96 protein-coding genes and 1 pseudogene (2 of these 97 running past the window's edge) are annotated in these 115,343 nt (G+C 47.4%); 30 read left to right on the top strand and 67 right to left on the bottom strand.

Going from position 1 to position 115,343, the window contains the following annotated elements; translation table 11 throughout:
• A protein-coding gene (gene mdh / locus ACMA1I_RS07265) for a malate dehydrogenase (RefSeq protein WP_337067633.1) crosses the window boundary here: on the top strand, positions 1 to 628 show its 3' portion. The gene continues 314 nt to the left of window position 1, outside the view; 628 of the gene's 942 nt are visible here — the last part of the coding sequence; the start codon falls outside the window, past its left edge; the stop codon is at positions 626 to 628.
• A gap of 101 nt (positions 629 to 729) precedes the next feature.
• Here the strand turns inward: mdh and ACMA1I_RS07260 are convergent, their stop codons facing one another.
• The 5 genes from ACMA1I_RS07260 to mutL form a co-directional block, all read right to left on the bottom strand.
• Positions 730 to 2,244 carry a malate:quinone oxidoreductase gene (locus tag ACMA1I_RS07260; RefSeq protein WP_337067632.1) on the bottom strand — a complete coding sequence of 505 codons (1,515 nt, stop codon included), beginning with the start codon at positions 2,242 to 2,244 and terminating at the stop codon, positions 730 to 732.
• 595 nt (positions 2,245 to 2,839) lie between these two features.
• The gene (locus ACMA1I_RS07255; protein ID WP_337067631.1) at positions 2,840 to 3,325 is read right to left on the bottom strand and encodes a hypothetical protein; all 486 of its coding nucleotides are present in this window, start codon (positions 3,323 to 3,325) and stop codon (positions 2,840 to 2,842) included.
• Between the two features lie 96 nt (positions 3,326 to 3,421).
• Positions 3,422 to 4,330, bottom strand: coding sequence for a rhomboid family intramembrane serine protease (locus ACMA1I_RS07250; protein WP_337067630.1), 909 nt, complete (start codon positions 4,328 to 4,330; stop codon positions 3,422 to 3,424).
• A gap of 6 nt (positions 4,331 to 4,336) precedes the next feature.
• A complete protein-coding gene (locus tag ACMA1I_RS07245) occupies positions 4,337 to 5,116 on the bottom strand; it encodes a rhomboid family intramembrane serine protease (protein ID WP_337067629.1) in 780 nt (259 codons plus the stop codon).
• 25 nt (positions 5,117 to 5,141) lie between these two features.
• Positions 5,142 to 6,965, bottom strand: coding sequence for a DNA mismatch repair endonuclease MutL (gene mutL / locus ACMA1I_RS07240; RefSeq protein WP_337067712.1), 1,824 nt, complete (start codon positions 6,963 to 6,965; stop codon positions 5,142 to 5,144).
• Positions 6,966 to 7,366: 401 nt separating this feature from the next.
• On the opposite strand from mutL, the gene ACMA1I_RS07235 reads away from it, so the two are divergent.
• From ACMA1I_RS07235 to ACMA1I_RS07220, 4 genes are all read left to right on the top strand, one after another.
• Entirely contained in the window at positions 7,367 to 10,321 is a 2,955-nt protein-coding gene (locus ACMA1I_RS07235; RefSeq protein ID WP_414703879.1) for a glycoside hydrolase family 3 N-terminal domain-containing protein, read from the top strand.
• A gap of 69 nt (positions 10,322 to 10,390) precedes the next feature.
• Positions 10,391 to 11,527 carry an N-acetyl-alpha-D-glucosaminyl L-malate synthase BshA gene (gene bshA, locus ACMA1I_RS07230; protein ID WP_337067627.1) on the top strand — a complete coding sequence of 379 codons (1,137 nt, stop codon included), beginning with the start codon at positions 10,391 to 10,393 and terminating at the stop codon, positions 11,525 to 11,527.
• Between the two features lie 328 nt (positions 11,528 to 11,855).
• Positions 11,856 to 13,748 carry a phosphoglycerate dehydrogenase gene (gene serA, locus ACMA1I_RS07225; RefSeq protein ID WP_337067626.1) on the top strand — a complete coding sequence of 631 codons (1,893 nt, stop codon included), beginning with the start codon at positions 11,856 to 11,858 and terminating at the stop codon, positions 13,746 to 13,748.
• Positions 13,749 to 13,850: 102 nt separating this feature from the next.
• A complete protein-coding gene (locus ACMA1I_RS07220) occupies positions 13,851 to 14,939 on the top strand; it encodes an aminotransferase class V-fold PLP-dependent enzyme (RefSeq protein WP_337067625.1) in 1,089 nt (362 codons plus the stop codon).
• Positions 14,940 to 15,105: 166 nt separating this feature from the next.
• On the opposite strand, the gene ACMA1I_RS07215 is transcribed toward ACMA1I_RS07220, so the two are convergent.
• Positions 15,106 to 15,393, bottom strand: coding sequence for a hypothetical protein (locus ACMA1I_RS07215; protein WP_337067624.1), 288 nt, complete (start codon positions 15,391 to 15,393; stop codon positions 15,106 to 15,108).
• Between the two features lie 127 nt (positions 15,394 to 15,520).
• Complete coding sequence (locus ACMA1I_RS07210) at positions 15,521 to 16,051, bottom strand: hypothetical protein (protein WP_337067623.1); 531 nt, start codon at positions 16,049 to 16,051, stop codon at positions 15,521 to 15,523.
• Positions 16,052 to 16,230: 179 nt separating this feature from the next.
• Between ACMA1I_RS07210 and ACMA1I_RS07205 the strand changes: the two genes are divergently transcribed.
• A complete protein-coding gene (locus ACMA1I_RS07205; RefSeq protein ID WP_337067622.1) occupies positions 16,231 to 16,578 on the top strand; it encodes an iron-sulfur cluster assembly accessory protein in 348 nt (115 codons plus the stop codon).
• 103 nt (positions 16,579 to 16,681) lie between these two features.
• On the opposite strand, the gene ACMA1I_RS07200 is transcribed toward ACMA1I_RS07205, so the two are convergent.
• The 3 genes from ACMA1I_RS07200 to ACMA1I_RS07190 all read right to left on the bottom strand — a co-directional run bounded on the left by ACMA1I_RS07200 (position 16,682) and on the right by ACMA1I_RS07190 (position 21,413).
• Positions 16,682 to 17,563 (bottom strand): ChaN family lipoprotein, encoded by an 882-nt coding sequence (locus tag ACMA1I_RS07200; RefSeq protein ID WP_337067621.1) that lies wholly within the window; start codon positions 17,561 to 17,563, stop codon positions 16,682 to 16,684.
• A gap of 232 nt (positions 17,564 to 17,795) precedes the next feature.
• Positions 17,796 to 18,572 carry an ion transporter gene (locus ACMA1I_RS07195; RefSeq protein WP_337067620.1) on the bottom strand — a complete coding sequence of 259 codons (777 nt, stop codon included), beginning with the start codon at positions 18,570 to 18,572 and terminating at the stop codon, positions 17,796 to 17,798.
• Between the two features lie 132 nt (positions 18,573 to 18,704).
• Positions 18,705 to 21,413: a hypothetical protein gene (locus ACMA1I_RS07190; protein WP_337067619.1), complete on the bottom strand. Its 2,709-nt coding sequence runs from the start codon at positions 21,411 to 21,413 to the stop codon at positions 18,705 to 18,707.
• Positions 21,414 to 21,653: 240 nt separating this feature from the next.
• On the opposite strand from ACMA1I_RS07190, the gene ACMA1I_RS07185 reads away from it, so the two are divergent.
• On the top strand, positions 21,654 to 22,538 hold the full coding sequence (locus ACMA1I_RS07185; protein ID WP_337067618.1) for a universal stress protein: 885 nt from the start codon (positions 21,654 to 21,656) through the stop codon (positions 22,536 to 22,538).
• A gap of 9 nt (positions 22,539 to 22,547) precedes the next feature.
• Here ACMA1I_RS07185 and ACMA1I_RS07180 read toward each other — a convergent pair whose 3' ends face one another.
• On the bottom strand, positions 22,548 to 23,435 hold the full coding sequence (locus ACMA1I_RS07180; RefSeq protein ID WP_337067617.1) for a hypothetical protein: 888 nt from the start codon (positions 23,433 to 23,435) through the stop codon (positions 22,548 to 22,550).
• 156 nt (positions 23,436 to 23,591) lie between these two features.
• Here ACMA1I_RS07180 and ACMA1I_RS07175 point away from each other — a divergent pair, with 156 nt between their 5' ends.
• The 3 genes from ACMA1I_RS07175 to ACMA1I_RS07165 all read left to right on the top strand — a co-directional run bounded on the left by ACMA1I_RS07175 (position 23,592) and on the right by ACMA1I_RS07165 (position 25,278).
• On the top strand, positions 23,592 to 24,239 hold the full coding sequence (locus ACMA1I_RS07175; RefSeq protein ID WP_337067616.1) for a hypothetical protein: 648 nt from the start codon (positions 23,592 to 23,594) through the stop codon (positions 24,237 to 24,239).
• A 177-nt stretch (positions 24,240 to 24,416) separates the two neighbouring features.
• A complete protein-coding gene (gene dtd / locus ACMA1I_RS07170) occupies positions 24,417 to 24,869 on the top strand; it encodes a D-aminoacyl-tRNA deacylase (protein WP_337067615.1) in 453 nt (150 codons plus the stop codon).
• Positions 24,870 to 24,942: 73 nt separating this feature from the next.
• Positions 24,943 to 25,278 (top strand): nucleotide pyrophosphohydrolase, encoded by a 336-nt coding sequence (locus tag ACMA1I_RS07165; RefSeq protein ID WP_337067614.1) that lies wholly within the window; start codon positions 24,943 to 24,945, stop codon positions 25,276 to 25,278.
• A 125-nt stretch (positions 25,279 to 25,403) separates the two neighbouring features.
• Here ACMA1I_RS07165 and ACMA1I_RS07160 read toward each other — a convergent pair whose 3' ends face one another.
• Both ACMA1I_RS07160 and gcvT read right to left on the bottom strand, forming a co-directional pair.
• The gene (locus ACMA1I_RS07160; protein WP_337067613.1) at positions 25,404 to 26,129 is read right to left on the bottom strand and encodes a 2-phosphosulfolactate phosphatase; all 726 of its coding nucleotides are present in this window, start codon (positions 26,127 to 26,129) and stop codon (positions 25,404 to 25,406) included.
• Between the two features lie 83 nt (positions 26,130 to 26,212).
• Positions 26,213 to 27,301, bottom strand: coding sequence for a glycine cleavage system aminomethyltransferase GcvT (gcvT, locus tag ACMA1I_RS07155; protein ID WP_337067612.1), 1,089 nt, complete (start codon positions 27,299 to 27,301; stop codon positions 26,213 to 26,215).
• Positions 27,302 to 27,863: 562 nt separating this feature from the next.
• Here gcvT and ACMA1I_RS07150 point away from each other — a divergent pair.
• Together ACMA1I_RS07150 and ACMA1I_RS07145 are read left to right on the top strand one after the other, a co-directional pair.
• A complete protein-coding gene (locus ACMA1I_RS07150; RefSeq protein ID WP_337067611.1) occupies positions 27,864 to 29,333 on the top strand; it encodes a sensor histidine kinase in 1,470 nt (489 codons plus the stop codon).
• Between the two features lie 43 nt (positions 29,334 to 29,376).
• Positions 29,377 to 29,814, top strand: a complete 438-nt coding sequence (locus ACMA1I_RS07145; RefSeq protein ID WP_337067610.1) for a response regulator — start codon at positions 29,377 to 29,379, stop codon at positions 29,812 to 29,814.
• 24 nt (positions 29,815 to 29,838) lie between these two features.
• Here ACMA1I_RS07145 and ACMA1I_RS07140 read toward each other — a convergent pair whose 3' ends face one another.
• The 11 genes from ACMA1I_RS07140 to ACMA1I_RS07090 form a co-directional block, all read right to left on the bottom strand.
• Positions 29,839 to 30,426: a ribonuclease HII gene (locus ACMA1I_RS07140; RefSeq protein ID WP_337067609.1), complete on the bottom strand. Its 588-nt coding sequence runs from the start codon at positions 30,424 to 30,426 to the stop codon at positions 29,839 to 29,841.
• A gap of 358 nt (positions 30,427 to 30,784) precedes the next feature.
• Positions 30,785 to 31,862 (bottom strand): peptide chain release factor 2 gene (prfB, locus tag ACMA1I_RS07135; RefSeq protein WP_337067608.1). Its coding sequence is split into 2 segments (ribosomal slippage): positions 30,785 to 31,801 and positions 31,803 to 31,862, totalling 1,077 coding nucleotides; the frame shifts between segments, so codons are not numbered across the junction.
• A gap of 97 nt (positions 31,863 to 31,959) precedes the next feature.
• Positions 31,960 to 33,033: a branched-chain amino acid aminotransferase gene (locus ACMA1I_RS07130; RefSeq protein ID WP_337067607.1), complete on the bottom strand. Its 1,074-nt coding sequence runs from the start codon at positions 33,031 to 33,033 to the stop codon at positions 31,960 to 31,962.
• Between the two features lie 507 nt (positions 33,034 to 33,540).
• Positions 33,541 to 34,089, bottom strand: coding sequence for a cob(I)yrinic acid a,c-diamide adenosyltransferase (locus ACMA1I_RS07125; RefSeq protein ID WP_337067606.1), 549 nt, complete (start codon positions 34,087 to 34,089; stop codon positions 33,541 to 33,543).
• Positions 34,089 to 34,808 carry an ABC transporter ATP-binding protein gene (locus ACMA1I_RS07120; protein WP_337067605.1) on the bottom strand — a complete coding sequence of 240 codons (720 nt, stop codon included), beginning with the start codon at positions 34,806 to 34,808 and terminating at the stop codon, positions 34,089 to 34,091. The genes ACMA1I_RS07125 and ACMA1I_RS07120 overlap by 1 nt, the downstream gene beginning before the upstream one ends.
• A 10-nt stretch (positions 34,809 to 34,818) precedes the next feature.
• The gene (locus tag ACMA1I_RS07115; RefSeq protein WP_337067604.1) at positions 34,819 to 37,857 is read right to left on the bottom strand and encodes a hypothetical protein; all 3,039 of its coding nucleotides are present in this window, start codon (positions 37,855 to 37,857) and stop codon (positions 34,819 to 34,821) included.
• A 14-nt stretch (positions 37,858 to 37,871) separates the two neighbouring features.
• Entirely contained in the window at positions 37,872 to 38,159 is a 288-nt protein-coding gene (gene gatC, locus ACMA1I_RS07110) for an Asp-tRNA(Asn)/Glu-tRNA(Gln) amidotransferase subunit GatC (RefSeq protein ID WP_337067603.1), read from the bottom strand.
• A complete protein-coding gene (locus tag ACMA1I_RS07105) occupies positions 38,101 to 38,904 on the bottom strand; it encodes a lysophospholipid acyltransferase family protein (protein ID WP_337067602.1) in 804 nt (267 codons plus the stop codon). Before ACMA1I_RS07105 ends, gatC begins: the two co-directional genes overlap by 59 nt.
• Positions 38,905 to 39,117: 213 nt before the next feature.
• Positions 39,118 to 39,675: an NUDIX hydrolase gene (locus ACMA1I_RS07100; protein ID WP_337067601.1), complete on the bottom strand. Its 558-nt coding sequence runs from the start codon at positions 39,673 to 39,675 to the stop codon at positions 39,118 to 39,120.
• A gap of 342 nt (positions 39,676 to 40,017) precedes the next feature.
• Positions 40,018 to 40,722, bottom strand: coding sequence for a 3'-5' exonuclease (locus ACMA1I_RS07095; RefSeq protein WP_337067600.1), 705 nt, complete (start codon positions 40,720 to 40,722; stop codon positions 40,018 to 40,020).
• Positions 40,719 to 42,665 carry a DUF294 nucleotidyltransferase-like domain-containing protein gene (locus ACMA1I_RS07090; protein WP_337067599.1) on the bottom strand — a complete coding sequence of 649 codons (1,947 nt, stop codon included), beginning with the start codon at positions 42,663 to 42,665 and terminating at the stop codon, positions 40,719 to 40,721. Before ACMA1I_RS07090 ends, ACMA1I_RS07095 begins: the two co-directional genes overlap by 4 nt.
• A gap of 504 nt (positions 42,666 to 43,169) precedes the next feature.
• On the opposite strand from ACMA1I_RS07090, the gene ACMA1I_RS07085 reads away from it, so the two are divergent.
• Positions 43,170 to 44,381 (top strand): hypothetical protein, encoded by a 1,212-nt coding sequence (locus tag ACMA1I_RS07085; protein ID WP_337067598.1) that lies wholly within the window; start codon positions 43,170 to 43,172, stop codon positions 44,379 to 44,381.
• A gap of 476 nt (positions 44,382 to 44,857) precedes the next feature.
• On the opposite strand, the gene ACMA1I_RS07080 is transcribed toward ACMA1I_RS07085, so the two are convergent.
• The 15 genes from ACMA1I_RS07080 to lon all read right to left on the bottom strand — a co-directional run bounded on the left by ACMA1I_RS07080 (position 44,858) and on the right by lon (position 62,905).
• Complete coding sequence (locus ACMA1I_RS07080) at positions 44,858 to 45,808, bottom strand: erythromycin esterase family protein (RefSeq protein WP_337067597.1); 951 nt, start codon at positions 45,806 to 45,808, stop codon at positions 44,858 to 44,860.
• 134 nt (positions 45,809 to 45,942) lie between these two features.
• Positions 45,943 to 46,320: a DUF3592 domain-containing protein gene (locus tag ACMA1I_RS07075; protein WP_414703878.1), complete on the bottom strand. Its 378-nt coding sequence runs from the start codon at positions 46,318 to 46,320 to the stop codon at positions 45,943 to 45,945.
• A 107-nt stretch (positions 46,321 to 46,427) separates the two neighbouring features.
• Complete coding sequence (locus tag ACMA1I_RS07070) at positions 46,428 to 46,934, bottom strand: hypothetical protein (RefSeq protein WP_337067595.1); 507 nt, start codon at positions 46,932 to 46,934, stop codon at positions 46,428 to 46,430.
• 429 nt (positions 46,935 to 47,363) lie between these two features.
• A complete protein-coding gene (gene acs, locus ACMA1I_RS07065) occupies positions 47,364 to 49,262 on the bottom strand; it encodes an acetate--CoA ligase (RefSeq protein ID WP_337067594.1) in 1,899 nt (632 codons plus the stop codon).
• A gap of 110 nt (positions 49,263 to 49,372) precedes the next feature.
• Complete coding sequence (locus tag ACMA1I_RS07060) at positions 49,373 to 49,747, bottom strand: response regulator (protein WP_337067593.1); 375 nt, start codon at positions 49,745 to 49,747, stop codon at positions 49,373 to 49,375.
• A 219-nt stretch (positions 49,748 to 49,966) separates the two neighbouring features.
• Complete coding sequence (locus ACMA1I_RS07055; RefSeq protein ID WP_337067592.1) at positions 49,967 to 52,717, bottom strand: sensor histidine kinase; 2,751 nt, start codon at positions 52,715 to 52,717, stop codon at positions 49,967 to 49,969.
• Between the two features lie 9 nt (positions 52,718 to 52,726).
• On the bottom strand, positions 52,727 to 52,939 hold the full coding sequence (locus tag ACMA1I_RS07050) for a hypothetical protein (RefSeq protein ID WP_337067591.1): 213 nt from the start codon (positions 52,937 to 52,939) through the stop codon (positions 52,727 to 52,729).
• A 174-nt stretch (positions 52,940 to 53,113) separates the two neighbouring features.
• Positions 53,114 to 54,808, bottom strand: a complete 1,695-nt coding sequence (locus ACMA1I_RS07045) for a sodium:solute symporter family protein (protein ID WP_337067590.1) — start codon at positions 54,806 to 54,808, stop codon at positions 53,114 to 53,116.
• A 28-nt stretch (positions 54,809 to 54,836) separates the two neighbouring features.
• Positions 54,837 to 55,100 carry a DUF4212 domain-containing protein gene (locus tag ACMA1I_RS07040; RefSeq protein WP_337067589.1) on the bottom strand — a complete coding sequence of 88 codons (264 nt, stop codon included), beginning with the start codon at positions 55,098 to 55,100 and terminating at the stop codon, positions 54,837 to 54,839.
• A 248-nt stretch (positions 55,101 to 55,348) separates the two neighbouring features.
• The gene (locus tag ACMA1I_RS07035; RefSeq protein ID WP_337067588.1) at positions 55,349 to 55,768 is read right to left on the bottom strand and encodes a transposase-like zinc-binding domain-containing protein; all 420 of its coding nucleotides are present in this window, start codon (positions 55,766 to 55,768) and stop codon (positions 55,349 to 55,351) included.
• A 318-nt stretch (positions 55,769 to 56,086) separates the two neighbouring features.
• Positions 56,087 to 56,815, bottom strand: a complete 729-nt coding sequence (locus ACMA1I_RS07030) for an SDR family NAD(P)-dependent oxidoreductase (RefSeq protein ID WP_337067587.1) — start codon at positions 56,813 to 56,815, stop codon at positions 56,087 to 56,089.
• Between the two features lie 71 nt (positions 56,816 to 56,886).
• Positions 56,887 to 57,162 carry a hypothetical protein gene (locus tag ACMA1I_RS07025; RefSeq protein WP_337067586.1) on the bottom strand — a complete coding sequence of 92 codons (276 nt, stop codon included), beginning with the start codon at positions 57,160 to 57,162 and terminating at the stop codon, positions 56,887 to 56,889.
• 429 nt (positions 57,163 to 57,591) lie between these two features.
• Positions 57,592 to 58,983, bottom strand: a complete 1,392-nt coding sequence (gene hslU, locus ACMA1I_RS07020; RefSeq protein ID WP_337067585.1) for an ATP-dependent protease ATPase subunit HslU — start codon at positions 58,981 to 58,983, stop codon at positions 57,592 to 57,594.
• Positions 58,984 to 59,038: 55 nt separating this feature from the next.
• Positions 59,039 to 60,085 (bottom strand): type IX secretion system protein PorQ, encoded by a 1,047-nt coding sequence (porQ, locus tag ACMA1I_RS07015; protein ID WP_337067584.1) that lies wholly within the window; start codon positions 60,083 to 60,085, stop codon positions 59,039 to 59,041.
• Positions 60,086 to 60,418: 333 nt separating this feature from the next.
• Complete coding sequence (gene lon / locus ACMA1I_RS07010; protein ID WP_414703877.1) at positions 60,419 to 62,905, bottom strand: endopeptidase La; 2,487 nt, start codon at positions 62,903 to 62,905, stop codon at positions 60,419 to 60,421.
• Positions 62,906 to 63,385: 480 nt separating this feature from the next.
• On the opposite strand from lon, the gene ACMA1I_RS07005 reads away from it, so the two are divergent.
• Both ACMA1I_RS07005 and ACMA1I_RS07000 read left to right on the top strand, forming a co-directional pair.
• The gene (locus tag ACMA1I_RS07005; RefSeq protein WP_337067582.1) at positions 63,386 to 65,362 is read left to right on the top strand and encodes an OmpA family protein; all 1,977 of its coding nucleotides are present in this window, start codon (positions 63,386 to 63,388) and stop codon (positions 65,360 to 65,362) included.
• 95 nt (positions 65,363 to 65,457) lie between these two features.
• Positions 65,458 to 66,198, top strand: a complete 741-nt coding sequence (locus tag ACMA1I_RS07000) for a DUF4184 family protein (protein ID WP_337067581.1) — start codon at positions 65,458 to 65,460, stop codon at positions 66,196 to 66,198.
• 178 nt (positions 66,199 to 66,376) lie between these two features.
• Here ACMA1I_RS07000 and surE read toward each other — a convergent pair whose 3' ends face one another.
• Positions 66,377 to 67,102, bottom strand: coding sequence for a 5'/3'-nucleotidase SurE (gene surE / locus ACMA1I_RS06995; protein WP_337067580.1), 726 nt, complete (start codon positions 67,100 to 67,102; stop codon positions 66,377 to 66,379).
• An 89-nt stretch (positions 67,103 to 67,191) separates the two neighbouring features.
• Here surE and ACMA1I_RS06990 point away from each other — a divergent pair, with 89 nt between their 5' ends.
• Positions 67,192 to 68,073, top strand: a complete 882-nt coding sequence (locus ACMA1I_RS06990; RefSeq protein ID WP_337067579.1) for a diacylglycerol/lipid kinase family protein — start codon at positions 67,192 to 67,194, stop codon at positions 68,071 to 68,073.
• Positions 68,074 to 68,233: 160 nt separating this feature from the next.
• On the opposite strand, the gene ACMA1I_RS06985 is transcribed toward ACMA1I_RS06990, so the two are convergent.
• The 6 genes from ACMA1I_RS06985 to ACMA1I_RS06960 form a co-directional block, all read right to left on the bottom strand.
• Complete coding sequence (locus ACMA1I_RS06985; protein ID WP_337067578.1) at positions 68,234 to 68,686, bottom strand: DUF6702 family protein; 453 nt, start codon at positions 68,684 to 68,686, stop codon at positions 68,234 to 68,236.
• A gap of 40 nt (positions 68,687 to 68,726) precedes the next feature.
• On the bottom strand, positions 68,727 to 69,839 hold the full coding sequence (locus ACMA1I_RS06980) for a LysM peptidoglycan-binding domain-containing protein (protein WP_337067577.1): 1,113 nt from the start codon (positions 69,837 to 69,839) through the stop codon (positions 68,727 to 68,729).
• Between the two features lie 13 nt (positions 69,840 to 69,852).
• Entirely contained in the window at positions 69,853 to 71,166 is a 1,314-nt protein-coding gene (gene rseP / locus ACMA1I_RS06975) for an RIP metalloprotease RseP (protein ID WP_337067576.1), read from the bottom strand.
• 72 nt (positions 71,167 to 71,238) lie between these two features.
• Positions 71,239 to 72,396 (bottom strand): 1-deoxy-D-xylulose-5-phosphate reductoisomerase, encoded by a 1,158-nt coding sequence (locus tag ACMA1I_RS06970; protein WP_337067711.1) that lies wholly within the window; start codon positions 72,394 to 72,396, stop codon positions 71,239 to 71,241.
• Between the two features lie 282 nt (positions 72,397 to 72,678).
• Positions 72,679 to 72,840: a hypothetical protein gene (locus ACMA1I_RS06965; protein WP_337067575.1), complete on the bottom strand. Its 162-nt coding sequence runs from the start codon at positions 72,838 to 72,840 to the stop codon at positions 72,679 to 72,681.
• 21 nt (positions 72,841 to 72,861) lie between these two features.
• Positions 72,862 to 74,358 carry a GH3 auxin-responsive promoter family protein gene (locus ACMA1I_RS06960; RefSeq protein WP_337067574.1) on the bottom strand — a complete coding sequence of 499 codons (1,497 nt, stop codon included), beginning with the start codon at positions 74,356 to 74,358 and terminating at the stop codon, positions 72,862 to 72,864.
• A 167-nt stretch (positions 74,359 to 74,525) separates the two neighbouring features.
• Between ACMA1I_RS06960 and ACMA1I_RS06955 the strand changes: the two genes are divergently transcribed.
• Both ACMA1I_RS06955 and ACMA1I_RS06950 read left to right on the top strand, forming a co-directional pair.
• Entirely contained in the window at positions 74,526 to 74,960 is a 435-nt protein-coding gene (locus tag ACMA1I_RS06955) for an OsmC family peroxiredoxin (protein WP_337067573.1), read from the top strand.
• Between the two features lie 60 nt (positions 74,961 to 75,020).
• Positions 75,021 to 75,527 carry a hypothetical protein gene (locus tag ACMA1I_RS06950; protein WP_337067572.1) on the top strand — a complete coding sequence of 169 codons (507 nt, stop codon included), beginning with the start codon at positions 75,021 to 75,023 and terminating at the stop codon, positions 75,525 to 75,527.
• A gap of 708 nt (positions 75,528 to 76,235) precedes the next feature.
• Here ACMA1I_RS06950 and dnaA read toward each other — a convergent pair.
• The 3 genes from dnaA to ACMA1I_RS06935 all read right to left on the bottom strand — a co-directional run bounded on the left by dnaA (position 76,236) and on the right by ACMA1I_RS06935 (position 79,470).
• Entirely contained in the window at positions 76,236 to 77,660 is a 1,425-nt protein-coding gene (gene dnaA / locus ACMA1I_RS06945) for a chromosomal replication initiator protein DnaA (RefSeq protein ID WP_337067571.1), read from the bottom strand.
• 106 nt (positions 77,661 to 77,766) lie between these two features.
• Positions 77,767 to 78,702 (bottom strand): metallophosphoesterase, encoded by a 936-nt coding sequence (locus ACMA1I_RS06940; RefSeq protein ID WP_337067570.1) that lies wholly within the window; start codon positions 78,700 to 78,702, stop codon positions 77,767 to 77,769.
• Between the two features lie 9 nt (positions 78,703 to 78,711).
• Positions 78,712 to 79,470 carry a 5'-nucleotidase gene (locus ACMA1I_RS06935; protein WP_337067569.1) on the bottom strand — a complete coding sequence of 253 codons (759 nt, stop codon included), beginning with the start codon at positions 79,468 to 79,470 and terminating at the stop codon, positions 78,712 to 78,714.
• Between the two features lie 156 nt (positions 79,471 to 79,626).
• Between ACMA1I_RS06935 and ACMA1I_RS06930 the strand changes: the two genes are divergently transcribed.
• On the top strand, positions 79,627 to 81,015 hold the full coding sequence (locus ACMA1I_RS06930; RefSeq protein ID WP_337067568.1) for a T9SS type A sorting domain-containing protein: 1,389 nt from the start codon (positions 79,627 to 79,629) through the stop codon (positions 81,013 to 81,015).
• A 217-nt stretch (positions 81,016 to 81,232) separates the two neighbouring features.
• Complete coding sequence (locus ACMA1I_RS06925; protein WP_337067567.1) at positions 81,233 to 82,657, top strand: T9SS type A sorting domain-containing protein; 1,425 nt, start codon at positions 81,233 to 81,235, stop codon at positions 82,655 to 82,657.
• An 8-nt stretch (positions 82,658 to 82,665) separates the two neighbouring features.
• Here the strand turns inward: ACMA1I_RS06925 and ACMA1I_RS06920 are convergent, their stop codons facing one another.
• Positions 82,666 to 83,994 carry an amidohydrolase gene (locus ACMA1I_RS06920; RefSeq protein ID WP_337067566.1) on the bottom strand — a complete coding sequence of 443 codons (1,329 nt, stop codon included), beginning with the start codon at positions 83,992 to 83,994 and terminating at the stop codon, positions 82,666 to 82,668.
• A 484-nt stretch (positions 83,995 to 84,478) separates the two neighbouring features.
• Between ACMA1I_RS06920 and ACMA1I_RS06915 the strand changes: the two genes are divergently transcribed.
• From ACMA1I_RS06915 to ACMA1I_RS06900, 4 genes are all read left to right on the top strand, one after another.
• Positions 84,479 to 86,305 (top strand): methylmalonyl-CoA mutase family protein, encoded by a 1,827-nt coding sequence (locus tag ACMA1I_RS06915; RefSeq protein ID WP_337067565.1) that lies wholly within the window; start codon positions 84,479 to 84,481, stop codon positions 86,303 to 86,305.
• 203 nt (positions 86,306 to 86,508) lie between these two features.
• Positions 86,509 to 88,653: a methylmalonyl-CoA mutase gene (gene scpA / locus ACMA1I_RS06910; RefSeq protein WP_337067564.1), complete on the top strand. Its 2,145-nt coding sequence runs from the start codon at positions 86,509 to 86,511 to the stop codon at positions 88,651 to 88,653.
• A 215-nt stretch (positions 88,654 to 88,868) separates the two neighbouring features.
• Complete coding sequence (locus ACMA1I_RS06905; RefSeq protein WP_337067563.1) at positions 88,869 to 89,273, top strand: hypothetical protein; 405 nt, start codon at positions 88,869 to 88,871, stop codon at positions 89,271 to 89,273.
• A gap of 233 nt (positions 89,274 to 89,506) precedes the next feature.
• Positions 89,507 to 89,764 carry a hypothetical protein gene (locus ACMA1I_RS06900; protein ID WP_337067562.1) on the top strand — a complete coding sequence of 86 codons (258 nt, stop codon included), beginning with the start codon at positions 89,507 to 89,509 and terminating at the stop codon, positions 89,762 to 89,764.
• Positions 89,765 to 89,866: 102 nt separating this feature from the next.
• On the opposite strand, the gene ACMA1I_RS06895 is transcribed toward ACMA1I_RS06900, so the two are convergent.
• The 3 genes from ACMA1I_RS06895 to ACMA1I_RS06885 form a co-directional block, all read right to left on the bottom strand.
• A complete protein-coding gene (locus ACMA1I_RS06895; protein ID WP_337067561.1) occupies positions 89,867 to 91,261 on the bottom strand; it encodes a DUF5723 family protein in 1,395 nt (464 codons plus the stop codon).
• 171 nt (positions 91,262 to 91,432) lie between these two features.
• A complete protein-coding gene (locus ACMA1I_RS06890) occupies positions 91,433 to 92,242 on the bottom strand; it encodes a DUF4249 domain-containing protein (protein ID WP_337067560.1) in 810 nt (269 codons plus the stop codon).
• 14 nt (positions 92,243 to 92,256) lie between these two features.
• A complete protein-coding gene (locus ACMA1I_RS06885) occupies positions 92,257 to 94,632 on the bottom strand; it encodes a TonB-dependent receptor (protein WP_337067559.1) in 2,376 nt (791 codons plus the stop codon).
• 777 nt (positions 94,633 to 95,409) lie between these two features.
• On the opposite strand from ACMA1I_RS06885, the gene ACMA1I_RS06880 reads away from it, so the two are divergent.
• Positions 95,410 to 95,847 carry a hypothetical protein gene (locus ACMA1I_RS06880; RefSeq protein WP_337067558.1) on the top strand — a complete coding sequence of 146 codons (438 nt, stop codon included), beginning with the start codon at positions 95,410 to 95,412 and terminating at the stop codon, positions 95,845 to 95,847.
• On the opposite strand, the gene ACMA1I_RS06875 is transcribed toward ACMA1I_RS06880, so the two are convergent.
• Positions 95,844 to 97,733: a glycoside hydrolase family 10 protein gene (locus ACMA1I_RS06875; protein WP_337067557.1), complete on the bottom strand. Its 1,890-nt coding sequence runs from the start codon at positions 97,731 to 97,733 to the stop codon at positions 95,844 to 95,846. The two genes, ACMA1I_RS06880 and ACMA1I_RS06875, sit on opposite strands and share 4 nt — an antisense overlap.
• A gap of 1,014 nt (positions 97,734 to 98,747) precedes the next feature.
• On the opposite strand from ACMA1I_RS06875, the gene meaB reads away from it, so the two are divergent.
• Positions 98,748 to 99,728: a methylmalonyl Co-A mutase-associated GTPase MeaB gene (gene meaB / locus ACMA1I_RS06870; RefSeq protein WP_337067556.1), complete on the top strand. Its 981-nt coding sequence runs from the start codon at positions 98,748 to 98,750 to the stop codon at positions 99,726 to 99,728.
• Positions 99,729 to 99,759: 31 nt separating this feature from the next.
• Here meaB and ACMA1I_RS06865 read toward each other — a convergent pair whose 3' ends face one another.
• From ACMA1I_RS06865 to ACMA1I_RS06835, 7 genes are all read right to left on the bottom strand, one after another.
• A complete protein-coding gene (locus ACMA1I_RS06865; protein ID WP_337067555.1) occupies positions 99,760 to 100,194 on the bottom strand; it encodes a DUF1801 domain-containing protein in 435 nt (144 codons plus the stop codon).
• A 53-nt stretch (positions 100,195 to 100,247) separates the two neighbouring features.
• Positions 100,248 to 101,432: a sorbosone dehydrogenase family protein gene (locus tag ACMA1I_RS06860; RefSeq protein WP_337067554.1), complete on the bottom strand. Its 1,185-nt coding sequence runs from the start codon at positions 101,430 to 101,432 to the stop codon at positions 100,248 to 100,250.
• 285 nt (positions 101,433 to 101,717) lie between these two features.
• A complete protein-coding gene (locus tag ACMA1I_RS06855; RefSeq protein ID WP_337067553.1) occupies positions 101,718 to 102,536 on the bottom strand; it encodes an alpha/beta hydrolase in 819 nt (272 codons plus the stop codon).
• Between the two features lie 108 nt (positions 102,537 to 102,644).
• The gene (locus tag ACMA1I_RS06850) at positions 102,645 to 103,187 is read right to left on the bottom strand and encodes a DUF502 domain-containing protein (RefSeq protein ID WP_337067552.1); all 543 of its coding nucleotides are present in this window, start codon (positions 103,185 to 103,187) and stop codon (positions 102,645 to 102,647) included.
• A 108-nt stretch (positions 103,188 to 103,295) separates the two neighbouring features.
• Positions 103,296 to 104,186, bottom strand: coding sequence for a 4-hydroxy-3-methylbut-2-enyl diphosphate reductase (locus ACMA1I_RS06845; RefSeq protein WP_337067551.1), 891 nt, complete (start codon positions 104,184 to 104,186; stop codon positions 103,296 to 103,298).
• A 17-nt stretch (positions 104,187 to 104,203) separates the two neighbouring features.
• Positions 104,204 to 104,899 (bottom strand): (d)CMP kinase, encoded by a 696-nt coding sequence (cmk, locus tag ACMA1I_RS06840; RefSeq protein WP_337067550.1) that lies wholly within the window; start codon positions 104,897 to 104,899, stop codon positions 104,204 to 104,206.
• A 17-nt stretch (positions 104,900 to 104,916) separates the two neighbouring features.
• The gene (locus ACMA1I_RS06835) at positions 104,917 to 105,075 is read right to left on the bottom strand and encodes a hypothetical protein (protein ID WP_187270023.1); all 159 of its coding nucleotides are present in this window, start codon (positions 105,073 to 105,075) and stop codon (positions 104,917 to 104,919) included.
• Between the two features lie 86 nt (positions 105,076 to 105,161).
• Between ACMA1I_RS06835 and ade the strand changes: the two genes are divergently transcribed.
• Positions 105,162 to 106,790 carry an adenine deaminase gene (ade, locus tag ACMA1I_RS06830; protein WP_337067549.1) on the top strand — a complete coding sequence of 543 codons (1,629 nt, stop codon included), beginning with the start codon at positions 105,162 to 105,164 and terminating at the stop codon, positions 106,788 to 106,790.
• Between the two features lie 106 nt (positions 106,791 to 106,896).
• Complete coding sequence (locus tag ACMA1I_RS06825) at positions 106,897 to 107,742, top strand: sulfite exporter TauE/SafE family protein (protein WP_337067548.1); 846 nt, start codon at positions 106,897 to 106,899, stop codon at positions 107,740 to 107,742.
• A 128-nt stretch (positions 107,743 to 107,870) separates the two neighbouring features.
• On the opposite strand, the gene ACMA1I_RS06820 is transcribed toward ACMA1I_RS06825, so the two are convergent.
• The 3 genes and pseudogenes from ACMA1I_RS06820 to ACMA1I_RS06810 form a co-directional block, all read right to left on the bottom strand.
• Positions 107,871 to 108,311 (bottom strand): response regulator, encoded by a 441-nt coding sequence (locus ACMA1I_RS06820; protein WP_337067547.1) that lies wholly within the window; start codon positions 108,309 to 108,311, stop codon positions 107,871 to 107,873.
• 572 nt (positions 108,312 to 108,883) lie between these two features.
• Positions 108,884 to 109,864: pseudogene (locus ACMA1I_RS06815) on the bottom strand (PLP-dependent cysteine synthase family protein); the annotation flags it as partial.
• Positions 109,827 to 110,216, bottom strand: a complete 390-nt coding sequence (locus ACMA1I_RS06810; RefSeq protein ID WP_337067546.1) for a hypothetical protein — start codon at positions 110,214 to 110,216, stop codon at positions 109,827 to 109,829. The pseudogene ACMA1I_RS06815 and the gene ACMA1I_RS06810, both read right to left, overlap by 38 nt.
• Before the next feature lie 76 nt (positions 110,217 to 110,292).
• On the opposite strand from ACMA1I_RS06810, the gene sucD reads away from it, so the two are divergent.
• Positions 110,293 to 111,183 (top strand): succinate--CoA ligase subunit alpha, encoded by an 891-nt coding sequence (gene sucD / locus ACMA1I_RS06805; protein WP_337067545.1) that lies wholly within the window; start codon positions 110,293 to 110,295, stop codon positions 111,181 to 111,183.
• Positions 111,184 to 111,443: 260 nt separating this feature from the next.
• Here the strand turns inward: sucD and ACMA1I_RS06800 are convergent, their stop codons facing one another.
• The gene (locus tag ACMA1I_RS06800; RefSeq protein ID WP_337067544.1) at positions 111,444 to 112,439 is read right to left on the bottom strand and encodes a T9SS type A sorting domain-containing protein; all 996 of its coding nucleotides are present in this window, start codon (positions 112,437 to 112,439) and stop codon (positions 111,444 to 111,446) included.
• 338 nt (positions 112,440 to 112,777) lie between these two features.
• On the opposite strand from ACMA1I_RS06800, the gene ACMA1I_RS06795 reads away from it, so the two are divergent.
• On the top strand, positions 112,778 to 113,194 hold the full coding sequence (locus ACMA1I_RS06795; RefSeq protein WP_337067710.1) for a BrxA/BrxB family bacilliredoxin: 417 nt from the start codon (positions 112,778 to 112,780) through the stop codon (positions 113,192 to 113,194).
• Between the two features lie 198 nt (positions 113,195 to 113,392).
• On the opposite strand, the gene purD is transcribed toward ACMA1I_RS06795, so the two are convergent.
• Positions 113,393 to 114,688 (bottom strand): phosphoribosylamine--glycine ligase, encoded by a 1,296-nt coding sequence (gene purD / locus ACMA1I_RS06790; protein ID WP_337067543.1) that lies wholly within the window; start codon positions 114,686 to 114,688, stop codon positions 113,393 to 113,395.
• A 210-nt stretch (positions 114,689 to 114,898) separates the two neighbouring features.
• On the bottom strand, positions 114,899 to 115,343 hold the end of the coding sequence (gene recQ, locus ACMA1I_RS06785; protein ID WP_337067542.1) for a DNA helicase RecQ. It continues 1,736 nt past the right edge of the window; 445 of the gene's 2,181 nt are visible here — the last part of the coding sequence; its start codon lies beyond the right edge, outside the window — the gene reads right to left on this strand; the stop codon is at positions 114,899 to 114,901.

Genomic DNA, 115,343 nt, shown 5'->3' with positions numbered 1-115,343 from the left:
CGTGGTAAAGCACTCTCCTAATGCCATCATCATTGTGGTATCGAACCCGCTCGACGTAATGACTTATGCTGCGCACATTACCTCTAAGTTCCCGCGTAACCGCGTAATTGGCATGGCCGGTATTCTGGACACAGCCCGCTACAGAGCTTTTCTGGCTGAGGAACTGAATGTTTCGCCAAAAGACATACAGGCAGTACTGATGGGGGGCCACGGCGACACCATGGTGCCACTGCCGCGCTACACTACGGTGGGTGGAATACCTGTAACGGAGCTTATTTCGGAAGAGAAACTTACTGCCATTGTAGACCGCACCAAAAACGGTGGTGGCGAACTGGTAAAACTTATGGGTACTTCTGCCTGGTATGCACCAGGTTCTGCCGCTGCACAAATGGTGGAGGCTATTGTGCGCGACCAGCGCCGCGTATTCCCTGTTTGTATTAAACTGGAAGGTGAATACGGCATCGATGGCGTGTACCTGGGTGTACCGGTCATTCTTGGCAAAAACGGCGTTGAGAAAGTAATAGAACTGCAACTGAACGAAGACGAGAAACAACTTCTGGAAACATCTCGTGGCCACGTAAAGGAAGTGATGGACGCACTTGATAAAATGTCGGCTGCCAAAGCTTAATACTTTCGGTTAAAAGACCAGATTTTATAAAAGAAGAGGCGCTTCCGTTAACGGAAGCGCCTCTTCTTTTATAGCCAATTGCAGCCTGAAATAAACTACTGTTATGAGTTTACCGGCTCCAATTTGGTTAACCCCAGCACTTCGCTGGTATAGTTGCGTATCTCGTGGAGCAATTCCGGATTGCTTGCCAGGGATTTTCCGAAAGATGGAATCATTTCCTTTATTTTGGCCTGGCATTCAGCTGATCTGAACCTTTCGGGGAAGCATCGTTCCATTAAACTCAGCATAATAGAAACAGCCGTAGAAGCTCCTGGAGAGGCTCCCAACAATGCTGCAATACTACCGTCGGCAGAACTTACTACTTCTGTACCAAACTCCAGTACACCGCCTAGTTTAGGGTCCTTTTTAATTACCTGCACCCGTTGCCCGGCATACTCCAGTTCCCAGTCTTCCTGGCGAGCATGCGGAAAATAATCTTTCAGGGCCAGTAACCGGTCCTCCGGCGACTGACGCACCTGGTTGATCAGGTACTTGGTAAGTGGAATGTTTTTGATGCCTGCCACGAGCATAGGCCGCATATTACCTGTTTTAATAGACAAAGGCAGGTCAAGCAGAGATCCTTTCTTCAGGAATTTGGTCGTGAAGCCGGCATAAGGACCAAACAACAGCTCCCGCTTGCCATTAATTACCCTGGTATCGAGGTGAGGCACCGACATGGGCGGTGAGCCAACAGCTGCCTTACCGTAAACTTTGGCCTGGTGGCGCTCAATAATTTCAGGGTTTGTACATTTGAGCCACTGTCCGCTTACCGGGAACCCGCCAAAGCCTTTTCCTTCCGGAATGCCAGACTTTATAAGCAATGGCAGTGAGCCTCCGCCAGCTCCAATAAATACGAATTTAGCCGTTACATTACGTTTGTTGCCCGTGTTCAGGTCCTTCACCTTTACATGCCATAAACCATCGGCCTCTTTCTTCAGCTTTTTTACCTCATGCGCAAAATGCAGGTTTACGCCTGGCATTTCGTGTAGCTGGCTAAACGAGTCACGCGTAAGCGCACCAAAGTTTACGTCCGTTCCGATTTCCATGCGGGTGGCAGCTACTTTCTCCGTTCTTTTGCGGCCTTCCATCACAAGCGGCATCCAGGCGGTCAGTTGATCGTAGTCTTCAGAATACTGCATTCCCTGGAAGAGAACAGATTTCTGCATCGTCGCATAGCGCTTGCGGAGGAAGTCTACATTGTTTTGCCCCCACACAAAGCTCATGTGCGGAATGCTTTTAATGAAATCAGGCTTGATAAAACCGCGCTTCACCAGGTAAGCCCAGAATTGCCTCGATAGCTCAAAAGACTCCGCTATGTTAACTGCTTTAGTTGTGTCGACAGATCCGTCGGCACGTTGGGGCGTGTAGTTTAACTCGCAGAAGGCGGCATGGCCAGTACCTGCGTTGTTCCAGGCATCAGAGCTTTCTGCTGCTGCTACATCAAGCCTCTCAAAAACTTCTATTTTTAAATCCGGCTGCAGTTCCTTAAACATCATGCCCAAGGTGGCGCTCATGATTCCGGCACCGATTAAAACTACATCTGGATTTTCTTCAAAAGATCTATCACTTTTAATCATAACTTAAACCATAGAATTACAAAGTTACGTCGAAAATCTAAAATAGTCTTGCCAGAAAGCAGGTTTATACATCTTTTATATAATTTTGAGCAGCCAAGCAATGCCTGCAAAGACATAAATCTTAATTTATTAACTAATAATCAAACAATTATAAACATAAACACTAACAAGCGATAGGATTAAACTTATAAGCCTAACTTTAACAAAAAAGCATCCTTGTTAGCTGAAACTGAACCTCCTACACTTATTTCTACCCCAGAAAACAAAGCAAGAGGTTGGCAAAAAGAAAAATTGCCTCAGGTCACAGCTCAGCAATCAATTTTTCTAATGAATCTGGCCTTCCGGAGTTTTTTTTGAGATGGTAGCTACTAGACCTCTTTTTCTAACAGCTGCTCTGGCAGATTACTTGCAGGAACTGCGCACGCTGCAAGGTTTTACCTGCACTGTCTTACATCCGGCTATGAGCCAGCCGCCTTTTCAGCAATTAAAAATTAGCAACAAATAAATTCTGCTAATAAAAATAGCCTTCCGGAGCCTTAACAGAGGTTTTCAGCAGTAGGCCTGACATAGAGCAAGTAATGTATTACCGGCAGATTTAGCGCGACTCCATCGGGTTCCAGCTCACAGCGCTTTTGCCAGCTGTGATATAACTAGTTTCGAAGGAATCTAGTTGCGCCAGCACCAGAATACGCTCGCCGCGGAGCATGTGAAGACGGGCGTTATCGGCTAAAAGATCGAGGAGTTGATGCCCCAGTTCCTGTTCTACTTCCTGAAACTGATGCAATACGATCACTTGCCCGGCCCCCATCACATCCTGCTCCGAAAGGGCAACCCGGAGCGCGCTGGGCGTTTGAGCAGAAGCCTCCGGCAGGCGGAATTTTGCTTTGAGATCGGCATAAGCCGCCTGCTCCTCAGTCCATTTGCTCCAGTTGAAGTCGATAACCCTATACCGCTGGCTTCTAAGCCAACTGATATCGGCAATCAGAAATTCTGTTGCCTTGTAGAGACTCACCCATCCGTTCTGAAACAGAATCCAATCTAGCCGCTGCCACTCCTCCGGAACATTTCTGAAAACAGCCATTGCGATTACAGTAAAAAGTACAAAAATAAACTGAGCACAGAAAGCCTTTTAGGCCGCTGTGCTCAGGGTTTTTAATACAACATCACGGGGAAAGGATTAGTCTTTCTGACTGGCCATGAACAGCTTCTGTTTTTCTTCTTTTGACAGACTTTCGTAACCGGAGCTGGATATTTTATCGAGAATAAGATCGATTTCTGTCTGACTGGGTTTGCCTGAGGCATTCGTTTTCATGCCTTTGGCACCGTTTGCCACAGCAACTTTGCTCCTGCGGTGGGTAACCGTTAGATGCGGTCGGCGGGTAAAAATACGGGTAATAAAGTCTAGAAAAGCATGCAGCGGGCGGCCCAGATCGCGGCCACTCTGCAGTTGCTTTACAAAAACCCAACCTAGTACAGCACCGCCAAGGTGGGCAATATTACCGCCTGCATTATCGCCAACAGCTCCTGAAATAGACAAAATTACCAGGAACAACGCAATATATTTAATTCTTACAGGACCGATCAAAATCAGGTTGAAGGTAAAATTTGGCAGCAGCGTTGCCGCTCCCACTACAATGGCCAGCACGCTGGCCGAAGCGCCGATCATAACAGAATCGAAAGCCCTGGCAGCAAAAAACGGAATCAGGTTGTAGCTCAGCATGTAAAGCAGGCCACCTGCAATACCGCCATACACATAGAGGCTGAGCAGTTTTTTGTCGCCCAGATACTCCCGTATAAGCTGCCCAAACCAGTACAGGTTCAGCATGTTGAATATAATGTGCAAAAAACCTTCATGGGTAAAAAAGTAAGTAATCAGCGTCCAGGGGCGGGTAAGAAAAGTTACCAGGCTGGAGTGCAGCGCAATAAAGCTCATCAGCATGCTGTAAATACCGGCATTGCTAACAAGCACCAGGATCGTTCTCAGCACAATAAGCACCACAAAAACGATGATGTTGATTAAAATCAGCTGTTTAAGGGTATTGTTCGGCTGGCGAAAGGCTTGTTTTATATCTTCAAGAATATTCATTGGGTCTTAAAAGTTGTCGCGGTAATTGTTCCTTTGCCACAGTTTTATGAGTATATACGCAAAGAGCATACCTCCCAGATGCGCAAAGTGGGCCACATTATCGCCTGGTACCCGGTTAAAGCCGGAATATAATTCAAAAGCTCCGTAGAGCAACACAAAATATTTTGCCTTAATCGGCATCGGGAAGAATATGAGGAACAGCTCCATATTCGGAAAGAGCATACCAAAGGCCATCAGGATACCAAAAACAGCTCCGGAGGCTCCCACCAAAGGCATGTTGAACATGGTATTGTACACCTCACGCACCAGCTCCTTGCTTTTCTCAATGTAACTAGGATTATCTTCATTTCGGGCGTAAGCCACAGCCAAGCCCTTTCCTGCGCCTTCTCCCAGGTGCTCGTTCATATATTGGTTGAAACCTACAGGAGAAGGCGCCTCTATATAACGGACTGTATCGGTGTGCAACTCATTCAGCTCATATGCTCTAACACCAGAATACAGCAAACTGGCACCCAGGCCTGTAATCAGGTAAAAGGTCAGGAAGCGCTGCGGCCCCCAGAATCGCTCCAGCAAAGGACCGAAAATAAACAAACTGAACATGTTGCTGAAAAGGTGTGTCCAGCCACCATGCATGAACATGTGAGTGAACAGCTGCACCGGCTGAAAATTATTGGAGCCGAAATGGTACAAGGCAAACTGCCCCGTTGGGATCACCCTGTCTTGCAGTATGAATACGACCACGTTAATGATCAGGATGTTCCTGACCATCGGGGTTATGTTAAACATGCGTTATGCGCTTCAAATTAAAAGATCAGCCTTTCAGAAACAGATCATGCAGCTGGCCAAGCTCCATAATCACTAAAGTCTTTTGTCCGCCGGGAGTGTAATTAGGCACCTGGCAGGCAAAAAGTTTATCTACGAGAGAATTCATTTCCAGGTCCGACATCCTGAATGGCAGCCTGGAAGCCAGCCGCTTGGCCATAGCCCGTGCCAGGTTTTCGCGCCGGTCGAGCTTCATAGTAGATGCATTGTTCTTGTACTGCTCTATCAGCTCTTCCAGCAGCTCCTTCTCGCCAGCAGCCTGTACATCGGCTGGTATGCCATTCAGAATAATGGTGTTACCGCCAAACTCCTCAAACTGGAATCCCATGTCCTTAAACTCAGCCGCCAGCTCCTTTATCAGCACTGCATCGGCTGGCGAAAGGTCTACAGTCTGCGGGAACAGCAGCGCCTGCGAGGCACCGGTCTTTTTCTGCATAGAGGCGATGTATTTTTCATACAAAATCCGCTCCTGCGCCGCCTGCTGGTCTATGATCATCACCCCCGACTTTACCTGCACCAGCAGGTACTTCTGGTGAATCTGCAGTGTCTTGTTAGTAGCTGCTGCTACATGTGCAAAAGCATCATCTAGCAGCCCTGGGCTTTCTGTAGGCATAGGCTGCTGTCGTCGCTCTCCTGCTGGCTGCTCGCGCGCCACCTCGTACAAGCTTTCCCATCCGTCCGACTTCATACGCTTAGGCGAAGAAGGAGGGTTAAAGCCAGAAAAGCCGGAGTCCTTTTCAAATTCATTTATACCAGGCTGAATGCGAATAGGCTGCAACGGAGCAAAATTTACATCGCCATCAAAATCGAGGGAGGGAGCAATATTGTGTGTGCCCAGCGCCTTTCTAACAGCGGCATGCACAATGGCATACACCGTTTTCTCATCTTCGAACTTAATCTCGGTTTTGGTAGGGTGCACGTTTATATCAATCTTTTCGGGCTCAATATCAATAAAGAGCACATAAAAAGGGTGGCTATCTTTGGGGAGCAGCCCCTCAAATGCACGCATAACGGCATGGTTCAGGTAGCCACTCTTTATAAAGCGATTATTTACAAAGAAAAATTGTTCTCCCCTGGTCTTTTTTGCGAACTCTGGTTTTCCGATATAGCCCCGAACGTTCAGAAAAGAGGTATCTTCCTCGCAGTAGGCCATCTGCTCTTTGTAGTTGTTGCCAAACATACCCACAATGCGCTGGCTGAGCTTGGTGGCGGGCAGGTTAAAAACTTCTACCTCGTTATGGAAAAGCGACATGCTCACTTGCGGATAAGCCAGCGCCACCCGCTGAAACTCATCCAGAATATGGCGCATTTCCACAGCATTGGATTTCAGGAAGTTTCTACGGGCAGGCACATTGTAAAACAGGTTTTTAACTGCTACCGAAGTTCCCTCAGGCACCACAGCCGGCTCCTGCGACACTAAGGCAGATCCCTCTACCAGCAGACGTGTGCCTGCTTCAGCTCCATGAGGTTTGGTTTTTAGCTCTACTTGTGCAACGGCTGCAATAGAGGCCATGGCCTCACCCCTGAAACCCATTGTACGAATACAAAAAAGGTCTTCTGTAGAACTTATTTTAGAAGTAGCGTGGCGCTCCAGGCACATGCGCGCGTCTGTTTCAGACATGCCGGAACCATTATCCACCACCTGCACCAGTTGCTTTCCGGCCTCTTTTACAATAAGCTGAATAGTAGTGGCATTGGCATCTATAGCATTCTCGAGCAGCTCCTTTACCACCGATGCCGGCCGCTGCACCACTTCTCCGGCAGCAATCTGGTTGGCAAGGTAGTCAGGCAATAAATTTATGATATCGGGCATCCGGTTCCTCAGCTTCTCTCCAAAAATATTCTGTTTCAAAAACGGCTGTTCGCAAACGGCCAGATTTTTGTGTAGACAATTTTATCTAAAACAGAACTTATTCAGAATTAAAATTATTATTAATTTACAGACCGATTAAGAATAAAGATCACAATCCTGCAGAAAAATTCAGATGTTGTTGTTTTTGAAATAAGCAGTAAAACCTATATTTTAATTGTGGCAATGCGGCTTCTGCTTCGCGTGCTCCACCTAAATACTGGCCTGCGCCATGTCAGGCAGGATTTTAACTTTTTCATTGATCAGTTCATGCAGAACAGCATTTTTTTCATTCTTTAAATGCTGCCTTCTGCAAAAATAGACTTAATTTCGACTTGTTCCAACAGTATAAATAGCAGTATAGGATGTTGAAGAGTTTCAGTTTAGGATTGTTGATACTTGCGTTCTTCGGAATGAGCTCGCTGATGGCTCTGAAGCCATCAGAAGATATTGTGGTGAGCACAGAGGAGAAAAGCTGGGTCGATAGCGTCTTTAACTCCCTTACCCCAGACCAGCGCCTGGGGCAATTGTTTATGGTGGCTGCCTACTCTAACAAGGACGAAAAACATTACCGTGAGCTCGACACACTGGTAAGCCGCTGGGGCATTGGCGGGCTCATGTTTCTGCAGGGAGGCCCCGTGAGGCAGGCAGCGCTTACTAACCGCTACCAATCGCAGGCTAAACTGCCCTTGCTCATTGCCATGGATGCCGAGTGGGGGCTGAGCATGCGCCTGGACAGTAGCATGAACTTTGCCAAGCAAATGACCTTGGGTGCCCTCGACGATGAAAAATACGTGTACCTGATGGGCCGCGAAATTGCGCTTAAAATGAAACGGCTTGGTGTGAACGTAAGCTTCTCACCGGTAATGGACGTAAACGTAAACCCCGCTAACCCGGTCATCGGCAACCGCTCCTTTGGCGAGTCGAAAGAAGAAGTTACCCGTCGTGGCATTGCCTACATAAAAGGGCTGCAGGACCACGGAGTAATTGCCGTTGCCAAGCATTTTCCGGGTCATGGCGATACCGATACCGATTCTCACCTGGCGCTGCCCATTGTACCCCACAACCTACAGCGCCTCACCGAGGTAGAATTGTACCCGTTTAAGAAATCGTTTGATGCCGGTGTAATGGGTGTAATGGTAGCACACTTGTACCTGCCTAAGATAGACTCCACTAAAAACCTCGCCAGCACCCTTTCTTACCCGCTGGTAACGACGCTCCTGAAAGAACGCATGAAGTATAAAGGGCTTGTTTTTACCGATGCTTTGAACATGAAAGGAGTAAGCAAATATTATAAGCCTGGCGAAGTGGATGTAAAAGCACTTATTGCAGGTAACGATATTCTGCTTTTTTCTGAAGATGTGCCCACTGCTACCAAAGAAATAAAACTTGCTCTGGCCAAAGGGCAACTAAACGAGGAGGAGGTATACCAGCGTGTGCGTAAAATTCTGCACGCTAAATATTGGGTTGGGCTGAACAGGTACAAACCTGTGCAAATGGCCAACCTACAGGAAGAAATTGACCGCCCCATGAGCAAAGTGGTACAAGAGCAGCTATATGAGCATTCTGTTACAGTGGTGAAAAACAAAAACTCTTTCCTGCCATTCCGCAACCTTGACACCATGAGCATTGCTTCTGTGGCCGTGGGTGCTCCTGCCGATAACGTTTTCCAGAAAACGCTCAGTAACTATGCGCCTATTACAAACTTTGTAATTCCAAACCGGATGGCTCCCGACTCGGCCTTCTACAAAATTATTCCACAGCTCCGCGACCACGATGTTGTGGTTGTAAGCATCCATAACATGAACTTTACCGCCTCCAACAACTTTGGAATAGGTGTAGGCACCCGTGCTTTTATTAAGTTCCTGCAGGAGCGCACCGATAAAAAGGTAGTAGTTGCTGTAATGGGCAATGCCTATAGCCTGAAGTTTTTTGAAGGCAGCGACTGGCTCGTATGCGGCTACGAAGATAATGCTGTGTCGCAGCTATTTGTACCGCAGGTGCTGTTCGGGGCTCGGGGGGCTAGCGGCAAGCTGCCTGTAACTGCCTCTGCTACTCTTAAAGCAGGTATGGGCGTTACCACTCCCGCCATAGATCGCCTGAAGTATGGTGTTCCGGAAAGTGTAGGCATGGACTCTAAAAAACTACAGCAGATCGACAATATTGCCCTTGAGGCTATTGCCTATGCTGCAACGCCAGGTTGCCAGGTACTGGTGGTAAAGGATGGCACTGTCGTATTCAATAAATCGTATGGCCACTTTACCTACGAAAAAGAAAGGCCTGTTACCAACAACACTGTGTACGACATTGCCTCTATCACCAAAGTTGGCGCTACTCTGCAGGCTGTTATGTTCCTAAAGGATCAGGGCAAAATAAAGCTTGACGAAAAAATATCGACTTACCTGCCTGAGCTGAAAGGCACCAACAAAGAAGGCCTTATTATTCGTGATCTGCTCACGCACCACGCTGGTCTTCAGTCTACATTGGCGCACTGGCAGAAAACCCTGGATTCAAAAAAACTACTGAACCAAACCTTTTATGCCAGCACCCAGACCGATGTTTTCCCGAATGAGGTAATACCAGGCGTGTATTCTATTAAGTCGATGGAAGACTCACTTTGGGCCTGGACTGTACGCTCGCCTTTGCTGCACAAGAAAAAAGGTGAAAAGACCTTTGAGTACAAATACAGCGACCTGGGATTTTATATTCTAAAGCGCATGTCGGAGCGCTTGCTCAACCAGCCACTGAACGAGTTCATGGATCAGAACTTTTATACGCCGCTGGGTTTGAGCACAATGGGCTATACTCCCCTGCTCAAGCACCCACGCGAAGTAATTGCTCCTACTGAAGACGATAGCTACTTCCGCAAAAACCTGATATGGGGAACAGTGCATGACCAGGGGGCTGCCATGATGGGTGGCGTAGGAGGCCATGCAGGCCTGTTCTCTAATGCAAACGACTTGGCCATACTGATGCAAATGAACTTGCAGAACGGCTCGTATGGCGGACACAACTACTTTAATACCAACGTAGTACCAGAGTTTTCTAAAAAACAACTACCTAATAGCCGCCGTGGCCTGGGCTGGGACAAACCTGAGCCAGATGGAAACGGACCAACATCAGACCTTGCTTCTAAGAGCACGTTCGGGCATACTGGCTTCACCGGTACCTGCACCTGGGTAGATCCTGAGAACAAGCTTATTTATGTGTTCCTGTCTAACAGGGTTTACCCTGATGCCGGAAACACCAAGCTGGTTAAATATAATATCCGTACACGTATACATGATGTGGTGTACAGATCCATTGTTCCTAAAACGTAATAGTTTACACTTTTAATAAGAGCGCAGCCCGGATGGCTGCGCTTTGTTATTTATAGACCAAATACATCTATGAGAATTGGCATTGTCTGTTATCCTACCTTTGGAGGAAGCGGTGTGGTAGCCACAGAGCTCGGTAAAGCCCTCGCGCTAAAAGGGCACCAGGTACATTTTATAACTTATAGTCAGCCGGCAAGACTCGACTTTTTTAACCAGAATCTATTTTACCACGAGGTGTTTGTGCCTACGTATCCGCTATTCCAGTATGCGCCCTATGAGCTTGCCCTCTCGAGCAAGATGGTAGATATTGTAAAGTTCGAGAAGCTGGATGTGCTACATGTGCATTATGCCATTCCGCATGCCTCTGCTGCTTATATGGCCAAGCAAATCCTCAAAACACACGGCGTAAACATTCCGGTAATTACCACCTTGCATGGCACCGATATAACGCTTGTTGGCAAAGACCCATCTTTTGAGCCGGTAGTAACCTTTAGTATTAACCAGTCAGATGGCGTAACGGCTGTTTCGAGCAGCTTGCGGGAAGAGACCTATGAGTACTTCCAGATTGAGAAAGACATTAAAGTTATTCCAAACTTTATTAACCTCGACAAATTTAAGCGGCAGAAAAAAGAGCACTTCCGGATGGCCATCAGCCCCAATAACGAGAAGCTACTGGTGCATACGTCTAACTTCAGGTCGGTGAAACGCGTGGAAGACGTAATCAGGATTTTTGCGCAGGTACGTCGTGAAGTTTCTTCTAAACTACTGCTGGTAGGCGATGGCCCCGACCGCCCCCGCATGGAGAAGCTCTGCCGCGAACTGGATATTTGTGCCGATGTTCGTTTTTTAGGCAAAATGGAAGCTGTAGAAGAAGTGCTCTCTATAGCAGATCTCTTTCTGATGCCTTCAGAAAAAGAGAGCTTTGGGCTGGCTGCTCTTGAGGCTATGGCCTGCGAGGTGCCTGTCATTTCTTCAAATGCCGGCGGTATCCCGGAACTCAACATACACGGGGTAACAGGCTTTACAAGTGCCGTAGGCGATGTAGAAGATATGGTGAAAAATGCACTCACCATTTTAAAAGATGAAAACCTGGCAACCTTTAAGGCAAATGCTCTGGCAAGAGCAAAAGAGTTTGATGTAGATAAGATTCTGCCAGAGTACGAAGCGTACTATCAGTCCATTATAGACGAGCAATTAGCGCTGTTGTAAAAATATTAAGTAAAGAAACGAATCGGTATAAATATCGCAACAAGTACTCCGATTTATTATTTCTACGATTTATTATCCTAAAAAACCTTACATTTTGCCTTATTTAAGGTATTCGGCAGGTAATTTTCGGTTCTACTATTAAAAATCCGGCACATTATTCGTAGCCGGATTTTTTTATCTACTATATTTACAGCCTATTAGCCCCTTAGGCCTAATAATAATATCTGCCATAACCGGCACCCATGTTCCCGACACCCTCAGGAGCACACTAACCAGGGAAAGGCAGCTTGTAATAACCCTTAACAAAAAAGGAAACAGCCTAATTTTTATGAGTAAAGACAAATACTTCATCATTGATTTCGACAGTACATTTACACAGGTAGAAGCATTAGATGAGTTAGGAGAAATTACCCTGCAGGATGATGAGAATAAAGATCAGATCCTGACAGAAATTAAGAACATCACCAACAGTGCCATGGATGGCAACAGCTCCTTTACGGCGGGCCTGTCCAGACGTTTGTCTTTACTCCGGGCAAATCAGAAGCACCTGAACCCACTTATAGCGCGCTTAAAAAATAAGGTTTCGCTTTCTATTAGTCGTAACAAGCAATTCTTTGATGAGTTTGCCGACAACATTTATATTGTTTCCAGTGGGTTTAAAGAATTCATTACTCCTATTGTAACAGAATACGGCATAAAAGAAGAAAACATTTATGCCAACACCTTCACCTACGACGAGCATGGCAACATTATAGGTTTTGATGAGACCAATGTGCTCTGCCTGGACAAAGGGAAAATTAAGCTTCTGGAAAACCTTGCCCTTGAAGGCGATGTGTATGTGCTTGGAGATGGCTATACCGACTACGAAATCAAAGAAGCCGGTCTTGCCAATAAGTTCTATGCGTTTACCGAAAACATCAGCCGCGACAATGTAGTGGCCAAGGCCGAACATATTGCGCCCAGCCTAGATGAGTTTCTTTACCAGAATAAACTACCCATGGCTATTTCTTATCCTAAAAACCGTATAAGCGTGCTGCTGCTCGAAAACATCCACCCGAAAGCAGTGGAGCTGTTTAAGCTTGAAGGTTACCAGGTAGAAATTATGGCTGGAGCCTTGAGCGAAGACGAACTTTGTGAGCGCATCAAAAATGTATCTATTCTCGGCATTCGTTCTAAGACCCACGTTACCAAGCGTGTGTTGGAGCATGCCAATAAACTCATGTGCGTTGGCGCCTTCTGCATCGGTACAAATCAGATCGATCTTCCGGCCTGTACTGAAGCCGGTGTAGCCGTATTTAACGCCCCTTACAGCAATACGCGCAGTGTAGTAGAGCTTGCCATTGGCCAGATTATTATGCTGAACCGCAACATTACCGAGAAGAGCATAAAAATGCACAGAGGCGAATGGGACAAGTCAGCACATGGCAGCTTTGAGGTTCGCGACAAAAAGCTCGGCATTGTAGGTTATGGCAACATTGGTTCTCAACTCTCTGTACTGGCTGAGGCCATGGGCATGGAGGTATACTACTACGACATTGTGGAGAAACTGCAGCTTGGTAACGCCCGCAAATGTACTTCTCTGAAGCAATTACTCGAGATTGCCGATATCGTGAGCTTGCACGTAGATGGCCGCCCTTACAACAAAAATATGTTTGGAGTGGATGAGTTTGCAGCCATGAAAGAGGGTGCTATCTTTCTGAACCTGAGCCGCGGCCATGTGGTAGATATTCAGGCCCTGGTAGATGCCATTAAGTCTGGAAAAGTAAAAGGTGCCGCTGTAGATGTGTTCCCGGAAGAGCCTGCTACCAACAATGAAGAGTTTGTGAGTGAGCTGAGAGGCTTACCCAATGTAATCCTGACACCGCATATTGGCGGCAGCACCAGCGAGGCCCAGGAAAACATTGCGAACTTTGTTCCGAACCGCATCATGGACTATATTAACTCGGGCAACACGTACCAAAGCGTGAACTTCCCGAACATACAATTGCCGGAGCTTAACAATGCGCACCGCCTCATTCACCTGCACGCTAACGTGCCGGGCGTGTTGGCCAGCATCAACAGCGTACTCGCCAGCAACCATGTAAACATATTAGGGCAGTACCTTAAAACGAACGAGCAAATCGGTTACGTAATCACCGACATAGACAAAGCCTACGACAAAGAACTGATTAACGAGTTGAAGAGCATTGCTGCTACCATCAAGTTCAGAATTCTATACTAATAATGGTTGAATTGCTGAATGTTTAAATTGTTGTTCCTCAAAATTTATTTGATATCAACAGTTTAACCGTTTAACAATTAAGCCATTGAGCCATTAAATAAAATGACAAACAAAGTCTTTTTTACACCCGGTCCTTCTGAGCTTTACCCTACCGTGCCGCAGCATATGGCAGCGGCTATGGCTAACAAAATCGGAAGTATTTCGCACCGCAGTCAGCAGTTTAAAGATATTTATGCACATGCTGTTACAGGTTTGCGCGAGTTGCTGCAACTCCCTGATAATTTTGAAATTCTGCTGCTTTCGTCGGCCAACGAAATCTGGGAACGTGCTATTCAGAACACTGTAGAGCAGGAAAGTTTCCATTTAGTAAACGGGTCTTTTTCAAAACGCTTCTTTGAAATTTCGAAGGAACTGGGGCGAAAAGCTACCAAACACGAGGTACCGTTTGGCGAAGGTTTTGAAGTAGACACCATTGAAGTGCCTGCCACTGCCGAGCTGGTGGCCCTGGTGCAGAACGAGACAAGTTCTGGTGCCTCCCTGCCTGTAGCCGCTATTAACGCGCTTCGAGAGAAAGTAGGCCCCGAGCCGCTGTTCTTTGTAGACGCAGTGTCATCGATGCCGCACCCTGCTTTCGATTACAGCAAAATAGATTCTGTTTATTTTTCGGTACAGAAGTGCTTTGGCTTGCCGGCAGGCCTTGGTGTCTGGATTTTAAACGAGCGTTGCATAGCTAAAGCAGAGGCGCTGCAGGCAAAAGGACTCTCTTTAGGTTCGTACCACAGCATTCCGTCGCTGCTGCCGAAGGCAAAAGCTTTTCAGACTCCGGAAACACCAAACGTGCTGAACATTTACCTGCTGGGCCATGTGGTGGAGGAGATGAACAAAAAAGGTGTAGCCACGCTGCGTCAGGAAACAGAAGCTAAAGCCAAGTTAATCTACGACTATATAGCAACGAGCCAAAATTTTGAGGTGGCGGTACAAAAAGAAGCCCATCGCTCCGTTACCACCATTATTGCCAACACCAAAATACCTGCCTCGGATGTAATTAAACGCCTTGCTCCTTTCGATATGGCAGTAGGCAGTGGGTACGGCAGCTATAAAGAGAGCCAGATCCGGATCGCTAATTTCCCGGCACACTCCGTAAGCCAGGTGCAGGCGCTGGTATACAAGCTGCAGGAATTGATCGGGTAAGATTAAGATAATAGAAAAGTTATAAGGCAGGAAGCTGGCAATCGAGGTTGCTGGCTTTCTGTTTTTATGGCAAGCTATTCTGAGCAAGTAAATATACTTCTCCTAGCCCTAAGCTTAGTAAGCCCTTTGGAAGCCCTGGAAGGCCATTTTCATCAGAATAATTGTGCTAGGCCTGCTCAGTATCCTTAGCAGCCAAAAGCTCCTGATACATTTTCTCATGCTTCTTATAAGACCAGAGGCCATACCACACACCTACAGAAGTATACACTATTATTTGAAGACCAAACTGCACCACGTCTATATCAGGTAATTTAAGGTCAATAGTCCATAGATAGGCCAATATAGCTATAAACAGTGGCCAAACTCCTGCCAAGGCAACATACTTCCGTTTATGCTCCCGCCTCTTTTTCCAGTAGGTCAAAAACTTTCTGTTTCTTTCTTCAAGTCGGTTCATAGCCATAGATGCTAATATTTACATCAAATTACTCTAATGAAAATGGCCTTGCAGAGGCTTTTTAGAGGCACAAGGCATAAGGTACCTCACAACTAACCACAACTCTTTAACTTTTTACCTTTCTAACTTAGAAAACTTCCTTCATTTCCTGCTTTACGGCATGTATGGCGGCAGCTGTAGGATCTACATCCGATACCAGAATAGTTTCCAGTATACGCTTGGCAAGGTCGGTGCCACGGGAATTTTCAGGTAACTCATGGTACATGCGGTTCACCAGATTTACCACTTCTTCGCGGGTCTGCTTTACCTGTTGCCACACCGTATCGCTCATGTACACTTGCTGCGACATGTTGTGGTTAAACTCATTCCGGATTTCGGATAGCAACACCTGGTGGTATTCTGCGGCTGTCAGCCCCTGACTGCTTACACGCAGCAGCATGTTAGCTGGTGTTATCCGTTCCAGCAGTAACACCACCCGCTCATAGGCATGCAGGCGCACTGGCAAGGTAATGGCATCTTTGCTCAGTCGCACACCCAGCATCCGGATCTGGCGCATATTTTTAAGGTGTTTCTCCAACATAATCAGGAACCACACAATTACTGCAGTAAGCAGCAAAAAAGGCAAAATTGAGAAAAATATGCTCATAAAATTCATCATGCTTTCTGTTTTCTGATGTTGTTTCAGACACTAAAGGTTCTAAATATCGCAAAATTTTAATTAACTGGCAGGAATCATTTTCTACCCCCAAACGTTTACTTTAACATAGAGTGCCACTTCAGAAAAGAAATTATTTAGTATATTTCTATAAATTTGCACTTCAGATAATTTCAGATAATATGACAACAGATACAAAAACAGCACCCATCTCGCTTACAGATAAAGCTTTGGCTGAGGTTAGAAATATAATGCAGGAAAAAAATGTACCAGCAGAATATGGCCTGCGTGTTGGTGTGCAGGGCGGCGGCTGCTCCGGCATGTCTTATCTTTTAGGCTTCGACAAGGCAAAAGACTCAGATGAAATCTATAATGTAGATGGCGTAAACCTGATAATGGATAAGAAACATGCCATGTATGTGCTCGGTATGCAGGTAGATTTTCAGGATGGCTTAAATGCACGTGGCTTTACTTTTAGCAACCCACAGGCAAAAAGCACCTGCGGTTGCGGTACTTCTTTCTCCGCCTAAGAAAAAACCCTTCTTTCAAAAACAGGAAAGCCCGGCTATAAAGCCGGGCTTTCCTGTTTTTACTCAGCACTAATGCTTCCTCACAAAGTTTGCTTTCTAAAAGTCAAAAAGTTCTGGTCATACTGCTGGGCACCACCAATATAAAGTCTGCCTTTTGCTGATGCTCCTTTTGTAACTTGCTTAAATCGTCTTGCAGCACAGTGGTAATAGTCAGCACCTCCAGGTCAGGTTGCGCCTGTTTCAGGTACCATCCTATTCCCTCGAAGTTATCGGAATGATAGGCACCGTTTAAGTGCAGTAGCCTGTGCTCTTGCTGCACCTGTTGCAAGATAAAATGCGCCATGGTGGCATCTTTAAGCGCCTGCGCCTGCACAATATGCTCGGCCTTGGTGTTGCCGTGGGTATTGCTGCCAAACATGGAGAGCATGTTTTTGTAACCCGACAGGCTCATATCTACCGCCACCGGCAAGGGCGCAAAGTATCTCTGTCCATTATCAGAAACCTTCTCCAGAGCTACCAGTCCCCCACCCGATACCATGGCTGCATACCGCCTGGGCACATTGGTAGCCACCACCGGCACCCCATTATCTTTGGCAAACCGAATAACTGGCTTGTAATCTGTTTTATAGTTGGGCCACGGCCTGGCCTCCTGCTCAAAGTTATTTTCCGGCACCTGCCCGGCCAGATATTCGTTTAGTACCAGTTGCACATCTGCCTCAAACATTTCTGCCCCAATGGCGAATTTTCCCTGATGTGCTTTATTCAGGTCTTTTGCCACTTCCAGCTGCAGCCAATGCGCAATAGGGTCGTTGTGCTGCTCCCCAAACAGCACCACCTGCGTCTTCTGCAGGCTAGCCAGCATTTTATTGTATTCAAGCGGTTTACCTTCTTTAGAAAAAAGCCGGTAAGCAGGTTTATCCTTGCTTTGGGCTGTGGCAGCAGTAGTAACCAGGAACAGGAGCGATACAAGCAGGAGCTTTTCCATATTTATAAGAATCAGGGGGTGCAGGTTTTTAATTTATCTCTCTTCCAGAATAAAATAGAAACCTAGTGCAAAGAGGCACAATTTTTATTTGATGAGGGCCTACCCCGTTGTATAGTTTAATTTAGTCGGGCCAGTTCTGATATGCTTTATAGTTTATAAAATATAGAACGCCAGGTAAGGAAAGAAATTTCAGCAAATTTGTTTTGAACAGAATATGCTTTACAAATAGTCTTTATTTTCCACAGTGCGGGCAGGCACCTTCCTGGTAAATTTCTTTGCCCAGATTTTCTGAGAAGCCTGATGCCAGAATACCTGCAGGTAGCGCAAACAATCCTATTCCCAACACTGCTATTATACCTCCCAGTAATTTTCCGAGTGGTGTTAGCGGGTATATATCGCCGTAACCTACTGTGGTAAGTGTGGCAATGCTCCACCACATGGTTTCGGGTATACTTGCAAAAGCATCTGGCTGCGCTTCGTTTTCTACATAGTACATGATGGTGGAGGTGAATAGCAGCAGAAAAAAGGTAAAGACAATAGAGAGGAGCAGCTCTTCCCGTTTGTCGTCCAGCACCTTCTGGATCACACGCAAAGCATTTACGTAGCGCGCTATTTTAAATAACCGGAACAAACGAAACAGGCGCATCATCCGGATAATTCTTAAATCTACTCCTAAAAAAGGCAGAAAGAAAGGCAGAATAGCCAGCAGATCAATAACAGCAAAGGGTGTAAAGGCGTAGCGAATGTTCCCAATAACCGGCTGTCTGAATTTATCGTTCTCGTTTGCGGTCCAGAGCCGGAGCACGTATTCTAAGGTGAAGATAACAATAGAGAAAAGCTCAAACCTCTCGAAGAGCGTTTGGTATTGCCGCCTGATAGGTTCTACTGACTCCAGCACAATAGCCACAACGTTTAAAGAAATAAGTGCTATCAGAAAAAGATCTACCCACCAGCTTGCGTCTCCTTTCTTTTTAGCAACACTTAGTAAATAATAAATCTGTTTTCTCATTTTTTAGCTTGCTGCGGCACTTGCCATACCCATTTCCAAGACTGGAGCTGTAGTCCTGCATGTACCAGACAATGGATTTCCTAAGCTGTATCCATCAGCTTACGCGCGCTTCCGGCTCAAGATAATAAAACGCTACAACCTAAAGCTCATTTTTTTCAGCTCCCTTCTGAAAACTTTAAACAGAGTATAGCGCTCCGTAGATTCGTTGTAGGAAATAGTAACAGGTTGCTGGCTCGACAAGGCCCTGTTACCGATAAGCTCAGCTCTGAAGTCGTAGAGGTAGGTTTTCTGAGGGCCAGTTTCGGTTACAGCATAGATTTTACGATCTCCTCCAAAATGAAAGTATTGTGTAAGTTTAGGTGCCGACGTAACGTATTGCTTCTCGAAGAGCTGTTTCAGGTCCTGGTCAAAAAAAGCGACCCGCCCCTGGTCCTGCCGCACAATTACAAACGATTTTTCGCGGTTATCGGGTACCAGTTCAAACATAGCGCTTTTGGTTGGCCTCAGTAGTTGCTCCCGGCTCCGCACCTGTCCTTGCAGATTAAACACCACCACTTCGCCATAGCGGGTTACCACCGTTACCTCTGATTTGCGCAGGTCACCTGCCAGTCTGGCAAAGCCTGCAGAAGTAATAGGTGCCCGCAAACTAAACGGAAACCCTGGGAATGGATCGCCATTTCGATTTAGGGCATAGATGTAGCCATTTTCCAGCAGAATAAGAATAACATCGCGGTTGCCAATGCTCAGGTGCTGTGGCGTAGCTGCCAGCCTGTAGTCGAGGCGGCGTGGCTGCCAGCCTTCTATGGCATTGCCTCGCATATCATACATATACAGGTTGCCCATGTTATCGTCGGCGAGCAGGCGGTAATTGCCATTGTTTTCGTAATCGAAAACGGCCAGGTGCTGTATCCGCAGCGAGTCGCCTACATTAAAAGGAAAATGCTCCAGCTGGTTCCCCTGCCCATTTATGGCATGAATACGACGTGCTGTGGCAAACACATAATGCACCTTTTTATCTGGCCCATATTCTATCTGTCGCACCTGCCCCCTGATATCGCTGCCAAGCGAATCGCTCCAGCCTTTGCTGCCACTGGCTGTTACCAGGTGCAGTTTGTTCAGCGAATCGAGCACAACCACCTCGCGGCTTCTGTCGGTCGCGTTCTGGATGGGGTACGGCATAGAAACCAAACGCGTATCGAAGGGCACAACGGCCAGCTCCTCAAATCCTGAATTGCCCTGCTCGTTGCTATCTAACCTCCTGAAGAGCAAACTAGTATAATACTGCTTCTCTACCTTGGCAAACTGTAGGCTTACCTGGTTAAAGCGCCGGATCAGGGAGGCCTGTTGCAGCAAGGCGTCACGGGCATCTTCAGATACATACTTGCTCATAACATACCAGGCATTTACCGTATTCAGAAACAAGCTGAAATTGGCTTCTTGCAGCGTCTCCTCCAAGAACATTTTCTGGTTCACGGATTTTCCCCAGACATTGTCGGAGCTTATATCATCCAACACACCTCGCATGGTGCTTATTTCATCTGTAAACAGCAAATAGTTATCTAGCTGCACGACATAGCTCTGCTCAAAACCACCAAATAGTTTTCCGAAAAGCTGCTCCGGCAGTTCAGGTATGTTTAGTTGCTCTATGGTGTAGTTGCCGTGTTTTTCGGTGTGGGAGCTAAGTTTACGGGCAGTATTTACTTGGTTGCTCAATTTACGGAGCAGCCTCATGGTAAGCTCCGTATTGGCTGACTGGGCAAACACTACTTTTTCGGGCTTGGAGTTGATGTTGTAGGCTTCCAGGTAAGTGAGTGCCACCTCCTGCCTGAAGGTAAGGGCAAGGCTATCGAGGGTGGTCGCGTAAATGGTGCCCTTGGCCCGGGGTAATTCCCTTAACCGCGATACCTGCGCCGCCCCGAAATGAAACATCACCGCCGTGCGGTTTGGCAGAAACTTTTTAACCTGCAGCGGCTTGGGTACATCCGGCTTCAATCGGTTTTGGAAAGAGTCCTTCAGGTCTTCGGGATTGGAAAAACCGTTCAGAAATATCTTGTTCTGTTCCAGCTTCAGCTCCAGCATGCCATTTCGGCAAAGGCTCGTGAGGTAACGGACCTGGGGCATAAGGTCGTTGCTTACAAAGAGCCCCAGCAGTTCTGGCAGGCTTCGGTAGTTTACCAGCACGTTGGCATATACATCGGGCTGCGAAAGGTAATTAATGCTTTTAAAATCAGCGGCAATGGAGGTGGGTTTTCCCCGGTTTATCCTGCGCACAATTTCCTCTATCAGCACAGGCGAAGGACTCAGAATGATGTTGTTATGATATGAAAAGTAGGTAAAGCTGTTTCCTGTGGCCGTATTCTGTATGTCGGTTAGCAAAAACCCCTGGTACTCGCGCGACTCATCTTTAAATACGTTGGTTCTGTTTATATTTTCGGTGAGCGTGCGCAGAAACCGGTGCTCCCCCACGGTATTTACCGGTACATAAAAAACATACTGCAGCTCCGACCTACCCACCACATGCACCGAGGTTAGAATCTCTTTTTTATCGAGGAACCGGGTAAGGCGTTCTATTCCGGGAGAAATGCTATCGAGCCAGGCAATACTCTCCTCCAGCCGATTAGCAGCAGGTAGCATGGTATAACTTTCCCACAGTTCCGTTGCCTGCAGGTGTTCTACCAAAGCCGTATGGTTATTGGTTTCCAGAACAAAAGCGGCATTTTCAGGCACTAGCGTCCACAGGTCTACTTTCGACTGCGAATCTTTCCAACGGTGAAAACCATAATAGGCCAACGATGCCAGCAGCACAAATCCAAAGAAATAAAATACAAATCGTTTCGCCATTTTGAAGCGGTGTCAGGCTACAATATTATGAAAAAATATAAAAAGTAGCAGGCGCCGTCGCAGATAACCTATTCTGCAGGAGCTAAAAACATTTATGAAAGCAGTAACTAAGCAAAACAATTGCAGCAGGCTAACTGGTCCTGCACTAGCCTTTGTTGCTCAACTGTAACTAACGGAGTAGCAGAACAGCACCTTACAACAGCAGCCTCGTATACAGAACCCAACACTAACCAGCACCAGATGTTTAAGATATTACTACCCATAGATTTTTCTGATAGTACCGATGCGGCCTGCCAATACGCTCTGGAACTGGCTAAAGGGGTGCCTGAGGCCCAACTGCTGCTGCTACATTGCTTCCAGGACTACCTGGCCGATGCCGACCCGGTATTGCCCACCGCCGACGATCTGACAGCTTCTGAGGTCATAACAGAACAGGTGCTGCACCGTAACGAAATAGAGGCGCAACAGCAACTCGATGAGCTTTATCATCGGTTGGCCGCAAAAGTGAGGCATGCAGGCAACCATATTAAGCTAGAGCGTACATTTATCAGTGGTTTTCCGGAGGATGAGATTCTGGCACAAGCCGGACGCTACAAGCCTTCGCTTGTTATAATGGGTACCAAAGGCCATAAAGACCTTTCGCGATCTCTGTTCGGCACTATTACCACCAAAGTGCTGGGAGAGCTTAAAGTGCCTCTGCTCACGGTGCCGCAGGAGTACAATGGCAGCCCGATCAGAAAAGTACTGTACGCCACCGATTTCGACAACACAGACGTAACGGCCATTAAGACGGTATTGGAGCTGCTTGCTCCGTTTCAGGCCAGCGCCTATTGTGTGCACATTTCGTCTGATGACCAGGAGCATGACAGGGAGAAACTACAGAAGCTCCAGGAGCAACTTCGCGAAAACATATCGGCCGGCAATATACAGTTCGTGCTGCTCGAAGGCGATGATATTGCCAAAACCCTGCATGACTTTGTGCGGCAGGAAAAAATAAACCTACTCGCCCTTACCAACCGCGAACGAAATCTGCTCGACAGCATTCTGCACCCCAGCCTGGCAAAAAAAATGGTGCTAACGGCAGAGGTGCCTCTCCTGGTGTTTCACAACAACAGCAAATATTAATAAGGGGCGCTAAGGCAGCAATAGCTTTTGTCGTAGCGCCTCATAATACCGTTCTGTTGCACCTACCTCCATCGACAGGAACAGGAAAGGCTCGATCAATTCTAGCTCCATCAGCACCAGTTCGTTGTCTTGAACGACCCCATCTACGCGGGCATAAAGGCAGTCCGTGGCAAACCGGTCGGCAATGGCCTGTGCAGTGGCCAGCAGTGCGGCAGGCGGTGTGGGCGTATGCACCGACCCTCCCAGGTAGTGTTGCACCCTGAAATCGCCAGGCTTGGCTGTTTTTAAAACAGCATGGCTATACTGGCCACCAAAAAACAGAAAAGACCATTCGCCACCGGTATTTATCTCGTTAAGGAAAGGCTGCGCCAGAAAGCCTTCTTCCTGGAGCAGCTCATTTAGCCTGGAAGCATGGGCTCCAGCCTGGCTCCTGGAAATGGCAAATGTGTTTTTTGCGCCTCCGCTTACGCGCGGCTTTACAATTATTTTGTCGGCTTGTAATTGTGCAAAAACAGCGTCAGCGTCGAAGCTTTGGCCTTTGTCGATCCAGTAAGACGGCACTACCTTTACCCCCTGCTGCGCCAGATCTTTAAAATAAATCTTATCGGCATTCCATCGTAAAATTTTTACGGGGTTTAGCACCGGTCGCCCTGCCTTTTCCAGCTTCTGTAGCCAGGCATAAAACGCTTCTATTTTATCGAAGTAATCCCAGGGAGATTTTATGATAATGGCGCTAAAAACGCTCCAATCTATGTTTTCATCGTCCCAAACCTGGAAAGAAACCGCAAGGCCTTTGTCTTTTAAAAACTGAATCAAACGTTCATCTTCGCTGTCGGCGTTATTGGTGTAAACGCCAAGGCTCTCACAAGTTACAAGCGCTATTTGTTGTGTTGTCATTATTGTTGATATTTGCTAAAAAATAACTCCTTACCTCTCCAGATCGACTAAATGTAATAAATTCTGAACGAAATCATATAAGGCTAGAACTTTTAGAGGTGCTAATCTCGTATGTAAGTAAGGTATCGTCTCACGCCCCATTTCCTAGCCTATAACATGTTTCAGTTTTTTCACAACAGCCTTCGCTGCCCGTTCAGACCTTCTGTACGGCTGTTTCTGCTGTTGTTTCTGTTCAGTTCGTTTTCAGGGGCGTGCAGCACCGAAACAGCCGATCAGGAAGCGGCCTTGGAGGAACGTGCCGTAGAAGTAAAAGTCGATACGCTGAAAGCTAAACGTGCTCCTGCCAAGTCGCCAGTACAGATCGATTTTTTAGGAAACCCTTTTATGGCCGACTATAACCAGAGCCGTAAATTAGATGCTTACTTTGCCAAAATTAACAGCGATTTTACGGTAGACGCTGAGCCAATTCAGAACATACACAAAGCCGACATTACCGATACGATTTACATTATCAGGTTCGGCACTTCCATGATCGAGCTCTATGCCCCCACGCAAACCGGTGATCTGTTGCTGCAGGTAGCCGATATTCAGGGCAATGGCATATCGCTCCGCAACAATATGAAGGTAGGTATGAGCCAGCCTGAGCTCATGAACAAGCTCAAAACTTTCGATGTCCGCATTCTGCAGACCAATGCCGAAATTGTCGCCACCTCCACCACTACCGACGGTGCTCCTGCTGCCATACGCTTTCTGCTGAAAAACGGGAAAGTGAGCCGCATCCGGTACGAGGGCTATGTAGATTAATTTTTGAATTTTGAATGACTGATGGGGTAAATAGGAATTATGCTATTCATACCCTTGACTTTAAATTGTTAACAATCCTTTGGAAGGCTGTTTTTATTAGAATAATTGGGCTGCAGCATAAAATTTCAGAACTTGGATTGAAATTCATTCATTCCATCGAAATTCAAACTTTAAACCATGCGCATTGTTATTCAGCGGGTAACACAGGCTTCCGTAGAAATTGAAAATAAGATAAAAGGCCAGATCGGACACGGGCTACTGCTGCTGGCAGGCTTCACGCCCGACGACACCGAAGAAGACTTGAAATGGACAGCTGGCAAAGTAGCTCAGTTGCGTATTTTTAACGACACAGAAGGTAAAATGAACCTGAGCGTGCAGGATGTGCAAGGTGATATATTAGCCATTAGTCAGTTTACGCTGTATGCCAGCACCCGCAAAGGCAACCGCCCATCTTATACCAATGCTGCTCCGCCTGCTCTGGCCATCCCGCTTTACGATCGGTTTGTGCAGCTCCTGGAGCAGGCTCTTGGCAAACCCGTACAAACAGGCGAGTTTGGTGCCGACATGAAAGTAGCCCTCCTGAATGACGGCCCGGTTACCATTACTATTGATTCTAAAAACAGAGAATAGCATGCAGAGCGAAAGACAGAGGGTGCAGCTGCTGTCTTTTTTGCTTTTAGTTAAACCCATAACTAAACCACTCATGACACTCAGCGAAGCGCAACAACTGGTAGACAACTGGATTAAAGAGAACGGCGTCAGGTATTTTAATGAGCTTACCAACATGGCCATTCTAACAGAAGAAGTAGGTGAGGTTGCCCGTATTATCAGCCGCCAGTATGGTGAACAGTCGTTTAAAGAGAGCGACAAAGGAAAGCAGCTGTCCGACGAGTTAGCCGATGTGCTGTTCGTGCTGATTTGCCTGGCCAACCAAACCGGTATTGACTTAACAGAAGCTCTGCAAAAAAACCTCGAAAAGAAAACCTCCCGCGACAGCAACCGCCACAAACAAAATGAGAAGCTGAAAGGAGAAGGCTAATCAAGCCCTACTCCTTTCCAAAGGCAAAACACCTCCGGAAGGCCTTTCTCATTAGAAGAATTTGCAAAAAGGAGAGGCTGCCTTTTGTGGAACAGCCTCTTCTTTATTACTCGCTCTAAAATATTTTACACCAAGGTTTCCGCCTTAATATTTACCAGCTTATCCTCCTGCCACACAGGTAACACATCGTACACGTTGTGCTGCAAACAGAAGTGAATGTCTTTGGTGATATGGAGGCGCTGCATGCGCTGCACGTGCGAAGAAGCCTGCAGGTATTGGAACAAATCGGCTTTAGCGTTCTGGTACAAATGCAGGGCGCCCAGTGTTGCATCGCTGCCAGAGCTGAAACCACGTTCCAGCAATTGTTCCGCCACTGCACCAGCATAGAGCGTATCTTCGAGGTTAAACATGCCTTTCCAGCCGGCACAAACTACCAGCACATCCAGTTGCAGCTCAGCCAGGTGGTTTACCACTGTTTCGAGGTTGAGAAACGAGCCGATAATAATTTCTTCTGCCGCTTCTGATAAACGGATGGCACGGGTACCGTTTGTGGTGGTAATGGCAATGGTGCTGCCCTTCACCTCCGGAATCATGTAGCTGAAAGGAGAGTTCCCAAAATCAAACCCATCGGCTTTTATGCCGTCGCGCTCCGCTGCCGTTAGGCAGCCTTTCTGCGCAAACCCCAGGCACTCTTCTAACTGAGTAACCGGTATAATAAAGGCTGCCCCATGTGCAAAAGCAGTAACCATGGTAGAAGAGGCACGCAGTATGTCTACTGCCACAACAGCCTTTCCCTTCAGATCAAACAAATGGATTAGCTCCGGGCTAACACAAACATCTATAGATGGCATAATCGAATAGTTAAACTAGGTGCAAGAACCTGTGTTGCAAAACGTATAAGAGTAAACCCATACCTGCACCTTTACACAAAAATTTATTTTTTAACAAAAGGCAGCTTTACTACCTGTGCCTTCATGTCTTTGTTACGCACCCGCACAAACAGCTCCGAACCAAGCTTGCTCAGCTCCTGCCGCACATAACCCAGGCCAATGCCCTTGCCCAAGGTAGGCGACATGGTGCCGGACGTTACTTCGCCCACTGTTGCCCCGGTAGCATCTACAAGCTCATAATGTGCTCTTGGAATGGCTTTGTCCACCATTTCGAAGGCTACCAGCTTGCGGCTCACACCTGCTGCTTTCTGAGCTTTCAGGTTTTCGGAGTTAATAAATTCTTTGTCGAATTTGGTGATCCAGCCCAGACCCGCCTCCAGCGGAGAGGTCGTATCGTTTATGTCGTTGCCATAGAGGCAGAAACCCATTTCGAGGCGTAGCGTGTCGCGGGCACCCAAACCAATTGGCTTAATGCCAAAAGGCTTACCGGCTTCCATTATGGCATCGAATACCTGGCGGGCATCTTCATTCTTTACATAAATCTCGAAGCCACCTGCTCCGGTATAGCCTGTTGCTGAAATAATTACATCGGCTACTCCGGCAAACTTTCCTTTTCCGAAAGTGTAGTACACCAAGTCTGCCAGGTTTACAGGCGTAAGCGACTGCAGTGCCTCTGTAGCTTTGGGCCCCTGCACCGCCAACAGCGACAACTGGTCTGAAATGTTCTCTAACTCGGCTCCTCCGGTGTTGTGGCTATTGAGCCAGTTCCAGTCTTTTTCTATGTTGGAGGCGTTTACAACCAGCATGTATTCGTTTTCACTGAAACGGTATACGAGCAAATCATCTACAATACCGCCTTCGTTGTTCGGAAAGCAGGAATATTGCACTTTTCCATCTGTTAGTTTGGAGGCATCGTTGGAGGTAGTTCTTTGGATCAGCTCCAGCGCACCGGCCCCTCTTACCATAAACTCACCCATATGCGATACATCAAAAATGCCCACTGCATTTCTAACGGTGTTGTGCTCCTCTATATCAGACGCATAACGAACAGGCATATTATAACCGGCAAAAGGCACCATTTTGGCACCCAGGGCTATATGCACATCGTTTAATGCAATTTTCTTAAGTTCCATGAGTTAATGTAGTATGTTAGTTGACCGACAAAAATAAGTAAATAATACCGTATCCGAAATTTTGCTTTGCCTTTGGCTTGCATCTGTCTCCAATGTCAACAAGCCCAGTAGCAGGCGGTTAGCACAGGGCTGCTACTGCTGGCGTAAAAAATTAATTATTCTAATGAAAATGGCCTTCCGGAGGCAAAAATGCCAATTAACTGCTAGGGCTCAATAGGAGCTTTCTGATAGAGCACGAAAGAGTTTCTAAAAGAAGCGCAAGCAGTACATTTTCTGGATATGCTGCACAAAAACTCTCCATCAAAAAAATTATAACTTGATATTCACACTTACGTATAAACACCATTACTTTTAGCCCCTATTGTGCTCTATGATACCTACAACAAAGAAGACACTTGTGCCAAAAGCGGCACAGTTTAATTTGTTTTCTATTTCTACTTGCTTCTTACCTCTTAAAGGTTTTCCTTTAAAAGAAATCGGTTGTAGTTCTGCTGGCATTACAAGAAACTGAGCATTTGTTCTCCTTTTTTTCCCAGGCTTGTAATGCTTTAGGTATCATTAAATGAAATTATCAGTTAAGCTTTTTACCGGGTTTGTATTAATCTCGGTTCTTTTTACGGCAGTAGCACTTGTTAACTTCAGGCTTACAGAAGATGTAGTGGAGAACATGGGCTGGGTATCGCGGTCGCAGGTGGCGGTACGAAGTTCTGCCTCGCTGCAACGAAACATCATCGACATGGAAGCCGGCTTAAGAGGTTACCTCCTCAATAGCAACGAAACCTTTCTGGAGCCATATGTACGGGCCAAGGAACAGCTTCCGGCCTTCTTTAAAGAAATAAAAAGCTACTCTGTACACTCCCCGGAACAAGGCGAACGCATAGCTCATATAATAGACATGCAGCAGCGGTGGCAGACAAACTATGCCGAGCCGCTTATTGACCTGAGGCGAGGCGATTCGGTAAGTACCGAAATTAGCCGCTATGACCTTGCCGTAGATAGCCTGATTTTATCAGAAAAGATCCTGATGGACAGCATCAGGTCTATTTTTGGTGACTTTAACTCCTTCGAATATAAGCTTCGCCAGCAGCGGGCTGACCGGCTGAGCGAAAGTATTGAAAACACCCGCAAGGTGTCTATTATCCTGACCATTGTATCTGTTATTCTGGGGCTAAGCTGGGCGTATTACATTACCCGCATTATTACCAACCGCATTGTAAAAATGGTAACGCTGGCCGATAAAATTTCGCGTGGCGAGTTTAAAACGCAAATTGTAGACACTTCCCAGGACGAACTTAGTCAGCTTTCGCGCTCCCTTAACCGCATGTCGGCTACCATAGACGAGACCTTTGGCGAGCTTGACCGTAAGAACAAAGAACTCGACCAGTTCGCCTACGTAGTATCACATGACCTGAAGGCGCCACTCCGTGGCATTGAGGTTGCTTCCAGGTGGGTGGAAGAGGATATGGGCAAAGACGTACCTGCCAATGTGCAGGAGTACCTGATGATGATGCGCGTGCGCGTGCACCGCATGGAAAACCTGATTAATGGCATACTTGCCCTGGCACGCATTGGCCGTACATCGCAGATAGAGGAGATTGTAGATGTTAACCACCTGCTGGTAGAGGTGGTAGATATGGTCTCGCCACCGGAAAGTTTCAAAATAGATGTGCAGGATAATTTACCAGAGGTGTATACAGTGCGGGTGCAGCTCCAGCAGGTATTCGCTAACTTGATCAGCAATGCAATTAAATACCATCATAAAAAAGCAGGAAAAGTGACGGTGTCGCACCACGAAGAGCCACTGTTTCACGTTTTCTCTGTATCGGACGATGGTCCAGGCATAGACCCGGAGTACCACGACCGTATATTTGTTATATTTCAGACACTGCAGGAGCGGGATGCTGTTGAGAGCACCGGCGTGGGATTGGCTATTGTAAAGAAGATTATTGAACGGCAGGGAGGCACTATTTGGGTAGACTCGAAGCCAGGAAATGGAGCTACATTTAGCTTTACCTGGCCAAAAAATATCTAGTGTCTGATTTTATTATTAATTTTGTAGCAAGAACAACACAAGTATGAGCGATAAAATAGTTAATATCCTTTTAGTAGAAGATGACTATCTGGATATTATGAACGTTGAGCGGGAGTTAAAAAAGATAAATGTAAACCACCCGATTCATGTTGCCCGAAATGGTAAAGATGCATTGAACATGCTGCGAGGTGGTGAGGGCGAAGACAGAATTTCGCCTGCCCCAAGTGTTATTTTACTAGATATCAACATGCCCAAAATGAATGGGCTTGAATTTTTAGCAGAGTTGCGCCGTGAGCCTGAGTTTAGTCATATTCCTGTTTTTATCATGACTACCTCTAACGAAGAATCAGACCGGTTTGCTGCGCAAAAGCTGAATGTGGCGGGCTACATTGTAAAGCCGCTCACCTTCGATAGCTTTAACAAAAGCCACTCCTCCCTCGACAGCTTCAGCCTGTTTCTGGATTTGGTTAGATTAAACTAAATTTACGCTACTGCGGCTAGAGGTCTAAAGTTCTGGCCGCAGTAGCGTAAAAGAGTGCCGGTGATGTAAACAGGCGCCATGCTCCTTAATAGCCTTGCGGTGCTTTGGAGTTGGGTAACCTGCGTTTTGTTCCCACCCATATAAGTTAAACTCCTCACTTAGCTTCTCCATTACCTCATCGCGGTGCGTTTTGGCCAGCACGGAGGCAGCGGCAATAGACAAGTATTTGCTGTCGCCTTTTACAATGCAGGCGTGCGGCACTTCCTTGTAAGGCTTAAAGCGATTACCATCTATCAGCAGGAATTCCGGCTCCACCTGCAGCTTTTCCACAGCACGGTGCATAGCCAGGAAGGTAGCCTGCAAAATATTAATAGCATCTATCTCTGCTGGCAAAGCCTCTCCTACTGCCCAGGCCACGGCATCCTGCATAATTTGTGGGCGCAGCTGGTCACGTTGGTGTCGTTTAAGCATTTTAGAGTCAGTGAGCAGGTTGTGTTTGTAATCCGGAGGCAAAATAACGGCAGCAGCCACTACCGGCCCAGCCAGGCAACCCCGGCCCGCTTCGTCTATGCCGGCTTCTAGAATAAAATTGCTGTAGTTAGAAAATAGCATCAGGTAAATGTGTTTTGTTGTTATGGAAGTAGCTGCAGTCTAGAAGCACATAAGTACCTACTTTGAAAATTAATCCGGCTCAAATTATTCTAATGAAAATAGCCTTTCAGAGGCTTTTCAGTATCTAAAGGCACAGGAGTTTTAACTGGTACTCAGGCTCCTATGGCAACCTTTCCTTAACTTCTAACTTTGAATTAGGCGCAGCCAAAGGATTCTTCTAATGAAAATAACCTTCCAGAGGTAAAATTTATACTTTATGGCTTAGGCCTAAGGCGCGACAACTTCACGCCATGAGTGAAAAAAGCTCGCAGGCCGTAAAGACACTGCGAGCTTTATACTATATACTCTTCATTAACGACTACGCCTCCATCAGGTAAGCTTTAATATAATCGTCCAGGTCCCCGTCGAGCACGTTTTGCACATCGGTGCGCTCTACGCCTGTTCGAACATCTTTAATTAGTTTGTAGGGGTGCAGCACGTAGTTCCGGATCTGAGAACCAAAGTCGATACGCTTTTTGGTGCTTTCCACCCTGTCGCGCTCCTCGTTGCGCTTCTCTATTTCGATCTGGTAGAGTCGCGAGCGGAGCATGCGTATGGCGTGCTCCTTGTTCATGAGCTGCGAGCGTTCTATCTGGCATTCAATCACGATGCCAGTAGGTTTGTGCTTCAGGCGCACCGCTGTCTCCACTTTGTTTACGTTCTGGCCACCGGCACCACCCGACCGAAAGGTATCCCAGTCAATATCGCTCATGTTGATTTCGATATTGATGGTGTCGTCTACTACCGGATAAGCGAAAATAGAGGCAAAAGAGGTATGGCGCCTGCCACCGGAGTCGAATGGAGAAATGCGAACCAGCCTGTGCACACCAATTTCTGACTTTAAATAACCGTAGGCAAAATCGCCGGTAATCTCTAGTGTGGCCGACTTTATACCAGCACCATCGCCAGGATTATAGTTTAGTTGCTTTACGCTAAAATTGTGCGACTCGGCCCACATAATGTACATGCGCATGAGCATCTCGGCCCAATCCTGACTTTCGGTGCCACCAGCTCCCGGATTTATTTCCAGCACGGCACTCAGCTGGTCTTCCTCACCACTCAGCATACGCTTAAACTCCAGCCCCTCCACCGCCTCTACTGTTTTCTTAAACTCTGTCTTTATGTCTTCTTCTGAAACGTCGCCTTCTTTATAGAAATCGAACAGCACCTCAAAATCAGAAACGGCCTTTTCTACTTCAGCGTAGTGGTCGGTCCACATTTTAATGCTTTTGATTTCCTTCAGCACTTTTTCGGCGGCTTTAGGATCGTCCCAGAAATCGGGGGCCGTTGTCTGGTGTTCTGTTTCTTCTACTTGTTGTATCTTGTTATCGTAGTCAAAGATACCTCCTCAAGGCCTCTACACGGCCCTTCAACTCTTTTACCTGCTCTGTAGTCATGGTGTAGGTTTAAAGTAAAATGATCTATTTAAAAGCAAAGTGCTGAAGCACAAACCACAGGGTTTGCGCTTCAGCACTTCGTAAGTTAATTTTATTTTCAGATGCTGATTCTATGCACCCAGTTATGCGTATCTGTAGCCTTACCTGTTCTTATTTTATCTAAGGCAGCGCCAATGCTAAGCGATATCTTGCGGCTTTCTACTGGCGGCAGTTCGTACTCCTGCCCCTCGTGCGCAATCAGGGCTATTTGTGAGATTATAGCTGCCGTTCCTGTACCAAAAGCTTCCTGCAGTTTACCGGCTTTGTGGGCTTCCACAATTTCGGCCACCGACACTTTGCGTTCTTCCACCTTATAGCCCAGGTCGCGTGCCACCTGCAGCACACTGCTGCGGGTTACCCCATGCAAAATGCTAGTGCTCAGGCTTGGCGTAATCAGTACATCATCCACCACAAACATCACATTCATGGTACCAGATTCCTCTATGTACTTATGTTCTTTGGCATCTGTCCAGATCAGCTGATGATAACCTTTCTCCTGCATTTTTTTAGTCGGAAGTAAGGCAGCGGCATAGTTACCGGCGGCTTTGGCATAGCCTGCGCCACCTTCGGCAGAACGTACATAGGTTGGCTCCACCGCCACTTTTACCGGCATATCGTAGTAAGCACCTACTGGGCCTGTAATAATTACGAATTTGTAGGTAAGTGATGGTCTTACACCGATAAACTCATCGGTGGCAAACATAAACGGACGAATGTAAAGCGAGCTGCCAGCTTTTGCCGGAATCCATTCTGCATCCAGGCGCAGCAACTGCTCCAACCCCTGCATAAAAAGTTCTTCAGGAAGTTCTGCCATGCACAGTCGCTCAGCTGAGGCATTCAGGCGCTTAAAGTTGTCCAACGGTCTGAACAGCAGAATATCGCCGTTCTCGTCGCGGTAAGCTTTCATGCCTTCAAAAATGGCCTGACCATAATGGAGCGCAGACATAGCCGGACTTACCGACAAGTTGCCATATGGCACAATCTGAGGGTTTTGCCACTCCCCATCTTTAAAATCTACCACAAACATATGGTCTGAGAAATTTTTCCCAAACACCAGGTTATCGTAGTCCAGTTCAGCCACACGCGACTTTTCCGCTCTCTGTACTGGTATAGTTAATGAATCAACTGACATAACAACGCTTTTAAGTAATTACTCAAAATTAAAGAAAAACTAATTCTTTCTGAGGCATAATTATTTATAGTCCCAAACCACCTTTAACAGAAAGAACAGCAAAAAAACTATTTTTTAGCAATTAACAATGCACAAGCTATAAATTTAAATACTGCACCCGTTGTATTTTCCGTAAGCACAATCTTAAGCCTGGTATGCTACATAATATGCTGCTAGAAGAAGTCAGCGTTTCTGGTAATCACAAACAGGGCCGGCCGGCAACTGCGCAAGCCAGTAGGATTCTCGCGGCTCGCTCTTTTGTTCGTGCCTTACAAAAGGAGCTCAAACAACTGCTCCATCCCTCACGCATCAGAAGCCTCAATAGGTTAATTACGCTCCGGAAGGGCTTTTTGATTAGAATAATTGCTGATTGTTGATCTGGAAGTGAAGGAGTGATTATTGCTAGTTCATTTTATGCAATAACCAATTCTTAACATTCAATCATTCACTCCATCACTCATTCAAAATTCAAACCCGTGGTTTCCACTCTACTTCCTCCGCCGGCAGCTCATACGTCATTTTGCGGCAGAGGGCGAAGAGGTAGTCTGATAAGCGGTTCAAATACACAATTACCAGCTCCTCTACATACGATTCTTCCTGCAGTCGTATGGCCAGGCGCTCAGCGCGGCGGCACACACATCGGGCCACATGGCAAAACGACACCGACTGGTGGCCGCCCGGCAGCACAAAGGCTCTGAGTGGCGGCACCTCTGCCATCATAGCGTCTATTTCGCGTTCCAGCAGTTGCACATCCTCCTCCAGCAAATCCGGTATTTTCTTTTTAGATTTTTCAGGGTCAGAAGCAAGTGAGGCCCCCATCGTAAACAGGCGGTCCTGGATCTCTTTCAGCACATCGGCCCGGCCTGCATTTACAGCCTGGTCGCGTACCAGCCCTATATAAGAATTAAGTTCATCTACGGTGCCGTAGCACTCTATGCGCAAATGCGATTTGGCTACACGCGTTCCTCCAATAAGCGAGGTAGTACCTTTATCGCCTGTTTTCGTGTAAATTTTCATTAGTTAACTTGTGCCTTGGCAAAAGATGTAATGTTCTCGTTCAGCATATCCGATTCCACTAATCCATCGCGCAGGCGCACGATGCGGTGCGCGTATTTGGCTATGTCTTCTTCGTGGGTTACCATAATAATGGTGTTGCCCTTGGCGTGCAGGTTCTCGAACAGCTCCATAATCTCGTAAGAGGTTTTGGTATCGAGGTTACCGGTTGGTTCATCAGCCAGAATAATGCTGGGGTCGTTTATTAGCGCCCGTGCAATAGCTACCCGCTGCCGCTGCCCGCCCGAGAGTTCGTTTGGTTTATGCTTGCCCCGGTTGCCCAGCCCTACACTTTCCAGTACCCTTTGCGCCCTTTCTTCGCGTGCCGATTTGCCGTAGCCTGCATAAATGAGTGGCAGCGCCACATTCTCAAGCGACGATTGCCGGGGCAGCAGGTTGAAGGTCTGAAAAACAAATCCGATCTCCTTGTTCCGCACTTCCGCCAGTTCGTTATCGGTCATGTTGCTTACATCCTTGCCATTTAAAATGTACTGCCCGCCCGAAGGCGTATCCAAACAGCCGATAATATTCATGAGTGTAGACTTACCCGAGCCGGAGGGGCCCATAAAAGCCACATACTCGCCTTTTTGAATCGTAATGGATACGGATTTTAAGGCATGTATCGTTTCGCTGCCCATACGATACATTCTGGAAATATTATGGGTTTGGATGATGGTGCTCATACAGGTTCTATTAAGTAGGCCAAGCCTCAGCATCTTTTGCCTCGCGCTGCTTTACAAATTCCTCTCTAAATGTACTGTATTCTGCTGCAGGAAGCAAACCCTGCAACGCGCGTAAAGCCTGGTCGGCATAACTGCTCAGGCCCTGCCTTAAACTCTCAAAAGCATAGGCTTTGTAGAGCCTAACCGAATTCGGATTATAGGTAATTCCGCTCAGTAACAGATTATATGCCTCTAACTCGCCCGGCTGTGTTCTGGCAAAAAAATCGGCCGCGGCCTCTACCACTTCCTCATCGTATAGCAACATGGCCACTGCCTGTCTGTACTTTTCCTCAGCTTCGCGCTGCCGCCCTTTTGTCTCTGCAATTTTGGCACTGAAGTAAATCTTGTGCCGCTTGTCGCGCTCATTCAGGTACAGGTTGTTCATCCGGTTCAGCAAAACATCGTGGTTTTTCGTGTAGAGCCAGAGCTTCATCTGCTGCAAGTTCAGCTTGGAGCGAAGATCGTCTTCGGGGCGCAGCACGGTGGCCGCCTCTTTTATGGCATCGTGCGCTAATCGCCAGCGCCGGTTCTGCAGCAAAAAGTCTATCCGGGTTACCAGGGCCACCCGGCGCAGTTCTTTCTCCTCTATAGCCTTTACAAGAGCATCTACTTCCTCCAGCACCAGAGATGGCAGGTATGCCTGCAGGTACTGCACCTTGTCGGCATCCGGGGCATTTGCTATAACAGAGTCCAAAGGCTGCTCCAGCAGGGCATGTAGTGCACGCGCTACGGCTACGGCATTCTCCTGCTCTGTAAAGGCGACCTCTTCCAGGGCCGTAAGTGCCTCGGTTGGCTGGTGTGCCAGGGCCAGGGCATAACCATGCGCCAGAAAAGCCTGGGCAGAAGCCCCATGATCTTTGGCCTGTTTAAAAAAAGTAGCGGCCGTTCGGAAGTTCCCCTCCTCCATCAGCCAAATGCCCAGCACTTGGTAGTAGTAGCCACTGCGGGTCTCGGAGGTCCCGGCCAGGTACTGCATCAGGCTTCTGGCCTCCACTGGGCGTCCGCCGGAGTGGTGCACCATAGCCTTCAGAAACAGCAAGTCTTCATGAAACAGTTGGTTTGCCGGGTTCTCCAGGTATCTGTTTATGTGCCTGATGGCTGAGGTATCGGCAGAGGCAAGGCTGCTGATGGCATTATTATAAAACAAAGTAAAATCCTCTACCTGCCCCAGCGAGTCGGGGGCAGCAGCGATTTTGCCATCCTGCGAGAGCCCCAGGAGCAACCTGATAGCAGCCAGGTTACTCTGAAGTGGCTTGTATTTGCCTCCTCTGCTTTCCTCCACTACCTGCTTCACCTTATCGGGCATGGCCTGCTGTGTATAAAACGCTAGCCTGTTGCTCCTGATAAAGTCGTTGTCGTAGCTGTGTTCCTGCGCCAGTTTGAAGTAGTACTCTACACTGTCGGTAACGCTGGTGTTTGCGTACAGCATGGCCAGGTTGTTATAGAGCTCCCCGCTTTCCGGAAAGGCATCTACCCCCTGCAGCAGCACGTACTGTTTTTCGAAAAAGTATTTCTTGCCCTCGTAAAGGTTGGCCAATCGTACAAACATCCGTGGGTTCGGGCGCTTCGAGATTGCATCCTTCATCCGGATAACTTCTTTGTTGCGCTGTTGCGTTTCGCGGTAGATACCTGCCAGGCTGTAATTGGCCTTCACGTTATTGAGATCGTACAGGTCGCTTTCCTTGTAAAAGCTCTCGGCCAGCACTGGATTTTCAGAGGCCCGATACAGGTCGCCAATATAGTTGTAGTAGCCGGCATAGGCATAAAAGTACGTTCTGTACTGCGTGCGCATTACCAGAATAGCCAGAATAATGCCCCCCATGGTATAGAGCGTGTACAGCGGCAACCGTTTAGGTTCATACACTACCTTGTACACCTGCAGCCTGTTCTCCAGCAGTTTTCCAAAGTTCATCATCACGTACACGAAGAACATCACGCCAAAAGCCAGGTGCGTGTACACAATCAGGTCGTGGTAGAGCACCGTGAGCGAATCGTTGGCAGTGGCAAAGGCATAGCCAATGCTCATGAAGGAGATGGTGGCAAACACCAGGTACAAAATAGCGCCTGTTGGCCTAAACGGGAAAATCTTTCCATAAAAAGCCTCCCGCTGCTGCATACCCCAGAAACCTGCGACCGTAGAAAGCAGGAACAGAAAATAAGCATTTACGTAAAAAAGGTCTGCTTTTATGTACCCTACATGGCGCAGGTAGAGCAGCAACAGGTTTGATAGGTAAAGTAAACTTACCAGCACAAACTGCCAAATACTAAACCTTCTTTCAGGTTTAGCGGCCTGCGTGTTTATCCATAGTAAGGCATTCACGTTTTCGTACGATACCCATATCATAAATAACAGCGTAGCCAGTAAGGTACCCAGCGAACTGTAATTGACCAGGTGCAGCGCTATAAGTGAAGCAGACGCATTGGCTTCCGAAAAAAGAAGGGCACCAATAAAGCTCACCACCAATAGCAACGTGAGGATACGCACCGAAAAACGAGTATCCGGGTAAAAGGCCTGAAAAACATAACTTGTTATGGCCAGCACACCTATACAAACCATAAGTGTTGTCTGCCCAAACCCATACCCGAATATCTCCAGATCTTCGAGGTTAAAGGAAGCGAGCAGCAGCATAAGCAACAGGATACCGGCAAAATAAGGCAACTGTTTCATGGTGCTGATGGCGGCCGTATAAAAGACAAGGCAGAGTGTCAGCACCACCATAAACAGAAAGGCGGCCACCAAGTTAATGCTTGCTGGTGCCACATCGTACTGCTCCGACAGCAAATAACCATCGGCATAAAGGGTGAGTGGCTCCAGCAGGCGGGTAACTTCCTGCACGGGCACCTGCACCACATCCAGCTTCGGCAGCTTATCCCAGGCGTAAGCATAGCTGTCGCCGGTAAAGTAGTGGTAGCCACCTAACAGAAGGGCAACCGCAGCCAGACCCAACAAAAAAAGATAGGGATACCGAATATCAGTATCCCAGCTTTCCCAAAATCTAAAGTTCTTCATAAATGGCCAGTTGCTTACTCCAGCACCTTCGGCACCCTAAAATAGTCGGAGTCTTTTTTAGGTGCGTTGGCCAGGGCTTGTTCATGGGTAATTTCGTGGTGCACCACGTCTTCGCGCATCACATTCACTTCTTCCGACATATGAATAAGCGGCTCCACACTGGTTGTATCCAACTCACGCAGCTTATCCATCCAGTCTAATATCTGGTTCATGTCTTTCAGCATTTCTGCTTCTTTCTCTTCGTTAAACTCTAATCTTGCTAAGTGCGCTATTTTCTTTATAGTCTGAATATCCGTTGACATACGTCTTGTTGTGTTTCGTTATTTCTGATTGAATAATTTGGAATACTTTTTCTTTTAGCAGCGGCAGGTCTTGCAGGGTCATGCCACTGGTTTCTATTGGCTCGTGAATTACAATTTTTAGCGGATGCCACCGCACCTTCAGCCCCCCCACATCGGGCAGAAACTTGTGGTTGTAGGGCATGGTAACCGGCACTACCGGCAACTGGTTCTCAATGGCCAGCTTAAACGGACCGTCTTTAAACCTTAGCAGCTGCTCGCCAGCGGTTTCAGGAATGGTGCCTTCCGGAAAAATAACCAGGTTGCGCCCCTCCGCCAGCGACCGCTGCGATTGTATATAACTTTTGGCACTGCTAATCGCACTTCTACGATCTACCGATATGTAAAGCTTCTGGTAAATGGGTCCCCAGAGAGGCACCTTGCAAAGTGCGCTCTTTCCTACAAAGTTAAGAAAACCTGGAATGGTATGCAGCAACAGCGGAATGTCGAGGAAGGAGCTATGGTTAGGGGTAAAAATATATTGCCGTTTAGGGTCAAAAGGCCTATGCCACTCTACTTTAACCGGAGCCAAGAACATGCGCAGGGCCGAAGACGACCAAAACCTGTTGATGCTGTGCACATGCCTGTACCACTTCTTCTTCCGGATGAGGAACACCTGCAGTGGGTACGTTACCACAAACGGCATAACAAACCAGGTAACACACCAGGTTGTGTATAGGCGATGCGATAAGTACTTTATGGCTTTCATAGGTTCAAATTTAACGATATTGATGGAGCGATTGTGTGAATGAGAAAATGTTTTTATTCCTGAGCTTTGAGTAGATGCATTTGCATAATCCTGCATATGCCATCTTTAAAGTAAAGCAAAAAAATTTTAAATTGCTAAGGCCTGGCTTTCACACCTTAATGCTCCCGCTTTCATGGCAGCCATACTTACTCACTCTCTCATTTATTTAAAAACTTAAAACTCGTTACGCAGCAGCAACGCCGCTTTCAGAATACCGGCCACACTGATGGCATCAGTTATCTCGTTGTTCATGGCCATTCTTACGGCCTCTGCCAAAGGTACACGCTTAATCTGGAGCTCCTCTGTTTCTTCAAATGCAGTTTCGCCTGCAGTTAGTTCCTGCGCCAGAAAAACAAATCCTTCTTCGTCGGTTACGGAGTTGGAAGTGTGCAAACGGGCTATGTTAGTCCATTTGGCCGCAGTGAAGCCTGTTTCCTCCTGCAGCTCGCGCTTGGCCGAGTCCAGTATGTCGTGCTCGTTGGGGCCGCCGCCCATGGGTATTTCCCAGGAGTACTCGTTTAGCGCATACCGGTATTGACCGATCAAGTAAGTGTAGCCCTCATCATCTATGGGAATAATGCCTATGGCTTTGTTTTTCATGCTGACCACCCCATAGATGCCTTTGCCTCCTTTGGGGTTCAGCACCTGGTCTTCGCGCAGTTTTATCCAAGGGTTCTCGTAAATCTGTTTGCTTTCCAGCGTGGTCCAGGGGTTATGAGTTTCGTCGATCATGGCGTTTGGGTTTAGCTGCAAATATCGCGGATTGCCCCGAGTTTCATAAATTATTCTAATGAAAATGGCCTTCTGATAGATTTTAGATGCTAGATACTAGCTTTATTTTCTGAACCTGGTTTTCGATTTTTCGTCGGCTTTGCTCAGACACTGCAGGAACTGCACACGTTGCGAGATCTTTCCTGCTAATTTCTGGAATCGATTTAACGATTTAACCATTTATCAATAAGCACCTAACAATCCACAAACACATCAAATTCTGATAATAAAATAGGCCTTCCGGAGGTGTTTTTAATGAAAAGAGGCCTGGGCTTTGGAAGGGTGAGTTAGCAAACAGGCAGGCTACAGCTCCTGCAGCAGGTCGCCTAAGGTATGTACTTCTTTTTTGCGGGCAACGGCCAGCAGTTTCAGGAGCAGAAGCGCCGTGGCAAAGGCATCGCCAGAGGCCGTGTGCCGGTCTTCGAGGGGCAGGTGGTAGCGTTTGCCCAAGGAGTCTAGGCTGTAGTCGCTCTGCCTGTACGATTGGGGCGTGCGAAATGGGTGCTCGAGCCGAAGTGCCAGCTGCCCGGTATCTACGAGCCGGTTGTGCAGCTTTTGAGGCAGGTTCTGCCGTTTCAGCATTTGCTTGATCATGCCAATATCAAAGCCAATGTGGTGCGCCACCAGCACAGCATTGCCAATAAACTGCAGAAAATGAGCCAGCGCCTCCTCCTCTTCTATGCCCTGCCGGATCTCCGATGGCAGCAGACCATGAATCTCGGCGCTTTTGTTGCCTTGCTCCACCTGTTGCCGGATAAGGCATTCAAAACTCTCCTGCACCAGCACCTGCCCTCCCTGCACGCGCACTGCACCAATAGACACTACCCGGTCTTTGCTTTTGTCGAAGCCTGTGGTTTCGGTGTCAAACACCACAAAATCTACGGTCGCCAGGGGCGTTTTTAGGTTGAGCGCCACCTGGCCGGCCTGCTGGTACTGCTGCCAGAAAGCTGGCACCGGAAACTGCTGTTTCTTTTGCCCCAGTAGCTTTTGAATCCACTCTACCATCATCCGCGCAGGTATCCGAGCTGAAACCGTACCTGCAGCAGCTCTTGAATATCGGTGATGGTAACAAAGGTGTTCCGCAGGGTCTGCCGTTCCAGCTTGCTTAACTGATCGGGTTTAATGTAGCGGCCCGAGTTGTGGCTCCTGATACCGTTTAGAGCTCTTAAGCGCATCATAATTTCGTAGGCCATGGCGGTTTCGCGGTAGAGGGCGGCGTTTTGGGGCTCCAGTTCTGCCAGCTTCTCATAGCGCTTAATGGTATTGTTCTCACCGGTAATACGGTTTTCCAAGGTAAGTACACGGGCAGCATCCACTAGCGGCGTCATCGCCCGGAGCTTGATGTCGAACTGATCTTTGTGCTCGCCTCCGCGCTCCAGAATAAAATTCCGGAAAAAGCTGAGAGGTGTAGGGTTCTGCCGCGCCTGCCGGGCCAGGTACGGCAAAAATATTTTTCCTCTGGCAAGCTCCTCGTAAATGCACTCGGTCAGTTGCGCGCTCAGGCCAAAGTCGCCATAAATCGGTCGGAAATCGAAAAAGATGGAGGCGTTTAACAAGGCCTGCTCTGTTGGTTCCTGAATCCAGCTATGGTAGTACTTTTTCCAGACAGATAGCGGCTGGCACCACTGCGGATTGGTAGCCATCATGTTGGCCCGGCACTTGTAGAAGCCACACTGCTCCAGCACCTGTTGCACAATATTGGCCAGCTGCAGGAAATAGGTTTGTACTTGTTTGGCATCCTCTGTGGTTGGTACATCCTCAAAAATGAGCATGTTATCCTGATCGGTTCGTAGCAGCTGCTCTTCGCGCCCCTCGCTCCCAATAGAGAGCCAGCAATACGGCACCGGCGGCTCGCCCAGCACCTCTTCGGCATGTTGCAGCGCCCGCACCATAATGGCATCGTTTATTTCTGTTATAATACCGGCAATAAACGAAATCTTCACCTCCTGCTCCAGGTACTTCTGCAACAGCTCTTCAGCCCGCGCTCTAATAGCTGGTAGGTTCTCTACATTGGTTTGCCGTATTTCCCATACCAGCACCGCCGGGTTGTTGCCTTGTGTCAGCAGCAAGTCGTGCTCTGTAAGCACAGCCTCTGCCTTGCTTTGAGGCGTGCCGTCGGTGGTTACACAAATATGCTTTACACGGTTGCGGATCATTCGGATAAGGGCATCGGCCATGGCTGGTTCCGGCGCGATGGTAATAACCGGGCTGGTCATGATGGCAGTAACGGGCTCCTCTATGCCTACGCGTCCGGTTACCACTCTTTTTCGCATGTCGGTGTCGGTTACAATGCCCACTGGTCGTTGCTGTGCATCCCAGACCAGCATAAAACTGGAGTTTTTAGTTGTCATGCGCTGGGCAGCTTCCTGAATGGGTGTATCTGGCAAACAGGCCAGCAAGTCTTTGTCGGCAGCCACCTTTACCAGCTCCTCCAGGCGCTGCGGATGCACTGTGCCTGCCCCTTTGCGCAAGCCGACACGGGCCTTTTGAGTATGGGTCATGGTGCGGCGCAAGGCAGAGGCACCTGCCGCAAAGCCAGCCGCAAAATAAAGTTCTACTTCTGGGTTTTCGGCCAGAATATGTTCAAATGGCTTGCTGGGAATAGCGTATAGTAAGGTTTCCTCGCCGGCTACAGCGGTAGAGGAATAGCTTTTGCGCACAATGAGCGCCCGCACCCCAAACACGTCGCCTTCATCGCAAACATCGAGCAGCAAAACCTGCCCGATGCGTTCCGGGTCCTGTAGTTCGAGTCGCACCGATCCCTGCCGCACCACATAAAAATAGTCATGTGCAGCGTCGCCCTGCGCAAACAGCACCTGTTCCGGCTCCATATACAATACCCTCACCTGCTTTGCAATAGCCCGCAGCTCTTCTTCCTCTACCAGGTTGAAGGGAGGGTATTGCTTCAGGAACTCGTGCACCCGTTCCTGGATTGTATTGGTTGCTTGCATGTACGCTCAGTTTTGAAATCTGAAATTACAGCTTTGACAGGGGCTTTGCAAGCATCTGCCTTACAAGTGTTCTTTCAGCCTTTATTTTAATGTTTAAACAGCAAGGCAGCTTATTTAGGCCTTCTTCTCAAAAATTGCTTCTTTACCCGATGTGGCTCTTGGTTTTACCACGTCAACTAAATAAACGCCTGCTCAGCCCCAATTCTTCTAATAAAAATAGCCTTCCAGAGCTTAAAAGCCTATGTTGAAACCTAGGGCGATGTGTATTTACTGCTGAGACCTTACTTAATAGCAATCGGAAATTTACTTATAGCACAAGATAGCGCGGAAGGTCAATGTGAGTTATTCCAATATTACTGATTCCGCACAACCATCTCATTTTCAACCACAGAACGATCTGTTTACAAAGCATAGCCATTAACAAACTTTCAATTTTTCACTTAATTCTTGCAACATACTTGCATTAACATTATACTTGCAACATTGTTTCATCAAAATAAAATTATGAGATCTACTTTTAACAAACTACTGCTTTCCTGTTTAGCTGTCGCGGCTTTTTCTTCTTGCGATAAAAACGATTCGGAAGTACCGGAAGTAACAGGGCCGGCTACAGAATATCGTTATGTTAGAGTACTTGTTGCCGATGGTACAGCCAACACTATTTCGCAGTTGACTCCCTTAGATGGCACTATAGCTACCTTTGAGGCACCTTATGCCAACGCCAACCTGTATGGCACTGCTTCCGGTCGTTTTGCCGCCATGCTCTACGGTAGCCAAAACCACGTGCAGTTTTTTGATACAGGCCTGGAGTACCATGGCGACCATGTGGATGTAAAAGGAGATCCAAAATTTGCCGCCATTACAAGCAAAGCCAGCAAACCCTCGCACTTTAAGTCAGAAGGAAAAGAATCGATTATATTTAACGATGGCGATGGAACTCTAAGCGTGGCCAACGAAGCTGATTTTAATGTACCCGGAGCCACCATGCGCACTATTCAGACAGGTGTTGCACCGCACCATGGGGCTATGGCCAAGTTCAGCAACGGCAACTATGCTATTACCTTTACCGATCCGGCCTCTTCGCTTTCTGGCCCGCACGGAGTTAAAATCATTAACTCATCTGGCGCTACGGTTCATGAGTCTAACTTAGCTGTAAGCCGTTTGCATGGTAATGCTACAGATGGCACTAACGCCGTATTTGGAGTAGAAGGAGGAGCCTTAGTAGTTACACAAGTCGGCCAGCAGCGCCTGATACCGAACCTGGAAGGCTGGGGCACCACGCGTGTTGGCACCGTACTTTATGCCAAAGGAGTAAACAAATTTGTTGGTTACACCAACCTAAAAGGTGCTTACTTTATTGATCTTGCCAACAACAGGTTTACACCTATTGTCGAGAACACGAATATTATGCAGTGCAAGCTAGATGCAGCCGGCAAGAACCTGTTGGTATTGCTCCTGGATGGTACCTTAAAAGTATATGATCTTGCTTCCGGAAGCCTGAAAAAAGAAGGCAACGTGATTGCGCCAACCAATTCTTCTGATACATTTAAACCGGTTTTAGAAGCTACTGCAAAGTATGCTTACATTGCCGTGCCAAGCTTAGGCGAAGTGCACCAAATCAATCTCAATGATTTCTCGCAGGTGCAGAAGCACAAGGTATCGCCACAGCCAACCAAGCTTGCTATACTGGGTTTCGAGACAAACGAGTCGCATTAAGTTTTTAGATAGGTCAGTTTAGTTGTTTGAGTACAAAAGGAGTGGGTAGTGCCACTCCTTTTTTGTTTTTGGCTGATCAGTTTTTCTTCCAATTCGCCTTATATAAAGTAGTGCTGCCGTGGAACGCTTGATAATTTAAATACATAGCGGGGCTTTACTAAATCGGCTGGCTTTTGAATTTCGTTCCCTGTTCTGCTATCTTCTTATTCACTTGGTCTTTACTGTACCGGCTGTCAAACGTATTCCGTTGCATTCAACACTTCCGCCGCTGGTAAATCTCAAGTACAAGGGATTGCAGGTTTAAGTTTGTGCCCAGTTTATAGCAATTCAGTACTGTAGCGTAATAAAATAATCAATAAGGAGGAAGAGAAACGGCCCTAACGCCAAGCGGGCATAAATTAAACCCGGTGTTGGCTGTTGATGTTACTTATTCCTTTTATGGCTTCATCAACAACAGCTGAGCCATAGCGCAACTATTATTGATTTAATTTTACCGAAGCAGAAGTATTCTTTATAAAAATCATTCCGTCGAAATCCACACCTGGTCTAATTGGTAATGGGGTTGGTTCTTGCCAGATAGAATATATATTGGTTATATAGCCAGTCATTCCTGTAAAGGGGCCTGGTTTTGTATTGAACGGGAGAAAAAATGCTTCGTGTTTCGCTTTAGCAAACGTACCCGACAAGGTATTTTCTTTTCCTTCAAACCTATGCATTTCAAATTTACCACTGTTTAACACATTCACACTCCCTTGGTAAGTGTCGAAGCCAATCACATAGAACTTCTTTCCGAACTGTTTCTTGAGATGAGAGCCCATCCCTTCGACCTTACCCATCGTTGTATCTTTGGCAATGTGCACGTTATGGGCCCAGACAATCGTTTTGCCTCCTATTGAGTTATGAGTCTCAATAAGTTTTTCAGCCATTAGCATGTCACGAATAAGAGCATCATACCAAAAATCCTCACTGTCGAAACCGTGTAATACCACCTTGTTTTTTGAAGATTTAGTTTTGTTATATTCTCTTATCCACTGAAAAAGCTCATATATCTCCTCTGTGTTATACAAAACCAGCGGTTGCATCAGCTGCTTTAAGTCACCCTGCCCGCTTTGCAAGTAAAGGTTAATCGGAGCTATCGCAGAATAGGGAAATTCAAATGCGAGTAGCTTAAAATTGTACTGGCTGATGAGACTTTCTATAATTCGCCTTTTTTGCACATAGAACTCGCGGGTCCCGTGTGAGGCTTCGCCAAGTCCAACCACAGTTTTACCTTTCAGTTCCTTAGATAAAAACAACAGGTCATCATTGCCTGAATCAGAATTTGATTTCAATTCATAGGCGTTCCTATTAATCCAGTCTATATCATTAACCTGAGCATAAACTGCAGGAGTGGCAAAAAAAATAAAAATTACAAATAGCCTAAACATAATGGTGAATTAGTTAAGTACAAAATTTATCATTGAAGTTTCTCTGCTGCATTTGCGCTAACGGGCCGTGTGTATGCAAAGCCCACAGCGGAGCAAGGGTTTTGTATACATTGGGTTAGGTGTTGCTTTTTCTTTTATTGCTTACAGGCGACTTTACCTTTAGATATTTCGAGTTCAGACATTTCAGGGTCTTTATTTGAATATTTTACTATAAGACAATCTCCAATATCAACATCCCAGTTTTCGGGCCTTACAGATGTTTTTCTTATTACTTGGCCATTTACAGAATATTCATACTTACATTCTGGTTGACCTACCCTTTTGCCTGGTGTTCTTCCTATCCAAACCACCGTTCCAGTTGTAATTGAATAGTCCTTAAGCATTTCCTTTTTATGGAAGTAACCGTAAATTCCTACAACAAATAAGGTGAACATAATAGCATTTTGTACAGCAGAATACCTAGAAATCCTAAATCCTAAAAATTTATAAGTAGGTTGTTCTACTGGTTTCATTTTATTCTTCTGCATTTCTTTAAAGTAACACCTAACGGCCTAGTGCATGAGGCATGCCAGGCCGTAGGCCAAAGCATGACTTATGCACCTTGTTATGGGCTATAATTTTATTTTACACTTATGGGTTTATTCCTTTGGAAAACTAATAGGATTCTGTAATAAATTTCCCACCATAATATTGTTGTCCATAAAGAAAACAGAAAGTAGTTAAAGAGTCTTTGGACTTCTGAAACCCCTCTTCCAAAACCGCCATATCCTCCATAATGTGTATAAATAATTTCATTAACATAAAATTTAAATATTAACAAAACTGTCCATACTACAAAAACAGGAATGGTTAACAATATTTCTTTTTTAGTATTTTTAAATAAGCTTCTTCCGATACTCAAATGAACCTTACCTATTAGATAAAAAGGGACAACTACCAGAATCACTAGAAATAAGTATAGGATAAAGCCTTCCAATCCTGAATAATCAGCAATTTTCCTATCTGTTATATGGGCGAAATAAGAATAGGTAGTTAATAGGAGGAAATACAGAACAAAGCCTAAAACATATTGCCTTAGACTTTTTATGTAAATGTTTAATCTTTCTAAAAGTCCGATGTTCCTCATTTTTATTTATTGCACATAACTATCTGCTAAACCGAATACTCTGTTTATCTGCACTATGAATGGAGATAGTTTTAACACAATAAAAATAGTTTGGCAGTAAAAAAGCTATCTAAAGCTCAATTAAATAAATTATATAAAATTCTCCTATACATACAATTAATAAAGTAAAACAAAAAGTAGTATAGAAGCTGTAAAACCCCATTAACCTCAACAGTCACTTCCTCTTCCAAAGCAAATTATTTTAATGAAAAAAGCCTTCTGGAGCTTTTTGTTGCTCATTCGGCACAAGGCCATATCTGGTCAACTAAGCTTTTTGCCAACCAGAGACTAATAAACAAAAAGCTCCTGCAGCCTAAACTGCAGGAGCTTTTAAACATCCTATCTAAATCACTTAACTCAAAATCCCTGTGTCTTGTATCCTACGTCTGTTTAAAGCGCCCCGTTCACAATTTCATCCACAATTTCAGGGTCGAGGAGTGTGGCGGTGTCGCCGAGGTTGGAGGTGTCGCCTTCGGCTACTTTGCGAAGAATGCGGCGCATGATCTTGCCCGAACGTGTTTTCGGCAGGCCCGTCACAATCTGAATCTTATCTGGCTTGGCAATTTTACCAATCTTCTTAGCCACAGTCTCTACAATCTCTGCGCGCAAGTTCTCCACGTTTTTAGGTGTTTCATTGCAGATCACAAAGGCGTAGATACCCTGCCCTTTTACATCGTGCGGGTAACCTACCACTGCCGACTCCACCACATGCTTGTTGTGGTTGATAGCCTCTTCGATCTCAGCAGTACCGAAACGGTGCCCCGACACGTTGATCACATCGTCTACGCGGCCAATAATACGGTACAGACCATCCTTATTGCGTTTGGCGCCATCGCCGGTAAAATAGTACCCTTTGTAGGTAGAGAAGTAGCTCAGGCGGCAGCGTTCATGGTCGCCATAGGTAGTCCGGATCATGCCCGGCCACGGGAACTTCATGCACAGGTAGCCTTCTACCTCGTTGTCGGTAATCTCTTTTCCGTCGCTATCGAGCAGCACAGGCTGCACGCCAGGCAGCGGGAAGGCAGCATGACTCGGTTTGGTTGGCGTAACGCCTGCCAGCGAAGAAATCATGATGCCGCCTGTTTCGGTTTGCCACCAGGTATCTACTAGCGGACATTCTTCTTTGCCCACATGAATGTAGTACCAATACCAGGCTTCTTCGTTAATCGGCTCTCCGACTGAACCCAGCACCTTCAGCGAGTCGAGGCTGTAAGACAGCACGTGGTCCTCGCCTGCGCCCATCAGCGACCGGATAGCAGTAGGCGCTGTGTAGAAGATGTTTACACCAAACTTATCCACCACCTGCCAGAAACGGCCAGCATCGGGATAAGTAGGAATGCCTTCAAACATCATCGTAGTAGTGCCGTTCAGCAGAGGGCCGTAGAGCAGGTAAGTATGCCCTGTAATCCAGCCGATGTCGGCCGTGCACCAGTACACATCGCTTTCGTCTGGCTGAAACACATTGCTAAAGCTATACTGCGCATACACCATATAACCACCGGTGGTATGCACCACTCCTTTTGGTTTGCCTGTGGAGCCGGAGGTATAGAGTATAAATAAGATGTCTTCTGCGTCCATTTCTTCGGCAGGGCATTCTTTTGCGGCATTCTTCACCTCGTCGTGGTACCACACATCGCGGCCTTCGACCATGTTTACGGCCCAGCCCAGGCGCTCCACCACAATTACTTTATTCACAGAGGGGCAAGTCTGCAGTGCCTCATCTACCACCCGTTTTACCGGAATTTGCTTGGTGCCACGGTTCAGTCCATCGGAAGTAAGTACCATAGAGCAATCAGCATCCTGAATACGATCGGCCATAGAGGAAGCTGAGAATCCGGCAAATACGACAGAGTGTATGGCTCCAATACGGGCACAAGCCAACACGGCAATAGCCAGCTCCGGGATCATGGGCATGTAAATACAGATGCGGTCTCCTTTTTTGGCTCCGTTGTTCTTGAGCACATTGGCAAACTGGCACACCTTCTCATACAGCTCGCGGTAGGTGTAGCGGATAAACCGCTCTTTCGGGTCGTTCGACTCCCAGATCAGCGCTAGTTTGTTTCCCCGCGTCTTTAGGTGGCGATCGAGGCAGTTCTCGGTAATATTCAGTTTACCGCCAACGAACCACTTTACATCCGGTTTCTCAAAATCCCACTGCAATACGGTATTCCATTTTTTTCGCCAGCTAAAGGTTCCGGCTATGTCGGCCCAAAAGCCTTCCGGGTCTTCAACGCTAGATTTGTAAGCCTCTTGGTAATCGGTAAAAGATTTTATTTGGTAATTTGTCATAGTCTTGTTTATAATCTAATGTTGGAATACGATTCAGAGATCAAAATAGCGTGTACTTTTATTTATAGTTACAACAACCTTTAGTTGTTTGTTTATCTTCTAAAGAGATTTCATTTTACTAGTTGCTTTACTTTATCTACGAGTAACCTGGTAGAAAATGGTTTAGGTAAGTATAAATCTGCACCAGCCTCGTAGGCGCTTTTAATATCTTCTTCTTTTGTCTTAGCACTGATAATGATGACTTTAGTAAAGTCCATTCCTTCTTTTCGCCGCAGGTAACGGCACACTTCGTAGCCATCCACATCGGGCATCATCAGGTCCAGTATTACCACCTGTGGCTGCTCTTTGTCGATACTCTCCATAGCCTCAGTACCGTTGCGGGCAATAAATACATGATAGCCACTTTTGCGCATCAGAAACTCCAGCGACATCAGAATCCCGGGCTCATCATCCACAATCAGTACTTTCAACTTCTCATTCTCCATAAACTATCTTGCTAGTGTTTGCTACATCTAGGGAACCAGACCCTGAGCCTCGCAAGCAGTAAAACGCCTCCGGAAGGCCATTTTCATTTAAATAATTTGCTTCGGGCTATACCTTTCTGGTTTCCCCCAACTGGCTCTGCTATATACAGAATGTAAGCAGCAATTATTCTAATCAAATACCCTTTCCAGGCACTTTCTCGCTGTTTTTGGACTAAGGGCTTATGCCTCCTCAAACGAACTCTTTTGTTTCTGCTGCACCTCCTCCACGGGCACCTCAAATATAAAAGTGGCCCCCTGCCCCGGCTCGCTCTCCACCCATAGCCTCCCGTGGTGCGACTCTATTATTTTTCTGCTGATGGCAAGGCCAAGGCCACTGCCTTCGGGTTTGCGGGTAGTTTGGTGGCGCGCCTGGTAAAACTTGTCGAATATTTGCTGCTGGTCTGCCAGGTTAATGCCTTTACCATTGTCGGCCACACTTATGCGCAATACTCCCGGAGCAGTTTCCCCGGTTACTACAATCCTGCCTACGCCACTGCTACAGAACTTTATGGCATTAGAGATCAGGTTCACGAGCACCTGCACCAGCCGGTCGTGGTTGGCAGCCAGCAGGGGCAGGTCCGGCGGCAAGTTTGTTGCCAGGTGTATCTGCTTTTCCTGGGCCAGTTGCTGCAGTGCCGCTACTGCCTCAGCCACCACCTGCTGCGGCTGCACCGGCACCAGCTGCAGCTCCTGCCTCCCCGACTCGAACCACTCCAGGTCCAGTACCTGTGTAATCAGCCGCCCCAGCCGCTCGGTCTCAGTTACGATGGTTTTCAGAAAGGCCTCCTGCTCTTCGCGCTCCAGATCGGGGTTGTCGTACAGAATCTCAGATAGCGCCCTAATAGAAGTAAGCGGTGTGCGCAACTCGTGCGTTACAGTGGTCAGAAACTCGTCTTTCAGTTCATCGGCCTCCTGTAGTCGCTGGTTGCTGGCCTGCAGTTGGGCAGTGGCTTGTTGCAGCTCCAGCGATGTTTGCCGCAGTTCCTTGTTCATAGAAATCAGCTGTTGCGATTCCTTTAAAATATCCAGCACTTCCTCAATGCTGATTTCTTCTGCCTTGGCAACAGAGCCTACCAGTATATGCGCCGCCGACGAACCAATAACGCCAGCTAAAAGTGTTTCGGCATAGGTAACCAGCTTAGGATCGGCTTTGCCATCTGCACTGGCTGGCCCAGGGTATTGTGCGGCATAGGCATCAAGGGCCTCCTGCGCCCGCTGCTCTCCCAGAAACTTGGTTATCAGTGACCTGATATCCGGAATATAAGCCGTTCCCTTCCATACAATAGAAGACTCGAAGACAGAAGAATATTTAAAAATATCGACAAAAACCTCGGCTTGGTTGCGCTCTTTAGACGTTTGCCGCCCCACCAGCGACAGCCCCACATACAAGCCCAGATTCAGAAACATGCTCCAGAACATGGCGTGCGATATATAATCCATGCCTTCGAGGCCGAAAAGCGCAAACGGCTTTAGCCAGGGCAGCCCCCATAGGCCCTCTGTGAGCAAGCTAACCGGCAACAGGTTTGCCCCCACCACCGATGGCACCACCAGTGTATAAAACCAGATGAGGAAACCAGCCACAATACCAGCCAGTGCGCCATTTCGGGTGCCTTCTTTCCAGAAAATACCTCCAATTACAGCCGGAGCAAACTGCGCCACCGCCACAAACGACACCAGCCCAATTTCTACCAGCGAGTAATGCTCCCCCACCAATTTATAATACAGGTAAGCCAGCAAAAGCACCAGCAGAATACTTAGCCGGCGCGAGTAGAGCAGCAGGGTCTGGAAGCTGCCACTGCTGCTGTTGCGCTGAACAGGAGACGCTACCAGCACCGGCATAAGCAGGTTATTGCTGATCATAACGCTAAGCGCGATGGTAGATACGATCACCATACTGGTAGCGGCAGAAAGGCCACCCAGGTATACCAGCACCGCCAGCAGGTCGTGCCCCTGGCTCATGGGTATGGCCAGCACGTACATGTCTACATCTAGTTGCTGGCTTCCAAAGAGTACATTGCCACCCAGCGCTACGGGCAGCACAAAAATATTGATACAGAACAGGTACAGCGGAAAAAGCCACATGGCCTTGTTCAGGTGCTGCTCGTTTACGTTTTCCACCACGGCCACCTGGAACTGCCGGGGCAAAAACAAAATAGCCAGCATGGAGAGCACCAAGAGCCAGAACCAGTTACCAAAGCCATTGTCGCTATCAAAGGTCATCAGTTCCTGAAAACCCGGCTGCTGACTTGCCTGCTGCAAAATATCGTCGAAGCCATTAAACACGCCATAGGTAACAAAAGCACCGGCCGCTAAAAAAATAACCAGCTTAAACACCGACTCAAATGCAATAGCGGCTACCATGCCCTCGTGCCGCTCCGTTGCCTCCACATGCCGCACGCCGTATACAATGGTAAAAATGGCCAGCGTTACGGCTACAAAAAAGGCAACATCGAGGTAAAAAGGAGTTATAGTAGCCCCCTCTCCACTTGTACCCGTTAAGATAAACAGGCTGCTGGCTATGGCTTTAAGCTGAATGGAGATGTAAGGAATTGTGCCCATAACGCAGATAATCGTTACCACACTGCCCAGCGTGATGCTTTTGCCATAGCGCGAGGCTATAAAATCGGCGATGGTGGTAATGCGTTGTACTTTGCAGATTCGGATGATTTTGCGCAGCACCAGCCACCAGAGCGGCGCCATGAGCGTGGGACCCAGGTAAATAGCCAGAAACTCCAGCCCGGTAGTAGCTGCTCTGCCTATACTGCCGTAGTAGGTCCAGGCGGTACAGTACACTGCCATGGAGAGCGCGTAGATGTATGGGTTACTCACCAGGCTTTTGCCAGCCGCAGAGCGCCTTTCTGCCCACGAAGCCAGCCCGAAGAGCAGCGCCAGGTACAGAAACGAAATACCGATGACCAGCCCGTAACTCATATCTTTAACCTACAACTTTTTCTCTTTGTGCACCTGCCGCTCCACCACTAGCGCAATACAGGTAATACCTGCCAGCCACGCCAGCATCAGGTAGCAGTAGAGCGCCGGAATACCCGCTACTGTCCCACCTGTGTTGAAAACCGATATTACCGGAAAATTCAGCAACACCAGAAACAACACCGAAATAAAGAAGAGCTTGCGTCCTTTCGCTTTATCGTTCATTTATCTTATTCTTACTAAGGCCCTTATCTGAATCACAGATTAAAAAAATTATAGGATTACACAGTTGATAAACCACACTATCAAAAATCCGTGAAATCAGTGTGCTCCTTTTAATCTGTGGTTTAGAACTTACTTAGCCATGCCCGAAATCATTTCTAATTTCTAATTAAAAATTTAATGGTGCACGGTGGCAGCTCCTGCTCCTCTTGGGATCCGGATATCTTCTACCAGCTCCTGAATATGCAACGGAGGTGCCGGCGTAAACCTGGACACAACCGTGCAAACAACGAAGTTTAGCAACATGCCCAGCGTACCTATTCCTTCTGGTGAAATTTTGAAAAGCCAGTTTTCGGGAATGTTAGCGGCCGGATTTATGAACTTAAAGTAGAGGATGTAGCCAATGGTAAAGAGCAGGCCGGTGATCATGCCACAGATGGCGCCCTCTTTGTTCATGCGCGTAGAGAAAATCCCCATAATAATAACAGGGAAGAACGAAGCAGCTGCCAACCCGAAAGCAAAGGCCACCACCTCTGCCACAAAGCCCGGAGGGTTTATGCCAAAGTAACCAGCTACTACCACGGCTGCTGTTGCTGCCACACGTGCCGCCACCAACTCGTGTTTTTCAGAAATGCCGGTCATGATCGATTTTTTGAGCAAATCGTGTGCGATAGACGTGGAGATTACCAGGAGCAGTCCGGCTGCTGTAGAGAGTGCCGCTGCCAGACCACCAGCCGCCACCAGGGCAATAACCCAGTTAGGCAAACGCGCAATCTCGGGGTTGGCCAGCACCATAATGTCTTTATCTATGGTAAGCTCGTTGCGGTCAGCGTCTTTTACATACTGAATCACGCCATCTGCATTTTTATCGTTTACACCAATCAGGCCGGTTTTTTGCCAGTTCCCCACCCACTGCGGCATAGAGTCGATAGGCTGGTTGCTGGTAGTGCTCAACATGTTGTACATCCCGAAGGCTCCTACGGCAGGTGCGGTAGTGTACAAAATGGCAATAAACAGCAGTGCAAAACCAGCAGAGCGTCGGGCATCTTTTACTCTAGGCACTGTAAAGAAGCGCACAATTACGTGCGGCAGGCCAGCGGTACCCACCATAAGGGCAGCCGTAATAAAAAACACATCGATGGTTGCTTTGCTGCCATTGGTGTAGGCTACGAAGCCAAGCTCTGTGAGCAAGCCATCAAGCCGGTCGAGCAGGTAACCGTTGCCATCAGTCAGTTCGCTGCCAAGCCCGATTTGTGGAATAGGGTTACCGGTGAGCATAATGGAAATAAAGATGGCAGGCACCATATACGCGAAAATAAGCACGCAAAATTGTGCTACCTGCGTATAAGTAATGCCTTTCATACCGCCCAATACGGCATAAAAAAGCACGATAATCATTCCGATAATTACCCCAGTTTCTATCTCTACTTCCAGAAAGCGTGAGAACACAATGCCGACACCACGCATTTGCCCGGCCACATAGGTAAAGGAAATAAAGATGGCACAGATAACGGCCACCAGTCGGGCAGTTTTGGAGTAGTAGCGGTCGCCAACGAAATCGGGGACGGTAAACTTGCCGAACTTGCGCAGGTACGGGGCCAGCAGCAAAGCCAGCAGCACATAGCCACCTGTCCAGCCCATCAGGTACACCGAGCCATCGTAGCCCATAAACGAAATGAGGCCCGCCATAGAAATAAACGAAGCAGCCGACATCCAGTCAGCTGCGGTAGCCAGGCCATTGGCAAGCGGTGACACCCCGCCTCCTGCCACATAAAACTCTTTGGTAGATCCGGCTCTTGACCAGATAGCGATACCGATATAAATAGCAAATGTAATCCCGACGATAATGTAGGTCCAGGTTAAGATTCCCATGGTGCTGTCTTTTTTGCTGCGTTAAAAATTATTCTTCGTGCACATCAAACTCACGGTCGAGCCTGTTCATGAGCCACACATATACAAATATGATGATCACAAAAGCGTAGATGGAGCCCTGCTGTGCAAACCAGAAACCTAATTTAAAGCCGCCAAACCGAAACTGGTTTAGCTCCTCCACGAGCAAAATGCCGCACACGAACGACACTAAAAACCAGATGCTGAGCAGCACGAACAGGATTCTGACATTGCGACGCCAATACTCCTTCATTTTCTCTTTGTTATTATCCATTTTTTAGATGCTAGATGTTAAACTTAGAAAAGGTGAAGCAGCAGCAAAACACGAATTAAATGTAGAGGTGGCGTTTTGGTGAACAGTTGCTGCTTTGCCAGAAATCTGAGGGTAAGTATAGAGAGCTTTGGAAATAAAGTCTAACTCTGCGTATATATTTGCTAAAAAACTATAGTTGCAGGATGTATAGAGAAATAATAAGGAGCAGAAGAATGAGGAGAGCAGCTTACACGGCAGCCATGTATTAGCTACTCTTTAAAGCGTTTCCACTTAATCATCATGTATTTGTCGCCGAGCTCAGTTATCATCATGCCAGCTCCTTTTAGGTTCTCTGCTGACTGCAGATGGGCTACAAGCTCACTGTGGCTGAGGACTTTGTAAGAAGGGTGATACTCTGTTTGCTCCGGTTGCTTTACCTTGTACTTGCGTACCCAGTTCATAACCGATACATGACTAACCCCCAAGATGCGCTCTATCTCGCGGTAGCTGACGCCCTCTATGTAAAGCTGTAAAGCCTTGGTTACATAGTAACTATCTATGTTCTTGCCGAGTTTACTTACCGTAAAATAGTAGCCACACTTTTTGCAACGATACCGCTGCCTTTCGTTTATAATACCACTTTTCACGACTTGTTGCGCTTCGCAGCGGGGGCATAAAGGGTGCTTCATGAGAAAATCAAAGGATATACTTCTAACTTACATTTGTTAGTGATTTCATATACCAAATTAGCATATATATATTATTTTAGCAAAAAACATTCTATTGAGCCAATGTTATCTTCAAAGCTAATATTATTTATGAATTATTCTAATGGAAATAGCCTCTCAGAGCTGATTTTGCTGTCCTCATTCTAAGGGCTAAACCTGAGTATGAGCTTATAAGATTCCAGCCAACAAAAAAGCACCACTTCTCAGCAGTGCTTTTTTGTTCCGGATGCGCTTTCTGCTCTTAAAACACAGTAGCAGGCCTGGCATAATCGGGTTTAGCTACATATCCCGGACCGACAAAATGATATCGTGGTATTTATCAGTTTCGTTCAGGAATTTTACGACTTTACGTCCCACTGCCTCCGGCGTAGAAAGCTCTCCGCTTGCTTTGTACTGCCTGAATTTTTCTACGGCGCTAAATTGCGTCGCATTCGATTCCCTTATCTGCTCCTGCATGGCTGTGTCTACCACGCCCGGCGATAGAGAAAACACCTTTACCTTGGCATGTCGAGCCTCCTGCTCTTTTTGCACCGTAAGGGAGAGCATGTCGAGGGCGGCTTTGGAGGCGCAGTAGGCAGCCCAACCGTCAATAGGATACTTGCCTGCTCCTGAACTTATGTTTACAATTACTTTAGGGCAAGGCAGCTTGTGGTATACCTGCAGAAATGTATTGATGAGCATGGCAGGCACTACCACGTTTACATCCATTACAAATTTAAAGAGGTCGTTTGGCAGTTGCTCCCCCACATAGCCGATGTCGCCCAGTACTCCTGCGTTATTAAGGAGCACCAGCCGGTCAGCATCTTTCAGGGGGGTAAAAATCTTTTGCAGGTTGTGCTCCACCCCTTCCAGGTCCGAAAAGTCGAGTGGCTGAAAACGGTAGTTCGGGTGTTCAATGCTGTTTGTTCTGGATACTCCAATTACATAGTTGCTGGCATCCTGCAAGAGTTCTTCTGCTATGGCCTTGCCTATGCCTTTGCTTGCTCCTGTTATAATGTAGTAGTTCATGCTGCTAATTTATGGATCGGTAAATTATTTCGTACGGAGGATGGCGCCTTGCAGATGCTTTTGCAGCGCAGCTACTTTTTTATCCTGGCATCCAGGTAAATCAATATTACGAAACAGAGAAGCAAGAGCAAAGCCAGGGACAGCAAAAAACCTGCTATAGCTGCCTTCGAAAAATAAAGAGTGCCAAGTGAGGCAAATGCTACCGCTACCTGTGCCGCTGATATTTTCCTGATCTGGTCAGCCTGGTCGTCTTGCCCATTCACAGCCCGGTATACAGCCAACAGCAACAGCAGGTAACTGGCTGTTAGCAAAAGTAGCAACCATATGTCTGGTAAGGTGGTGGGCATGGCGCAGGGGCACAAAAAATAAGGCTTAACTCATAGTAGTACGTGGCAAAACAGCTCCGGGTATAGCATTGGACAGGGCCAAAAGCCTGGGCTATAAATTGCGCAAAAAGCCTCTGGAAGGCCCTTTCCATTAGAAAGATCTGATTGTTGATTGTTTGTTATTTGCTAATTGGTGAGTAGCTACTCTACATTTTATACACGAAGCAACAAAACAAAAATTTGAAAGTGTATTTCCGTTACCAGCGAAATCGCACGCCTGCTGTTTCAGTGGCTTCTCCTCTATTTTGGATCATCCTCCTGCCTGAGCTACAGGTTTGGCAGCACTGGAAAAACAAAAACAGGAGCCCTTGCCACAGCAAAAGCTCCTGTCTTCTACAGGCGAAAGCAGAAAAATCAACTTTCTAACCTTCTAACTCTCTAACTTTAAACTTATAGAATATACTGGCTCAAGTCACGATTACGAACCATATCAGATAATCTATCTAGTACCATTTCGCGGGTTACCAGAATTTTGGCGTTGGCTCCGATTTTATCCGGCACATCGAAAAGGATCTCGTTTAGTAAACGGCTCATCACCGTATGCAGCCTGCGGGCACCAATGTTCTCTACTTCGGCGTTTACTTCAAAGGCAATAGAAGCTATTTCGTCGAGTGCTTCGTCGGCGAAAGTCAGCTCTACTTCTTCTGCAGCCAACAAGGCCACATATTGTTTTGTAAGCGCGTTTTTCGGGAATTTCAGAATCTGGTAGAAATCTTCTTTGGTAAGGCTTTGCAGCTCCACTCGTATCGGGAAACGGCCCTGTAACTCCGGAATCAGGTCGGATGGTTTAGCCACGTGAAACGCACCTGCCGCAATAAACAAAATATGATCGGTATTGATAACGCCGTATTTAGTGTTCACGGCGCTGCCCTCTACAATCGGAAGCAGGTCGCGCTGCACACCTTCGCGGCTCACATCGGGGCCACCGCTCTTCTTGCTGGAGCTGGCCACTTTGTCGATCTCATCAATAAAGATTACGCCTGCGTTTTCTGCCTTAAAAATAGCCTCTTCCTTCACTTCATCCATGTCGATGAGCTTAGCGGCTTCTTCTTCGAGCAAAATCTTGCGGGCTTCGGCTATAGTTACTTTGCGCTTCTTGGTCTTTTTGGGCATCATGCCGCTGATCATCTCCTGGATGTTCATCATAGAAGCTTCGTCCATGCCGGGACCCATTACGCCCACACCTGGCAGAGCGCTCTGCTGCACCCTGATCTCTATTTTTCGATCCTCGAGTTCACCGTTGCGGATTTTTTCTCTGAATTTTTCGCGGGTACGCTCGTTTAGCTCATAATCGGTGTCGGGCATGGTGTTGGTGTCGGAGCTGAAAGACACAGGAGCCGAGCCGCGGCTCTGGATCGGCGGAATGAGCGCATCCAGAATGATGTCTTCTACCACTTCGGCTGCTTTCTGTTTTACTTCTTCTTTTTTGGCAGCCTTTACCATGTTCACCGATTGCTCTACCAGGTCGCGCACCATGCTCTCCACATCGCGACCCACGTAGCCAACTTCCGTAAATTTAGAGGCTTCTACTTTGGTGAAAGGAGCATCGGCAATTTTTGCCAGGCGGCGGGCGATTTCTGTTTTACCCACACCTGTTGCGCCAATCATAAGAATGTTGTTAGGCACTATTTCACGCCTGATGCTTTCGTCGGCATTCATTCTGCGCCATCGGTTACGCAGCGCAATGGCTACATTTCGTTTGGCATCTTTCTGACCTATAATATATTTATCCAGCTCCTCTACAATCTGGGCCGGGGTTAAGTGTTCTAAGGACTCTAACATTTCAATTGGTTGTTAATTTGAAATCTCATTTAATGTCATGGGCTACAGTTGCCCGTTAGCTGCTCTTCCGCTTCAGGAAGGTGCTGGTATTGGTGCTTACGGTAATGTAGTGGCTCCCGCCCGATGGGTGAAAAAAGGCTGCTCCATAGTTTAGCTCAAAGCTGCGCACTCTTAACATCGCTCCCAACGACAGGCCTGCTCCTCCCGAAGCCGTATCGAGCCGAAGCTCCTTGCGGCGTAGATGGTTATACCCCGCCCGTAACTGAAAGTTTTTGCTGAAGACGAATTCCGCACCTGCCACAAAATGGCGCGCAATTTTATCGCCCAGCTTTTTCTCCTCTTTTATCTCCTGCCCATTCTCATCCAGCGGCCCCCGCTCATTCGGGTCGAGGTACACAATGTCGAACTGGTAGAGCCGGTGCGCCGTTAGCGATAACCGCACCGGCATGTGCTCCGGCTTGTAACTCAGGCCCAGTTGCGCATCGAATGGCATGGGCTGCCGCTCTCCTCCGTCAAAGGCTTTTACCTGGTAGCCCACATTTTTAAATGCAAGGCCAACTGTAAAATCCTCTTCCGGGTGTTTAAAAGAGCCGCCCACATCTGCTAGCAAGCCAACAGCCTGGTTGCCTGCCATACTCGAAACAGCCACTTTTAAGGTGGCGCCAACTGTAAAAGCCTCCGCCTGCCGCGCATGGCTAATGCTGAGGTTATAATCATTTACAGAGAAAGTACCCAGTTGCATGCCGTTGGCATCGCGGTGAATAAAGTCGCCGTAGTTTATATAATTTACTGCCACAGCATAGCGGCCAAACCGTTCGTTATGAAAGGCATAAGCCAGGTTGCTGTGTTTGATATCGGCCAGGTAGCCTGTATAGTTCAACGAGAGCTGGTTATCCATTTCGGCGTTGAGCAAACCAGGGTTAGCCGCCACCATGTTTACATCGTGGCTCCAGGAGCTGACGTTTATCCCACCCAGTGCTGCGAGTTTTGCATTGGAGGGTAATTCCAGAAAAGAAAAGCTCCGCTGCCCTCCTATCTGTGCATCTACTCCCGAAACAAATCCCAGGAACATGGCGATACATGCAATTACTCTTTTTACCATGCCTCAAGATAAGCAGCTCTTCTTTAATTGTTAAATTGTAAGATGGCTAAATTGCTCTTCCTTTATAAACAGATAGGCTAAAGCCTGCCTCCTCGGCAAATTATTCTAATGAAAATGGCCTTCCGGAGGCATTTTTACCTTTAAGAGCATTGGCCTGCTGGTAAACTGAAGTACCTATCACGGAAACTTCAGCAAATAGCCACCAGCTTTCTAAAGACAACGTAGAAAACCGGAATTTCTGATACACTACCCTCGCCTGCTCTTCATAGTAGCTCCATCATTTACAATAGAAAGCAAGCTACTTCTGTGAAAGCCAGCAAAAAGCGTTGTAATTTACTCCGCAACCGGCTTCTCTTCTGTTACAGTGAGCTTGAGCGGGTATTTCACTTTTTCTTTCAGCAGTGCGATCTTCACCACATCATCCACCCTGTCTACATAGTGTATTTTCAGGCCTTTGATGTAGTTCTCCGGAATTTCGTTAATGTCTTTGCGGTTCTTCTGGCACAGAATAACATCGGTAATACCGGCGCGGCGCGCCGCCAGTATTTTTTCTTTAATGCCACCTACAGGCAGCACTTTGCCACGAAGCGTAATTTCACCCGTCATGGCCAGACGAGGGCGAACCTTGCGTTGCGTAAACACTGAGGCAATAGAGGTAAAGATGGCAATACCAGCCGACGGACCGTCTTTTGGTACAGCTCCTTCCGGGAAGTGAATATGCAGGTCGTATTGGTCGAACAGTCTGTAATCGATGTCCAGTAGTTCAGCATGTGCTTTTAGGTAAGAAATGGCCGTCATAGCCGATTCCTTCATCACATCGCCTAACTGACCTGATAAAGTAAGCTTGCCTTTGCCTTTGCTCAGGATAGACTCTATAAACAGAATATCACCGCCCACTGATGTCCAGGCTAGGCCAGTTACCACACCAGCAGTGTCTATGTCCTGATAAATTTCCTTGTCGAAGATTTCGGAGCCTAAAATTTTCACCACGTCTTCAGGCTTGATGGTAGGTGTAAACTCTTCCTCCATCGCCTTTAGCTTAGCCGTGTTCCGAACCAGTTGCCCGATTTTCCGTTCCAGGCTACGCACCCCCGACTCACGAGTATAGTCTTCTATAACTTTCTGGATGGTGGCCTTTGGCACCTTCACGTCTTCTTCCTGCAAACCGTGTTCGCTTACCTGCTTCGGTACCAGGTGCCGTTTGGCTATTTCAGTTTTCTCCTCCAGCGTGTAACCGGTCAGTTCAATTATCTCCATCCGGTCGCGCAGGGCAGGCTGAATGGTGTCGAGGGAGTTGGCGGTGGCAATAAAGAGCACCTTCGAGAGGTCGTACTCCACATCCAGGTAATTATCGAGGAAGGTATGGTTCTGCTCCGGGTCCAGTACCTCGAGCAAAGCCGAAGAAGGATCGCCTCGAAAATCAGAGGCCAGCTTGTCAATCTCGTCCAGAATGATGACAGGATTAGAAGAACCTATCTTTTTGATCTGGTTGATGATTTTGCCAGGCATGGCACCCACATAGGTACGGCGGTGCCCCCGAATCTCTGCCTCATCGCGCACACCACCTAATGACATCCTGACATACTCACGGCCCAATGCCTTGGCAACCGAACGGCCCAGCGACGTTTTACCCACGCCCGGAGGTCCGTACAGGCACAGGATCGGAGCCTTCATGTCTTGCTTCAGCTTTAGCACCGCCAGGTATTCTATAATCCTGTCCTTCACCTTCTCAAGGCCATAATGGTCAGCATCCAGAATCTTTTTGGTGCGCTTCAGGTTAAAATTGTCTTTAGTATACTCGTTCCAGGGCAGGTCAAGCAAAAACTCCAGGTAGTTTACTGCTACCGGGTACTCCGCCGCCTGCGGGTTTACGCGTGCGAGCCGTTCAATTTCTTTGTTAAAGTGCTTGGCTACAGCCTCTGGCCATTTCTTTTTGGCAGCCCGCTCTCTAAACCGCGCAATTTCCTGATCGGGTCCCTCCTGGCCTAATTCATCCTGCAGCACCTTTATTTGCTGACGCAGAAAATAGTCGCGCTGCTGTTGGTCTATATCAGTATGTACTTTGGTATGGATTTCCTGCTTGAGCTCCAGAAGCTGAATTTCGCGGAGCATAAGCTCGAGCAGCTGCGTGCCACGCTCTGCTCCATCGTTAACCTCCAGAAGCTGCTGCTTTTGAGCCACTTCCACGTTCAGATTCGACGACAGGAAATGCGTCAGAAAGCTAGGGCTATCAATGTTATCAAGGGCCACCTGCGCCTCCTGCGGTATTTCCGGGCTTAGCTTCAGCATTTTAGCCGCCGCATCTTTCAACGACTGCACCAGAGCCTTTACCTCTTTGCTTTTTTTGTTCGGGAAGGTTTCGGTGCAATAGCTGATGCGGGCCTGCAGATACGGGTCTTCCTGGGTAATTTCTTCTACCTTAAAACGGCTTTGCCCTTGTATGATAATAGTGGTGTTACCATCGGGCAGCACCAGCATTTTCAGGATTCTAGCAACAGTGCCTACCTCAAACAGATCTTCGGGTGCAGGCTCGTCGCTTGTCATGTTTTTCTGGGCCACAACACCAATGGTTTTGTCGCCCTTATGTGCTTTGCGCACCAGCCTCACCGATTTTTTTCGGCTTACCGTAATAGGCAGCACTACGCCCGGAAACAGCACTGTGTTTCGGACAGCTAAAATAGGCAGCTCATCAGGTAAATCTTCGGTAGATATATTTTCATCCGGATCCAATGTGATAATTGGAATCATGTCATCATTTTCTTCTCCGGTGATATCGCTCATTAAAAGCTGGTGTAAAAAGTTATTAGAGTTATATGTCATAAGTCAGATTAGTGCCAGTTTGACAGAAACAAGCAGCAGATAGCTTTTTCTCTTTGTAGTACGTGTATAGTCAAGACCTGTGCCAAGCCCACATTTTCTTTCTTTTATTCAAGAAAGAAAGATCATTTAATTTTCTGTCCTGCTTTAAAGAAAACTTATTAGCGGCGAATTCAGCTTAATTTCCTTCGTGTAACATGTTGCTCCAGGCAATGTTTAAGTGCCTTTTGAAGTAGCAGCATAAAATTACTTCGTACTGCTTATAATGCCCTGGCTTCTGTTTATTTTGTTTCAGCAGGCGGCTGCGCGACTTCTTTCATTTTTTGCAGCCATCATTGTTCCGTCTATCCGTCGAGGCCAGCATACAAGCATGGTAGAGATCTTCAATTCATCAAAAATAAATACCTGAAGAGTGATTTTTGTTACTAAATTTATTTACTTAAAAACAATATCTTTGAGCTGATAGTAAAATCACCTGGGTTAATGAAGTACAATTCCCTTTTCGGGTTCTTTTTGTGTTTTTTTCTGTTGCCATTCCTCAGCACCGGCCAATACCAGCATGTCCCGCTGGATTCTGCTCATCCCAAAGTTCGCAAAACCACTCCCTCTGTTGGTTTTCAACTGCAATTTCCTAATATAAATATTATTCCGTATTACAGCAATCGCAAGCTACTGGCTACCATAGAGAAACTTGAGAAGCGAAAACAATACGAACAGGTACAGCCATTACTGGAAAAATATGTCAATAACTTTGGCATCGAAAACTTTTACAAAGATACGCACCTGCTCTGGCGGCTAGGGCAACTGTACGAACGACAAGGGCAAAAAGAAAAAGCCATTGCCATGTTCAGGCTCGTGCTGAAGCACCACCGATCTGATGCACGCCGGGTGCAATCTTACTACGACTCGCTGGAGCAAAACACCAAAGATTTTTACGTGCCTCTCGATTATTACTACGAGCTGGTAGAGTACCGCAAAAAGATTACTACGTTTAAGCCGCCAAAAGGTGTTTACCTGAACATGGGTAACGCCATAAACTCGCCTTACGAAGACTACGGCCCCGCCCTCAGCAAAGACAATGAACTGCTCATATTCACCTCCAAGCGCAACATACAGGGCATACACGGCAAGTCGAACGAAGACTTGTATTACTCTGCTCTTGTAAATGGACATTGGCAGGAAGCCAAGGCGTTTGGCAAGCCTATTAACAGCATTTATAACGAAGGATCGGCCTGCTTAACCCGCGACGGCAAAACTATGTACTTTGCCCGTTGCGAAGCCCCCGATGGTCTGGGCAACTGCGATATTTACTCGGCCACCTTGCAGCCCGATGGCACCTGGGGTCAGATTAAAAACCTGGGAGCCAACGTAAACAGCTACGCCTGGGACTCGCAACCCAGTCTCTCTACTACAGAAGACACGCTCTACTTTGCCTCCGATCGGCTCGGTGGCTTTGGCCTCTCCGACATTTACTACACCTACAAACGTAAAAGTGGCGACTGGGCTCCGGCCAAAAACATGGGCCCTGTTATCAACACCCGCGAAAGTGAGGTAAGCCCGTTTTACCACCCACTGTACCAGGTGCTGTACTTTAGCTCCCGAGGGCAGCTGTTTAACTTTGGCGACTTCGATATTTACAAAACCTACAAAGTAGACGGAAAATGGCAGGAGCCGCTAAATATTGGGCCGCTGGTAAACGGCAAAGGCAGCGAGTACTATTTTACTATAGATGCGGACTCTAAAAACCTGTATTACGCCCGCTCAGAAGCCAACCACCTCGATAACCTGGATCTGTTCTCGTTCCCGCTGCCCATGGAGGCACACCCGCTTGCCGTTACCAAAGTAGAGGGTACGCTTGTCGATTCAGTTACGCAAAAGCCGCTATCAGGCGTTATTTCTGTAATCGATCTGGATAATGGCATCGAGATTTCATCTAAATACATTCGACCAGATGGTTCTTTTGAATTCAATCTGATCGACCATTCCCGTTACATGATTATTATTCAGAGCCCGGACTTTTTTACCATAGAGCGGGAACTGTCGCTGCAGAACGACACCTCACTGCAAGTAATGACGACGCTGATCGACTACAACATTCCGCTGGTGTTCGAGAACATAGAATTCGACCCCATGGAATCGGATATAAAGCCGGAAATGGAACCCATTCTGGATGAAGTAGCCTTTTTCCTGATAGACCACCCCACTTACCTGCTCGAAATTTCCGGCCACACCGACAGCGCCGGAAATCCTGATTTTAACCAGGAGCTCTCTCAGGATCGGGCCAATGCCATACGCCGCTACATAGAGCAGAAAGTGAACCTGGAGGAGGGCCGCATCATCGCTATCGGCTATGGCAGCAGCAAACCTCTCCGTGAAGAAAAAACCGAGGAAGACAAGCGCATAAACCGGCGCGTAGAGTTCAGAGTAGAGAAACCAGATAAGCCCAAACAAGGTAAGTAATTTCAGAGCAGCAGGAACCAGACTGTTGGCCAGTTTATTCTGAAGGGTTTGGTACAGAAAACATCTGCTTTACTACCTTAAACAAAATCTCTGTTATGCCCTTTACTGCTGCGCACCCAGCCATTATTTTGCCTCTGCTCAAATTGCGTTCCCGATGGTTTTCCACCACCGGCCTGGTGTTGGGCAGCGTGGCACCAGATTTTGAATATTTCTTCAGGCTTCGGATTGTAAGTAAGCATAGCCACGAGCTTTCAGGCATTTTACTGTTTAATGTGCCGGTAACATTTCTGCTGGCAATTCTCTTTCATTCTGTGGTGCGCGACATGGCTAAACAGCACCTCCCTCACTGGCTGCGTAGCAGAGCACTGGCCGTGCGCGAACTAAACTGGCTGCAATACCTCCGCAAGCACTGGCTCGTTTTTCTGGTATCTGCTGCCATTGGAGCTGCCTCGCATGTGTTCTGGGATGGCTTTACACACCCCAAAGGCTATTTCGTCGGGCAACTCCCGGTGTTGTTAACCCCTCTTTCGCTTTTCGGGAAAGACATACCCTTATGCCGCATCCTGCAGCATCTTAGCACGGTGGCAGGCGGGCTTCTGCTGTTTTGGTACTGCAAAACGCTGCCAGTCCTTGAACTGCCGAAGAGGGTGTCAAAACAACCGCTTTGGTTTTATTTTTGGATAAAAGTATTTTTAGTGGGCTGTGCTTTTTTGCTCGTTAATGTATTTGCAAGGCCTCACCTGCACCGCACCGTCGATTTTGTGGTTATCTTGATTGGTGGCTGGTTGTTGGCTTTGGTTCTGGCAGGTGTTAAACAGAAGCAGAGCCCAGGTTAGAAACAGCGTTTATAAAAAGTTATCTTCACCTTCCTATAATCCTACTGATACTGGTAGCCAAAGTTCCTTCTTAAAAGAGTACTGCCTAAATTATTCAAATAAAAAAGGCCTTCCAGAAGCCTTTTTTATAGTTGGTAGTGCTGGCCCGTAGGCATGCCTTATTGGTAGACTGTCTCTTTCAAGTTCTTTTTCTTGCTTTTTCCAGCTCCTCATAATTGGTAAGGTCCAGTCGCAGCGGAGTAATAGAAACATAGCCGTGGTCCATGGCATAGCGGTCGGTACCTTCTTCTGTACCTTCCACAGGAATTACCGTAAACCAGAAGTGTTCACGCCCCATAGGGTCTGTACCTGGCACTACTTTGCCATCGTAATGCCGCAACGATTGGCGCGTCCATTGCAGCCCTTTGGCGTTGATCGGAATGTTTACATTCAGCAAGCTAAGATCATTTTGAGGCAGCAACAGTTCCAGACTCTCTCGCACAAATGGCTTTATCAACTCAAAATTAGGCTCGTCGCGGGTAACGGGTGTGCTAAAGGCAATGCCCCTGGTGCCAAACAGGGCAGCCTGCTTGGCCGCTGCCAGAGTACCTGAGTGCCAGGCCGAGTTACCCAGGTTCGTTCCCAGGTTAATTCCCGAAAGTACTACATCTACCTGCTGCTCCCAATGAAACATGCCCATGGCCACACAGTCGGCAGGTGTGCCGTTAACACGGTACGCCTCAAAATTACCAATGGGTGTGGGCTTGTAAGAAAGCGGCCTTGTGGCGGTAATGGCATGTCCCATAGAAGATTGCTCCACATCGGGAGCCACAATACGCACATCGCCGAACTCAGCCGCCACTTCGGCCAGCGCCAAAATTCCCGGACTATAAATTCCATCGTCGTTTGCAATCAATATTCTCATAGCTTCTTTATTAGCAGGTTACTTAACAACTTAGCCGCTCCCTTACACGTTATTTCTGAGCCAGCTTCATCATGATTAAATACTGTATTATGCCTATACGTGTTACTTTATTACACAATCCAGGTGCCGGATTCGAGCAATACACCCCTGAGGAGCTAATCAGGGAGCTTCAGAAAAAAGGCTATGAAGTAAATTATGCCTCCACCAAAGAAGACGACTACGAAGATTATCTGCGCGAGCCGGGCGAGCTGCTCGTAGTGGCAGGAGGCGATGGCACTGTGCAGAAACTAGCAAAGTACATGGTTGGCCGGAAGATACCCATTGGCTTACTACCACTGGGCACGGCTAATAACATTGCGGCAACTCTTGGTATAACAGGAGAGCCTGCCGACATAATTGCCAGCTGGAACATGAACAAAAAAAAGCCTTTTGATGCAGGCATACTCGATGGACCACAAGGCAAAGAGTATTTTATTGAGGCCGTAGGTTTAGGCATTTTTCCAGAACTTATAAAAAGTCGCGAAAAAGAAGACGAAGAGTTCGATAGTCGTGAGGAAGAACTGAAAGATGCCTTAGCACACCAACTGGAAATACTGAACAAGGCAACGCCCTTTACTGCTGAAATAGACCTGGGTGAAGAACAGATGCAAGGGAGCTATCTACTGGTGGAGATTATGAACATTAAATACACTGGCCCTAACATGAACCTGGCTCCTAAAGCTGACCCCGGAGATGGCTGGCTGGATGTGGTGGTAGTGCAGGAAAGCGAGCGTATTAAATTATCTGATTACTTGCAGGCCTGCCTGCGTGGCGACGAAAACATAGATCAGTTTGTCGTGCACCGCGCAAAAAAAATCCTGTTAACCAGCAACAGCACCCAATATCACATCGACGACAGCTCCGAAAAAGACAAAAAAGGTAAACTGAAAATAGAGCTAGTGCCACAGGGGCTGGAGTTCTTAGTTATGTAAGTAGGTAGAAAAACTTCGTACTTTTAATGCTGAAGAGGCTATAGAAGTATTTAGATCAATCAAATTAACTGTCCAGCTAATTAGCCTTCCAACAATTAAATTATTCTAATGAAAAAGCCCTTCCGGAGGCAAATTTAGCTTGACAGGATATGTGGAGAATTCAGAATGGCATCTTTTTAGGACGGTCATTCTTCTGGAAAAGGACACTGTTCGTTGTGCCTTTGGAGCTGATATTAACAATGTTCATCTGATCGTTGAAGAGCTCCATGAGCACTGTGTTGTGCACCAGCAAAGGCAGCGAGGCATGCTGCACAGGTACCTCTACATAAACCCATACTGCATCTGTCTCGGCTTCAGAACCGAGGAATTTGTGTTTTAAGGGCTTGCCTTTTTCCTGCTCAAACACCAGGTGCTCCTGCAAATATGCCTGCAGGTACTGCTGTACCTGAGCTGTATTGCTGTAGGTTATCTTGCTTTTAGCTTTTCGGGTAAGTGCCTCCTCCAGGTCATCCATAAACACCTTTACCGCTACCTCCAAGTGTTGGGTCTTTGAATTATAGGTAATGTCGGTAATGCTGGCATGGTAATCATGCGCTGCTACCTTAAAGCTCACTAGGCAACTTAGGAGAAAGGAAAAGGCGAAAAACTTCATCTTACTTTTCGGCTGGCGGCAAGTCTGCCATTACGCGCCTGGCCATGCCAGGCATGGTATCGTTTACAATTCGCTGCACATCGTTGATGTTAGACTCGTAAGGCACGTTGACCTTGTTACCCGAGATCAGTTTGCCGGAGCTGTCGTAGATAGAGTAGTGAACCAGAAAATCGCGCTGATAGTTCTGTGCTGCCCTGTCGAGGCAATTTTCATAAATCGTTTTTACTTCAAATTGGTTGATAAACACATAGTAATCGATGTCGTACTGGCTGTTATAGCGATCGAAGAAAGAAGCATCTTTCACTGTAACGCCATAGTGCTTGCTCTGATCTTTGGCTACCGGTGTAGGGCCTGATTCTTTGTTAGTTATTTTCTCTTTCTGCTTCTTGAGCCAGTCTGTTGGCGATTTCTTTTCGTTGGTTTGCACCACAGGCTGTCGGTTATACTTAGACTGCTTGTTGTCCTGATAGCTGTAATGCAGCATCTTATACACACTGCCCAGTTCGTTTAAACTGTCGCGGTACACGTCGCCCAACAAATGTATGGTTTCGTACTCGCGGCTGGCCAACATGGCATCCAGGCGATTCCGGAAGGCGTACCGGATATTGGGGCGCGGTATACGGGAGTGCTGCGCTATTTCATCGTCGGCATCAGAAAAGTACAGGTAGGGGTCAAAGGGAATGACCATGATCCGGCTCTTGGTTTTGGTTGCCACAGGTGCCGGCGAGGCGGAGGCCGTGGTACTGCCAGCGCCGGTGGTATACTGCTCCTTGGCACGTGCGCCGGTGGCCGGCACAGCAGCCGGTTGCACTGCTGTTGTGCCTGTTGCCGCTGCCTGCTTAGAAGTGGCAGCAACAGCAGAGTTCAAATAAAGTGTTTGCCCGATCTGCAGCTTATCACCGTTCCAGTGCTGCAGCGAGTCGAGCGGAATATTGAATCTCTTAGAAAGGCTATAATACGTATCGCCCTGCTTTACAATGTATACACTATCAGAAACAGCGGCTTGTTGCGGTACTTTTTCTGTTATCTGGGCTTTTGGACCAGCCTCCGCATTGGCACATACAAAAGTTAAAAGCGTAAAAAGTAATAGGGCAAAAGTTGTAATAGCTCTCATTAGGTATCCTTTTTTAGAAGATCATCTTAAACACATCGTTAAAGATAGCGAAGGCCATCAAGCCTAACAATATCACCATCCCCACTTTCTGGGCATTTTCCAAAAAGTTATCAGAAGGTTTACGTCCTGAAATAATTTCGTAAGTTAAGAAGGCAACATGCCCGCCATCGAGTGCAGGAATAGGTAAAAAGTTCATAAAAGCCAGCACCATAGAAAGCATCCCTACAATCGACCAGAATTTGTACCAGTTAAAGGTATCGCCAAAAATCTGGGCAATGCCGATGGGGCCGCTCAACGATTTGGAGGCAGATACCTCGCCACGGAATATTTTGCCAAAGCCTTTCAGGTTTGCCGTAATAACGCCAAACGCCTGATTGGTGCCGGCCGGTATGGCTTCGCCGAGGCTATAGTCGCGGGTGGCATATTCGAGCAGGGGCTTGTGGTAAAAACCCAACGTGCCGTCTTCGTTCACTTCAGCAGTTAGAGGCTGTATTTTACCTTCGCGCTCTACCTCTATCGACACTTTTTTGCCGGCATTCTTTTGCAGCGCCTCCTGCAGTTCGTTAAAGAACGTTACATTTTCACCGGCTATTTTCTTAAATACATCTCCTTTTTGCAGGCCTGCTTTAGCTGCAGCACTATTAGAGACAACTTCTCCTACCTCAAAAGGAACACGTGGCTGCACAAACAGCATGCGTTCTTTATTGTCTGCCACTCTGTCCATCAGGTCGGCAGGCACCTTCAGGTCGATGCGTTGTCCATTGCGCTCTACAGTGTAATAGGCGTCGCGGCCCAGGAGCATATCCATGGAGTACACATCTTCGAACTTCTCTAGTTCCTTGCCATTTACAGCTACAATTTTATCGCCGGTCTGGAAGCCGATCTCTTTGCCTATTTCGTTGGCTACCACGCCAAACTTGGCCTGAGAGGCCGGCAGATAGCTTTCGCCGTAGTTGTAGGTAAGAGCAACATAAATAACAATACCTGTAATTACGTTTACAATAATGCCGCCCATCATTACTATAAGGCGTTGCCAGGCTGGTTTAGCCCTAAACTCCCAGGGCTGCGGTTCCTGCTTCAGGGTTTCAGTGTCTAAAGACTCATCTACCATACCCGATATTTTCACGAAACCGCCCAGTGGGATTAACCCGAGCATGTATTCTGTTTCACCTATTTTCTTACTTAAAATTTTAGGGGGGAAACCGATGGCATATTTCTCAACGCGCATCCCGAACCACTTAGCAGCCAGCATATGGCCCAACTCGTGCAGGCCAACCAGAATTGTCAAGCCCAAGATGAGCTGGCCTGCCATTATTAAAATATCCATTTATAAAATTTAAAAAGTATGCTTTTTCACAAACAGCAGAAACCCTGCCGAACCAAAAATTTATTTTCTCTACTACCTGCTCACCAGTTCCAGGGAACGCGCACGGGCTTCCTGGTCGGTTAGTACATAATCGTCCAAAGAAGGTTTCGCAATATACGCAACTTTCGCCATACAACTTTCTATGATGTCTGACATCTCCAGAAATCCGACTTCGTCGCGCAGAAAAGCACTTACGGCTATTTCGTTTGCAGCATTGAGGATGCAAGGCATGTTACCGCCCTGTGCCATGGCATTGTAAGCCAGCTGCAGATTCCGGAAGCTCTCAAGATCGGGCTGCTCGAAGGTGAGCTGCGGGTAGTTCAGAAAATTGAAACGGGGGAAATCCGATTTTAGTCTGTTGGGGTAACCCAGCGCGTACTGGATGGGAAGCTTCATGTCGGGCAGACCGAGCTGGGCTTTTATGGAGCCATCCTGAAACTGCACCAGCGAGTGCACAATAGACTGCGGGTGCACCACCACCTCTATCTGGTCGTAGCGTAGGCTGAACAGCCACTTTGCCTCTATCACTTCCAGACCCTTGTTCATGAGCGAAGCTGAGTCAATGGTTATTTTGGCACCCATTTCCCAGTTTGGGTGCTTCAGGGCCTGGGCTTTGGTAACGGTGCGCAGGTAGGCAATGTCTTTGCCGCGAAAGGGTCCACCGGAGGCGGTGAGTATGATCTTCTCGATGGGATTGTGAAACTCACCGGCCAGGCACTGAAAAATAGCACTGTGCTCCGAGTCTACAGGGTAAATATTGACGCCCTTCTGCCGCGCCAGGTCTGTAATCAGCTGCCCTGCCACTACCAGCGTTTCTTTATTGGCCAAGGCTATTTCTTTGCCTGCCTCTATGGCCCTGATGGTAGGCTGCAGACCGGCATAGCCGACCATGGCCGTAAGCACCATATCGACCGTACTCATCTCCACCACCGAGTTCAGGGCATTGGCTCCGGTGTAAACTTTAATGTCTTCCTGCTTCAGCGCCTCCCGTACTTTTTCGTAATGTGCCTCGTTGCAGATAACGATGGCATTTGGTTTGAAGGCAAGTGCCTGTGCAATTAGCAGGTCGGCATTGTTGTGTGCCGTAATTACTTCCAGCTCAAAGCTGTCGGGGTTTGCCGCTATCACCTCCAGCGCCTGCGTACCGATGGAGCCGGTAGAACCCAGTATGGCAATTCTTTTTCTCAAAATCTGTTTCTCTAAATTGCGATCTTTCCTTCAGCTGTAAAGCTGCTGAAATGAATTATTCTCATAAAAACGACTTTTTATTAGATTTTAGATGCTAGATTATAGATGTCAGACTACTTCAATAGTTAAAGGCTAGACCGAAATCTAAATAATCAGAACAACCATCTAACCTTTCAACAATCCGCAATCAAGAACCAGCAATTAAATTATTCTAATAAAAATAGCCTTCCAGACCCTTTTTTTAATTGGAGGCTCAAGGGTCAAAGAACCCGCCTGTTGCTTCACTTAAAAGTAATGTGCCAGTGTAGTGGCCACTAAGGTAACGATGTAAATAATTATGAACCACTTAAATGTTTTCTTCCGGTTCACCTTATTTTTTAAAAAAGGATAAAACAGAAAGTAAAGCACCACTCCCCCCACAAACATCAAAGTTATTGCTTTCAGCATATCCCTTATTTTTGTAACGCCTTACTTTTTTACCTCAAGCAAGCCATCTGCCAGCGTCCGGTCGTTGCTCAGGCGCGGCACCTTGTTCTGGCCTCCTAGTTTGCCCTGTGAGCGCATGTAATCTCTGAACGTACCAGCGGGCAAAGAAGTAACCTTCAGGTCGGCTAAAATGTTTCCGGTAATCAGGTCATCGTAGTAGGTGTTGAGCTGCTGCATCTGCTTGTTCAGTTCCTGCTCAAAACCCTCCAGGTCGTGGGGCGGTTGGGCAAACTCCACCAGCCACTCGTGGTACGACTCGCCCTCGTTCTGGCTCACGTATGGTGCCACTGTAAACTCAAACAGTTCCACCTCCTTGTGCTTGCTAATGGTGCGTTGCATCGCCTTCTCCACTTCCTCGCCGATTACGTGTTCGCCAAATGCCGAGATAAAATGCTTGATGCGGCCACTCACAATTACTTTATATGGCTTCAGGGAAGTAAACTTTACCGTGTCGCCAATAGAATAACCCCACAGCCCGGCATTGCTGCTCACGACCAAGGCATAATTCACCCCCAACTCTACCTCCCCAATGGTGAGGCGGGTGGGGTTCTCATTAAAATATTCTTCTGTGGGGATAAATTCGTAGAAAATGCCGCTGTTGAGGAGTAACAGCAGTCCTTTGTCGTTTTGCTCGTTCTGAAACGCAAAGAAGCCCTCTGAGGCCGGAAAGAGCTCGATAGAATCTACCTGCTTGCCAATCGATTCCATCAGCTTTGGCCGGTAAGGCTCAAAATTTACGCCACCGTACACAAACAGCGAGAAATCCGGAAAGATGTCTTTTATCTGCTTGCCGGTACGTTTCATCAGCTTATCGAAATACATCTGCACCCAGGGCGGAATGCCTGAGATCAGCGTCATCGGCTGGTCAATGGTTTCGTCTATGATTTTGTCGAGCTTGGTTTCCCAGTCTTCTATGCAGTTGGTCTCGTAGCTGGGCATTTGGTTCGTGCGCAGGTAGCCAGGCACATGGTGGTTCGAGATACCCGACAGGCGACCGGTTTTGATACCGCCTACCTCCTCCAGCACCGGACTCCCCGATAAAAACATAAGCTTGCCGTTCAGGAACTGAGCCTTGCCGGTTTCGTGGATGTAGGCCAGCAAAGAATCGCGGGCCCCGTTGATGTGGTTCGAGATGGAATCGCGGGTAATGGGGATGTATTTGGTGCCGGAAGTGGTGCCGGAGGTTTTGGCCAGGTACAACGGTTTGCCCGGCCAGAGCACATCCTTCTCCCCTTCTTTTACGCGATTGAAATAGCTTTTCAGCCCTTCGTAATCTTTTACAGGTACCGCCTTCACAAAATCGGCGTGCGAGCTAATGCTGGCAAACTGGTGATCGCGACCAAAGGCAGTGTTCTGAGCTTTTGCCAGAATATGATCAAATACAGCTTTCTGAGCCTCAACCGGATGTTGGATCCATTGCTGATGCTTTTTGTGTATGTACGCTGCGAAAGCCTTACTTAACCATGCTTTTACACCCATAAAGTTTATGTTAGTCCTGATGTAAAGATAGGTAGATAAAGCCTAATGGCATAAAAGGCCGTAAAGAAAATAAGGAAAGCTCCTGTTTTCTTTCTATTTCGCTATTATTTTCATAACCTTAACTCTTATAACAATGTTATACACTTTATAAAAATCAATCTAAAATTATGAAAGCACACAGAGCATCAGCCAAATGGAACAAAGGTCTGAAAGATGGTTCGGGCCAGGTAAAAACAGGCAACGGCACCGTTGAAGCCAACTATACGTTTAATACCCGCTTCGGCGACAGTACCAACGGCACTACGCCCGAAGAACTGATAGGTGCAGCCCACGCCGGCTGTTTCTCTATGTTTCTGAGCGCTCTGGCTGGCAACAAAGGCCTTAGCCCCGAGTATGTTCAAACCGATGCGAAAGTGTATTTGGGAGAAAAAGACGGTGGGCCGCACATTATGAAAATTGAACTCACCACCGAAGCCAGCATTCCAGGCATTTCAGAAGAAGATTTCCAGCAGCTTGCGCAGGAAGCTAAAGCGGGCTGCCCGATCTCCAAAGTCCTTGCTGCTGTACCGGAGATGACATTGAAGGCTTCTTTAAAAGCGTAAAATCGCTATATTGCAGCCAATTTAGCGGTTGCCGCTATTGTTCTACCTCATTTTACAGCTATGTCGCCTACCAGTAGTAATGCCAGATCATCTTTAATCGTGCAGCTAAGCCCAACCAGAAATGCCTTGCTTTCTTTTATGGTTCAGTTTACGCTCGCGCTTTCCTGGGTGGGTTGGGCTGTGTACATTCTGGCGCAGCGAGACCCTTTTAGCGAGCAAACGCTGCTGTACTATATCTTTTTATTTGTGGCGCTTTCGTTTCTGGTCTATGTGGTACTCCAGAACACCTCTGTCTTCGGTGTGCAATCTTATATTGAGGTTACGCCGGAATATATTGTGCACAAAGAGGGTGTTTTCCGAAAAAAAGAGATGGCGACCATTCCAGAGATTAAGGCCGTACAGCTTGCCCGTCGTTCTATGCTTATTCAGGAACGTAACGGCGCTGAACTACTGCTGAATCTGCGGCAGGTTCGCAAAAAGCGTGATGTAAAGCGTTTGAAAGATAAAATTAGTGAACTGGCTGCGAAGTATCAGTTTGAAATGAGTACGTTAGATACCAAAAAGTAGGAACTATTAGGTAACCTTTCTCGCATTCTATACAACAGCCTCTGCTTTACTTGAAAAGCGGGGGCTGTTTCTTTTTATCTGTAGCTAGAGAGTCTGATTCGTTTAAATCATTTATATAGCAGGTGTCGTATTGCCCCTTTTTGTCATCCTGGAAGGATCTTGTGGCCAGTGGCAGGTGCAGGTTTAGTCTAAGTTTGCATAGTTTCTGTTACAGCTGTGACCTCGCAGTGAAGCTGTTGTATTGCTGGAGTCTTTGTTCTTTTTGTCTTGATACAAAAAGAACCAAAAAGATCAAGACGATTTTGTCTAAAGGCCCTCGCTAGTGCGAGCTTGTAGCTCGTACTAGCGAGGCCAACGGTTTGACTTTCTAGCGTCGGCCATATTTGATAGCAGTCGCTGATAGCTTATTAGTCTAAGTTCGCATAGCTGCTTTTACTGCTGTGACCTCGGGGTGGAGCTATTTCATAGCTGGCTTTCTTGTTCTTTTTGTCTTGATACAAAAAGAACCAAAAAAATCAAGACGATTTTGAACTCGCTGAACGCTCAAACAAAAAATCGTCAACTTGTGCACCTGGCAGTGGTGTTCGCACTGTAGCCTTATGCTAAATTATTCTAATCAAATAGACCTTCCAGAGCCAAAAAACCTCTAAAGCCCTTAGGCTTGAAGCAATTTCTAATTTTGAATTTTTAATTTGGCGCAGCCTAGCCCTACCCTGCTTTGGATTTGAATTTCTTTTGAAGTTCCTGGATGCTGGCTTTGAATTTCTTGTCGGTATCGATCATGTCGGACACCGTTTGTACCGAGTGGATAACGGTACTGTGGTCGCGGCCGCCAAAGTGGTAGCCGATGGACTTGAGGGAGTGGCTGGTAAATTCTTTGGCAAAGTACATGGCTACCTGACGCGCCGTCACGATTTCCTTTTTACGGGTTTTGGCTTTTAGCGAATCGAGGCTTACCTGAAAGTACTCGGCCACGGTTTTCTGAATAAAGTCGAGGTTTACTTCTGTCTCAACGTCTTCAATAATATGCTTCAGAGCCTGCTTGGCAAGCTCCAGGTCAATTTCTTTGCGGTTCAGCGAAGACTGCGCGATAAGTGAAATTAGTACACCTTCCAGCTCTCTCACGTTGGTATCTACGCTGTAGGCGAGGTACTCCACCACATTATCCGGAATATCGATGCCATCGCTCTGCATCTTTTTCTGAATGATGGCCATACGCGTTTCAAAGTCCGGGCTTTGCAAGTCGGCCGTAAGCCCCCATTTAAACCGGGACAGCAAACGCTCCTCCAGCCCCTTCAGGTCGCGTGGCGGACAGTCGGAAGTCATTACAATTTGCTTACCGGACTGGTGCAGGTGGTTAAAGATGTGGAAAAACATCTCCTGTGTTTTCTCCTTGCCACTCAAAAATTGCACATCGTCAATAATCAGGATGTCGACGAGCAGGTAGAAGTTGGCGAAGTCCTGCACATTGTTTGTCTTGAGCGATTCGATGAACTGGTTCACGAACTTCTCCGACGAAACATACAGTACAAACTTTTCGGGGTTGCTGTTCTTGATCTGGTTACCAATAGCCTGCACTAGGTGCGTTTTACCTAGACCCACGCCACCGTACACCATCAGTGGGTTAAACGAGGTGGTACCGGGCTTGTTGGCTACAGCATAACCAGCAGATCGAGCCAGGCGATTACAGTCTCCCTCAATATAATTCTCGAAAGTATAAGAACCGTTCAGCTGCGAGTTCAGGAAGTTCCGGTCAATGGTTTTCGACTCGAACGGGCTTTTGATAAAGTTCTGCTCAGGCCTGTAAGAATTAACAACTGCCTGTGGAATTTTTTTGGTCGGAATGTTGACAGTTTGTGGTTTGTTGGAGTCGTTGCCCCTATCCACAATAATAGAATATTCCAATCTGCCTTCGCTCCCCAGTTCGTGGTAGATGACCTTCTTCAGCAGGCTGACATAGTGCTCCTCCAGCCATTCATAAAAGAACTGGCTGGGCACTTGTATAGTTAGCACGCTGTCGCGAAGCGATATCGGCTTTATTGGCTCAAACCAAGTTTTAAAACTTTGTTCGCCAATGTTTTCCTTTATCACCTGTAGGCAGTTGCTCCATACAGTTGTACAGTCTTTAATCATCCAATTTTCCAAAACTCACAAGATTCGTTTGGTGAAACAAACCTCTCCTTTATCGGCAGGGGGGTTACAAATTTGCTCAAATATTTCTAAACAAAAAATTATTTATTTACGAAGTTAATACAGGGTTATCCACACCCAGAACAGCTGTGCGTACGCCCACTTTCTCCTTTGTTTTTTTCTGAAAAGTAAAGTCGATCCGGCCCAAAAACAGCCCCGACCACCCCACCTGGTTGATCATAGTTTCGTGCCCGCTGCCGTGTTGAATCAGTTCAGGCTCCTCCATAAACGTGTGGGTGTGCCCACCCAGAATAAGGTCTATACCGCTTACGCGCTGCGCCAGTTTCCGGTCGTCTATTTTTTCGGAGGTATAGCTGTAGCCCAGGTGCGAGAGGCAAACCACAAAATGGCATTTTTCCTGTTCCCGCAGCACCTGCACCATTTCCTCCGCTTTCTGCACCGGGTCAAGGTAGAGGGTTTCGGCATAATTTTTTTTCCCTACCAAACCTTCTAACTGTATGCCTAAACCAAACACCCCAATACGCAGCCCCTGTTTCTCAAATACCTTGTAAGGCTTAACCTGGCCATCAAGTACGGTTTTGGAAAAATCGTAGTTTGCACTCAGAAAAGGGAAACCAGCATGGGGCAGTTGGCGTTGCAGCCCCTCCAGGCCGTTGTCGAAGTCGTGGTTGCCCAGTGTGGCGGCATCGTAACGCATCTGCGTCATGAGCTTAAACTCCAGTTCTCCTTCAAAAAAGTTAAAGTAGGGTGTGCCCTGCCAAATATCGCCTGAGTCGAAGAGGAGCACGTTAGACTCCTGCGCCCTTATATCTGAGATGAGCGTAGCTCTACGAGCCATACCACCCATACCGCCGTAAGCACGGCCATCGTCCGGAAAAGGATCGATGCGCGAGTGCTGGTCGTTGGTATGTAAAATGGTTAATTTTATGGCCTGGTTAGCAGCCTCTGCCGAAAATGGAATGCCAAGCAAACTTATACCTGCCGCCCCTGCTGCCGTTGTTTTTAAAAAGTCTCTTCTTTTCATGGTAGTGGTTTAGGGATGAATGGTAACACGTGGCGCAGTATCAACAGTTATAGTTTTTCCGCTTGCTGTTAGCTTCCTGATGTGCCGGATTATAGCATCGCGCATTAGTATGTCCACTTTATCTGTAGCCAGGGCTTTGCTGAACATACTCATGTTGTCGCCGCCGTTTGCCAGGTAATCGGAGGTGAGTACCGTATAGTTTTTAGCGGCGTCAAAAGGTTTTCCGGCAATGTATATGTCTGTTGCCTTGCCGCCTACTACAGTGTAGGTAGCGTTGGCCATGGGGGCAATTTTGGTACGGGCGGCAAAATCGAACAGCTCCTGCGTGGTAGAACCATCCAGCGTAAGCACGAGCAGCTCGTTCTCGAAGGGCATAAGTTCAAAAGCATTGCCTATGGTTACATCTCCTTCCGGTATCGGCGAACGAAAACCACCGTTGGTAGCCACTGCCATATCAATGGGTTGATCATACAGTTCCTGCGCCACCTCCAGCAACAGATCCACTACAAAATTACCCAGCGGCGACTGGTACTCTCCTTTTGTTAGCTCTGCCTCGGAACGCCCAATTACCTCCGACATCTGTGTGGTTACCCGCTCGCGATAGGGTGCAATGGTAGCTTCCGCAAAACTGTTTTCTTCCAGAGTACCATTTACTGGTACATCTGTGTGTTCTGTGCCAGTGGCTGCCTGCCACACCCGCGGCTGGCAACTGACCAGCACTAACAAGAGTAGCCACGTGCTGGAACTGGCCCGGAATAGCTTTTTCATTTAAAAGAGTTGATGGTCAAAAACAAAATGCAAAAGTACAGAGATAGGACCAGCAGCGCAACCAAGTTAAAGCCTAGTTTAAATTTAAAGTCTAAACCTTGATTTTTATTGAAATATTATTAATTTTATACGAAGTAATACAAAATACACTCCACTATGAAACAACTTCTATCGCTCCTGCTCCTTTGTTTCTCCTGCCTTTGGCTAACGCCAACCCAGGCATCGCACCTGCGAGGAGGCTATATTACCTATACCACAGATGCACAGAACCCGCGCAGTTACAATTTTGAGATGGTAGTTTTCAGAGACATAACTGGTGTGGGTGCCGAACCCTCTGTTACAATTTTTACTGGTCTAGACAACGTAATAGTTACAAAAACATCAGAAATAGACCTCGGTGATAACATTAGCAGACTGACTTACGTCTGGAACTCCACCTATCCTGCCGATGGCACCTACACCGTCTCCTGGGTAGGTATCAATCGTAATAATAATATATTAAATGTAGCACAACCTTCAGAACAGCACTCCTTTTTGCTGCAGACTACCTTTACCGTTAGCTCCCTTAACCCCGACAGGCACGGCATAAACTATTTAAACCCCTCTACCACAGATGCCTATGCAGGCACTCCCCTAAAATTTAACCTCCAGGCGTACGATGCAGATGGCGACAGCCTTGTTTACTCCCTTACCAGCCCTTACAGAATGAGTGCCAACAACACGCCGCAGCCTGTGCCAGGTTACACCATTCCGGAGGGCTTGTCTGTAAACCAATTTGGCGAAATTAACTGGCCTGAACCGACTACAAAAGGAGAATTTATCTTTGCAGTGGAAGTAAAGGCCTATCGCGACAAGCGCCTAGTACATACCAGCATAAACGACCTGCAGGTATTGGTGCGGGATGCGGAAGCTGCACCGGAGTTTTCGCTCACAAACCAAAACCAGCTCAACATATCCAGTGGTGGCTACATACTGGCTAAACCCGATATACCACTCAAGTTGAGCTTCTTTGTCAAAAACCCTTCAGACAAAACATTGGAAGTGTTACAACCAGTAAGCGAACTACAGGAACCGCACCTCAATACCCAGAACACCATACAGATTGCCCACCGCGATTCTGCCGGTGGCATAGTAAAAGAAATCCTTTTTACGCCAACCACATCGCTTAAACGAAGCGTGCCTTTTGCGCTCGGCATACGTGGTCAAGTAAAAACGCAGGATAACGGCCGGAATTTGTATAAACGAGAATTTGTTTATTTGCTTGTAGGCGACCAGTTGTCTAATTCGCTGCCCGACCTGCTCCCTGAGTTAGCGCACCTGCTCTACCCCAACCCAGCTGGTACCCATTTTATCGTAGAGGCTCCCGCTGCCTCTTCTGCAATTTTCAGGCTTTATGCCCTCGATGGCCGGCTGGTGAAGGAACAGGTGCTGCAGCCTGGCAAGAACAGGGTGGTAAGACCTTCCGGCATCAATACCGGCCTCTACACCTACCAGATCAGCAGCCATGGTTACCGGAGCAGAACAGGCAAGTTGTTGCTGGAGTAAATTGCAGAAACCACGTCCGGAAGATTAAATTCATTAGAATAAATTACAGAACTGCGCCGAATGTAGCTACGCCAGATTAAAAATTATACATGTATCCAAAGGTAGCTAGGTAGCAAAAAGAGCTGAGGTCTAATGTCTTTTAAATACCTCAGAAAGGTCATTTTCATTAGAAAAGTTGAAGATCAATACATCAACCTCATCAAAATTGAATACAGCTATGAAAAAACCTCTGACTCTCCGGCTTCTACTCTTGCTTAACTTCAGCTGCTTTTTCCTGTTTCAGGCACAGGCAACCCACCTGCGCGGTGGGTACATGACTTACCATGTTGATGAACAGAATTCATTCAAATATCACTTTTCTTTAATAGTTTATGCAGATGAGTTGGGTGTAAGTATGGATAATCTAGCTCATATCCATGTAAGCGACGGAAGTGTAATAAATGCACCCAGAAAGTCAATAACAGTAGAAGGTAACCAGGTTATCAAAGTTGTTTTTGAAGGGGAGCATACTTTTAGTCAGGAGAGAACATACACTGTTTTCTGGGCAGGTATAAATCGAAATCCCGGGATAATCAATATAAAGCCAACTAGTGATGTACCGTTAGTAATCCAGAGCACTTTAGATGTATCCGCTACTGCAACAAACCGTTATAGCCTGCACTACCTGGTACCCTCCAGTGCGCAAGCTTATGTCGGGCAGCCTTTTAAGTTCAATTTTCTGGCTTTCGATCAGGAAGGAGATAGCCTTAGCTATGAACTTATTACACCATATACGGCTTCCCCAACTGGCATAATTGCACCTGTTGCCGAATTTGTGCAGCCAGATGATTTCCGCGTAAACCGGTTCGGTGAGATCACTTGGGACAATCCGGCGCTAAAAGGACAATACAATTTTGCCTTACAGGTGACCGAACACCGAAACGGTAAGGTAATAGGCACCAGCATTAATGAATTTCAAATTCTTGTGTTCGATGCACTGCCCCTGCCCCAGCTCACGCTTCTCAACAAAGAGGGTTTTATCTCCTCTTCTGATAACCTGCTGCTGGCACCACCTGGCCAGAAGCTCAGGCTACAGTTTCACATAAAAACGCCTTCTAATGGTGTTGCCCAGAAAGCAACCCACGTATCTGAGCTGCTGGAACCGCACTTACGCAACCTATCTACCCTTCAGGTCTCCACCCGCGACACAACAGACGGCTTTATCTACATCATCGATTTTGTGCCATCCGAACACCTTCGGCGCAACCAACCTTATGCCATCGGAGTCAACAGCAGCACAGACAGCAACCAACCTGGCCTACACACTACCCGCTGGGAGTATGCCTACTTGTACGTTGGAGAGCAGCTGCCCCCTGAGCCTGTTGAGCCAAAGCCGGAGCCAGAACCGGAAGAGACAGAGTATAATACCTTTGCCTTATATCCAAATCCGGCCTCACACTACCTGGTAATAGAAATACCCACCCTCGAAGGTGCCTCCGAGGTTTTCTTTTTTGCCTCAAATGGCCAGCTTGCTTGCCGGCTTCAGTTAGAACCTGGCCAAAATATTATCGAAAGGCAAATAGAGCTGGCAGCAGGACTTTATACTTACCAAATTCTAAGTGGAGAGAATAAAGTACGGAAAGGTAAACTCGTGCTGCTCTGATTCTGGAACTACTTCTTTCCCTTCCCCTCCATATAAGCTAACGTAAGATTGGTGAGGGCTTTTACGCCAGTTGTTAAGCTGCTCTCGTCTATAAAAAAGTCGGGGGTGTGGTGAGCTGGAGCGGTTTTAGGGTTCTGACCTTTGGGCATGCCGCCCAGAAAAATAAAAAGCCCCGGAATCTGTTGCTGGTAAAAGGCAAAATCTTCGGCAATGGTTACGGCTTTCATAAATACTGCTTTGTCGCGGCCAGCTACAGTTTGCAGCACCGGTAGCATCCGCTCCATCAGGGCAGGATCGTTGTAGGTAACGGGTGCCATTTTCTGAATACTGACCTCTGCCGTGGCACCGGCGCTTTCAGCTATTTTGGTGGCCGTCAAGGTTATTTTATCGTGGAGCTGTTGCTGCATGTCGGGGCTGAAGGCGCGGATGGTGCCTTCCAGCTGCACCTCTTCCGGAATAATATTGCTGCGCACGCCGCCTTGTATCCGGCCGATGCTGATGACGGCGGCATCTTCGGTTAGCGGCACCTGCCGGCTCACGATGGTTTGCAGCCCTGTTACGATCTGTGCTGCCACAGTTATGGGGTCCACGCCGTCCCAGGGATTGGCACCATGCACCTGCTTGCCCTTCACTTTTATCTGGAAATTATCGGCGCTGGCCATAACGCCACCTGGCCTGTACAGCAGTTGCCCCACCTCTGCCTGCGAGTTCATGTGCAGCCCAAAAATAACTTCCGGTTTCGGACCTTTGTTCAGCACCCCCTCCTTCACCATCAGCGAAGCGCCTCCCTCCTCACCTAAGGGCGCTCCTTCTTCTGAAGGCTGAAAAATAAATTTTACGGTGCCAGGCAAATCGGCTTTCATGCTGGTTAGCACCTCAGCTGTAGCCATAAGTATGGCCACATGCGCATCGTGGCCGCAGGCATGCATTACGCCAACCTCCTGTCCGTTAAAAGTAGTGCGCTCTTTAGAAGCAAAAGGCAGATCTACCCGCTCTGTTACCGGCAGGGCATCCATGTCGGCTCGCAGTGCTACCACCGGCCCTGGCTTTCCTCCTTTTAAAATGCCTACCACACCCGTGTGTGCCACGCCGGTTTGCACCTCCAGCCCCAGTGCCTGCAAATGTTGAGCAACTTTAGCGGCAGTCCGGGTTTCGCGGTTGGCCAGCTCTGGGTGCTGATGAAAATCGCGCCGCCACTCCAGCATCTTCGGCTCCAGCTTAGTGGTTAAAGCAGTGGCCTTTGTAGCCAGCTTAGCGTTCTGTGCAACTACCGGAGCTGCAAACAAGGCAAAAGCAAAGGGTACGGTATATTTCAGGAAGGTGTAGCTGTTTTTCATTTTAAGCAAATTTAGAAAAGGCAAATTACGGGATATCTATGAGAGAAGGAAAAGATCGGGTAGCCTGAGAACAGGATGTACAGCAAATCACGTTTCCAGATCTGAATTCTTCTAATGAAACTGGCCTTCCGGAGGCTTTTTCCAGGCCATAAGGTATAGAGCTTTACATGCTATAAATTATAGCCATTGTTACAGACTAACCTGCATATACATTTTTATATCTTCCCGTTTTTAAATCATCAATTAAAAACTACCGCATCAGCACATTAAACAAATTATTCTAATAAAATCGGCCTTCCGGAGGCTAAGCAAGATAATAAGGCTAAGGCACCCTTCATTTCCAAATCTTCAAATTTCCAGATCCTCAAATCTTTAAATTCTGAAACCCGGCAAACAGATAAATTCTGCTGTTTATGCGCACACCCAGCATTTTCTATCGTAAAGGATAAAGCTTTATCTTTACAATAAAACAGACCTAACCGAGATGATGGACGAAAGCCTGCGCCCTAAAAAGCTTTTTACCGAGTTCAGACCAGCGCCAGTAGCTGCCTGGGCCGAGAAAGCACAGAAGGACCTCCGCGACACCCCACTGGAAAGCCTTACCTGGAACACAGTGGAGGAGATCAGACTGAAGCCATACTTTAGCAGCGAAGATGTGCAGCAACTGCCCTTGCAAACACAGCGGCCCGGTAGCTTTCCGTTTGTGCGCGGGCGCAAAACCGAACAAAACAATTGGCTTACAATTCAGCAAATACAGGTAACAGGCAATGGCCAGGCAGCCATCGATAAAGCAGCCGCTGCACTGAGCAAAGGGGCCGATGGCATTCATTTTATAATTCAGGAGCATCAGCAGTTCGATGTGCCCTACTTGGTCCGGACAATCGACCTCTGCAAGTTCACTGTTTCATACACTTTACAGGATTCGCCTCAGCTGTTTCTGGAGCGCCTGTATGCGCACCTGAGCCAGCTGCAAATCTCACACCGCAACCTGCAGGGCTTCCTCGATTATGACCCGCTTACAAAAGAAGGAAGCCTCGGAAAACAAGAACTCAAAGCACTTACCAAAGCCCTTAACCTGACCAAAGACAGCGGCGAATTATACAGCATTACCGTTAATGGCACCAGCTTTAGCAGGATTGGTGCCTCCACAGTGCAGGAAATTGCCTATACCCTGAGTGCAGCAGTAGAGTACATAGACCAGCTTACTACCGCCGGCGAAACCATAGAGTCGGTGCTGCGCAACATGCAGTTTCACATGGCCTCGGGCACCAATTACTTTTTTGAGATTGTGAAGCTGCGGGTGGTGCGGCTATTGTGGGCAGCTGTGGTAGAAGCTTATCAGGCAGAACCAAGCCTGGCAGGTCAGCTCAGAATCCATGCCTCCAGCTCTAGCTGGTACCAAACCACCCTCGACCCTTACACCAACGTGCTCCGGAGCACCACAGAAGCCATGGCCGCTGTAATGGCTGGTTGCGACTCGCTTACGGTATTGCCCTTCGACTCTACTTATAAACAACCAGAAGAGTTTTCGGAACGCATTGCGCGTAATGTGTCTATTATTCTGAAAGAAGAAGCTTACCTGCACCAGGCCATAGATCCTGCTGCCGGATCTTATTACCTGGAGGCCCTTACACAGGAATTGGCGGCCAAGGCCTGGGATTTTTTTAAAGAGGTGGAGGCATTAGGCGGCTTTAAAGATGCCTACGACCGGGGCTTTATCTTTAAGTCGATTACCGAAGTGAGCCGCAAAAAATTTAGTGCACTGGCAACCGGCAGGCAGGTGTTGGTGGGCACCAACAAGTACACTAACCCCAAAGAGAAGATAGATTTTGATCCGGAACAGCTGATCCAGAGCGCCGACTTCGATACTACCCGGGCAGCTTACCCCACCGAAGTTATGCGGATGGCCACTGAACTGCACCTGCGCAAGCGCAAGCGGCGTCCTAAAGCTATTGTAGCCATTATCGGCGAATCGGTGCAGCGCCGTTCGCATGCCACTTTTGCACAGGAGTTCCTGAGATGTGCCGGCTTTGAGACGGTGCAACAGCCTTACCAAACCGTTGAGGCAGCCTCGGAGCAGTTGTTACAGGCCGAGGTAGAGGTAGTGGTGGTATCGTGTGCGGAGGCAGCCTATGCCCGAGAGTTCGGGCCAAAACTAAAAGCCCACAAGGCCAAACCTACTATTATTATGGCCGATGACCCGGAGCAGATGAAAGACGAACTGGTAGCAAACGGCTTCGACGAGTTTCTGTTCGAAGACTGCGACACAGCCACCCTGCTCGACTTGCTGCACAAGCGGCTTATTTCCTGAATTTTGAATTAGAGAATGAGTGATCGGGTGAATGACTTTGATTAAACAAGATTTAGAGGCAGGCCCAGATATTCTATCTATCCTAAAATTTTGTCAGCTCTTAGATAGAGGCCCGAAATAAAGATTCAGACAACATTCACTCATCCACTCAATCAAAGCTCACAATTAGTAAAATCACTCCTCCACTCACTCAAAAATAAAGGATGAAACCAGACTTCTCTAACATAGATATACACAAAATAGCTGCTGCCACGCATGGCCCTAAAGCCCCGCTCCCGGCCGCTACCTGGCAAACTGCGGAGCAAATGGAGCTGAAAAGCTTTTACACACCCGAAAATGTGCAGCACCTGGAGCACCTCGACTTTGCCGCTGGCCTGCCACCTTACCTGCGTGGCCCCTACAGCACCATGTATGTGCAAAAGCCCTGGACTATCCGGCAGTACGCCGGTTTCTCTACCGCAGAAGAGTCTAATGCTTTTTACCGTCGCAACCTGGCGGGCGGGCAGAAGGGGTTATCTGTTGCCTTTGACCTGGCTACGCACCGCGGCTACGACTCCGACCATCCCCGTGTAGTAGGCGATGTAGGTAAGGCCGGTGTGGCCATCGATTCGGTGGAGGACATGAAAATTCTGTTCGATAAAATTCCGCTGGACCAGATGTCGGTTTCTATGACCATGAATGGGGCCGTGCTGCCTATAATGGCCTTTTACATAGTGGCAGCCGAAGAGCAGGGTGTAAAGCCGGAGCAGCTGAGCGGTACCATTCAGAACGATATCCTGAAGGAGTTTATGGTGCGCAACACCTACATTTACCCACCGGAACCGAGCATGAAAATTATTGCAGATATTTTTGAGTTTACTTCTCAGCACATGCCGCGCTTCAATTCCATCTCTATTTCGGGCTACCACATGCAGGAAGCCGGTGCCACTGCCGACATAGAGTTGGCTTACACACTGGCCGATGGCCTGGAATATGTGCGCACCGGTCTCAAAGCCGGCATGAGCATCGACGATTTTGCGCCGCGCCTCTCCTTCTTCTGGGCCATTGGCATGAACCACTTTATGGAAATTGCCAAACTGCGTGCTGCCCGTATGCTCTGGGCTAAACTGATACAGCCCTTTAACCCCAAGAACCCGAAATCGTTGGCATTGCGGACTCACTGCCAGACCTCCGGCTGGAGCCTGACGGAGCAGGACCCTTTTAACAATATTACCCGCACCTGTGTGGAGGCACTGGCTGCTGCCTTAGGCGGCACTCAAAGTCTTCACACCAACGCGCTAGACGAAGCCATTGCCCTGCCTACTGATTTTTCGGCCCGCATAGCCCGCAACACGCAGCTGTACCTGCAGGAAGAAACGAACATCACCAAAGTAGTAGATCCCTGGGGCGGCTCTTATTATGTAGAAACACTGACGCATGAGCTGGCACACAAAGCCTGGGAGCTAATAGAGGAAGTAGAAGAACTTGGTGGCATGGCTAAAGCCATAGAAACCGGCTTGCCCAAAATGCGGATAGAAGAAGCCGCAGCCCGCAAACAAGCCCGTATAGACTCTGGTAAGGATGTGATTGTGGGTGTAAATAAGTACCGCCCCGAAACTACCCAGGAAATCGAGATACTCGACATTGATAACACCGCCGTGCGAGAATCGCAGTTGAGGCGGCTGGCACAGGTGAAAGAAAGCCGCAACCTGGAAGCGGTGCAAAAGGCTTTGGCCGATTTAACAGCTGCAGCTCAGGCTGGCTCCGGCAATTTGCTGGCGCTGGCTGTAGAAGCAGCCCGCCAGCGCGCCACGCTGGGCGAGATATCTGATGCGCTTGAAAAAATATATGGAAGACATAAAGCCGTGATACGATCTATTTCAGGAGTTTATGCGGCAGAGCTCTCTGATGACGAGAACTTTGCCAGAGCCAAGGCGCTAGCCGATCAGTTTGATGCGCAGGAAGGTCGCCGTCCTCGCATGATGGTGGCCAAAATGGGGCAGGACGGGCACGACCGGGGCTCCAAAATAATTGCCACCTCCTTTGCCGACCTCGGCTTTGACGTAGACATAGGTCCACTGTTCCAGACACCAGCCGAAGTAGCCATGCAAGCCGCCGAAAACGATGTGCACGTGGTGGGGGTATCGTCGTTGGCAGCAGGACATAAAACGCTGGTGCCCCAGCTGATCGAGGAACTCCGCAAACTAGGCCGCGAAGACATTATGGTGATTGTAGGCGGCGTTATTCCGGCTCAGGATTACCAGTTTCTCTACGATGCCGGTGTAGCAGGTGTGTTCGGCCCCGGCACCATTATCTCTGTCGCCGCACAGGATATTCTGGAGAAGCTGCTGAAGGGGATTGATTTCTAAATAAACCTAAACCTGGCGCGGGGCTGAGTTCCGCGCCAAGGTGCCTAAATTGATAACAGCGAATTGATGACCTACCTAAAACTCTTCTTCTAAAAGAATAGCCTTATTCTTACCTTTGCTAAATAAGCGAAAGTATCCGTATTCGTCTCCTCCTTTTTCAAATCAAGAAAACTCAAACCCAGAGGCAATAATTTGTAGCCTGCATTTACCTACCCATGAAACTCAAATACATATTAGTTGCCATTGCAGCAGCCCTCGTTCTCTGGTTCATTTTCGACTCCTTCTCACAGCCCGGCCCTCAAGATCTGAAAGGCGATTTTAAGGAAGTGGCTATGTACCGCAACGAAAACAACACTGGCCCCATTGTGCGGGTTTATGCTGTAACAGTGGCCGATACGCTTTGGCAGGAGATGCAGCAGTATGGCGATTTTATGCCGCACACCAAGTATGGCAACACCAAAGTTTACTTTTTCCAGCAAGGCACTAACGTACCGGAGCAGGTAACAGCCGGAAAAGCGAACATACCCGCCGCCTACCAGCAGTATTGCCTGGCCCGTTACGAAAAAGATGCTATGGGACAGGTGTCGTTTGTGAGGCAACCTTTCCGCAAAAATAACTAAACCTGTTACTCTCTAGCATAAATTAACCCTAGTTCTCTGCAGGTGCTAAAAACCTCCGGAAGGCTATTTTTATTAGAAGAATTCAGTTTTTATTAGGCGATTACAGGCTTTTAGCAAATTCAGCTATATGTCGCGATAGAACCTATCGTATGGCTTGCGTATAACCTACCTTAAATGCTGTAGCAATTTTTAGATAAACCTGCAGCGGTAGTTTAACCTTAGCTTGATAATCTATGAAAAATAAACTCAAACTGATACTAGCTACATTGTTTATAGGGTCCTCGCTTAGCCTGGCATCCTGTGGAGGAACAGGTGGAGAGTCTGGTGAGAATGCCAGCATGCCACCTGAATCGTTAGAGGGTGACACTCGTGAAACAGGTGCCGACATTACAGGCGACCAGCCCGGCACCGGCACTTCCGACACGCTCAGTACCAATGCTACCGGCACTGGTACCGATAGTGCCGGTCTCGGCACTACGACAGGCCAATAAGCATAAAAAAGCGGCTGCTCAAATCGGGCAGCCGCTTTTTTATTACCGTAGTTTATGGCAGTCTCTATCCAGAGGGCATGTGCTGTAACAGCACATGCAACTCTACCTTGCGGCCTTGCCTATTTTAAACCGCAGAAAGCCTATGGCAAACGAGGCGCCAGGGTTACTGTCGGAGGCGGGGGCTAAAATGTCGCGGGTGGCGAAGCCAAATTCGTACACGGGGGTTACAACAGAAAAGCCGAAGGGCAGGTTAAACTTGTCGCCGGCACCTGTAGAGACCCCGGAACTTAAGCGGATAAACCGAACCGGCATATAATCCACACCCAATCCTACGAAGCTCGACGATAAATTGCCAGGCGCTTTGTTTAAGGGTGCCACAAAATCAAGCCCTACTTCCACCCTTTTCCCCAACTGCATGCCAACGCCAGCACGCAGGCGGGTGGGCAGGCTAGTCTGTATTTGACCTACAGGAGAAAAGGTAAAGGCGCTGTCGACTACATTCTGAGCAATGTCTATAAACTCATCCCAATAATCATCGTTGTTTCGTTCTCCTCTTGGCGGCAACCTGAAACCATTGTCTTCTCCCACAAGCAAGTTCTTGTTCCAGGTCATTTTGCCGATGTCGGTAACAGAGAGAGATGCTTTTACCATCTTGTTTATTTCTGCCGAAACGCCCAGATCAAAGCCGTGGCCATGCCCCACAGGATGCAGCGCCCCTTTATCGCTTCTGTAGTTGAAGTTGGGGTTGTTAATGTACTCACTGTAGTCGATGTCCAGAACAGGAGAAGCTGCATTGTAGGCTTTTACGTCGCCATTTAGGGCGCTGAACTCATAAATTGCCATGCCCTGCAAATATTTATAACCTACACCGGCATATAAGTCGAGCAGGGGCAACTCCAGTAGTTTCCGGCCATACGCCAGATTCCACTCATTTAGCCACGATGCTTTTATGGCAGTGCCATCAAAAACATCCGACACATATACAATGTCGCCTGAGTTTACTTCGTCGTATATGGGGGCATCGTCGCCAAGAAAAGCCAACTCTGCAAAGTTCTTGTTGAAGGCCACATGCCCAAGCATACGCTGCCGGTTACTGAAGGCAAAGCTGCCGACCTGGCCCAGGTTGGCCGATATGGCAAAGGTATTCAGCTCTGCGCCCACATTCAGCACATTATTACTTGCAAAAGCTTTGGCAAATTGCTGCCGATCGGCCATAGAAATATTCTGCGGGCTTGAAATATCCAGAAACTGACTTAGCGTTTTCCTGTTAAACGTTTGCGAGCTCACACCTGCCCCACCTTCCATTACCGTAAAGGCCACCAAAGAGGTACCTCTGGCAAGATTAGAAGGGTTTACACCAATAGCTTGGTAATCTGTAACAAAGGTATTCATCACACCCCCGCGGCCTGTCGCTGAAAAGCTGCTTAGCTCCACCTGGGCCAGCACCTGCACCTGGCTCAGGAGCAGAAAAAAGAAGAAAAGTATAATTCTATGCATATTGCTTGATAAAAGTTTTTCTGGAAGTAATGCAGGAAACTTAGATGCAGCTGCTTCTTCAGCAGCAAGCTCAAAGATAGAAGTTAGCTCACTTTTTTGTACGACTTTTTATATCTACAAAAGACTATATCCGATTATTTTTTTGTGAAGCCTGTTTTATGCACCCAAAATTTATTCTACTACCGTACTTTTTCGCTGCACGGTATGCGCACTAAAATAACCCAAAGCACCACCTGTAATGTTGGAGACTGGGTTACCCGGTGCGGCCGCATTTTGACCTATGGTTTGTTCCAGGCTATAAAAATAGTTGTATACCGCACTATCTATAGACTGCATTTCTACCAGAATGTGATCGCCCACCTTAATATCTCCTTCATCATCGCCAAACCGTGGCAGCGACCGTCTTACCAGCCGGCCATCGGTGTACTGATCGCTGCTGATATAGACAGATTTTACTTTTTGGTTGTTAATGTACAGCTCATAGCGGTAAAAATTCGGTACACCAGCAGGGTCGTTGTATTGGGCGTATGGTATCCACATCGGTTCGCCAAAAGTAGTTAGCTCCTCTACATAAAGACTATCGAAGGGCACAGGCTCCGGCATGGTAGAAACAGCGCTAAATGTTTCGTCGCCGATAGTTACCACCAAGTGGTACGACCTACCGGGTACTCCTGCAAGGCTGGAAATAGCGTAAACGCCTGGGCTCTGCTGCGTGAGCGTTTCGGTATTGCCGGCATTGTCTGAAACAGTGACTACGGCATTACTAACGCCTTCGAACACATTATTCTCATCGAAATTTTTGGTGCGGCTTATTTTCACCTGGCCCGGGTTATCTCCGTTGGTAATGTTGCCTTCTATCACATAGCGGGCGGAGGCAGCATTTAAGTCCACATCTATTACTCTTTCGCAGGCGCTGAGCAACTGAGTTAAAACTGCGGCAGCAAGCAAAAGGAGCAGGTAGCGCATTTGATATAGTTTCATCTTGAACGACTGGTTTAGAATTTGAAGTTGTAAGAGACGGAAGGCACCATTTTAAAAAGGGCAATCTGGTAAGCTTCTGTTCTGGATGGGTCTACCTCATTTTCTCTAAAATTAATCAGGAAGGCATTTTCGCGGCCATATACATTGTAAATACTGAAGACCAGCTCCGAAGAGTACTTTTCGGTATCTTTTAAGGTCTTAGTAGCTCCTATGTCCATGCGGTGGTAATCAGGCATGCGGTAGCCGTTACGCTCAGTATAATAAAACACCACCTGGTCGTCTACGCGGTACTTGCCGGCTGGGAAGGTTACGGCATTGCCAGTGTTGTATACCCAATTGCCCGAAAGCGTCCACTTCTCCGAAAGCTGGTAGATTCCTACTATCGAGACATCGTGGGTTCTGTCTTGCCTGGCGGCATACCAGTTATTGTTGTTAATGCCATCTATCAGCCTTTCGGAGCGCGAAAGGGTGTAGCCGATCCAGCCATTAAGCCGCCCAAATTTCTTTTTCAGGAAAAACTCTACCCCATATGCACGGCCTTTGCCAAAGAGCAGCTCTGTTTCCACCATATCGCTGTTGGTAATGTTGGCACCGTCTTTATAGTCGATCTGGTTCTGCATGTGCTTGTAGTAACCTTCTAAACTAAACTCATATAAGTTGTCCGAGAAGTTCCGGAAGTAGCCCAACGAAACCTGGTCGGCCAACCCCGGCTTTATGTTATTGGAGCTTGGCACCCACTTATCGGTGGGGTTGGTAGTGGTGGAGTTAGAAAGCAGGTGCAGGTATTGGCTGGTACGCGCATAAGATGCCTTCATTGAAGATGTTTCGTTGAGTTGATAAGCCCCTGACAGGCGCGGTTCCAGGTTAAAATATGTTTTCACAATTTTGCCTGAGCCATAGCTGGTAGTGCCAATAACCTCCTTATTCTCGTTGATGGTGTAAAAATCGCCTTTGCCAAAAATGCTGAAAGAGGTGAGGCGCAAGCCATAAATCAGGCTCAACCGCTCGTTGGCCGTCCAGGTGTTTGAGATGTAGGCAGCATTCTCCAAAGAATACCTTTCCTGCAGGGCACTCGGATTAATATTGGATTCTCCTGTTACGGTAATCTCGCCGGGTACAACTTTGTGGTAAATAGCGTTAGCGCCAAACTTAACGGCATTCTGTGGATTCGGGAAAAACTCAAACTCCTGCTTCAGGTTCAGATCCTGGATACGGGAAGTTATTTCAAAGCTGTTGTTGTTCGTGTTGATGCCAATTTTATAATTATAATCGCTGAAGATGAAGGAGGTGTTGGAGAAGAGGCGGTCGCTGACCAGGTGGCTCCAGCGCACGGTGCCGGTGGCATTTCCCCAGTCAATGCCAAACTCATCACGAAAGCCTAATTTATCGCGGCCAAAGTAGCCTGACACAAACAGCCTGTCTTTCTCAGACAAGGTGTAGCTGAGCTTGGCATTAAGGTCGTAAAAGTAAAGCGAGCTGTTCCTGAAATCATCGTCGCCGCTCAGCTTCAGAAACGTATCGGCATAGGTTCTGCGCCCGCTTATCAGAAACGACGATTTATCTTTCTGAATAGGACCTTCTACGTTCAGCCTGGCTGCAATAAGGCCAATTCCACCACTTACCTGATAATCCTGGTTGTTACCATCGTTCATCTTAATATCCAGCACCGACGAAAGCCTGCCCCCATACTCCGAAGGCATGCCGCCTTTGTACACGGTCACATCTTTTATGGCATCGGAGTTAAAGGTAGAGAAGAAACCCAGCAAATGCGAGGCGTTGTAAACTGGTGCATCGTCGAGCAGGATCAAGTTCTGATCGGCCCCTCCTCCTCTTACATAAAAACCAGCGTTGCCTTCGCCCACCGACTTAATGCCAGGCATGAGCTGCACCGATTTGAGCACATCGCGCTCGCCCATGAGTACAGGCAGGAGGTTAATTTCTTTCATATCCAGCCTCTCTACCCCTGCCTGCGGACTTCTTACGTTTTGGTCGGCACGCGAAGAAGTAACCACCACTTCGTTCAGCTGCCGGCTCTGCGACTCGAGCGAGATATTCAGCTTCAGGCTTTTGTCGAGGTTTACTTTTTGCTGCTGTTGCTGAAAACCAACATAATCGATCAGGAGTGTGTAAGCTGCAGCCGGAAGCGTGAGCGAGAAGTTGCCATATTCGTTTGTGGCGGCTCCTGTTCCGGGCAATTCTGCCACACGCACGGTTGCCCCTATCAGGGTTTCGCCGCTGGCTTTGTCTTTAATAGTGCCGCTTATGGTGTACTTCGGAGCCTGAGCCGATGCGTTGTAGAATACTAGGAGCAGGCAAAAGAGCAATGGCACAATAGAGTAAATCTTACTCTTAAACACAGGAGTAAAGGTCATTTCAATGTCAAGTTTCAATCGTTTAAATTTAAACGAACCTATATAGTTTGGAATTCAACGCTGATTTTGCGTCGTATAGTATATTCAGAATTATTCAACAGGCGGAGGGAATATAAGTTTACGGGAGAAACAAAAATCGCAGAAGGTGGCATTTTATATGTTGTGCTTCGCAGCACTAGTCACTACGGCTTTAAAACGTGGCAAAGGTACAGTTATGATATAAATATCGTAAATATAGTATGTTTGACTGGGCACTAACAGCATCACCTGTTTACTTTTTTGTTAAACTTCCGGGTTTCTTGTAGAGAAGAAGCGAAAGATGCATCATAGATTAAGTTCGCCTAGATACTTTAATGCTGTTAAAGCTGTAGTTAAGGTATTTTATTGACCGTGTTTGGGGTTTTATTATTTTGATTTTGACCCGATCCCGAGCCCGCTTAACGCGCAAACACTTTTTCTATATTTAATTTGTGGACCTGGCAAAGGTATATGCTTTATAGCTTCGTGCTGGTATCTAATTTCAGCATTCAGCTACTGTACAACATAAATTATTCTAATGAAAAAGGCCTTCAGGAGGCAATTTATTGCTTTTATGCTTTGGGCTTGGCAAGGGCGATATTGTCCTTTACCTACATGCAGATAGCAAGGTTAATAGCAAGGAGAGGGTGCAGCCTGACCAGGCACCATAAAATGCAAAAGAGGTTTTCTGGTCCGTCGCGTGCCAATTTCTTACGTAACTAATCTAACAGGACCAAACCAAAAATGTTGGCTACTTTTGCCTTTAAAACACAACGCATGACACGAGACAAACAAGCAGTTCAACAGCTCTACGACAAAATTCTGCCGGCACTGGCGGCCCAAATACATCAGAACCTGGAAGCGGTGTTTCCCATGTTTCACGATTTTCACATGGAACGTGTAGTTGATACCTGGTCCAGGGGAGCGGCAGACTCAACAGAAGAAGTAAGCATAGAAAAGGGCAATGTGCAGCAACTGGGGCTCCGGCTGCGGTTAGAAGGTTTTCAGCGGGCAGGCGCACCAGCTTTCGATTTAGCCAAAGACCTGCTCTTTAAGCTGCACCACAGTTACTACGAAGTCGGACCTGACAAAGACAAAGTCTGGTTGGAGAAGCAGTACGACCAGCCCTGGCAGCAAACCGAGTATTCTGAAATTGCGGAGCGCTGGTCTGAGGAACTCATAGAAGCGCTCACGCAGAAGCTTCAAAGCTTTTAATTCAGCATGATCCGCTTTACCCGCCTTTCCTTGTTTATGGTTAAAATGAGCAGGTTTTCGCCAGCCTCTAATTTGGACCTGTCGATGCTAAGGGTATAGGTGCCGGACTTAAACTTCCGTTGCAGGGCTTCTGTTTTCACCTTGCCATCCAAGGAGGCCAGCACCACCTTTACCTCCGACTTTTTCTTTAGCTTCAGGTCGAGGTAATACGGGGTCGACACGGTGCTAACCTGGTTACTTCCCACGCCAAAGGCAGCTTTTTGTGCCGCCATTGTTTTGATGTACTGTATGGTTCTGGCATCCAGAGGCTCCACCTGCTCCAACACAGGCTCAGGCTCAGCTTCAGGTGCAGTTGGAGCTGCACTAGCCTTCGCAATAACATGTCGCATGTTGAGGGCAACAAAGTTACTCAGATCGCTCTCCACGTTGTTGGTGCCAAGTTCCGTTATAGCCCAATAAGTGGGTTGTGCCGGCACCTGAGAGGCCCGTATGGTATAAGATTCTGAAACAGGAATAGCACGCAAAGCCCCGGCAGGTAAGGCAGCAGCATTTACAAAAGGCTCAAAAGAGCAGTAGAGCATATACCGCTTAAAGGTGTGCTTGTTTCTGCTGCTACGTTTCCAGCTAAGGTAATAGTCGCCGGTTTTTTCGTCTTTTACCATCGCAAAGTCTGTGGGGGCAGCCGGCCTGGCTCCTGGTTTCCAGGGCATGGCAGGAGGGGCAGCAGGCGCCATAAAGGTAGCTTCTTTTAAGGCTTTATGGCTCTGCAAGGTATTGTCAGTCAGGTTAGAAGCCCGGAAAATAACTGATCCCAAAGCGTTGCGATGCTGGTTGGCCCGCGATATGCCGATCTGGTTTGGCAGCTCCAGTTCTGTGGCACCTTTGGCCAGCAGGCTGTGCCCTGCATACAGGTGGCGCGAGGCGCTAAACGTTTTGTCGGACCACCACTCGAGCAGCTTGCGGTAATCCTGGTTGCCGCCAATAACCCAATACAGCTGTGGCGAAAGATAATCTACATAGTGCTTTTCCAGCCAGGTAAGCGGGTCGGCATAAATGGCGTTGTAAGCATCCATGCCCTTTATGCCAGCCGGCACATCTGTTTTCCAGATGCCAAAAGGGCTCACTCCAAACCTGGCCTCCGGCCTAACCGATTTTAAGGCCAGTTGCACCAGCCGCATGGTTTCGTTTACGTTGTCACGGCGCCAGTCTTTAATATCTTTAAAGTTTTTGCCGTATCTGGCAAAGGTAGCTGCATCTTCGGAAGCAATTCCTTTAAAGTTACCTTCGGGGTAAGGATAGAAATAATCATCGAAATGCACCCCGTCTATGGCATAGTGCTGTGCCACTTCGCGCACCACCGAGGCCACATATTCCCGTACTTCCGGCAAACCTGGGTTAAGTATTTTTTTCCCGTTAGCAAAGCTCAGGAGCCAATCAGGTTTCGTTTTGGAAATGTGGTTGGCCGCAAAAGGCACATTTGGGCCAGAGTTAGAATTAACGCGGTAAGGGTTAAACCAGGCATGAAGCTCCAGCCCTCTCTTATGCGCTTCTTCAATGGCAAAGGCCAGTGGGTCGTACTCCGGGGCTACCCCCTGCACGCCGGTCAGGTACCTGGACCAAGGCTCTTTGCTCGATTTATAAAAGGCATCGCACTCGGTTCTCACCTGGAATAACACCACATTCAGGTTAGCATCTTTTATCTTATCGAACATTCTTTGCAGCGCCTCTTTCTGCTTTGCGGCAGGCTCGCCTTGCTTTGGCCAGTCGAGGTTAGCCACGGTAGCCACCCATACCCCTCTGAATTCCCGGTTTGGCTGCTCCTGCGCAAAAGCGTACAAACACAGTAAGGCACTGATAATAAAGCAAAGCAAAAACTTAAAATTCATGGAGGTTGTGTAAGAGAACTGTGATTAGCCGAAACAAGAAGCCGGCTTATCTCAAAGAACTAAAATATAGAAAATTCCATATTCTTTGAGACTATTCCGGTCCAGTCCCGTCAATCAAAATTACAGAGGCAAACTGTATCTGGCAATGGTAGCCGGAAATATAATTTGGCAACGGCCTATTCTCTGTTTCATTGTGGAATGGAAGTCCAAATAAGTTATAGCATAATTTCTGCCTGCTATTTTTGCGCTCTAGGCTTTTAGGGTCTGTATTACCTCCGGAAGGCTGTTATCATTAGAAGAGCCTTTTGGCTGAGCCTAATTCATTATTAGAAATTAAGAAGGAGGTTTTATAAGAGACCTGCTTAGCTGGGAAAGCCTAAGGCCCTGTACGTCTTTTTGGCCTCTGGAAGGCCTTTTTTATTAGAAGAATTTCGCTGAAGCATTCATAAGTAATGTATTGCGGCAGGAGGCTACAGAGGAAACATCTGAGCCAGGTGCACCCATTGACGATTTTTTGTTTGAGTGGTCAGCGAGTGGGGGTGCAGGGGCCCCCTTTAGACAAAATCGTCTTGATTTTTTTGGTTCTTTTTGTATCAAGACAAAAAGAACAAGTAAGCCAGCAATACAATAACTTCACTCCGCTATCACAGCAAGAAAAGAAGCTATGTGAACTTAGACTAAAAAGCTAATAGCCACTGCCTTTGCTTCTCGCCCACGCTAGAAAGTGAAACCGTTGGCTTGAAAGTACGAGCTACAAGCTCTTACTAGCGAGGAATTCAAACCAAAAAGTTAATAGCAACTGCTGTAGCCTCTCGCCCACAAGATCTTTTCAAGATGACAAGAAAGGGAGTGAAAAAGGGCAGCAAGAAAATTTATTATCGTTATAAGTTCCGTTAACTACACCAGGCATGCGGCAGCGGCAGATTTATATAGTTAAAGCTGGCGAAAGCTGTCGGAAAGCTTAAATTTGTGAGGATAGCATTGACAAATTGTCGGAACCTAACACCTATCTCCTTGGCGAAACGATTTAGTGCAGAAACCTACGTAGCAGGAATACTAGCTGGCGACCGCGTGATGCTCAGCCGGGCTATTACACTCGTAGAAAGCAGGTTGCCATCTGATCAGGAACTGGCGCAGCAGGTCATTAACCAGGTGCTGCCCCACACCGGACAATCGTTTCGGATCGGCATTACCGGGGTTCCGGGCGTAGGTAAAAGCACGTTTATAGAAGCATTTGGCCTTTACCTGATTCAACAGCAGGGCAAAAAGCTGGCAGTGTTGGCCATAGACCCTACCAGCCAACGCACCGGTGGCAGCATACTCGGCGATAAAACCCGTATGGAATCGCTGTCTCACCACCCAGATGCTTTTATTCGTCCCTCCCCTGCCGGCAAATCGTTGGGCGGCGTGACCAAGAGTACCCGCGAAACCATTTTGCTCTGCGAAGCAGCCGGTTACGATGCCATAATAGTGGAAACAGTGGGCGTAGGACAGTCAGAAACAGCTGTGCATGGCATGGTAGACTTTTTTCTGCTGCTGATGCTGGCAGGAGCCGGCGATGAACTGCAGGGCATAAAGCGTGGCATCATGGAAATGGCCGATGCCATTGCCATCACCAAAGCCGATGGCACAAACCAGCAAAAAGCAAAAGCGGCCAAAGCAGAGTATCAGAATGCCCTGCACCTGTACCCGCTCCCTGCCTCTGGCTGGCAGCCCCGCGTTTCGGTTTGCTCTGCGCTGCAGCAAAGTGGCCTGGAAGCCATTTGGCAAACTATGGCGGAGTACCTGGCCCACACACAGCAGAACCAATTTTTTGAGCAGAAGCGGCGCGAGCAAAATCTGCAGTGGTTGTACGAAACCATCAGGCAGTCGCTCGAAGAAAAGTTTTATGCCCACCCGCAGGTACAGGAGCTGCTACCTGCCATTATGAGCCAGGTAAAGCAAGGGGAGAAATCAGCGTTTGCCGCTGCCGCAGAACTGCTCCGGCTTGCCTGATCTCTCCCAACATTTATTGCCCTACCAGGTTTTAGCTTTTTTGTTCTCCCTCCGGATACCTGGCCTTCAGGATTTCTACAGAGTTACGGACAAGCTTTTCTAGTATGCTGATGTTTATGTCTTCAATTTTTTTGATGTAGAGGCAGCCTTTGCCGGCTTTGTGCTTACCCAGAGCCTGCAGCAATTCATCCTGTTCCTCCAGGCCAGGCACTAGGTACAGCGATATGTTTTGCTTCCGTGGCGAAAAGCCTACCAATGGTGCATCGCCTTCGTGGCCGCTTTTGTATTTATAGTGGTAGCTACCAAAGCCAATAATGCTTGCACCCCACATTGTTGGCGCAAAGCCGGTCGCGCGCTGCATCAGGTCCTGCAATGCATAGCTGTCCTTTCGCTGCTGTTCATCCTCCACTGCATCCAGAAAGGCGGCAACCTGAACTTCTGTTGGCTTAGTTTTTTGTTCTTTCATGCTTTCTCTGAGCTTAAAGATCAGCTGGCACATGTGCAGCCTTCGCTACAGATTTATTTTGTGTAACTGATGCGGTACACACAACTGTTCTTGTCGTCTGATACCAATAAGGCACCATCGGGCATCACAAGCACATCTACAGGTCGGCCCCAATCGTCGGTTCCGTTCTGGAGCCAGCCTTCGGCAAAAGGCTTGTAGTCAGTTACGTTGCCACTGCCATCGAGGGAGGCCAGCATCAGGCGATAGCCAATTTTTTCGGAGCGGTTCCAGGAGCCATGCTCGGCAATAAAGATCTGGTGGCGGTACTGCTCTGGAAACATGCTGCCGGTGTAAAACTTCATCCCAAGCGAAGCGCCGTGCGGACTAAGCGTTTTGGCCGGTTTCACAAAATCAAGGCAGTTGCGTTCCTTGCCAAACTCAGGGTCGGAGATGGTACCGGCATGGCAGTAAGGGTAGCCAAAGTGCTGTCCTTTCTGGCTTGCGCGGTTCAGTTCATCGGGTGGCAGGTTGTCGCCCATCATGTCGCGGCCATTGTCGGTAAACCAGAGCTCTTTAGTATCAGGGTGCCAGTCGAAGCCAACGGAATTTCGCACACCTTCCGCATAAACTTCCAGTCCGGAGCCGTTGGCATTAATGGTGGTAATGGAGGCGTAAATCGGCTTTTCGGGTTTACAGATGTTACACGGTGCCCCTACCGGAACATATAATTTGCCATCCGGGCCAAAGGCGATGTATTTCCAGCCATGATGCTGGTCGGTGGGGTACTGGTCGGTAACCACCTCGTACTTAGGCTTATCGCGGAATGTCTGCTCAATGTTTGGGTAACGCAAAATGCGGCTGATCTCAGCTACATACAAGGCTCCATCCTTTATGGCGACTCCATTGGGAGTTTCCAGGCCCGAGGCTACCTCTACCACTTCATCGGCCTTGCCGTCTTTGTTTTTATCTACCAGGGCGTATACTTTGTCGTTGCTGCGGGTGCCTACAAACACAATACCGGAAGGGCTAATGGCCATAGAGCGGGCATCGGACACATTGCGGGCATAATAATCTATCCGGAAGCCTTCGGGCAAGGTAATGTGCTGCAGGTCTTCGTTCATCTCCTCGGCAGGTCGGCTGCCTTCAGAGGCTGGCATTTGGGCTTGCGTTGTTTCGTCAGGTTTTTTATCGGAGGAACAGCCACTGCTCATTACCAGTAAGGCAGCAGCTACAAAAGTGAGTCGGCTAGGTATTTTCATAAGATGTAGTTTATCGTTTAGGGGGCAAAGAAACAGAATTCCGGAATGCTTTGCCAATTTGGGTTAAATATCGCCGGGTTTACTTGTTCTAAAAAAGCCTTCTGGTGGAAGTTGATAAAATTTAGATATTAGATGCTAGACCATCATTTAGTTAACAGATAAGAGGCAGAAAAGAGTATCCAAAGCCTTAGATCAATAATCAACAACCAATTCTGCTAATAAAAAGAGCCTTCCGGAGGCAAAACCAGGCTTTGAACAGGCAGGGTTCATTTACACTGAGCAGGTTCAGGTTTCGCTTACCAAGCCTTGCCTCCTTTGCTGAAGTAGCTTTGCCACCTCCTGCAGCAGGTGCGTGTGTCCGGTCTGCAGCATTTCCAGCCTGCCCTGGTCCAGAGCCTCTACAAAAGTTTCAAATCGTTTGGGAGCAATTACCTTATCGAACTGCCCCAAATAAACCGTTACGGGCAAATGGTGCCTGTTTATGTTGCTGATGATATCTTGAATATCGAACTGTAAATGCTTAAAGCCGATCCAGCTGCGATACACGCGCAGTCGCCTTTGCCGGGTATCCATCTGGTGCCGGGCAAAGCGCAGCAACCCTTTGCCAACCAGTTTTAGCCGGTGCATCAGCTTCAGGAAACGAAAAAAAGGAGTCGGCTTTAGCACGGTGCGTTTAAAGAGCTGCTGCATCCAGCCTGGGTAGGTGGCCATGTTGTACCAGAAATTGGTCTGGATGCCATCGGGGGCGATCAGGTGCAGGTCTTTTACCCGTTCCGGCATTTGCTCCACCAGGGCCAGCGCAAACTTGCCGCCCATGCTGTAGCCCATCAGCGAAAAGCTTTGCACCCCTTCCTGCGCCAGCAGCTGCAGCATCAGGTCGCGCAGGTGCTCTTTAGAGAGCGGCACCAGGTTTTTCTGAAGGCTGCTTTTGCCATGAAAAAATAAGTCGAAAGCGAAAATGGTGTACTCCTCCCCCAGCGCCTGTTCCATGGGCAGAAAATAAGCACTTGTTTGCCCGTACCCATGAAACGCCAGCATAACTTTGCTGCCCCGGCCCAGTACCCGGTAATGCAGCCGCGACTTATGGAGGTACAGAAAAGGCATATGTGCTGGAGAAATTATTTAAATGAATTTGCCCTTCCGGAGCATTTTTCAACTAAAAAGCGACCAGGGTATGTGGCTTACGGGAGGTTCTTATGCCATACGGAACTGCTAGAGTTTAGATACTCCGCCCGATACCACAAATTTCATAACATCGGAGCTTGGCAGGTCGAGGAAGACCACATTTTTCCGGGGCACGATGAATAGCTCTCCCGAAAAGTTATAAGAGTGAGGAAAGTAAACAGCCACCCGATCATCCAGGGTGATCGAATGAAAATCTTCCTGCGTTACAAAGCCCATCTTAAAATTATCGGAAGCTTCGGTCATTTTTACCATCACCGGTTTATTAAACTTCTGGTTGTCGCCCACAAAGGCATCGAACAGGTCTTTTATGCTCGAGTAGATAATGCTCACTAGTGGCACCTTGTTCAACAGCCGCTCTCCTACCACAAACAGCGGCTTCACAAAAAAGAAGGACCCGATAAAGCCTACGAAGGTAATCAACAGCACCATCAGCAGGATACCCAGACCGGGCACTCCCAGGTCAATCATGCTATCGAGCCAGTCTATAACGGCCACCACAATCCAGATGGTGATAGTAAGAGGTGCAACAATTAAAAGTCCGTTCAGGAAGTAACGAAAGAAGCGTGCCATGGTAAGATTGAAAAAGAAAAGGCTTTGCGATTGCAAAGCCTAAAGGTACTAAGCATATGGTTAAAATGCAGTAAACAGGCGGCAAAATGCCTTACAAGTAACCTAATGTTATACTACTTCTGTGTTAAAAGCATAAATACCATCCGAAACCTGTTGCATAAGCCACATGGGGGTGGAGGTGGCGCCGCAAATGCCTACGCTTTCGGCCTGCTCAAACCACTCTTTCTGTAGCTCCTGCTCGTTCTCTACAAAATAGCTATTCGGGTTGTTTTGTTTGCACACACTGTACAAGGCTTTCCCGTTAGAGCTCTTTTTACCGCTCACAAACACAATTACGTCGTGCTCGGTAGAGAAGCGGGCCAGCTGCGGCTCCCTGTTCGACACCTGCCGGCAAATGCTGTCGTTGGCATCGAAGGCGGGTAAGGTGCTATCCTGGTTCGCCTGCCGAATGCGCTCTTCTATCAGGGCTTTTATGTGGTAAAAACCTTTGGTACTTTTAGTGGTCTGGCTGAAAAGAGTAACAGGGCGCGTAAAGTCTATTTTTTCAAGGTCTTCTTCTACTGTAACTATAATAGCTTCATCGCCTGTCTGGCCTGTTAGGCCGATAACCTCGGCGTGCCCTACCTGGCCGTAAATCACGATTTGGCCGGCATCTTTTTGAATTGAGTCGAAGGCGTGCTTTACACGGTTCTGCAGCTTAAGCACCACCGGGCAGGAGGCATCAATAAGTTCTATGTTGTTTTCGAGTGCTAACTGATAGGTCTCCGGCGGCTCGCCGTGTGCACGAATAAGCACTTTACAATCGTGAAGCTGCTTTAGCTGCTCCCGGTCTATAATCCGGAGGCCTTTGGCATAAAGCCGCTGCACTTCCATGCCATTGTGTACAATGTCGCCCAGGCAATAAAGCTCCGGTGCGTGCTCCATTTCGTCTTCCGCCATCTGAATGGCAAACTCTACACCAAAACAGTAGCCGGAATTCTTATCAATTGTTACGTTCATTTCTACAAAATACTCTTTTACTCAGAAAAATCATCAACCAGCACTTTGGAGGCCACCTTATTCAACACAAACTCCACCTGCTCGTCGATCATCATATACGATGTATCGAGCAGGTAAGCGTCTTCAGCGCGGCGTAAGGGGCTCTCGGCGCGCGTAGAGTCAATCAGGTCGCGCTTCAGCAGGTTGTCTCTTATCTCGTCCAGGTTTACCAACTGTTTTTTCTCTAGCAGCTCCTGCTGCCTTCTTTTTGCGCGGGTGTCTACATCGGCTGTCATAAAAATTTTCACCTCTGCATCCGGAAAAACGGCTGTCCCTATGTCGCGTCCATCCATCACCACACCTCGCTTGCGGCCCATTTTCTGCTGCTGCGCCACCATGGCACGGCGCACTTCTACCAACACGCTTACCTCGCTTACCTGGTTCGAGATGTACATTTTCCGTATCTCATCTTCTACGTTCAGGTTATTGAGGTACACTTCGTTTCGTTTGGCCCTTGGATTGTAGTGAAACGAAACCTCAATACTGGCGAGGGCTTTGCTTATTTCTTTGGGATTGGTGAAAGAAACGTGGTTCTCGAGGAAATACAGCGTAACAGCCCGATACATAGCTCCCGTATCGATATAGGCATAACCAAGCTCGGCGGCAACTCTTTTAGCGGTAGTACTTTTACCACAGGAAGAATAGCCATCGATCGCGATCACAATTTTTTTCATAAAGTGCAGCGTAGAATTTAGTTAGAGTCACAAGGGCAAGGCACGTTTTTACCACGCTTGCTCTTCTTCTGATAAGCAGCCGTCTTTTTTTGCTGAGGGGTTTTTGTGGAACAGCCTGCCAGCGGACCTGTGGCCAGAAACGCGGCCAGCACCACATAGGAAATTATCTTTCTCAAAACGACTAATTTTAATGCAAATATAAAGTAAATTACGGGTTTAAGACCTACCTCACGTCATTTTATCACATTACCCTTTTTCGACCATGCAAACAAACTTTTCGGTTAGCGGACGCATTATTGACCTGCACCAGCAGGAAATTTACGAAGGCACGGTTCATGTTGCTAACGGCCTGATCCAAAAAATAGTTCGTGAAGCCACTGCTGCCACACAATATATACTGCCGGGCTTTGTAGATGCCCACGTACACGTAGAGAGCTCTATGCTGGTACCCTCGGAGTTTGCCCGCCTGGCCGTGGTGCATGGCACCGTGGCTACCGTATCGGACCCGCATGAAATCGGGAATGTACTGGGTGTAAAGGGGGTAGAATATATGATTGAGAACGGAAGGAAAGTACCTTTTAAGTTCTATTTTGGCGCTCCATCCTGTGTACCGGCCACGCCTTTCGAAACAGCCGGAGCCGAAATATCCGCTGCCGACATAGAAGCCCTCTTTAAGCGTGACGAAATAAAATACCTGGCCGAAATGATGAACTGGCCCGGAGTATTGAACCGCGATACTTCCGTGATGGAGAAAATTGCCCTTGCCCACCAATACGGCAAAGCGGTAGACGGCCATGCACCTGGCCTGCGCGGGGAACAGGCGCGGCAGTATGCTGAAGCAGGTATCAGCACCGACCACGAATGCTTTACCGCTGAAGAGGCCCTCGACAAGCTGGCTGTCGGCATGAAAATTCTGATAAGAGAGGGCAGTGCAGCTAAAAACTTTGAGGCCCTTATTCCGCTGCTCGCCGACTACTCCGACCGCATTATGTTCTGCTCCGACGATAAACACCCCGACAACCTGGTAGAAGGGCACCTGAACCTCCTCGTGAAACGGGCGCTGGCCAAAGGACACAATTTGTTCCACGTGCTACACGCTGCCTGCCTTAACCCTGTGCACCATTACAAACTGGAAGTAGGCCTGCTGCGCCAGCAGGATCCGGCCGACTTTATTATGGTAGATAACCTAGAGGATTTTAACGTAACAGCCACCTACATAAATGGAAATCTGGTAGCGGAACAGGGACAAACTAAAATTGAGTTTAGCACCAGCGAAGAAATCAACAACTTCAATACTGAACTCAAAACGCCCGAACAGTTTGCGATAGCTGCTGCCTCGCGTATTAGGGTAATAGAGGCTTTTGACGGGCAACTGATTACGAAAGAAAGCTGGGCCGAACCAAAAATAAATAATGGAAACATTGTTTCAGACACTGAACAGGACGTACTGAAGCTGACAGTGGTGAACCGCTACCAGAACACGGAGCCTGCCGTGGCCTTTATCAAAAACACGGGCCTGAAACGAGGTGCGCTAGCCTCATCTGTAGGCCACGACTCGCATAACATTATAGCCGTAGGTGTAGACGACGAAAGCATTTGCCGCGCCGTAAACCTGGTGATTCAGGCCAAAGGAGGTGTTGCTGCCATAGATGGTGCTAAAGAGCAATTATTGCCCTTGCCTGTGGCAGGCATTATGTCGGCAGAAAACGGTTATGAGGTGGCCGAGGCTTATGCAGCCATAGACCAGATGAGCAAAGACATGGGCAGCCAGTTAGCTTCCCCGTTCATGACCTTATCGTTTATGGCACTGCTGGTGATTCCCTCTCTGAAATTAAGCGACAAAGGCCTGTTTAATGGCGACAGGTTTGAGTTTGTGAAGGTATCTGAATGAGCTAATAAAGTGTGGTTGAATGGATATTAAGTTAACATTATAATATCATGCACTCAACCACTCATTCAGTCATTCTCAATTCTTTTAAGCACTGGCGCAGCAACAGATGGAGGTTTTCTTTATTTTTCTTATTGGAATTCTGGTAAGTGGGTTCGGCACGATCATCGGGTTTGGCGGTGGCGTGTTTATGGTGCCGGTGCTGATCATCTTTTTTGGCTACAACATCGAAATTGCCATTGGCTCTACCATGTCGGCCCTTGTGCCGGCTTCCATTATTGCCTCGGTTTTTAACCTCCGCGACAAAAGCATCGATTACCTGGTGGGCACACTTATTCAGCTTCCGGCTGTGGCAGGTACCGTGCTGGGAGCCTTTCTGGTGGCTGCCCTGCCGGTGTTTCAGCTGCAGTTTATATTTTCGGTATTTGTAACGATTATCGGTGTGCTTCTGCTCTGTAGCAAGCGCCTACAGGAGCCACCCAAGCACTCTGGCCTGATGTACCACATCAGAAGTGCACCCACTTCTTTTATCCGGAAGAACAGAGTTAAAAAAATGGCTTATCGCCTGAATGTAGGGTTGGTGGCAATCTTCGGGTTTATATCCGGCGTAGTGGCTGGGTTGTTCGGCATTGGAGGTGGGTTTCTGCAAACTCCCATCATGATAAAGTTGTTCCGGATGCCCTACCAGGTCGCAACCGCTACGTCGCTTTTTATTCTGGTCATTACCAGTTTTACTGGCTTTGTCAGCCATTACCTGATTGGTAACATCTTCTGGAGCCGCAGTTTGCCAATAATTGCCGGTTTTGCTGTTGGAGCCATCGGCGGAAACATTATTAAGCAGAGGTATCCACCCAAAAACCATATAGATAAGCTCATAGCACTCGGGCTGCTGCTGGCGGGCATCGGGGTAATGCTTCACCTGGCGGTTAAGTCAAGCTTTGGGTTTTCGTTTTGAGTTACCCGCCGGAGCAGCTGCGCTATGGCAACCGGAACCAATTCTGCTAATGAAAATGGCCTTCCGGAGGCATATTTAGATCCGATGGCCTAAGCCTACCTAGTACTTTGTTTGCTACTCCGATTTAACTACTCTTCAGTAGAAGGCTCTTCTTTAAAGTATTTGTCAAAGAGCATGTTCACCTTTTCTACGGTTAAAGGCTTGGTAAGGTACTCGGCGGCGTAATTGGTAGAACTGGCTGTGTCATGCGGGTGGGTAGAGGTGGTGAGCACTGTCATCACAATTCTGCTCCGGAAGCTTTCATCCAGGCGCTCGTAGAGTTCCAGCATCTCAAAACCATCCATTACCGGCATGTTGATATCCAGGAAAATAAGCTCCGGCTCAAAATAGTTTGCGTTGGAGACATCGTAATTGTGGTTACTCACATTGTACAGATAATCAAATGCCTGTTTCCCGTTCACGAATGTTCGGATTTGATCAGACACCTGCATTCGCTCCAGCAGTCGCTGGTTTAGGAAATTGGTTGTATCATCGTCATCGATAAGTAAAATACCTGATAATTTTCTCATAGTAACTATTAAAATCGAGCCCTCGCTATTTCCCTAAGAAAATAAAGTTTAAAGATTGTACCTCTCCTAACTTTTGAGGCTACGTCTATTTGCCCCTTGTAGTTATCCACAATTTGTTTAAACATGCAAATCTCAATTCGATTCCCTTTACATGCTCATCCAATCGCCTCAAAAAGGTGCAACAGCTTATATTTTTTCCCGGGTCGCCCCGCTCTCATGCCATTGTCCTTCAAAAGCAAAACTAAACAATCTTCATTAACTTCAGTAGTAAAATTAACAATCGGCCCATCGAAAGCCTTGTGCGTTAAGACGCTGAAAAGGAAATTATAAAATAAACTCTGAAAGTCTTTCCTTTTTATAGCTCCCATATTGCCTGCTGTAAAGTCTGCGGATGTTAAGGCTCCGGGTTACAAAATAATATCAGCCGCACGTTCTTTCAGCAGTTTTGTAAAAGCTCATAGCCAATATCGGCCTACAGCTCCAGTAAAATAACAGGGGCAATGTAAGATAATTAAAAAAGCCTGAAAATAAGTTTCAGGCTTTCAAATAGATAGCAGAATCGAACAGGCTTAATCAATGTATCCTTTAGATCGCATCCAGTCGTCGTTGTAAATTTTGGCCAGGTAACGGGTGCCATGGTCTGGCAGCAGCACCACCATAGTATCTTTTTCAGTGAGATGCTCACGGGCATACTCCAAAGCGCCATGTACCGCCGATCCTGATGACCAGCCAACAAAAAGTCCTTCTTCGCGGGCCAGGCGGCGTGTCATTACAGCACCGTCTTTGTCAGAGACTTTAATAAAAGTATCGATCAGGTCAAAATCCACGTTTTTGGGCAGAATATCTTCGCCTATGCCTTCTGTAGCATAAGGGTAAATTTCTTTTTCATCAAAAATGCCGGTCTCTTTGTATTTTTTAAAAACTGAGCCATACGTATCGATGCCAACAGTTACCAAAGCTGGGTTCTTTTCCTTCAGGTACTTAGAGATACCAGACACTGTGCCACCTGTTCCCACTCCGGTTGCAAAGTAGGTAATTTCACCGCTTGTCTGGTCCCATATCTCCGGCCCGGTAGTGGCATAATGTGCCGCTGTATTGGACAGGTTGTCGTATTGGTTCGGGTAAAAAGAATTCGGAATTTCTTTGTTCAGGCGCTTGGCTACAGAATAGTACGACTCCGGATCGTCGGGTGTAACATCGGTAGGGCACACAATTACGTCGGCCCCCATGGCCTTGAGAATGTTTATTTTTTCCTGCCCTTGTTTATCAGACAGCGTAAATATGCATTTATACCCTTTGGCTACAGCTGCCAGTGCCAGCCCCATGCCTGTGTTACCGGAGGTTCCTTCTATTATTGTGCCTCCTGGCTTGAGAATACCTGCCTTTTCGGCATCCTCAATCATTCTAATGGCCATGCGGTCTTTTACAGAATTGCCGGGGTTCATGTACTCTACCTTGGCAAGTATAGTGGCCTTTATGCCAGCGGTAACGTTGTTCAGTTTAACTAATGGAGTGTTACCTATTGCCTCGGTTATATGATTCAGATACTTCATGTAAGGTAGTTTTGTATGTTGATGTAAAGGTAATAGTTTGATCTTGAATTATTAGACTTATGCCCTGCTTCCGGCCCTGCCTTGGCATGTAAAGAGTTAAGCCTGCCTCTGTATAAAGCAAAAACGGTGCTGGAAGGGCATTTTGATTTAAATAATTTAAAGCCAGTGACAGCGCCTGTCTGGTCAAATTATTCAAATCAAAATGTCCTTCCGGAGCTAAAAAGGTATTAATAAGGGCTTGGCCCTTTTTGTGTTCCCGGTGCCTGGCCCATATGGCTCCACTGTAAGAACGGGCCTCGCAGTAAGTGAGTTCCGGTGCCTGAAGGGATTTAGGATCAAGTATTTTTTGCATGGCCCATAAAAAAGGCTATTTTTGCACATCGCTTATTAGTCAGATCGTCTATACATCAATTAATTAAGATACACACATGAGTGTTTTAGTAAATAAAGATTCCAAAGTGATTGTGCAGGGCTTCACTGGCTCGGAAGGATCATTCCACGCACAGCAAATGATAGAGTATGGCACTAACGTAGTTGGTGGTGTAACTCCGGGCAAAGGTGGTTCTTCGCACCTCGACCGACCAGTTTTTAACACTGTAGCAGATGCTGTAAAGCAAACAGGCGCTAACGTTTCTATCATTTTTGTGCCACCGGCTTTTGCTGCTGATGCCATTATGGAAGCTGCTGATGCTGGCATAGCGGTAATTGTTGCCATTACAGAAGGTATTCCGGTTAAAGACATGGTAGCTGCTAAAAACTACCTGAAAAACAAAGCCGTTACCTTAATTGGTCCTAACTGCCCGGGTGTAATTACGCCAGGTGAGGCTAAAGTAGGCATTATGCCGGGCTTCGTGTTTAAGCCAGGCCGCATCGGAATCGTGTCTAAGTCTGGTACTTTAACGTACGAGGCCGCTGACCAGATTGTAAAAGCAGGCCTTGGTATTTCAACTGCTATTGGTATTGGTGGTGACCCGATTATCGGAACGCCAACTAAAAACGCAGTAGAATTACTGATGGAAGATCCTGAGACAGATGCGATCGTGATGATTGGTGAGATTGGCGGTAACTATGAGGCCATGGCTTCTAAATACATCCAGGAAACCGGCAACAAGAAACCAGTAGTTGGCTTTATTGCCGGACAAACTGCTCCTGCTGGTCGTCGTATGGGCCATGCTGGTGCCATTGTAGGTGGAGCCGACGATACGGCTGCTGCTAAAATGAAGATCATGCGTGAGTGCGGCATCAATGTAGTAGAGTCTCCGGCCGAAATCGGAGAAGCTATGGTAAAAGCTTTACAAGAAGCTGGCATTACAGCTTAATTAAAGAATATTGCGCTGCATGTTGTAGCGAAATTATAAAACAGAAAAGGCTGCCTCTATAGGCAGCCTTTTCTGTTTTGGCGGCACAAAGGCTATTACGAAAAGCGTACCCTGGAGCACAAGTAAGCCGAAAAGCCTCCGGAAGGCTATTTTTATTAGAAGAATTGCCTTCTCGGCTCATTAAACTTACTTGCGCCTGCAGTTTTAACTTTAATAAAGCAGCCTCTCCCAACACAGCCCTTTGCTGGTGGCCCTCTTTTTTATTGTTTTATAAACTTTCCGGAGGCTACTTGCCTATTGCCCAGGCGTAGCTTGTAAAAATAGACGCCAGCCGGTATGCTCTGCAGTCGGAGCATAAACGCGGAGCCACTACCCGACAGGCGCTGCACAGGCCGCGACAGCACATCCAGGAGCACCAGCTCTGCCTGCTCCTGCCTGGGGTTATTAAAGGTAAACTTTGCCGCGTCTGTGGCAGGGTTCGGATAAAGCTCCACCGTCGTTTTGGCTTTAGCGTCTTCACCAGTTCCCATTACAGTTATATAACACTCCCCGCTTCCTAACTCTCCACTGTATACCCGCTCCTCATCCTTGAAGTGGCATAAGACGTATACCGATGTGTTACCGCCCCGAGAGTAATAATAAGGATAGAAAATGCTGGCCGTTGGCCCGGTTCCCTCAATAAATTCGAAAGGTGCTGGTTCAAGCCTAAGGCATACGGAAGCTGTTATGTCATATTTCCTGAACCGAATATGTTTGAGGCCATCTTCATAATAAACCTTCTCGACCTGAATTTCAACGTCTCCGTCAAATTTACTGGCGAATGCAAACTTGTCTCCCTCTTCGAGCGTCATGTCCATCACCAGCATTTCGTTGTCTTCTACAGGGTCATAAATCCATACTCTACCTGTTATCACGTCCTCCCGTACCAGAAAGTCTTCTTTCTCTATGCCGTGTGGTACATTCGACACACGGGTATACTCCTTCCCATCTTTTACAGCACTGCCAAGTGTTTCTACAGGTACTGTTACAATAATGTCGCAATATCCGAAGGGAATCATGGTCCACTTCGTCGAGTCCTGCCCAAAGATGGATTGATAGGGCTGCTGCTGCTCCTGTGCCTGCACCAGGTTCAGGCTCATTACAAAAGAAAGGAGCAGGAGCAACAGTACTCTTTTACATTTAGCTTGTTTTGAGTTTGTAAGGTATTGGTGGCTCATAATAGATATGGAAGGGCGTGGCCTGAAATCAACAGGCATGAATTTACCTTTTTAAATATACACAACAAACAATATTTAATTTCTATTGAAATGAAAAACAACAACCAAGTTATTTATTCTAAGGTGTGCTGAAGAATATATTTTTATATGATATGCTATTTTAATCTTATTCCCGGCCTTTTGCTGCAGCTCTGGCTTATCCGGAATTTTTATGTTCTTTTAGCTGTTCTGCAGCTAAGCGCACAACCTGTTCTAGCTAAAGCTCTTAACAAATTGTTTATAACGGTGACCCGGAATTCGTGCAAGCATTATTAGGGATTATTTGCTACTTTTGTAGCGACAAATATTAAATACTTTAAACTGTTGATTTTATGGGAATGTATCCTGAATATATGGTAGCCCCTATCCGCGAGGATCTTACTTCTGCCGGATTTGAGCAACTCATGACTGCCGAAGAAGTAGAACAAGTATTAGGGACTGATAGCGGCACTGTGTTAGTAGCCGTTAACTCTGTATGTGGTTGTGCAGCTGCCAAGGCCCGCCCTGCTTTAAAAATGGCCGTAGCTGCCAGCGATAAACGCCCCGCCAAACTGGTTACAGTGTTTGCCGGCATGGAACAAGATGCCGTGGCCAAAGCACGTGAGCACATGCTGCCTTACCCTCCATCTTCACCTTCAATTGCCCTGTTTAAGAACGGAGAGTTGGTGCACATGATAGAGCGTTACCACATTGAGGGCAACGAGCTGCACCGCATCGTAGACAACCTTAAAGGAGCCTTCGAAGCATATTGCTAGTTTGTGGAATGACTCAATGATTGATTGAGGGATTGAATAAGTTTATTTCTCTAAAAAGCTATAGATCCTCATCCATCTTTTACTTCAAAACGACAAAGGCCGGTGTTAGCACCGGCCTTTGTCGTTTTGAAGTAAGTATCAAATGCTTTGATTTAAAAGTTTCGTGTTCTGGTACCTTCTGTCTCTTACGACTTTATTTTACCTTATTACGCTACTTGGTTTTAAATCGAATCCTATGTCGTGGCGGTAGTAGCGATCTTGCCATGTAATGCTCTCGGCAGCGGCGTTGGCCTTAGCAAGTGCTTCATCCATGGTATCGGCCAGGGCAGTAACGGCTATTACGCGGCCTCCGTTGTTAGTAAGCTTGTCGCCTAACTTTTTAGTACCGGCATGAAACACCATTACATCTTCTGCAACGTTTTCGATACCGGTAATCTCTTTGCCTTTCTCAAAGCCTTCTGGGTAACCACCAGAAACAAGGAACACAGTAGCTGCTGTGCGCGGATCAATCTCCAGATTAAAGCTGCCCAGTCTGTGCTCGTGCAGCGCGCAGAACATATCAAACAAATCTGACTTTATGCGAGGCAGAATTGCTTCCGTTTCTGGGTCACCAAGGCGCACGTTGTACTCAATTACGTAAGGCTCACCATTTACATTCATTAAGCCGATAAACAGGAAGCCTGTGTACGGAATGTTCTCCTTTTGAAGACCGGAAAGCGTAGGATTAATAACTTTATCTTTAACTTTCTGCATAAACACCTCGTCTGCAAACGGCACCGGCGAAATAGCGCCCATACCTCCTGTATTCAGTCCGGTGTCTCCCTCTCCTATGCGTTTGTAGTCTTTTGCCTCTGGAAGCAGTATATATTCTTTTCCATCTGTCAAAATAAACACAGACACTTCAATACCTACCAGAAACTCTTCTATCACTACTTTGCTGCTGGCATTGCCAAAGCGCTTGTTCTTCAATAGGTCTTCCAATGCATCCAGTGCATCGTCAAAGGTCTGCGCTATAATTACTCCTTTGCCTGCAGCAAGGCCATCAGCCTTTATAACTACCGGGTACGAATGGTTGCGCAGGTATTCTACAGCCTCACGGTAGGTATCTTCGGTAAAGGCTTCGTAGCGCGCCGTAGGAATATTATTCTTCTCCAGAAACATTTTACAGAAATCCTTGCTGCCTTCCAGCATGGCGCCAGCTTTGCGTGGCCCAATAATCAGGATGTGCTTCAGGTATTCGGTGCTCTGGAAATAGTCGTGTATGCCTTCTACAAGAGCATTTTCGTGGCCCACAACAATCATCATGACGTTAAAATCGGTGGCAAACTTGGCAACTTCCTCAAAGTTATGCGTGTCTACGCAGGCAGTAGTACCAAACTTTTCGGTACCGGCATTTCCTGGTGCCACAAACACTTTTTCACAATACTGACTTTGGCTTAATTTCCAGGCAATAGCGTGCTCACGGGCACCAGATCCAATAATTAATACATTCATGGCTTGATTGCTGATTACTATTTTAAAATACTATTGTCTGCGCAAGACAATAGCACAAAGTTAACTATTTATTACGGCCGATGCCCTACAAGTTGCCTATTATCCTGCTCTCAGGTGCGGCATAAGTCTTATATTAGCAGCTTCCTGCCGATCAGAAACAAAAGGAGGCTGTGTACATACAGCCTCCTTTTGTGCAGATAATGAATTTACTTAGTTTGCATACTCAGAAAGGAACTTGATACGCATCAGGCGCAGGTCCTCTTCGGTATAGTCATCGGTACCCAATTCTTTTAGAGCATCGTTTATGTTATCGGTTTTCGCCTGCAAAAAGTACTCATACACCTCCTCCTGGCGCTCCTCATCGAGTAGGTTATTGATGTAGTAGTTCAGGTTTAATTTAGTGCCTGAGTAACAAATGTGCTCAATCTCCTCTATCAGTTCCTGCATGGTCAGGTCCTTGGAGCTGGCAATCTCCTCCAGGTCTACTTTCTTATCTATCTGCTGAATGATGTAGATCTTGATCTTTGACTTGTTAACAGTAGTCTTCACTACCACGTCAGAAGCCGTTACAATGTCGTTTTCTTCTACGTATTTGCTAATTAGGTCGAGGAAAGGCTTGCCGAACTTCTGCACTTTGCCCATGCCCACGCCACCG

The organism is Pontibacter sp. 13R65 (genome assembly GCF_047525655.1).
Classification (GTDB): domain Bacteria; phylum Bacteroidota; class Bacteroidia; order Cytophagales; family Hymenobacteraceae; genus Pontibacter.
The sequence above is the reverse complement of the archived record's forward strand: the minus strand, read 5'-3'. Positions and strand labels throughout refer to the sequence as shown.

Bases quoted from the DNA above. Each gene is read 5' to 3' on its own strand.
- ACMA1I_RS07260 (WP_337067632.1), bottom strand. From the start codon at position 2,244: ATGATTAAAAGTGATAGATCTTTTGAAGAAAATCCAGATGTAGTTTTA.
- ACMA1I_RS07255 (WP_337067631.1), bottom strand. From the start codon at position 3,325: ATGGCTGTTTTCAGAAATGTTCCGGAGGAGTGGCAGCGGCTAGATTGG.
- ACMA1I_RS07250 (WP_337067630.1), bottom strand. From the start codon at position 4,330: ATGAATATTCTTGAAGATATAAAACAAGCCTTTCGCCAGCCGAACAAT.
- ACMA1I_RS07245 (WP_337067629.1), bottom strand. From the start codon at position 5,116: ATGTTTAACATAACCCCGATGGTCAGGAACATCCTGATCATTAACGTG.
- mutL (WP_337067712.1), bottom strand. From the start codon at position 6,965: ATGCCCGATATCATAAATTTATTGCCTGACTACCTTGCCAACCAGATT.
- ACMA1I_RS07235 (WP_414703879.1), top strand. From the start codon at position 7,367: ATGTTGAAGAGTTTCAGTTTAGGATTGTTGATACTTGCGTTCTTCGGA.
- bshA (WP_337067627.1), top strand. From the start codon at position 10,391: ATGAGAATTGGCATTGTCTGTTATCCTACCTTTGGAGGAAGCGGTGTG.
- serA (WP_337067626.1), top strand. From the start codon at position 11,856: ATGAGTAAAGACAAATACTTCATCATTGATTTCGACAGTACATTTACA.
- ACMA1I_RS07220 (WP_337067625.1), top strand. From the start codon at position 13,851: ATGACAAACAAAGTCTTTTTTACACCCGGTCCTTCTGAGCTTTACCCT.
- ACMA1I_RS07215 (WP_337067624.1), bottom strand. From the start codon at position 15,393: ATGAACCGACTTGAAGAAAGAAACAGAAAGTTTTTGACCTACTGGAAA.
- ACMA1I_RS07210 (WP_337067623.1), bottom strand. From the start codon at position 16,051: ATGATGAATTTTATGAGCATATTTTTCTCAATTTTGCCTTTTTTGCTG.
- ACMA1I_RS07205 (WP_337067622.1), top strand. From the start codon at position 16,231: ATGACAACAGATACAAAAACAGCACCCATCTCGCTTACAGATAAAGCT.
- ACMA1I_RS07200 (WP_337067621.1), bottom strand. From the start codon at position 17,563: ATGGAAAAGCTCCTGCTTGTATCGCTCCTGTTCCTGGTTACTACTGCT.
- ACMA1I_RS07195 (WP_337067620.1), bottom strand. From the start codon at position 18,572: ATGAGAAAACAGATTTATTATTTACTAAGTGTTGCTAAAAAGAAAGGA.
- ACMA1I_RS07190 (WP_337067619.1), bottom strand. From the start codon at position 21,413: ATGGCGAAACGATTTGTATTTTATTTCTTTGGATTTGTGCTGCTGGCA.
- ACMA1I_RS07185 (WP_337067618.1), top strand. From the start codon at position 21,654: ATGTTTAAGATATTACTACCCATAGATTTTTCTGATAGTACCGATGCG.
- ACMA1I_RS07180 (WP_337067617.1), bottom strand. From the start codon at position 23,435: ATGACAACACAACAAATAGCGCTTGTAACTTGTGAGAGCCTTGGCGTT.
- ACMA1I_RS07175 (WP_337067616.1), top strand. From the start codon at position 23,592: ATGTTTCAGTTTTTTCACAACAGCCTTCGCTGCCCGTTCAGACCTTCT.
- dtd (WP_337067615.1), top strand. From the start codon at position 24,417: ATGCGCATTGTTATTCAGCGGGTAACACAGGCTTCCGTAGAAATTGAA.
- ACMA1I_RS07165 (WP_337067614.1), top strand. From the start codon at position 24,943: ATGACACTCAGCGAAGCGCAACAACTGGTAGACAACTGGATTAAAGAG.
- ACMA1I_RS07160 (WP_337067613.1), bottom strand. From the start codon at position 26,129: ATGCCATCTATAGATGTTTGTGTTAGCCCGGAGCTAATCCATTTGTTT.
- gcvT (WP_337067612.1), bottom strand. From the start codon at position 27,301: ATGGAACTTAAGAAAATTGCATTAAACGATGTGCATATAGCCCTGGGT.
- ACMA1I_RS07150 (WP_337067611.1), top strand. From the start codon at position 27,864: ATGAAATTATCAGTTAAGCTTTTTACCGGGTTTGTATTAATCTCGGTT.
- ACMA1I_RS07145 (WP_337067610.1), top strand. From the start codon at position 29,377: ATGAGCGATAAAATAGTTAATATCCTTTTAGTAGAAGATGACTATCTG.
- ACMA1I_RS07140 (WP_337067609.1), bottom strand. From the start codon at position 30,426: ATGCTATTTTCTAACTACAGCAATTTTATTCTAGAAGCCGGCATAGAC.
- ACMA1I_RS07130 (WP_337067607.1), bottom strand. From the start codon at position 33,033: ATGTCAGTTGATTCATTAACTATACCAGTACAGAGAGCGGAAAAGTCG.
- ACMA1I_RS07125 (WP_337067606.1), bottom strand. From the start codon at position 34,089: ATGAAAATTTACACGAAAACAGGCGATAAAGGTACTACCTCGCTTATT.
- ACMA1I_RS07120 (WP_337067605.1), bottom strand. From the start codon at position 34,808: ATGAGCACCATCATCCAAACCCATAATATTTCCAGAATGTATCGTATG.
- ACMA1I_RS07115 (WP_337067604.1), bottom strand. From the start codon at position 37,857: ATGAAGAACTTTAGATTTTGGGAAAGCTGGGATACTGATATTCGGTAT.
- gatC (WP_337067603.1), bottom strand. From the start codon at position 38,159: ATGTCAACGGATATTCAGACTATAAAGAAAATAGCGCACTTAGCAAGA.
- ACMA1I_RS07105 (WP_337067602.1), bottom strand. From the start codon at position 38,904: ATGAAAGCCATAAAGTACTTATCGCATCGCCTATACACAACCTGGTGT.
- ACMA1I_RS07100 (WP_337067601.1), bottom strand. From the start codon at position 39,675: ATGATCGACGAAACTCATAACCCCTGGACCACGCTGGAAAGCAAACAG.
- ACMA1I_RS07095 (WP_337067600.1), bottom strand. From the start codon at position 40,722: ATGATGGTAGAGTGGATTCAAAAGCTACTGGGGCAAAAGAAACAGCAG.
- ACMA1I_RS07090 (WP_337067599.1), bottom strand. From the start codon at position 42,665: ATGCAAGCAACCAATACAATCCAGGAACGGGTGCACGAGTTCCTGAAG.
- ACMA1I_RS07085 (WP_337067598.1), top strand. From the start codon at position 43,170: ATGAGATCTACTTTTAACAAACTACTGCTTTCCTGTTTAGCTGTCGCG.
- ACMA1I_RS07080 (WP_337067597.1), bottom strand. From the start codon at position 45,808: ATGTTTAGGCTATTTGTAATTTTTATTTTTTTTGCCACTCCTGCAGTT.
- ACMA1I_RS07075 (WP_414703878.1), bottom strand. From the start codon at position 46,320: ATGAAACCAGTAGAACAACCTACTTATAAATTTTTAGGATTTAGGATT.
- ACMA1I_RS07070 (WP_337067595.1), bottom strand. From the start codon at position 46,934: ATGAGGAACATCGGACTTTTAGAAAGATTAAACATTTACATAAAAAGT.
- acs (WP_337067594.1), bottom strand. From the start codon at position 49,262: ATGACAAATTACCAAATAAAATCTTTTACCGATTACCAAGAGGCTTAC.
- ACMA1I_RS07060 (WP_337067593.1), bottom strand. From the start codon at position 49,747: ATGGAGAATGAGAAGTTGAAAGTACTGATTGTGGATGATGAGCCCGGG.
- ACMA1I_RS07055 (WP_337067592.1), bottom strand. From the start codon at position 52,717: ATGAGTTACGGGCTGGTCATCGGTATTTCGTTTCTGTACCTGGCGCTG.
- ACMA1I_RS07050 (WP_337067591.1), bottom strand. From the start codon at position 52,939: ATGAACGATAAAGCGAAAGGACGCAAGCTCTTCTTTATTTCGGTGTTG.
- ACMA1I_RS07045 (WP_337067590.1), bottom strand. From the start codon at position 54,808: ATGGGAATCTTAACCTGGACCTACATTATCGTCGGGATTACATTTGCT.
- ACMA1I_RS07040 (WP_337067589.1), bottom strand. From the start codon at position 55,100: ATGGATAATAACAAAGAGAAAATGAAGGAGTATTGGCGTCGCAATGTC.
- ACMA1I_RS07035 (WP_337067588.1), bottom strand. From the start codon at position 55,768: ATGAAGCACCCTTTATGCCCCCGCTGCGAAGCGCAACAAGTCGTGAAA.
- ACMA1I_RS07030 (WP_337067587.1), bottom strand. From the start codon at position 56,815: ATGAACTACTACATTATAACAGGAGCAAGCAAAGGCATAGGCAAGGCC.
- ACMA1I_RS07025 (WP_337067586.1), bottom strand. From the start codon at position 57,162: ATGCCCACCACCTTACCAGACATATGGTTGCTACTTTTGCTAACAGCC.
- hslU (WP_337067585.1), bottom strand. From the start codon at position 58,983: ATGTTAGAGTCCTTAGAACACTTAACCCCGGCCCAGATTGTAGAGGAG.
- porQ (WP_337067584.1), bottom strand. From the start codon at position 60,085: ATGGTAAAAAGAGTAATTGCATGTATCGCCATGTTCCTGGGATTTGTT.
- lon (WP_414703877.1), bottom strand. From the start codon at position 62,905: ATGACATATAACTCTAATAACTTTTTACACCAGCTTTTAATGAGCGAT.
- ACMA1I_RS07005 (WP_337067582.1), top strand. From the start codon at position 63,386: ATGAAGTACAATTCCCTTTTCGGGTTCTTTTTGTGTTTTTTTCTGTTG.
- ACMA1I_RS07000 (WP_337067581.1), top strand. From the start codon at position 65,458: ATGCCCTTTACTGCTGCGCACCCAGCCATTATTTTGCCTCTGCTCAAA.
- surE (WP_337067580.1), bottom strand. From the start codon at position 67,102: ATGAGAATATTGATTGCAAACGACGATGGAATTTATAGTCCGGGAATT.
- ACMA1I_RS06990 (WP_337067579.1), top strand. From the start codon at position 67,192: ATGCCTATACGTGTTACTTTATTACACAATCCAGGTGCCGGATTCGAG.
- ACMA1I_RS06980 (WP_337067577.1), bottom strand. From the start codon at position 69,839: ATGAGAGCTATTACAACTTTTGCCCTATTACTTTTTACGCTTTTAACT.
- rseP (WP_337067576.1), bottom strand. From the start codon at position 71,166: ATGGATATTTTAATAATGGCAGGCCAGCTCATCTTGGGCTTGACAATT.
- ACMA1I_RS06965 (WP_337067575.1), bottom strand. From the start codon at position 72,840: ATGCTGAAAGCAATAACTTTGATGTTTGTGGGGGGAGTGGTGCTTTAC.
- ACMA1I_RS06960 (WP_337067574.1), bottom strand. From the start codon at position 74,358: ATGGGTGTAAAAGCATGGTTAAGTAAGGCTTTCGCAGCGTACATACAC.
- ACMA1I_RS06955 (WP_337067573.1), top strand. From the start codon at position 74,526: ATGAAAGCACACAGAGCATCAGCCAAATGGAACAAAGGTCTGAAAGAT.
- ACMA1I_RS06950 (WP_337067572.1), top strand. From the start codon at position 75,021: ATGTCGCCTACCAGTAGTAATGCCAGATCATCTTTAATCGTGCAGCTA.
- dnaA (WP_337067571.1), bottom strand. From the start codon at position 77,660: ATGATTAAAGACTGTACAACTGTATGGAGCAACTGCCTACAGGTGATA.
- ACMA1I_RS06940 (WP_337067570.1), bottom strand. From the start codon at position 78,702: ATGAAAAGAAGAGACTTTTTAAAAACAACGGCAGCAGGGGCGGCAGGT.
- ACMA1I_RS06935 (WP_337067569.1), bottom strand. From the start codon at position 79,470: ATGAAAAAGCTATTCCGGGCCAGTTCCAGCACGTGGCTACTCTTGTTA.
- ACMA1I_RS06930 (WP_337067568.1), top strand. From the start codon at position 79,627: ATGAAACAACTTCTATCGCTCCTGCTCCTTTGTTTCTCCTGCCTTTGG.
- ACMA1I_RS06925 (WP_337067567.1), top strand. From the start codon at position 81,233: ATGAAAAAACCTCTGACTCTCCGGCTTCTACTCTTGCTTAACTTCAGC.
- ACMA1I_RS06920 (WP_337067566.1), bottom strand. From the start codon at position 83,994: ATGAAAAACAGCTACACCTTCCTGAAATATACCGTACCCTTTGCTTTT.
- ACMA1I_RS06915 (WP_337067565.1), top strand. From the start codon at position 84,479: ATGATGGACGAAAGCCTGCGCCCTAAAAAGCTTTTTACCGAGTTCAGA.
- scpA (WP_337067564.1), top strand. From the start codon at position 86,509: ATGAAACCAGACTTCTCTAACATAGATATACACAAAATAGCTGCTGCC.
- ACMA1I_RS06905 (WP_337067563.1), top strand. From the start codon at position 88,869: ATGAAACTCAAATACATATTAGTTGCCATTGCAGCAGCCCTCGTTCTC.
- ACMA1I_RS06900 (WP_337067562.1), top strand. From the start codon at position 89,507: ATGAAAAATAAACTCAAACTGATACTAGCTACATTGTTTATAGGGTCC.
- ACMA1I_RS06895 (WP_337067561.1), bottom strand. From the start codon at position 91,261: ATGCATAGAATTATACTTTTCTTCTTTTTTCTGCTCCTGAGCCAGGTG.
- ACMA1I_RS06890 (WP_337067560.1), bottom strand. From the start codon at position 92,242: ATGAAACTATATCAAATGCGCTACCTGCTCCTTTTGCTTGCTGCCGCA.
- ACMA1I_RS06880 (WP_337067558.1), top strand. From the start codon at position 95,410: ATGACACGAGACAAACAAGCAGTTCAACAGCTCTACGACAAAATTCTG.
- ACMA1I_RS06875 (WP_337067557.1), bottom strand. From the start codon at position 97,733: ATGAATTTTAAGTTTTTGCTTTGCTTTATTATCAGTGCCTTACTGTGT.
- ACMA1I_RS06865 (WP_337067555.1), bottom strand. From the start codon at position 100,194: ATGAAAGAACAAAAAACTAAGCCAACAGAAGTTCAGGTTGCCGCCTTT.
- ACMA1I_RS06860 (WP_337067554.1), bottom strand. From the start codon at position 101,432: ATGAAAATACCTAGCCGACTCACTTTTGTAGCTGCTGCCTTACTGGTA.
- ACMA1I_RS06855 (WP_337067553.1), bottom strand. From the start codon at position 102,536: ATGCCTTTTCTGTACCTCCATAAGTCGCGGCTGCATTACCGGGTACTG.
- ACMA1I_RS06850 (WP_337067552.1), bottom strand. From the start codon at position 103,187: ATGGCACGCTTCTTTCGTTACTTCCTGAACGGACTTTTAATTGTTGCA.
- ACMA1I_RS06845 (WP_337067551.1), bottom strand. From the start codon at position 104,186: ATGAACGTAACAATTGATAAGAATTCCGGCTACTGTTTTGGTGTAGAG.
- cmk (WP_337067550.1), bottom strand. From the start codon at position 104,899: ATGAAAAAAATTGTGATCGCGATCGATGGCTATTCTTCCTGTGGTAAA.
- ade (WP_337067549.1), top strand. From the start codon at position 105,162: ATGCAAACAAACTTTTCGGTTAGCGGACGCATTATTGACCTGCACCAG.
- ACMA1I_RS06825 (WP_337067548.1), top strand. From the start codon at position 106,897: ATGGAGGTTTTCTTTATTTTTCTTATTGGAATTCTGGTAAGTGGGTTC.
- ACMA1I_RS06820 (WP_337067547.1), bottom strand. From the start codon at position 108,311: ATGAGAAAATTATCAGGTATTTTACTTATCGATGACGATGATACAACC.
- ACMA1I_RS06810 (WP_337067546.1), bottom strand. From the start codon at position 110,216: ATGCAAAAAATACTTGATCCTAAATCCCTTCAGGCACCGGAACTCACT.
- sucD (WP_337067545.1), top strand. From the start codon at position 110,293: ATGAGTGTTTTAGTAAATAAAGATTCCAAAGTGATTGTGCAGGGCTTC.
- ACMA1I_RS06800 (WP_337067544.1), bottom strand. From the start codon at position 112,439: ATGCCTGTTGATTTCAGGCCACGCCCTTCCATATCTATTATGAGCCAC.
- ACMA1I_RS06795 (WP_337067710.1), top strand. From the start codon at position 112,778: ATGTATCCTGAATATATGGTAGCCCCTATCCGCGAGGATCTTACTTCT.
- purD (WP_337067543.1), bottom strand. From the start codon at position 114,688: ATGAATGTATTAATTATTGGATCTGGTGCCCGTGAGCACGCTATTGCC.